General features: G+C 63.3%; 104 protein-coding genes and 1 tRNA gene (2 of these 105 running past the window's edge). 46 read left to right on the forward strand and 59 right to left on the reverse strand.

Features of this window, described 5'->3' with window-relative positions; translation table 11 throughout:
• A protein-coding gene (locus tag EKH55_RS14300; protein WP_069458635.1) for a LysR family transcriptional regulator crosses the window boundary here: on the reverse strand, positions 1-216 show its 5' portion. It extends 732 nt beyond the left edge of the window; the window shows 216 of its 948 coding nt (coding positions 1-216); the start codon lies at positions 214-216; the stop codon falls past the left edge of the window.
• Positions 217-462: 246 nt separating this feature from the next.
• Here EKH55_RS14300 and EKH55_RS14305 point away from each other — a divergent pair, with 246 nt between their 5' ends.
• From EKH55_RS14305 to EKH55_RS14330, 6 genes are read left to right on the forward strand one after another with little or no spacing between them, the layout of a single operon-like run.
• Complete coding sequence (locus tag EKH55_RS14305) at positions 463-1,665, forward strand: ABC transporter substrate-binding protein (protein ID WP_069458947.1); 1,203 nt, start codon at positions 463-465, stop codon at positions 1,663-1,665.
• A 13-nt stretch (positions 1,666-1,678) separates the two neighbouring features.
• Positions 1,679-2,461: an ABC transporter ATP-binding protein gene (locus EKH55_RS14310; protein WP_069458636.1), complete on the forward strand. Its 783-nt coding sequence runs from the start codon at positions 1,679-1,681 to the stop codon at positions 2,459-2,461.
• Position 2,462: 1 nt separating this feature from the next.
• Positions 2,463-3,164, forward strand: a complete 702-nt coding sequence (locus EKH55_RS14315; RefSeq protein WP_069458637.1) for an ABC transporter ATP-binding protein — start codon at positions 2,463-2,465, stop codon at positions 3,162-3,164.
• A gap of 3 nt (positions 3,165-3,167) precedes the next feature.
• The gene (locus EKH55_RS14320) at positions 3,168-4,055 is read left to right on the forward strand and encodes a branched-chain amino acid ABC transporter permease (protein WP_069458638.1); all 888 of its coding nucleotides are present in this window, start codon (positions 3,168-3,170) and stop codon (positions 4,053-4,055) included.
• On the forward strand, positions 4,048-5,049 hold the full coding sequence (locus EKH55_RS14325) for a branched-chain amino acid ABC transporter permease (protein WP_069458639.1): 1,002 nt from the start codon (positions 4,048-4,050) through the stop codon (positions 5,047-5,049). The genes EKH55_RS14320 and EKH55_RS14325 overlap by 8 nt, the downstream gene beginning before the upstream one ends.
• A gap of 49 nt (positions 5,050-5,098) precedes the next feature.
• Positions 5,099-6,694, forward strand: a complete 1,596-nt coding sequence (locus tag EKH55_RS14330) for a GMC family oxidoreductase (RefSeq protein WP_151611657.1) — start codon at positions 5,099-5,101, stop codon at positions 6,692-6,694.
• Between the two features lie 9 nt (positions 6,695-6,703).
• Here the strand turns inward: EKH55_RS14330 and metH are convergent, their stop codons facing one another.
• From metH to EKH55_RS14350, 4 genes are all read right to left on the reverse strand, one after another.
• The gene (gene metH / locus EKH55_RS14335) at positions 6,704-10,471 is read right to left on the reverse strand and encodes a methionine synthase (RefSeq protein WP_069458641.1); all 3,768 of its coding nucleotides are present in this window, start codon (positions 10,469-10,471) and stop codon (positions 6,704-6,706) included.
• Between the two features lie 222 nt (positions 10,472-10,693).
• On the reverse strand, positions 10,694-11,851 hold the full coding sequence (pmi, locus tag EKH55_RS14340) for a mannose-6-phosphate isomerase Pmi (RefSeq protein ID WP_151611658.1): 1,158 nt from the start codon (positions 11,849-11,851) through the stop codon (positions 10,694-10,696).
• Positions 11,852-11,868: 17 nt separating this feature from the next.
• On the reverse strand, positions 11,869-12,363 hold the full coding sequence (locus EKH55_RS14345) for a heme-degrading domain-containing protein (protein ID WP_069458643.1): 495 nt from the start codon (positions 12,361-12,363) through the stop codon (positions 11,869-11,871).
• Positions 12,364-12,432: 69 nt separating this feature from the next.
• The gene (locus EKH55_RS14350) at positions 12,433-13,329 is read right to left on the reverse strand and encodes an ROK family protein (RefSeq protein WP_151611989.1); all 897 of its coding nucleotides are present in this window, start codon (positions 13,327-13,329) and stop codon (positions 12,433-12,435) included.
• 173 nt (positions 13,330-13,502) lie between these two features.
• Between EKH55_RS14350 and EKH55_RS14355 the strand changes: the two genes are divergently transcribed.
• Positions 13,503-13,579 (forward strand) — tRNA-Arg (locus EKH55_RS14355).
• Positions 13,580-13,671: 92 nt separating this feature from the next.
• Here the strand turns inward: EKH55_RS14355 and EKH55_RS14360 are convergent.
• A complete protein-coding gene (locus tag EKH55_RS14360) occupies positions 13,672-14,694 on the reverse strand; it encodes a LacI family DNA-binding transcriptional regulator (protein ID WP_151611659.1) in 1,023 nt (340 codons plus the stop codon).
• 163 nt (positions 14,695-14,857) lie between these two features.
• On the opposite strand from EKH55_RS14360, the gene EKH55_RS14365 reads away from it, so the two are divergent.
• The 3 genes from EKH55_RS14365 (at position 14,858) to EKH55_RS14375 (ending at position 18,482) form a co-directional block, all read left to right on the forward strand.
• A complete protein-coding gene (locus EKH55_RS14365; protein ID WP_069458646.1) occupies positions 14,858-16,381 on the forward strand; it encodes a sugar ABC transporter ATP-binding protein in 1,524 nt (507 codons plus the stop codon).
• 75 nt (positions 16,382-16,456) lie between these two features.
• Positions 16,457-17,467 (forward strand): ABC transporter permease, encoded by a 1,011-nt coding sequence (locus tag EKH55_RS14370; protein ID WP_069458647.1) that lies wholly within the window; start codon positions 16,457-16,459, stop codon positions 17,465-17,467.
• A gap of 61 nt (positions 17,468-17,528) precedes the next feature.
• On the forward strand, positions 17,529-18,482 hold the full coding sequence (locus EKH55_RS14375; RefSeq protein WP_151611660.1) for a substrate-binding domain-containing protein: 954 nt from the start codon (positions 17,529-17,531) through the stop codon (positions 18,480-18,482).
• Between the two features lie 162 nt (positions 18,483-18,644).
• Here EKH55_RS14375 and EKH55_RS14380 read toward each other — a convergent pair whose 3' ends face one another.
• A complete protein-coding gene (locus EKH55_RS14380) occupies positions 18,645-19,370 on the reverse strand; it encodes an META domain-containing protein (RefSeq protein WP_069458649.1) in 726 nt (241 codons plus the stop codon).
• A gap of 164 nt (positions 19,371-19,534) precedes the next feature.
• Between EKH55_RS14380 and dxr the strand changes: the two genes are divergently transcribed.
• On the forward strand, positions 19,535-20,707 hold the full coding sequence (gene dxr, locus EKH55_RS14385) for a 1-deoxy-D-xylulose-5-phosphate reductoisomerase (protein WP_151611661.1): 1,173 nt from the start codon (positions 19,535-19,537) through the stop codon (positions 20,705-20,707).
• A 170-nt stretch (positions 20,708-20,877) separates the two neighbouring features.
• On the opposite strand, the gene hemA is transcribed toward dxr, so the two are convergent.
• From hemA to EKH55_RS14405, 4 genes are all read right to left on the reverse strand, one after another.
• The gene (gene hemA / locus EKH55_RS14390) at positions 20,878-22,092 is read right to left on the reverse strand and encodes a 5-aminolevulinate synthase (protein ID WP_069458651.1); all 1,215 of its coding nucleotides are present in this window, start codon (positions 22,090-22,092) and stop codon (positions 20,878-20,880) included.
• Positions 22,093-22,303: 211 nt separating this feature from the next.
• The gene (locus EKH55_RS14395) at positions 22,304-23,101 is read right to left on the reverse strand and encodes an FAD binding domain-containing protein (protein ID WP_151611662.1); all 798 of its coding nucleotides are present in this window, start codon (positions 23,099-23,101) and stop codon (positions 22,304-22,306) included.
• A 15-nt stretch (positions 23,102-23,116) separates the two neighbouring features.
• A complete protein-coding gene (locus tag EKH55_RS14400; protein ID WP_151611663.1) occupies positions 23,117-25,465 on the reverse strand; it encodes a xanthine dehydrogenase family protein molybdopterin-binding subunit in 2,349 nt (782 codons plus the stop codon).
• Between the two features lie 93 nt (positions 25,466-25,558).
• The gene (locus tag EKH55_RS14405) at positions 25,559-26,050 is read right to left on the reverse strand and encodes a (2Fe-2S)-binding protein (protein ID WP_151611664.1); all 492 of its coding nucleotides are present in this window, start codon (positions 26,048-26,050) and stop codon (positions 25,559-25,561) included.
• 428 nt (positions 26,051-26,478) lie between these two features.
• Between EKH55_RS14405 and EKH55_RS14410 the strand changes: the two genes are divergently transcribed.
• From EKH55_RS14410 to EKH55_RS14425, 4 genes are all read left to right on the forward strand, one after another.
• Complete coding sequence (locus EKH55_RS14410) at positions 26,479-26,730, forward strand: YMGG-like glycine zipper-containing protein (protein WP_069458654.1); 252 nt, start codon at positions 26,479-26,481, stop codon at positions 26,728-26,730.
• A gap of 146 nt (positions 26,731-26,876) precedes the next feature.
• Positions 26,877-27,341 carry a hypothetical protein gene (locus EKH55_RS14415; protein ID WP_151611665.1) on the forward strand — a complete coding sequence of 155 codons (465 nt, stop codon included), beginning with the start codon at positions 26,877-26,879 and terminating at the stop codon, positions 27,339-27,341.
• A gap of 334 nt (positions 27,342-27,675) precedes the next feature.
• The gene (locus EKH55_RS14420) at positions 27,676-29,586 is read left to right on the forward strand and encodes an autotransporter assembly complex protein TamA (RefSeq protein WP_151611666.1); all 1,911 of its coding nucleotides are present in this window, start codon (positions 27,676-27,678) and stop codon (positions 29,584-29,586) included.
• A gap of 93 nt (positions 29,587-29,679) precedes the next feature.
• Positions 29,680-35,295 carry a translocation/assembly module TamB domain-containing protein gene (locus EKH55_RS14425; protein ID WP_151611667.1) on the forward strand — a complete coding sequence of 1,872 codons (5,616 nt, stop codon included), beginning with the start codon at positions 29,680-29,682 and terminating at the stop codon, positions 35,293-35,295.
• 214 nt (positions 35,296-35,509) lie between these two features.
• On the opposite strand, the gene EKH55_RS14430 is transcribed toward EKH55_RS14425, so the two are convergent.
• A complete protein-coding gene (locus tag EKH55_RS14430) occupies positions 35,510-35,989 on the reverse strand; it encodes a VOC family protein (RefSeq protein WP_151611668.1) in 480 nt (159 codons plus the stop codon).
• Positions 35,990-36,171: 182 nt separating this feature from the next.
• Entirely contained in the window at positions 36,172-36,606 is a 435-nt protein-coding gene (locus EKH55_RS14435; protein WP_069458659.1) for an Lrp/AsnC family transcriptional regulator, read from the reverse strand.
• A 140-nt stretch (positions 36,607-36,746) separates the two neighbouring features.
• Between EKH55_RS14435 and rocF the strand changes: the two genes are divergently transcribed.
• Both rocF and EKH55_RS14445 read left to right on the forward strand, forming a co-directional pair.
• Positions 36,747-37,670, forward strand: coding sequence for an arginase (rocF, locus tag EKH55_RS14440; protein WP_069458660.1), 924 nt, complete (start codon positions 36,747-36,749; stop codon positions 37,668-37,670).
• A gap of 270 nt (positions 37,671-37,940) precedes the next feature.
• The gene (locus tag EKH55_RS14445; protein WP_069458661.1) at positions 37,941-38,420 is read left to right on the forward strand and encodes a chemotaxis protein CheW; all 480 of its coding nucleotides are present in this window, start codon (positions 37,941-37,943) and stop codon (positions 38,418-38,420) included.
• 191 nt (positions 38,421-38,611) lie between these two features.
• Here EKH55_RS14445 and EKH55_RS14450 read toward each other — a convergent pair whose 3' ends face one another.
• The 7 genes from EKH55_RS14450 to EKH55_RS14480 form a co-directional block, all read right to left on the reverse strand.
• Positions 38,612-38,845, reverse strand: a complete 234-nt coding sequence (locus EKH55_RS14450) for a formate dehydrogenase subunit delta (protein WP_151611669.1) — start codon at positions 38,843-38,845, stop codon at positions 38,612-38,614.
• A 17-nt stretch (positions 38,846-38,862) separates the two neighbouring features.
• Entirely contained in the window at positions 38,863-39,714 is an 852-nt protein-coding gene (gene fdhD / locus EKH55_RS14455; protein WP_069458949.1) for a formate dehydrogenase accessory sulfurtransferase FdhD, read from the reverse strand.
• A 62-nt stretch (positions 39,715-39,776) separates the two neighbouring features.
• On the reverse strand, positions 39,777-42,656 hold the full coding sequence (gene fdhF, locus EKH55_RS14460; protein ID WP_151611670.1) for a formate dehydrogenase subunit alpha: 2,880 nt from the start codon (positions 42,654-42,656) through the stop codon (positions 39,777-39,779).
• A gap of 49 nt (positions 42,657-42,705) precedes the next feature.
• Positions 42,706-44,262, reverse strand: a complete 1,557-nt coding sequence (locus EKH55_RS14465; RefSeq protein ID WP_069458664.1) for a formate dehydrogenase beta subunit — start codon at positions 44,260-44,262, stop codon at positions 42,706-42,708.
• Positions 44,259-44,738: a formate dehydrogenase subunit gamma gene (locus EKH55_RS14470; protein WP_151611671.1), complete on the reverse strand. Its 480-nt coding sequence runs from the start codon at positions 44,736-44,738 to the stop codon at positions 44,259-44,261. Before EKH55_RS14470 ends, EKH55_RS14465 begins: the two co-directional genes overlap by 4 nt.
• Positions 44,739-44,918: 180 nt before the next feature.
• Complete coding sequence (locus EKH55_RS14475) at positions 44,919-45,815, reverse strand: LysR family transcriptional regulator (RefSeq protein WP_069458666.1); 897 nt, start codon at positions 45,813-45,815, stop codon at positions 44,919-44,921.
• A 202-nt stretch (positions 45,816-46,017) separates the two neighbouring features.
• Entirely contained in the window at positions 46,018-46,788 is a 771-nt protein-coding gene (locus EKH55_RS14480; protein ID WP_069458950.1) for an SDR family NAD(P)-dependent oxidoreductase, read from the reverse strand.
• Between the two features lie 173 nt (positions 46,789-46,961).
• On the opposite strand from EKH55_RS14480, the gene EKH55_RS14485 reads away from it, so the two are divergent.
• The 8 genes from EKH55_RS14485 (at position 46,962) to EKH55_RS14520 (ending at position 55,564) form a co-directional block, all read left to right on the forward strand.
• On the forward strand, positions 46,962-47,726 hold the full coding sequence (locus EKH55_RS14485) for a DeoR/GlpR family DNA-binding transcription regulator (RefSeq protein WP_069458667.1): 765 nt from the start codon (positions 46,962-46,964) through the stop codon (positions 47,724-47,726).
• 132 nt (positions 47,727-47,858) lie between these two features.
• A complete protein-coding gene (gene glpD / locus EKH55_RS14490; protein WP_151611672.1) occupies positions 47,859-49,376 on the forward strand; it encodes a glycerol-3-phosphate dehydrogenase in 1,518 nt (505 codons plus the stop codon).
• Between the two features lie 85 nt (positions 49,377-49,461).
• Positions 49,462-50,532, forward strand: a complete 1,071-nt coding sequence (locus EKH55_RS14495; protein ID WP_069458669.1) for an ABC transporter ATP-binding protein — start codon at positions 49,462-49,464, stop codon at positions 50,530-50,532.
• Positions 50,533-50,553: 21 nt separating this feature from the next.
• Complete coding sequence (locus tag EKH55_RS14500) at positions 50,554-51,624, forward strand: ABC transporter ATP-binding protein (RefSeq protein ID WP_069458670.1); 1,071 nt, start codon at positions 50,554-50,556, stop codon at positions 51,622-51,624.
• Between the two features lies 1 nt (position 51,625).
• Positions 51,626-52,492, forward strand: coding sequence for a carbohydrate ABC transporter permease (locus EKH55_RS14505; RefSeq protein WP_151611673.1), 867 nt, complete (start codon positions 51,626-51,628; stop codon positions 52,490-52,492).
• Between the two features lie 22 nt (positions 52,493-52,514).
• Complete coding sequence (locus EKH55_RS14510; RefSeq protein ID WP_069458672.1) at positions 52,515-53,339, forward strand: carbohydrate ABC transporter permease; 825 nt, start codon at positions 52,515-52,517, stop codon at positions 53,337-53,339.
• On the forward strand, positions 53,339-53,758 hold the full coding sequence (locus tag EKH55_RS14515; protein ID WP_069458673.1) for a DUF2160 domain-containing protein: 420 nt from the start codon (positions 53,339-53,341) through the stop codon (positions 53,756-53,758). The genes EKH55_RS14510 and EKH55_RS14515 overlap by 1 nt, the downstream gene beginning before the upstream one ends.
• 81 nt (positions 53,759-53,839) lie before the next feature.
• Positions 53,840-55,564: an ABC transporter substrate-binding protein gene (locus EKH55_RS14520; protein ID WP_069458674.1), complete on the forward strand. Its 1,725-nt coding sequence runs from the start codon at positions 53,840-53,842 to the stop codon at positions 55,562-55,564.
• A gap of 222 nt (positions 55,565-55,786) precedes the next feature.
• On the opposite strand, the gene EKH55_RS14525 is transcribed toward EKH55_RS14520, so the two are convergent.
• Entirely contained in the window at positions 55,787-56,215 is a 429-nt protein-coding gene (locus EKH55_RS14525; protein WP_069458675.1) for a Fur family transcriptional regulator, read from the reverse strand.
• Positions 56,216-56,337: 122 nt separating this feature from the next.
• Here EKH55_RS14525 and EKH55_RS14530 point away from each other — a divergent pair, with 122 nt between their 5' ends.
• From EKH55_RS14530 to EKH55_RS14550, 5 genes are all read left to right on the forward strand, one after another.
• Complete coding sequence (locus EKH55_RS14530) at positions 56,338-57,240, forward strand: metal ABC transporter substrate-binding protein (protein WP_151611674.1); 903 nt, start codon at positions 56,338-56,340, stop codon at positions 57,238-57,240.
• The gene (locus EKH55_RS14535; RefSeq protein WP_069458677.1) at positions 57,237-58,172 is read left to right on the forward strand and encodes a manganese/iron ABC transporter ATP-binding protein; all 936 of its coding nucleotides are present in this window, start codon (positions 57,237-57,239) and stop codon (positions 58,170-58,172) included. The genes EKH55_RS14530 and EKH55_RS14535 overlap by 4 nt, the downstream gene beginning before the upstream one ends.
• Positions 58,169-59,029, forward strand: coding sequence for a metal ABC transporter permease (locus EKH55_RS14540; protein ID WP_069458678.1), 861 nt, complete (start codon positions 58,169-58,171; stop codon positions 59,027-59,029). The genes EKH55_RS14535 and EKH55_RS14540 overlap by 4 nt, the downstream gene beginning before the upstream one ends.
• Positions 59,026-59,877, forward strand: a complete 852-nt coding sequence (locus EKH55_RS14545) for a metal ABC transporter permease (RefSeq protein ID WP_151611675.1) — start codon at positions 59,026-59,028, stop codon at positions 59,875-59,877. Before EKH55_RS14540 ends, EKH55_RS14545 begins: the two co-directional genes overlap by 4 nt.
• An 80-nt stretch (positions 59,878-59,957) precedes the next feature.
• The gene (locus EKH55_RS14550) at positions 59,958-60,797 is read left to right on the forward strand and encodes a DUF6030 family protein (RefSeq protein ID WP_151611676.1); all 840 of its coding nucleotides are present in this window, start codon (positions 59,958-59,960) and stop codon (positions 60,795-60,797) included.
• A gap of 9 nt (positions 60,798-60,806) precedes the next feature.
• Here the strand turns inward: EKH55_RS14550 and EKH55_RS14555 are convergent, their stop codons facing one another.
• Positions 60,807-61,238 (reverse strand): Lrp/AsnC family transcriptional regulator, encoded by a 432-nt coding sequence (locus EKH55_RS14555; protein ID WP_151611677.1) that lies wholly within the window; start codon positions 61,236-61,238, stop codon positions 60,807-60,809.
• 123 nt (positions 61,239-61,361) lie between these two features.
• Between EKH55_RS14555 and EKH55_RS14560 the strand changes: the two genes are divergently transcribed.
• Positions 61,362-62,465, forward strand: coding sequence for a saccharopine dehydrogenase family protein (locus tag EKH55_RS14560; RefSeq protein ID WP_151611678.1), 1,104 nt, complete (start codon positions 61,362-61,364; stop codon positions 62,463-62,465).
• 652 nt (positions 62,466-63,117) lie between these two features.
• Here the strand turns inward: EKH55_RS14560 and EKH55_RS14570 are convergent.
• Complete coding sequence (locus EKH55_RS14570; RefSeq protein ID WP_069458684.1) at positions 63,118-63,516, reverse strand: RidA family protein; 399 nt, start codon at positions 63,514-63,516, stop codon at positions 63,118-63,120.
• A gap of 146 nt (positions 63,517-63,662) precedes the next feature.
• Between EKH55_RS14570 and EKH55_RS14575 the strand changes: the two genes are divergently transcribed.
• Entirely contained in the window at positions 63,663-64,256 is a 594-nt protein-coding gene (locus EKH55_RS14575; RefSeq protein WP_069458951.1) for a TetR/AcrR family transcriptional regulator, read from the forward strand.
• A gap of 267 nt (positions 64,257-64,523) precedes the next feature.
• Here EKH55_RS14575 and EKH55_RS14580 read toward each other — a convergent pair whose 3' ends face one another.
• From EKH55_RS14580 to EKH55_RS14610, 7 genes are all read right to left on the reverse strand, one after another.
• The gene (locus EKH55_RS14580; RefSeq protein ID WP_069458952.1) at positions 64,524-64,928 is read right to left on the reverse strand and encodes a F0F1 ATP synthase subunit epsilon; all 405 of its coding nucleotides are present in this window, start codon (positions 64,926-64,928) and stop codon (positions 64,524-64,526) included.
• A gap of 118 nt (positions 64,929-65,046) precedes the next feature.
• Entirely contained in the window at positions 65,047-66,561 is a 1,515-nt protein-coding gene (gene atpD, locus EKH55_RS14585) for a F0F1 ATP synthase subunit beta (protein WP_083265329.1), read from the reverse strand.
• A gap of 24 nt (positions 66,562-66,585) precedes the next feature.
• The gene (locus EKH55_RS14590; RefSeq protein WP_069458685.1) at positions 66,586-67,467 is read right to left on the reverse strand and encodes a F0F1 ATP synthase subunit gamma; all 882 of its coding nucleotides are present in this window, start codon (positions 67,465-67,467) and stop codon (positions 66,586-66,588) included.
• A gap of 27 nt (positions 67,468-67,494) precedes the next feature.
• Positions 67,495-69,024, reverse strand: coding sequence for a F0F1 ATP synthase subunit alpha (gene atpA / locus EKH55_RS14595; protein ID WP_069458686.1), 1,530 nt, complete (start codon positions 69,022-69,024; stop codon positions 67,495-67,497).
• Entirely contained in the window at positions 69,024-69,590 is a 567-nt protein-coding gene (locus tag EKH55_RS14600) for a F0F1 ATP synthase subunit delta (protein ID WP_151611681.1), read from the reverse strand. The genes atpA and EKH55_RS14600 overlap by 1 nt, the downstream gene beginning before the upstream one ends.
• Positions 69,591-69,828: 238 nt before the next feature.
• On the reverse strand, positions 69,829-70,215 hold the full coding sequence (locus tag EKH55_RS14605; RefSeq protein WP_151611682.1) for an AGROH133_08824 family phage infection protein: 387 nt from the start codon (positions 70,213-70,215) through the stop codon (positions 69,829-69,831).
• Between the two features lie 147 nt (positions 70,216-70,362).
• Positions 70,363-72,567: a primosomal protein N' gene (locus tag EKH55_RS14610; RefSeq protein ID WP_151611683.1), complete on the reverse strand. Its 2,205-nt coding sequence runs from the start codon at positions 72,565-72,567 to the stop codon at positions 70,363-70,365.
• Between the two features lie 175 nt (positions 72,568-72,742).
• Between EKH55_RS14610 and fsa the strand changes: the two genes are divergently transcribed.
• Positions 72,743-73,396, forward strand: a complete 654-nt coding sequence (gene fsa / locus EKH55_RS14615; protein ID WP_069458689.1) for a fructose-6-phosphate aldolase — start codon at positions 72,743-72,745, stop codon at positions 73,394-73,396.
• 333 nt (positions 73,397-73,729) lie between these two features.
• On the opposite strand, the gene EKH55_RS14620 is transcribed toward fsa, so the two are convergent.
• The 3 genes from EKH55_RS14620 to EKH55_RS14630 form a co-directional block, all read right to left on the reverse strand.
• A complete protein-coding gene (locus tag EKH55_RS14620; RefSeq protein WP_069458690.1) occupies positions 73,730-74,134 on the reverse strand; it encodes a type II toxin-antitoxin system VapC family toxin in 405 nt (134 codons plus the stop codon).
• Between the two features lie 5 nt (positions 74,135-74,139).
• The gene (locus EKH55_RS14625; protein WP_246231728.1) at positions 74,140-74,397 is read right to left on the reverse strand and encodes a type II toxin-antitoxin system VapB family antitoxin; all 258 of its coding nucleotides are present in this window, start codon (positions 74,395-74,397) and stop codon (positions 74,140-74,142) included.
• A gap of 108 nt (positions 74,398-74,505) precedes the next feature.
• Positions 74,506-75,420, reverse strand: coding sequence for a GNAT family N-acetyltransferase (locus EKH55_RS14630; RefSeq protein ID WP_069458691.1), 915 nt, complete (start codon positions 75,418-75,420; stop codon positions 74,506-74,508).
• A 253-nt stretch (positions 75,421-75,673) separates the two neighbouring features.
• On the opposite strand from EKH55_RS14630, the gene EKH55_RS14635 reads away from it, so the two are divergent.
• Complete coding sequence (locus EKH55_RS14635; protein ID WP_151611684.1) at positions 75,674-76,606, forward strand: tyrosine recombinase XerC; 933 nt, start codon at positions 75,674-75,676, stop codon at positions 76,604-76,606.
• A 222-nt stretch (positions 76,607-76,828) separates the two neighbouring features.
• Entirely contained in the window at positions 76,829-77,908 is a 1,080-nt protein-coding gene (locus tag EKH55_RS14640; RefSeq protein WP_069458693.1) for a TraB/GumN family protein, read from the forward strand.
• A 3-nt stretch (positions 77,909-77,911) separates the two neighbouring features.
• On the opposite strand, the gene EKH55_RS14645 is transcribed toward EKH55_RS14640, so the two are convergent.
• The 17 genes from EKH55_RS14645 to sdhC form a co-directional block, all read right to left on the reverse strand.
• Positions 77,912-78,385 (reverse strand): DUF2867 domain-containing protein, encoded by a 474-nt coding sequence (locus EKH55_RS14645; protein ID WP_069458694.1) that lies wholly within the window; start codon positions 78,383-78,385, stop codon positions 77,912-77,914.
• Positions 78,386-78,655: 270 nt separating this feature from the next.
• Entirely contained in the window at positions 78,656-80,062 is a 1,407-nt protein-coding gene (lpdA, locus tag EKH55_RS14650; RefSeq protein ID WP_069458695.1) for a dihydrolipoyl dehydrogenase, read from the reverse strand.
• 26 nt (positions 80,063-80,088) lie between these two features.
• The gene (locus EKH55_RS14655) at positions 80,089-80,841 is read right to left on the reverse strand and encodes an SDR family oxidoreductase (RefSeq protein WP_069458696.1); all 753 of its coding nucleotides are present in this window, start codon (positions 80,839-80,841) and stop codon (positions 80,089-80,091) included.
• Complete coding sequence (locus EKH55_RS14660; protein WP_151611685.1) at positions 80,838-81,338, reverse strand: hypothetical protein; 501 nt, start codon at positions 81,336-81,338, stop codon at positions 80,838-80,840. Before EKH55_RS14660 ends, EKH55_RS14655 begins: the two co-directional genes overlap by 4 nt.
• A gap of 2 nt (positions 81,339-81,340) precedes the next feature.
• Positions 81,341-81,982 carry a LysE family translocator gene (locus EKH55_RS14665; protein ID WP_151611686.1) on the reverse strand — a complete coding sequence of 214 codons (642 nt, stop codon included), beginning with the start codon at positions 81,980-81,982 and terminating at the stop codon, positions 81,341-81,343.
• Positions 81,983-82,167: 185 nt separating this feature from the next.
• Positions 82,168-83,439 (reverse strand): 2-oxoglutarate dehydrogenase complex dihydrolipoyllysine-residue succinyltransferase, encoded by a 1,272-nt coding sequence (gene odhB, locus EKH55_RS14670; protein WP_151611687.1) that lies wholly within the window; start codon positions 83,437-83,439, stop codon positions 82,168-82,170.
• A 60-nt stretch (positions 83,440-83,499) separates the two neighbouring features.
• A complete protein-coding gene (locus EKH55_RS14675; protein ID WP_069458700.1) occupies positions 83,500-86,493 on the reverse strand; it encodes a 2-oxoglutarate dehydrogenase E1 component in 2,994 nt (997 codons plus the stop codon).
• Between the two features lie 255 nt (positions 86,494-86,748).
• A complete protein-coding gene (gene sucD, locus EKH55_RS14680; protein WP_069458701.1) occupies positions 86,749-87,651 on the reverse strand; it encodes a succinate--CoA ligase subunit alpha in 903 nt (300 codons plus the stop codon).
• Positions 87,652-87,657: 6 nt separating this feature from the next.
• Positions 87,658-88,854 carry an ADP-forming succinate--CoA ligase subunit beta gene (gene sucC, locus EKH55_RS14685; RefSeq protein ID WP_151611688.1) on the reverse strand — a complete coding sequence of 399 codons (1,197 nt, stop codon included), beginning with the start codon at positions 88,852-88,854 and terminating at the stop codon, positions 87,658-87,660.
• A gap of 33 nt (positions 88,855-88,887) precedes the next feature.
• Positions 88,888-89,850: a malate dehydrogenase gene (gene mdh / locus EKH55_RS14690; RefSeq protein WP_069458703.1), complete on the reverse strand. Its 963-nt coding sequence runs from the start codon at positions 89,848-89,850 to the stop codon at positions 88,888-88,890.
• Between the two features lie 178 nt (positions 89,851-90,028).
• Positions 90,029-91,183: a cell division protein ZapE gene (gene zapE / locus EKH55_RS14695; RefSeq protein ID WP_069458704.1), complete on the reverse strand. Its 1,155-nt coding sequence runs from the start codon at positions 91,181-91,183 to the stop codon at positions 90,029-90,031.
• Positions 91,184-91,434: 251 nt separating this feature from the next.
• Positions 91,435-91,974: a protease inhibitor Inh/omp19 family protein gene (locus EKH55_RS14705; protein ID WP_069458705.1), complete on the reverse strand. Its 540-nt coding sequence runs from the start codon at positions 91,972-91,974 to the stop codon at positions 91,435-91,437.
• Between the two features lie 165 nt (positions 91,975-92,139).
• Complete coding sequence (gene msrA, locus EKH55_RS14710; protein ID WP_069458706.1) at positions 92,140-92,736, reverse strand: peptide-methionine (S)-S-oxide reductase MsrA; 597 nt, start codon at positions 92,734-92,736, stop codon at positions 92,140-92,142.
• Between the two features lie 233 nt (positions 92,737-92,969).
• The gene (locus EKH55_RS14715) at positions 92,970-93,749 is read right to left on the reverse strand and encodes a succinate dehydrogenase iron-sulfur subunit (protein ID WP_151611689.1); all 780 of its coding nucleotides are present in this window, start codon (positions 93,747-93,749) and stop codon (positions 92,970-92,972) included.
• A gap of 18 nt (positions 93,750-93,767) precedes the next feature.
• Complete coding sequence (gene sdhA / locus EKH55_RS14720) at positions 93,768-95,609, reverse strand: succinate dehydrogenase flavoprotein subunit (RefSeq protein ID WP_151611690.1); 1,842 nt, start codon at positions 95,607-95,609, stop codon at positions 93,768-93,770.
• A gap of 7 nt (positions 95,610-95,616) precedes the next feature.
• The gene (sdhD, locus tag EKH55_RS14725) at positions 95,617-95,997 is read right to left on the reverse strand and encodes a succinate dehydrogenase, hydrophobic membrane anchor protein (RefSeq protein ID WP_071016042.1); all 381 of its coding nucleotides are present in this window, start codon (positions 95,995-95,997) and stop codon (positions 95,617-95,619) included.
• Between the two features lie 12 nt (positions 95,998-96,009).
• A complete protein-coding gene (sdhC, locus tag EKH55_RS14730) occupies positions 96,010-96,402 on the reverse strand; it encodes a succinate dehydrogenase, cytochrome b556 subunit (protein WP_069458710.1) in 393 nt (130 codons plus the stop codon).
• Positions 96,403-96,702: 300 nt separating this feature from the next.
• On the opposite strand from sdhC, the gene EKH55_RS14735 reads away from it, so the two are divergent.
• On the forward strand, positions 96,703-97,353 hold the full coding sequence (locus tag EKH55_RS14735; RefSeq protein ID WP_069458711.1) for a hypothetical protein: 651 nt from the start codon (positions 96,703-96,705) through the stop codon (positions 97,351-97,353).
• A gap of 6 nt (positions 97,354-97,359) precedes the next feature.
• On the opposite strand, the gene EKH55_RS14740 is transcribed toward EKH55_RS14735, so the two are convergent.
• The 5 genes from EKH55_RS14740 to tsaD form a co-directional block, all read right to left on the reverse strand.
• A complete protein-coding gene (locus EKH55_RS14740) occupies positions 97,360-98,013 on the reverse strand; it encodes a class I SAM-dependent methyltransferase (RefSeq protein ID WP_069458712.1) in 654 nt (217 codons plus the stop codon).
• Positions 98,014-98,085: 72 nt separating this feature from the next.
• On the reverse strand, positions 98,086-98,517 hold the full coding sequence (locus tag EKH55_RS14745; RefSeq protein ID WP_069458713.1) for an EVE domain-containing protein: 432 nt from the start codon (positions 98,515-98,517) through the stop codon (positions 98,086-98,088).
• A 5-nt stretch (positions 98,518-98,522) separates the two neighbouring features.
• The gene (locus EKH55_RS14750) at positions 98,523-98,816 is read right to left on the reverse strand and encodes a YciI-like protein (RefSeq protein ID WP_151611691.1); all 294 of its coding nucleotides are present in this window, start codon (positions 98,814-98,816) and stop codon (positions 98,523-98,525) included.
• A gap of 76 nt (positions 98,817-98,892) precedes the next feature.
• Positions 98,893-99,879: an NAD(P)H-dependent glycerol-3-phosphate dehydrogenase gene (locus tag EKH55_RS14755; RefSeq protein ID WP_069458715.1), complete on the reverse strand. Its 987-nt coding sequence runs from the start codon at positions 99,877-99,879 to the stop codon at positions 98,893-98,895.
• A gap of 10 nt (positions 99,880-99,889) precedes the next feature.
• Positions 99,890-100,984: a tRNA (adenosine(37)-N6)-threonylcarbamoyltransferase complex transferase subunit TsaD gene (gene tsaD / locus EKH55_RS14760; protein ID WP_151611692.1), complete on the reverse strand. Its 1,095-nt coding sequence runs from the start codon at positions 100,982-100,984 to the stop codon at positions 99,890-99,892.
• Between the two features lie 174 nt (positions 100,985-101,158).
• On the opposite strand from tsaD, the gene hemC reads away from it, so the two are divergent.
• The 6 genes from hemC to EKH55_RS14790 all read left to right on the forward strand — a co-directional run bounded on the left by hemC (position 101,159) and on the right by EKH55_RS14790 (position 107,495).
• Positions 101,159-102,088, forward strand: coding sequence for a hydroxymethylbilane synthase (hemC, locus tag EKH55_RS14765; RefSeq protein WP_151611993.1), 930 nt, complete (start codon positions 101,159-101,161; stop codon positions 102,086-102,088).
• Between the two features lie 3 nt (positions 102,089-102,091).
• On the forward strand, positions 102,092-102,820 hold the full coding sequence (locus tag EKH55_RS14770) for a uroporphyrinogen-III synthase (protein WP_151611693.1): 729 nt from the start codon (positions 102,092-102,094) through the stop codon (positions 102,818-102,820).
• A 359-nt stretch (positions 102,821-103,179) separates the two neighbouring features.
• Positions 103,180-104,451: a COG4223 family protein gene (locus tag EKH55_RS14775; RefSeq protein ID WP_151611694.1), complete on the forward strand. Its 1,272-nt coding sequence runs from the start codon at positions 103,180-103,182 to the stop codon at positions 104,449-104,451.
• Positions 104,452-104,572: 121 nt separating this feature from the next.
• Entirely contained in the window at positions 104,573-106,177 is a 1,605-nt protein-coding gene (locus tag EKH55_RS14780; RefSeq protein ID WP_151611695.1) for a heme biosynthesis protein HemY, read from the forward strand.
• A gap of 68 nt (positions 106,178-106,245) precedes the next feature.
• A complete protein-coding gene (locus EKH55_RS14785) occupies positions 106,246-106,728 on the forward strand; it encodes a tellurite resistance TerB family protein (RefSeq protein WP_151611696.1) in 483 nt (160 codons plus the stop codon).
• Positions 106,729-106,730: 2 nt separating this feature from the next.
• Positions 106,731-107,495 (forward strand): glutamine amidotransferase, encoded by a 765-nt coding sequence (locus tag EKH55_RS14790; RefSeq protein WP_069458722.1) that lies wholly within the window; start codon positions 106,731-106,733, stop codon positions 107,493-107,495.
• A 19-nt stretch (positions 107,496-107,514) separates the two neighbouring features.
• On the opposite strand, the gene EKH55_RS14795 is transcribed toward EKH55_RS14790, so the two are convergent.
• The gene (locus EKH55_RS14795; RefSeq protein WP_069458723.1) at positions 107,515-108,762 is read right to left on the reverse strand and encodes an MFS transporter; all 1,248 of its coding nucleotides are present in this window, start codon (positions 108,760-108,762) and stop codon (positions 107,515-107,517) included.
• Between the two features lie 129 nt (positions 108,763-108,891).
• On the opposite strand from EKH55_RS14795, the gene EKH55_RS14800 reads away from it, so the two are divergent.
• Together EKH55_RS14800 and EKH55_RS14805 are read left to right on the forward strand one after the other, a co-directional pair.
• Positions 108,892-109,185, forward strand: a complete 294-nt coding sequence (locus tag EKH55_RS14800; protein WP_106407842.1) for a YggT family protein — start codon at positions 108,892-108,894, stop codon at positions 109,183-109,185.
• A 103-nt stretch (positions 109,186-109,288) separates the two neighbouring features.
• A complete protein-coding gene (locus tag EKH55_RS14805) occupies positions 109,289-109,612 on the forward strand; it encodes a DUF167 domain-containing protein (protein ID WP_151611697.1) in 324 nt (107 codons plus the stop codon).
• Positions 109,613-109,627: 15 nt separating this feature from the next.
• On the opposite strand, the gene ppa is transcribed toward EKH55_RS14805, so the two are convergent.
• Together ppa and EKH55_RS14815 are read right to left on the reverse strand one after the other, a co-directional pair.
• Entirely contained in the window at positions 109,628-110,161 is a 534-nt protein-coding gene (gene ppa, locus EKH55_RS14810) for an inorganic diphosphatase (RefSeq protein ID WP_069458957.1), read from the reverse strand.
• 327 nt (positions 110,162-110,488) lie between these two features.
• Entirely contained in the window at positions 110,489-110,995 is a 507-nt protein-coding gene (locus EKH55_RS14815) for a GNAT family N-acetyltransferase (RefSeq protein WP_069458726.1), read from the reverse strand.
• A 435-nt stretch (positions 110,996-111,430) separates the two neighbouring features.
• Between EKH55_RS14815 and leuC the strand changes: the two genes are divergently transcribed.
• Positions 111,431-112,840 carry a 3-isopropylmalate dehydratase large subunit gene (gene leuC, locus EKH55_RS14825; RefSeq protein ID WP_151611698.1) on the forward strand — a complete coding sequence of 470 codons (1,410 nt, stop codon included), beginning with the start codon at positions 111,431-111,433 and terminating at the stop codon, positions 112,838-112,840.
• A gap of 346 nt (positions 112,841-113,186) precedes the next feature.
• Positions 113,187-113,723, forward strand: coding sequence for a SixA phosphatase family protein (locus EKH55_RS14835; protein ID WP_069458728.1), 537 nt, complete (start codon positions 113,187-113,189; stop codon positions 113,721-113,723).
• A gap of 72 nt (positions 113,724-113,795) precedes the next feature.
• On the opposite strand, the gene EKH55_RS14840 is transcribed toward EKH55_RS14835, so the two are convergent.
• Positions 113,796-113,977, reverse strand: partial view of a L,D-transpeptidase family protein gene (locus tag EKH55_RS14840; protein WP_069458958.1) — the 3' portion only. The gene runs 367 nt beyond the window's last position; only the last 182 of its 549 coding nucleotides appear in the window; the start codon falls outside the window, past its right edge; the stop codon is at positions 113,796-113,798.

Consider the following 113,977-nt stretch of genomic DNA (forward strand, 5'->3'; position numbering starts at 1 on the left):
GGCGGTCTCGACGAAGCGCTGGCCCATTGCGGTCAACACATAGCCGCGCGGATTGCGCTCGAAAAGCTTGACCTTGAGGGAGAATTCGAGCCGGTCGATGCGGCGCGACACGGTCGCGTGACTGGTCCTCAGCCGCCGTGCCGCCGTGGAAAGCTGACCGGTCCGCGCGACCGCCAGGAAGAACTGCAGATCGTCCCAGGTGAAATTCGCATTCATGCCGCCGCCTCCCGTCTGTTCAGAAATGAACAGATCCTGTTTGCAATTTAAGGTTTGACACGCTTGCGTCAAAGCGAAATTTTCCCGATGGTAAAAGAAGAGCCGGACGTAGGAGGAGCATGTCTGGCCAAATCTGAACAGAGCGAATGAACCGAGTTGCCGCCCGAAACGCTGAAAGCGTCCCGGGAACCACTCCGCGTTCAAGAGAACTCGTGCAGACGGCTCTGATGTTTTGGAGGAAATATGATGCGTAAGACACTGGTCGCCGCCTTTGCAATGCTTGCCAGCAGCACGGCGGCTTTCGCCGATGCATCCGACGGCAAGGTCAAGATCGGAATCCTCAACGACCAATCCGGCGTCTACGCCGATTTCGGTGGCAAGTCCTCCTACGAGGCCGCGCTGATGGCGGTGGAGGATTTCGGCGGAACGGTTCTCGGCGTTCCGGTCGAAGTCGTCACAGCCGATCACCAGAACAAGCCGGACATCGCCTCCAACATTGCACGCCAGTGGTATGACACCGAGCAGGTGGACAGCATCATGGAGCTCACCACCTCTTCCGTTGCGCTCGCCGTCCAGGCGATCTCGAAAGAAAAGAAAAAGATCGACATCGTCACGGGCGCCGCGACGACGGAACTCACCGGCAAGCAATGCAGCCCCTATGGCTTCCACTGGGCCTATGACACCTATTCGCTTGCCGTGGGCACCGGCGGTGCGCTCGTCAAGCAGGGCGGCGACAGCTGGTTCTTCCTGACGGCGGACTATGCCTTCGGCTATTCGCTCGAGGAAAATACCGGCAATTTCGTCAAGCAGAACGGCGGCACCGTCGTCGGCGCCGTTCGCCATCCGCTGGCGACCACCGATTTCTCGTCCTTCCTGCTTCAGGCCCAGTCTTCCGGGGCCAAGGTGATCGGCCTTGCCAATGCCGGCCTCGACACCTCGAACGCCATTAAACAGGCGGCAGAATTCGGTATCGTCCAGGGCGGGCAGCGCCTTGCGGCGCTTCTTTTCACGCTGGCCGAGGTGCACGGCCTCGGCCTCGACGCCGCGCAGGGCCTGACGCTCACCGAAGGCTTCTACTGGAATAGGGACGAGGAAAGCGCCAAGTTCGGCAAGCGCTTCATGGAACGCACCGGCAAGATGCCAAACATGGTCCATGCGGGCACCTATTCGGCCGTTCTGCAATATCTGAAGGCGATCGAAAAAGCCGGCAGCGACGATGCCGACGCTGTTTCCAAGGCGTTGCACGCGATGCCGGTCAATGACGTCTTCGCGCAAAACGGAACCGTCGCGCCGAATGGCCGCATGATCCATGACATGTATCTGCTCGAGGTGAAGAAGCCCGACGAAGTCAAGGAGCCGTGGGACTATTTCAACGTCCTTGCGACCATTCCCGGCAAAGAAGCTTTCATCGATCCGGCCGAGAGCGGCTGCGAACTGGTGAAGTCCTGATCGGCGGCGGGCAATGAGCGTCGCCGTGCCTGCCGAGAACGGCGCGCCGCGGGTGGTTCTTTCCGCCCGCGGTCTCCGCCGCGACTTCGGCGGCTTCACCGCCGTCAACAACGTCGACCTCGACGTCCAGCATGCCCGCGTGCACGCTTTGATCGGCCCGAACGGAGCCGGCAAGACGACCGTCTTCAACCTCTTGACCAAGTTCCTGCAGCCGACCCACGGAACCATCATCCTGCTCGGCGAGGACATCACCAATATGGCGCCGGACAAGGTCGCCCGCATGGGCCTCGTGCGCTCCTTCCAGATCTCGGCAGTGTTTCCGCATCTGTCGGTACTCGACAACGTCCGCGTCGCGCTGCAGCGGCCGAACCATCTTGCGATCCAATTCTGGAAACCCCTTTCGGCGCTCGATGCCCTGAACGCCAGGGCCGATCAACTGATCCGCTCCGTTGGGCTCGAAAAGGAGCGCCACGCCATTGCCGCCGATCTCTCCTATGGCCGCAAACGCGTGCTGGAGATCGCCACGACGCTGGCTCTCGATCCAAAGGTGATGCTTCTCGACGAACCAATAGCCGGCATGGGTCATGAGGACGTTGGCATGGTGGCCGAGATCATCCGCGAGGTTGCGCGCGAACGCGCCGTGCTGATGGTCGAGCACAATCTGTCGGTCGTCGCCACCCTTTGCCATCACGTCACGGTGCTCCAGCGCGGCGAGATCCTGGCGGAAGGCGACTATGGCACCGTCTCCGACGATCCGCGCGTGCGCACCGCCTATTTGGGCACGGAGGAGACCTGAGATGAAACCGCATCTCGAAGTCTCGGGCCTTAATGCCTGGTATGGCGAAAGCCACATCCTGCATGGCGTCGACATGACCGTCGGCGAGGGCGAGATGGTGACGCTGCTCGGCCGCAACGGCGTCGGCAAGACGACGACGCTCCGGGCGATCATGGGTATCGTGCGCGAACGCAAGGGCGGCATCCGTTTCGCCGGCGAGGATCTGATGCGTCTGCCGCTCCATCGCGTCGCCCATCGCGGCCTCGGCTTCGTGCCCGAGGAACGCGGCATCTTCTCGACATTGTCCGTTTACGAGAACCTGCTGCTGCCGCCCGCCGTCGCGACAGGCGGGATGACGATCGACGAGATCTTCGAACTCTTCCCCAACCTCCACGAGCGCCGCAACAGCCCGGGCACCAGGCTCTCCGGCGGCGAGCAGCAGATGCTGGCGATCGCCCGAATCCTGCGCACCGGCGTCCGGATGATGCTGCTCGACGAGCCGACCGAGGGTCTCGCGCCGGTCATCGTGCAGCGTATCGGCGAGGTCATGAAGAAGCTCAAAGAGCGCGGCATGACGGTCCTCCTCGTCGAGCAGAACTTCCGTTTTGCAAGCAAGGTCGCGGATCGTTTCTATCTCATGGACCATGGCCGGATCGCCGGCGAGTTCCCGGTGTCGGAACTGCCCGAGCGCATGGACATGCTGCATGATGTGCTCGGGGTTTAAGCCATGACGATGATCTTCGGGATTCCGCTCCAGGCGCTTCTCGGGCAACTCCTGATCGGGCTCATAAACGGCTCCTTCTATGCGCTGTTGAGCCTCGGCCTCGCGATCATCTTCGGCCTTTTGCGCGTCATCAATTTTGCCCATGGCGCGCAATATATGCTGGGTGCCTTCGTCGCCTGGCTGCTTCTCTCGTATCTCGGCATCGGTTATTGGCCGGCGCTCGTGCTCGCGCCGGTTCTCGTCGGTCTTCTCGGCGCGGCGGTCGAGCGGACCATGCTCCGGCGACTCTATTCGCTCGACCCGCTTTACGGCCTGCTCTTCACCTTCGGACTGGCGCTAACGGTCGAGGGAACATTCCGCTACCTTTACGGCGCCTCCGGCCAGCCCTATGCGACGCCCGCGCTTCTGACCGGCGGCACGAATCTGGGCTTCATGTTCCTGCCCGTCTACCGCGGCTGGGTCATCCTCTTTTCGCTGATCGTCTGCCTCGGAACCTGGCTCGTTATCGAAAAGACCAAGCTCGGCTCCTATCTGCGCGCTGCGACGGAAAATCCGGTGCTGGTGCAATCCTTCGGCATCAATGTACCGTCCCTGCTGACGCTCACCTATGGACTCGGCGCGGCGCTTGCCGCCCTTGCCGGCGTGCTTGCCGCGCCGATCTATCAGGTCTCGCCGCTGATGGGATCGAACATCATCATCGTCGTCTTCGCCGTGGTGGTCGTTGGCGGCATGGGCTCGATCATGGGCGCGATCGTCACCGGCTACCTGCTCGGCGTCGCCGAGGGACTGACCAAGGTCTTCTATCCAGAGGCCTCGAACATCGTGATCTTCGTGATCATGGCCATCGTTCTCCTGATACGGCCAGCAGGCCTCTTCGGCCGGGATGCCTGATATGACGCTGACACTCGAACTTGAAAAGCGGAAGGAACGCTCGCCCGTCGTCGCCCAGACGGTGTTTCTCGGCGTCGGTCTCGCCTTCTTCATCTTCGCACCGCTTTTCCTATACCCCGTCTTCCTGATGAAGCTTCTGTGTTTTGCGCTCTTTGCCTGCGCGTTCAACCTGCTTCTCGGTTATACGGGGCTGTTATCCTTCGGCCACGCCGCCTTCTTCGGCGGCGCGGCCTATTTCACGGCGCATGCGGTCAAGGAATGGGGCCTCCCGCCCGAGCTCGGCATCCTCGTCGGCGTGATCGGCGCTGCCTTTCTCGGTGCGGTGGTCGGCTTCTTTGCCATTCGTCGCCAGGGCATCTATTTTGCGATGATCACGCTGGCGCTGGCGCAGATGTTCTATTTCTTCTGTCTGCAGGCCGAATTCACCCATGGCGAGGACGGCATCCAGTCGGTGCCGCGCGGCTACCTCTTCGGCTTCCTCGATCTTTCCCGACCGATGAACATATATTATTTCGTCCTCGCCGTCTTCGTCATCGGCATCGGCATCATCTGGCGGATCATCAATTCGCCCTTCGGCATGATCCTGAAATCAATCCGCGAGAACGAGACGCGCGCGATCTCGCTCGGCTATTCGGTCAGAAACTACAAGCTAGCAGCCTTCGTGATGTCGGCGGCGCTTACGGGCCTTGCGGGCGGCCTGAAGGCGCTCGTTTTTCAGTTTGCGACGCTGACCGATGTGGGCTGGCAGATGTCGGGCGAGGTCATTCTGATGACGCTGCTTGGCGGCATCGGCACGCTGATCGGGCCGCTCTTCGGCGCCGGACTCGTGGTGACCCTCCAGAACTACCTGGCGACGTCCGAATTTCCGGTGACGATCATCACCGGGCTCGTCTTCATGGCCTGCGTGCTCGTCTTCCGCCGCGGCATTGTCGGCGAGTTCTACAATTCACGCCTCGGCCGAAAACTCGGCTTCGAGTACCGCCACTCGCACTGACGCCAGTTGCCCGATTGCTTTTTAGCCGTGCCGATACCAGAGAAAGCCCATGGATACCTTCGATTTCATCATCGCTGGAGCGGGAAGCGCCGGCTGCGTTCTCGCCAACCGCCTTTCGGAGAATCCGGCGCATCGCGTGCTGCTGCTCGAGGCCGGGGGCCGCGACAACTATCACTGGATCCACATTCCTGTCGGCTATCTTTATTGCATCAACAATCCGCGCACCGACTGGTGCTTCACCACCGCACCGGAGGAGGGGCTGAACGGGCGGTCGCTCGGCTATCCGCGCGGCAAGGTGCTCGGCGGCTGTTCCTCGATCAACGGCATGATCTACATGCGCGGCCAGGCGCGCGACTACGATCATTGGCGCCAACTCGGCTGCACCGGCTGGAACTGGGAAGCGGTTCTGCCGCTCTTCAAGAAGTCCGAGGACCACTATCTCGGTGGCGACGCCATGCACGGCGCCGGCGGCGAATGGCGGGTCGAGAAGGCCCGTGTCCGCTGGGCTGTACTCGACGCCTTCCAGAAGGCGGCGGCCGAGGCCGGTATTCCGGAAACGGACGATTTCAACCGCGGCACCAATGAGGGCTCGGGCTATTTCGATGTCAACCAGCGCTCAGGAATTCGCTGGAACACCGCCAAGGCTTTCCTGAAGCCGGCCAGGCGCCGCCGCAATCTCACGATCATGACCAAAGCGCATGTCCGGAGGCTGATTCTCGAAGAGGGACGTGTCGCCGGCGTCGAATTCCAACACGACGGCGTCACCAAGCGCGTGCGGGCCCGCCGGGAGACAGTGCTTTCGGCCGGCGCCATCGGCTCGCCGCACATTCTGGAGCTCTCGGGCATCGGCGACCCGGAAATCCTCCGGCAGAACGGCGTCGAAGTCCGTCACGACCTGCCCGGCGTCGGCGCCAACCTGCAGGATCACCTGCAGCTTCGCCTCGCCTACAGGGTCACCGGCGTACCCACGTTGAACGAGAAGGCGAACTCCCTCCTCGGCAAGGCTGCCATCGGGCTCGAATATCTCGTCTGCCGCTCCGGGCCGATGGCGATGGCACCAAGCCAGCTCGGGATCTTTACCCGCTCCGGACCGGAAAAGGAGACGCCGGACCTCGAATATCACGTGCAGCCGGTCACCTTGGAAAAATTCGGCGAGCCCGTGCACCCATTTCCGGCGATCACGGCCAGCGTCTGCAATTTGAGGCCGGAAAGCCGCGGATCGGTGCATCTAAATGGCCCGGATTATGCCGCGGCACCCGACATCCGCCCCCATTATCTGAGTACCGAGACCGATCGCGAGGTGGCTGTGAAGGCAATCCGGCTCACCCGCCGCATCGTCGCGCAGCCCTCTTTCGCGCGCTACGATCCGGTCGAGTTCAAGCCGGGCCCGGCCTACGAGACCGATGAGGAACTGAAGCGAGCGGCGGGCGATATCGGTACGACGATCTTTCACCCCGTCGGCACATGCCGGATGGGCGCCGACCCCGAAAGCGTCGTCGATCCGCACTTGCGCCTCCGCGGCCTTGACGGCCTTCGCATCGCCGACGCCTCGATCATGCCGACCATCACCTCCGGCAACACCAACTCGCCGACGATCATGATCGCGGAGAAGGCGGCCGAGATGATCCTGGCGGCAAACCGGTAGAACGCCGGCCTATTCCGCCGCTTGCGTCTCCGGCATCGGCACATAGTTCAGGATCGGCGACAGCCAGCGCTCTGCCACGCGAACATCCATGCCCTTGCGCTCGGCATAGTCCTCGACCTGATCCCGCTCGATCTTGGCCACACCAAAATAATAGGCATCCGGATGGCCGATATAGAGACCGGAAACCGAGGAGCCCGGCCACATCGCAAAGCTCTCCGTCAGCCTGACACCGATCGCAGCCTCGGCATCCAGGAGCCGGAACAGTGTTTCCTTCTCCGTATGATCCGGCTGTGCCGGGTAGCCGGGCGCCGGGCGGATGCCCCGATAGGGCTCCGCGATCAGTTCCTCGGGTGTGAAGGCTTCCTCCGGTGCGTAGGCCCAAAGCTCCTTGCGCACATATTCGTGCATGCGCTCGGCGAAGGCTTCCGCGAAGCGATCGGCAAGCGCTTTGACCATGATCGAGGAGTAATCGTCGTTAGCGCGTTCGAAACGCTCGGCAATCGCCACCTCCTCGATGCCGGCCGTCACCACGAAGCCGCCGAGATAATCATGCGTGCCGCTCTCGACCGGCGCGACGAAATCGGCGAGCGCGACATTCGCTCGGCCGTCGCGCTTTGCAAGCTGCTGGCGGAGCGTGAAGAACGTGGCAAGCTTGCTCTCACGCGCCTCATCGGTGAAGAGGCGGATATCGTCGCCGACCGTACCGGCCGGCCAAAAGCCGACGACCGCCTTCGGTGCGAACCATCTCTCCGCGATAATCTTTGCGACCATCGCTTGGGCATCCTCGAAGAGCTGGAGGGCGGCCCGTCCCTGCTTCTCGTCGTGGAGAATCCGCGGATAGACGCCTTTCAGCTCCCAGGTCTGGAAGAAGGGCGTCCAGTCGATATAGCGCGCGAGCTCTGCGAGGTCCCAGCTCTCGAATACGCGGGTACCGAGGAAAGAGGGCGTCTTCGGCCGATAAGCGCTCCAGTCGAGCCTGTGGGCGTTGGCGCGGGCCTGTGAAAGCGGCAGGCGGCGTTTTTCCGCCTCGTTGCGGGCATGCACCTCGGCAACCTTCAGATATTCGGCGCGCACCGTCTCCATGTAGGCCATCCGCACTTCAGGCGACATCAGGCTCGAGACGACGCCTACGGCGCGGCTCGCGTCGGTGACATAGACGGTCTGCCCGAGCGTGTAGCGCGGATTGATCTTCACCGCCGTATGGACGCGGCTGGTCGTCGCCCCGCCGATCAGCAGCGGAATGTCGAAACCTTCGCGCTCCAGTTCGGAGGCGACGTGCACCATCTCGTCGAGTGACGGCGTGATCAGGCCGGAAAGCCCGACGGCGTCGACCTGCTGCTCCCTGGCCACTTCGAGGATCTTTGCGGAAGGCACCATGACGCCGAGGTCGATGATCTCGTAATTGTTGCAAGCGAGCACGACGCCGACGATGTTCTTGCCGATGTCGTGCACGTCGCCCTTGACGGTCGCCATCAGGATCTTGCCGGCGCTTTCGCGCGCGTCGCCGCCATTGGCCGCCTTTTCCGCCTCCATGTAGGGGAGCAACACGGCGACCGCCTGCTTCATCACCCGCGCCGATTTGACCACCTGCGGCAGGAACATCTTGCCGGACCCGAAGAGGTCGCCGACGACGTTCATGCCCGCCATCAGGGGCCCTTCGATGACATGGAGCGGGCGCTCGGCGGCACGCCGCGCCTCGTCCGTGTCCGCTTCGACGAATTCGGTAATGCCGTTGACGAGCGCATGCTCCAGGCGCTTCTCGACCGGCCATTGCCGCCAGGCGAGGTCCTTTTCCTTGCCCTGTGCGCCGCCCTGCCCCCGATAGCGTTCGGCGATCTCCAGGAGCCGCTCCGTCGCGTCTTGGCGGCGGTTGAGCACGACGTCCTCGCAGGCCTCGCGCAGATCCGGGTCGATCGCGTCATAGACCGCGAGCTGCCCGGCATTGACGATGCCCATGTCCATGCCGGCCTGGATGGCGTGATAGAGGAAGACCGCATGCATCGCCTCGCGCACCGGCTCGTTGCCGCGGAAGGAGAAGGAAAGGTTGGAGACGCCGCCCGAGACGTGCACATGCGGCAATGACGCAGTGATTTCCCGTGCTGCCTCGATGAAATCGACGCCGTAATTGTTGTGTTCCTCTATGCCGGTCGCAACGGCGAAGATATTGGGGTCGAAGATGATGTCCTCCGGCGGGAAGCCCACCTCCTCAGTGAGCAGCCGATAAGCACGGCGGCAGATCTCGACCTTGCGAGTCTTCGTGTCGGCCTGCCCCTTTTCGTCGAAGGCCATCACCACCACGGCAGCGCCATAGGCGCGCACCAGCCGGGCGTGATGCAGGAACGCCTCCTCCCCCTCTTTCAGCGAGATCGAATTGACCAGCGCCTTGCCCTGGACGCATTTGAGGCCGGCCTCGATCACCTCCCATTTCGAGGAATCGATCATCACCGGCACGCGGGCGATATCCGGCTCTGAAGCGACGAGGTTCAGGAACTCGACCATGACCTGCTTCGAGTCGATCAGGCCCTCGTCCATGTTGACATCGATGATCTGGGCGCCGTTCGCCACCTGATCGCGTGCGACGTCGAGGGCAGCGGCATAGTCGCCAGCGGTGATCAGCTTGCGGAACTTCGCCGAACCGGTGACATTGGTGCGCTCGCCGACATTGACGAAGGGAATCTCGTCGGTGAACGTGAACGGCTCGAGGCCGGAAAGGCGCATGCGCCGTTCGATCTGCGGAATCTCGCGCGGCGGATATTTTTCGACGGCCTCGGCAATGGCGCGGATGTGGTCGGGCGTCGAGCCGCAGCAACCGCCGACGATATTGACGAGCCCGTCGCGCGCAAAACCCTCGATCTGCGCCGCCATCGCCTCGGGGCTCTCGTCATAGCGGCCGAACTCGTTCGGCAAGCCGGCATTCGGATAGGCGCAGATAAGCGTATCGGCAACCGACGAAAGCTCGTCGATATGGGCGCGCATGGCATTGGCGCCGAGCGCGCAGTTGAGCCCGATCGTGAAAGGCTCCGCATGGCGCACGGAATACCAGAAGGCTTCCGACGTTTGGCCGGAAAGCGTGCGGCCGGAAAGATCGGTGATTGTGCCTGAGATCATGATCGGCAGACGAACGCCTTTCTTGGCGAAGATTTCCTGCGTTGCAAAGATCGCCGCCTTGGCGTTCAGCGTGTCGAAAATCGTCTCGATCAGGATGATGTCGGCGCCGCCGTCGATGAGCCCGCGGACCTGTTCGGCATAGGCGAGCCTCAGATCGTCGAAGCCGACGGCGCGATAGCCAGGATTGTTGACGTCCGGCGAGATCGACGCGGTGCGGTTCGTCGGCCCGAGCGCGCCGGCGACGAAGCGTCGCCGGCCGTCCTCGGCGTGAGCGCGCTTGGCCGCCCGCCGGGCAAGCCGCGCGCCGTCGCGGTTCAGTTCATAGACCATGTCCTCCATGCCGTAATCGGCCTGGGCGATGCGGGTCGAGGAAAAGGTGTTGGTTTCGAGAATGTCGGCGCCGGCAATGGCATAGCGATAGTGGATGTCCTCGATCGCCTTCGGCTGCGTCAGCGTCAGAAGATCGTTGTTTCCCTGCTGGTGACAGCTGCAGCCCCCGAACCGGGCGCCGCGGAAGTGATCCTCGGCGAAGCCGAACTGCTGGATCTCCGTTCCCATGGCGCCGTCCATGATCAGGATGCGCTCTGCCGCCGCCTGACGCAGGGCCCGGAAGATTTCCGATCCGTCAGGCTTCGGTGAAACATCTCCGAAGAGGGAGTTGGCGGCCATGGGAAATCTCCCGTTCTGAAAACGACATCAACTAACTCACATAAACATATCTTTATGTCAACATACGAGGAGATCACAATTTGACTTCCGGCAAGAAAAAGCCCGCCGTAATCGCGGCGGGCGGCAGATACTCGTTCTCTGAAGGGCGGAATGGCCGGAAGATGCAGCCCCTCGCAGGCTTGCAGCATCGCATGTGCGTCGACCACGGTGCTGGAGGCAATCTCACATCCGCTTGAGGCAATCCTCAAGTTCGTAGATCGCGCAGAGGATGTGATAGAAGCTGCTGGCCGGCGCGGGCTCGTCGACGAAGGTGCCGTCCGCCTTCAGCTTGTCGCGCCACAAACCGGGAACCGGTGTTTGCAGAAAGCGGTCGAGCGCGGCCGCTGCGCGTGAAGCCGAGGCGAGATAACGCGTCCGCTCCGCGCCCTCGCCCAAGGCCGCGAATCGGATCGCCGCCTTCAGCCATTCCGTCTGCGGCCAGAGCCGCGCCACCGGATCAGCGACGGAAAAGTCTTCGAAGAGCGTCATGACGGCGACGCCACGGTGCTCACAGATGCCGTGCGTCTCGCCGATCTCGAAGAGCCGTCGCGCCGTAACGATCGCCTGCGACTTGCCGCGCCGCTCCGCCCAGCGAAGAAGCAGCCACGCCCATTCGAATTGGTGGCCGGGTTCGACGATCCGGCCTTTCTCCCCCGGAAAGGGCGCCCAGTCATGGTCGAAGAACTCGCGCAAGGCGCCGGTTTCGGCGTCGACGAAATGCTCCATCGCCAGATGCGCGATCTCGTCGGCAAGATTGGCCCACGCGACCCGGTCGAAGCGTTCCACCTCTTCACTGGCGAGACAGGCCTCGAAGAGGTGCATATGCGGATTGGAGCAGAGCGGCAAACGCGGCGGATTGTCCTCCTCGAAGCCGGCGATCGGATGCTTGCAATGGGCCTCGAGGCTGAGCCTCATCTCGTTGCTGCGCTCAGCCATCTCCGCGTTTCGCTCCGGCACGACTTCGCCCAGATGGGCGAAGGCAAGCAGCGCGAAGGCCTGGTTATATATGTCGAAGCCGGTATCGATGATCTCGCCGTCGGCATCAGCAAGCGCCCCGTAAAAGCCGCTCGGCTGACGGTAGACCCTATCGAAATAGTGAAGCCCGCCCTCGACGACAGTGCGCCAATCGCCGCTCCAGCCGCGCCGCCCCGCTTCCGCGAAGCAATAGACCTGCCGCGGCTGCACGCGCGAGCGGCGAGCGGCGCGGGTCGGCTCGCCCTGCAGGTCGATCGTTTCGACGAAGCCGCCGCCGACCGCGTCATAGCCCTTCTGCCGCCAGAGCGGCAGGGCCGCCTCGGCGAGCCAGCGGTCGAACTCCCGTGCCTGCAAGTGAATGTCCATACCCTGCGCGTTCTCTCTCAGTCCTCGAGTTTCAGTGCATCATGGTCGGCGCCCAGGACCTCGCAAAGCGCCTCGACGACCAGATTGTGATCATCCCGCTGCGGCAGACCGGAAACCGTGACGGCGCCGATGCATCCGGTGCCTTTGACGACAATCGGAAAGCTGCCGCCATGGGCCGCGTAGTCGGCATCCGGCAGGCCGAGCTTCGCCTGCAGGTTCGTCTGCTGCTTGAGCAGGTTCAAGCCGGTGGCATAGCTGCTTCTGAACAGGCGGAACACCGTGTTGCGCTTGCGCCGCACCCAGTTTGGATTGTCCGGCGTCGCCCCTTCGAGCGCCGCATAGAAGACCGGCATGGAAAAAAGCGTGATGTCGATGACGACACCCAGATTGCGCTCGGCGGCCATGCCGCGTAGCGTCGAGCCGAGCAGCCAGGCAGCGTCGAGGTCTAAGCGGTCGAACTGCAGCTCTTGTTCCTGAAGCGCGATACGGCGCAGGTCGTTGTCGATGTTCATGATACCTCAGCGGGTTCTGTTTCAATTAGACGCACGGATCGGGCGATAAATCGTCGCCGCGCTCCGAACTTACTCCTTCCAGAGCCAGGCGGCGCCGCGCACACCGGAACTGTCGCCATGCACCGCCTTCAGGATCGGCGTCTCGAAACTGTCGGCGAAGACGTACCGGGTGATCAGGCTCGGCAGTTCACCATAGATCTCGTCGACATTGGACATGCCGCCGCCGAGCACGAAGACATCCGGATCGACGATATTGGTTAGAAGCGCGAGGCTCCGGGCGAGGCGATCGACGAAGCGTTGATAGACGCCGGTCGCGGCGGGGTCGCCCGCGCGCTTCAAATCGATGATGTCGCGGCCGCGGCGGTCGACGCCGGTGGTCGTGCGATAGTCGAGCTCGAGCCCGGTGCCGCAGGCATACATGTCGAGGCAGCCGAGCTTGCCGCACCAGCACCTGTGGCCGGGATATTCTTCCGGCCTCATCCAGGGAAGCGGATAATGCCCGATTTCGGCGGCAATGCCCTGATAGCCGGCGTGAACCTTCTTGTTGATTGCCAGCCCTCCGCCATGACCGGTGCCGACAATGATGCCGAAGACGATGCGCGCCTGCCTGCCGGCTCCGTCGACGGCTTCGGAGACCGCCAGGCAATTGGCGTCGTTGGCAAGGCGCACCGGCCGGCCGAGGGCCGCTTCCAAGTCGCGCCCGAGCGACTTGCCGTTGATGAGCACGGCATTGGAATTGCGCACGATGCCGGTGCGCGGATTGGGGCTGCCGGGGATGCCGATGCCGATCGACCCGCGCTCCCCCGCCGTCTGCTCCGCGGCGGCCACGAGGTCGACCACGGCACGGACGCAATCGTCATAGCCGCCGGTCGGGGTTGGAACCCGGTGCCTTGCACGCGTGCCGCCATCGCGGCCGAGCGCGATGACCTCCATTTTCGTGCCGCCCCAATCGATACCGATGAACATGTGTGGATCACGTCCCAGGATGGTGTCTTTCAGATGGCGCCTCTCCCCGAGGCCGCCGTCACCCTTGCTTAGCATCCGCTCCGTTGGCGCCGCTAGTCCATCCGCCAAAATGGCGACGCCATCGAAAAACACTTGGCGAACAAGCCTCGCTTTTGTATGGGTCTATAGCAAGTGGTCCCGTAGCTCAGCAGGATAGAGCACCAGATTCCTAATCTGGGGGTCGCGCGTTCGAATCGCGCCGGGATCACCATTTCTTCCCTTGCCAAAGCAGCGTAGTAACCGGGCAGCCCGCCGGCGCATGATGCTACCGGACGGACCGCTATGGCGCGGCTCCAGAACCCCTCATCGCCCATTTGGGGGTGGCCCAACGGAGTTGCGCACCACCAGGTCGGGTCTGAGCAGGATCTCCGTTTCGGAAGCTGCCCGGTCCGAAAGCATGTCGAGCAGCAATGCCATTGCATGCTTGCCGATCGCGGTGCGTGGCTGGCGGATTGTGGTCAGGGAGGGGGTCATGAAACTCGCTTGCGGGATGTCATCGAAACCGGTGATCGAAAAATGGTCCGGTATTTCGTAGCCGCGTGCCTTCACCCCGAGAGCGACGCCAAGGGCGGTCTGATCGTTGACGCACATGAAGGCGGTGGGAAGATCATCGCGCATGAAGAACTGTTCCAGCGCGAGCCTTCCGCTTTCCACCGATCCGTCACCTTCAAGGACCAATTGCCGTCTCAAGGGAATGCCGGCCGCAGCAAGCCCTGCTTCGTATCCCGACCGACGGCGACGATAGGCAAGGCGCGTGCTGGAGTCCCCGATGAATGCAATTCGCCGGTGACCTTCCGAAATGAGGAGGTCAACAGCCTTGCGAGCACCCTGGACATCGTCGACCCCGACATAAGGAATGCCGCCATTGAAGACCGGCTCGAATACGCCCACGGTCGGCGGCAGACGTGCGGTCATGGCCTCGTGACCGAAAGGAAGAATGCCCGTGAACAGGATCATGCCCGCGGCCTGGTTCGAATTGAAGAATTTCAGGTATTCCAGCCCACGCTGCGCGTCGTTTTGTGTGTGGCCGATCAGCACGCCGTAGCCGTGGGCCCGGGCTTCGTTTTCAAGGCCCACCAGAATACTGGAGAAATTCGGGTCGCCAATATCGGGCGCGACCACGAGTATCATATTCGAGCGCCCGAGCCTTAGGCTGCGCGCCATCGCATTGGGCGTGTAGCCGGTTATCGCGATTGCTTGATTGACCTTGAGTCTGGTCGATTTGGCGACCTTCTCCGGCATGTGAATGGCCCGCGAAACTGTCGCGATCGACACTTCGGCCATCCGTGCGACATCTTCGATGGTGGCGGGCGGGGAACTGGACACTCGATTGGCCTCGGACTCTATGGCGAGACACTACACAGACTTGCCCGACGGTCAAATGCGCGACCAGAAAAAATTGTCGGACAAACAGCATGTAAACCTTTACATCGGCCGGTGTAAAGGTTTACATCAACAAAAATGAGGTGGAGGCCTCAGGGAGGGGAACATGGGCACGGACGTCGTCGAAAGCGCTCCCGTCGTGCTGTCCGCGCGACGCGTCAGCAAATCGTTCAGCGGTGTGCAGGTGCTGTTCAGCGTCGATTTCGAGCTGCGCCAGGGCGAAATCCACGCGCTGATGGGTGAAAATGGCGCCGGCAAATCCACACTCGTGAAGATTCTCTCCGGCTTCGAGCAGCCGACCTCGGGCGAGATCCTGTTAGACGGCAAATCCGTGACGCTTCCGCCCAACGGTGCCGCCGAGGCGCTCGGCATTGTCATTATCCATCAGGAATTCAATCTGGCGGAACATCTCACCGTCACCGAGAGCCTCTTTCTCGGGCGCGAGGTAACCCGTTTCGGAGTTCTCGACCGCAAGTTCATGCGTGCGGAAACACGCCGCGTCCTCGATCTCCTCGGCTCTCACGTCGACGAAAACGCGATGATCGGCTCTCTGTCGATTGCCGAAAGGCAGATGGTCGAGATCGCCAAAGCCATCAGCCGTGACGCGCGCGTCGTCTTCATGGACGAGCCGACGGCAGTGTTGTCGCGCGAGGAAACGTACTTCCTGTTCCAGCTGGTGCGCAAGCTGCGCGAAAAGGGCACCAGCTTCGTCTTCGTGTCGCACAAGCTCGACGAGGTCATGGAACTGACGGATCGTGTAACGGTGTTGCGCGACGGCCAGTGGATCAAGACGGCGCCCACCTCCACCCTCGACGGCGAGGCTATCGCCCAGCTGATGGTCGGCCGCGAACTATCGAGCCTCTACCCCGGTAAAAGCGAGCCCAACGTCGACGAAGAAGTGGTGCTACGGGTCAGTTCGGTATCCACCGGCTATGTCCGGGACGCGAGTTTCGAGGTTCGCCGCGGCGAGGTCCTCGGCTTTTCAGGGCTGATCGGCTCCGGCCGAACGGAGTTGATGGAAGCGATCGTGGGACTTCGCTCGCGCCTGAAAGGCGAGGTACTGGTTCGCGGCCAGCCGGTACCGTCAGGTGATGTCCATGCGATCAATAAGGCCGGCCTCGTCTACATGACCAAGGATCGAAAGGCCAAGGGGTTGTTGCTCAATGCCGGGATGATGGCGAACCTGACGCTGCAGTCGCTCGGCCGCCATACCCGCCTCGGCTATCTCGACCCGGCAAGCGAGCAAGCGGCTCTCGTCAGGGCTCGCCGCCGCTTCGATATCCGCGTCAGGGACGACACTATCGTCGCCGGACGCATGTCGGGGGGCAATCAGCAGAAACTCCTGCTTGCCAAGGTCATGGAAACTGATCCGAGTATCATCATCATCGACGAGCCGACGCGGGGCATCGACATCGGCACCAAGCAGCAGATCTATCACTTCATCTCGGCGCTGGCCCGGGATGGCCGCTCGATCGTCGTCGTTTCGTCCGAGATGCCGGAGATCATCGGCCTCTGCAGTCGCGTAGCGGTCATGCGGGAAGGCCAAATTGCCGGCATACTCGAGGGCGATGAGATCTCTGAACAGGAGATCATGCGCTACGCCGCAGGTCTGAAGAAGAAGGCGGCCTGATCCGCGCGGGCGGATCCTTTGCCGCCGACGGCAACAATGCAATTCCCGAAAGGTGAGGCGGAGGCCCGATTGGATATGAGCGTGAACCAGGAAAGCAGTCAGGTGGCGATCCGCCGCCGCAGCTGGCGTGACATTGATCTGAGGGCTGTGGCGCCATTCGTTGCGCTGGCTTTGCTCCTCCTGGTGGGCGCGCTGGTCAATCCCAACTTCATCAGCATCAATAATCTCGCCAACGTCGCCACCCGAAGCGCATTCATCGCCATCATCGCAGTCGGGGCGACCTTCGTGATTTCCTCAGGCGATCTCGACCTGTCCGTCGGCGCAATGGTCGCCTTCATCGCCAGCCTGATGATCCTCTTCATGAATTCCGGCGTAATTGCCGATCCGGTGCTCATGCTCCTGACGGCTATCCTTTTCACGATAATTGCCGGTGCGCTATGTGGCCTCACCAACGGTCTGATCACGACGGTCGGCAGGATCGAGCCCTTCATAGCGACGCTCGGCACCATGGGCATTTATCGGGGGCTGACGACCTGGCTTTCGCAGGGCGGAGCAATCACGCTCAAGGAGCCTCAGCTCCAGGAGATGTACCGTCCCGTCTATTTCGGCACGATCTTCGGCGTGCCGGTTCCCATCGTCGTTATTCTTTGTGTGACCGCCGTCGCCGCCTTCATTCTCTACCGCACCCGCTACGGGCGGCACGTCGTCGGCGTCGGCTCCAATCGTGACGTCGCGCGATACTCGGGCATTTCCGTCAATCGCGTTCGCACGGTCGCATTCGTGATCCAGGGGCTGTGCGTAGCGGTAGCCGTGCTGCTCTACGTGCCGCGCCTCGGCTCGACGTCGGCGACCACAGGCATCCTGTGGGAACTGCAGGCGATCACAGCCGTCGTGATCGGCGGCACGGCACTCAAGGGTGGGGCGGGTCGGGTGTGGGGCACAATCTGCGGTGCCTTCATCCTCGAGCTGGTCGGCAACATCATGCTGCTGTCCAACTTCATCAGCGAATACCTGATCGGCGCCATTCAGGGCGCCATCATCATCATTGCGATGCTCGTCCAGCGCTCGCTGGTGCGCAAATCGTGAGACAGCCGGGTCCACAGGTCTCCCGGCCTGCAAAAGGTTGACCTGTATTGGGAGGTACATAATGCGTAAGAAGCTATTCGGCCTGACCCTCGCGGCCATGACCGCCCTCACCGGCGTGACGCATGCGCAGGAGGAAAAGAAAGTGACGATCGGCGTGTCGATACCGGCAGCCGATCACGGCTGGACGGCCGGTGTGGTCTTCCATGCCGAACGGGTCGCAAAGCTCCTGATGGAGCGAAATCCGGGTCTCCACGTGATCGTCAAGACCTCGCCCGATCCGGCGAGCCAAGCCAACGCCGTGCAGGATCTCGAGACACAAGGCATCGACGCTCTGGTCATTCTGCCGACCGATCCGGATCCGCTCGTCAACGCCATCAAGGAAGTGAAAGGCAAGGGTACTTTTGTCGCCCTGGTCGATCGTGCGCCGAGCGTCAACGACGCATCCGTACGTGATCTCTACGTTGCGGGCAACAACCCGGCACTCGGCCAGGTCGCTGGTGAGTACATCAAGGCAACGACACCGGATGCCGAAGTCGTCGTAATCCGCGGCCTGCCGATCCCGATCGATCAGCAGCGCCAGGACGGCTTCGACAAGGGTATCGAGGGGTCGAACGTCAAGGTTCTCGACCGCCAGTACGGCAACTGGAATCGCGACGATGCCTTCAAGGTCATGCAGGACTACCTGACCAAGTACCCGAAGATCGATGTCGTCTGGTGCCAGGACGACGACATGGCTGTCGGCGTGCTGCAGGCCATCGAACAGGCGAAACGCACCGACATCCAGTACGTCATCGCCGGTGCCGGCTCGAAGGAGATGATCAAGAAGGTCATGGACGGCGACAAGATGATCCCGGTCGACGTGCTCTATCCGCCGGCGATGATCGGTACTGCGCTCGAGATGACCGCTGCCAATTTCTACAGTCAGGTTCCAGTCCGCGGTGTCTACACGATCGACGCAACGCTCGTGACCGAGGATAATGCGCAGGACTTCTACTTCCCGGATTCGCCATTCTGATCCGGCATTGAGCAGAGGCGGCCCCTATTTGCACGGGCCGCCTCGATCGGGTCGCATGCAATCTGCATACGTTACGCAAAGCTGCGGACAGAGCCGGGGAGACCATCCGTGCGGTCGTCCCAAGCTCCGCCGGGCCCCAGGATCGCTACCTCCGTTGCGCCTCTATCCCCTTTTGACGCAAACCACCCCCGGATCCTCCTCGCCCTTCGTCACGTCGAAGAGCGTCGCCTCCTCGCCTTCGGTCCACCAGATATAGCGTCCGCCAGCATAGCGCGCGCCCGAGCCTGAGATAATTCCCGAGGCGGCGATGTAGTGGCCGCCGATCGAGAAGGTGACAAGCGACAGGGGGCCGGCATTGATATATTCGGCGTCGACGCCCTCCCCGGCGCAATCGTATCGCACCGTCTGCCGGTCGACAGCGCCGGCACCGGGCACACGCAGGATGACCTCCGCCCCGCCCGCTGCCGCGGCCTCGGTCGATACGAGCCGCATGACCGGAGTGCCGTCGGCGCCCGCCAGCGTGAGCCTTGTGCCATCTATACTCCAGTCGAGCCTATTCCGCAGAGCGTCGAAGAACTTCTGCTCCTGCTCCATGATGGCCGGTTCGCACATCTTGCGCGCCGCGGCGGTGGGTCCGAAGGTGATGGTCTTGCCCGAGAGGGTGAAGGCGCCGGTGAAAAAGTTGCAGCCGCCCATGCCGCCATAGGTACCGTCCTCCCGGATATCCAGTTCCGTCTCGAATTCGTCGACGACGCCTTCGCCGCCGATCGCCTCGGCGCGCCAGGAACCGACGAGCTCCTGCGGCACGTTCTCGGCGGCGACCGTATTCATGGAGGCAACTTCGATCAGCACGCAGGCGCACATGGCAGCCGTCAGGGTCTTTGACATGGGAAGTTCCTCGCGCAGAGAGCGACGCATGGTTGCAGCCAGGCGGATTCTTAGCGCAGCGGTGCCGGAAAGAGAAGAGCGGCGGCTTCCGCCCTTGTTGCCGAGGGCTTTCGGCTGTAGAGCCTATGGGAAACTCCAGAACCAGAAGAATACGGGAATTGGCAATGGCATCCGGCGACGAGAAGCGCCGCCTGACGATATTGGGCTCCACCGGTTCGATCGGCACCAGCACGCTCGACGTGATCGAGCGACTCGGCGGCCGTAAGAATTTCGAGATTGCGGCACTCACCGGAAACGGCAACATACCCTTGCTCGCCGAACAGGCGCGCCGCCTGGGGGCGGAGCTTGCGGTCACCGCCGACGCGGAGCGCTACGGCGAATTGAAGGAGGCCCTGAGCGGCAGCGGCATTGCCGTGGCGGCCGGCCGCAGCGGCCTTATCGAGGCGGCCGAGCGCGACGCCGGCTGGGTGATGGCGGCAATCGTCGGCAATGCCGGGCTTGCTCCGACCCTTGCCGCCGCGCGGCGCGGCGCCGCCATCGCGCTTGCCAATAAGGAGTGCCTCGTTTCCGCGGGCAGCCTCTTCCTGGAAGCGGTCCACAAGGGGGGCGCGCGGCTGCTACCCGTCGACAGCGAACATAATGCCATCTTTCAGGTCCTCGAAAACGAGCAGCGACACGCGGTCGAACGCATCATCCTGACGGCCTCCGGCGGCCCGTTCCGCACCAAGTCGCTCGAGGAGATGCGGCACGTCACCGCCGACATCGCCCGCGCCCACCCCAACTGGTCAATGGGGCTGAAAATATCGATCGACAGCGCCTCGATGTTCAACAAGGCGCTGGAAATGATCGAGGCGCGCCACCTCTTCGGGCTGCGTCCGGATCAGATCGAGGTGATCGTCCATCCGCAATCGGTGATCCATTCCATGGTCGGCTATAGCGACGGATCGGTGCTGGCGCAACTCGGCTGTCCCGACATGCGCACGGCGATCGGCTATGCGCTCTCCTATCCGAAGCGCTCAGCGCTGCCGGTCGAGCGGCTCGATTTCGCAAAGCTCGCGCGGCTCGATTTCGAAGCACCGGACGAAATCCGCTTCCCGGCGCTCCGCCTGGCGCGCCGGGCGATGGAGGCGGGCGGCGTGCAGGGGGCGGTGCTAAACGGCGCGAAGGAAACCGCACTCGAAGCCTTCATCAAGGCGAGGATCGGCTTCCTGGCGATGGCGGAAATCGTCGAGGAGGTGATGGATGCGTTGGCTGACCTGCCGGCGGCCGCCACCATGGACGATGTCTTCGCGGCGGATGAAAAAGCCCGGCATACTGCGGCCGGGTTGATTGAATAACACGCGATATTCGGTTCGAACTGTCCCTCATCCGCCCTTCTCCCCGCAAGCGGGGCGAAGGAGACTCGCGGCGTGCTTCCCACCCCACCCATTCACCCACAGATGAGGAGAAGGTGCAAGTCCGTCCCCTCTCCCCGTTTGCGGGATGAGGGGCTTCGGCTCGTGAGCGCTTACGCCACCGCCCTTGCCAGCGCGCAGCGCGACCAGAGTGAATGCAGGGCGCCGACCAGGTGATCGATATCGGCATCCGAATGCAGCGGCGTCGGCGTGATACGCAGGCGCTCGGTCTTCTTCGGCACCGTTGGATAGTTGATCGGCTGCACATAGACGCCGCAATTGTCGAGCAACAGGTCCGAGATCCATTTGCACTTGGCGGCATCGCCGACCATCACCGGCACGATATGGCTCGGATTGAGCATGTGCGGAATGCCGCGCTTGTCGAGCAGCGAGCGCAAGCGTCGCACCCGCTCCTGATGCGCGAAGCGTTCGACCTGGCTCTCCTTCAGATGCCGGATCGAGGCGAGCGCGCCGGCGGCGAGCGCTGGCGGCAGGGCAGTCGTGAAGATGAAGCCGGAGGCAAAGGAGCGGATGAAATCGCAGAGCGCCGCCGAACCGGTAATATAGCCGCCCATGACGCCGAATGCCTTGCCGAGCGTGCCCTCGATTACAGTCAGGCGATGCATCAGCCCCTCGCGCTCGGCGATGCCGCCGCCGCGCGAGCCATACATGCCGACCGCATGCACCTCGTCGAGATAGGTCATCGCGCCGTATTTGTCGGCGAGATCGCAGATCTCCCTGATCGGCGCGATGTCGCCGTCCATCGAATAGACCGATTCGAAGGCGATGATCTTCGGCGCGCGCGGATCGGCCGCCGCGAGCTTGGCTTCAAGATCGGCCACCGAATTGTGCTTGAAAATGACGCGTTCGCATTTCGAATGACGAATGCCCTCGATCATCGAAGCGTGATTCCCAGCATCCGAGAAGCAGATGATGCCGGGAATCCTGGAACAGAGAGTTCCAAGGGCGGCCCAGTTCGACACGTATCCCGAAGTGAACAGCAGCGCGGATTCTTTGCCGTGCAGGTCGGCAAGCTCGCGCTCGAGCAGGACGTGATAATGGTTGGTACCGGAGATGTTGCGGGTACCGCCGGCGCCGGCGCCGCATTCGTCAATCGCCCGCTTCATTGCCTCGACGACCACCGGAGATTGGCCCATGCCGAGATAGTCGTTCGAGCACCAGACGGTGACCTGCTGGCTGCCCTCGGCCGTGTAGCGTGTCGCCTTCGGGAAGTCGCCACGGTGGCGGGCGAGATCGGCGAATACGCGGTAGCGGCCTTCCTGATGCAGCCCGTCCAACTCGGCTTTGAAGAAACTCTCGAAATCCATCATCATCTCCACAACCCTGCCCGCCTTTGTTCCTTGAAAGCGGTCAGAGGGTCAACCCCGGAAAGCCCCCGTTGCCTGCGGCAAATGGCCCTCAGTTTTGAACTGTTCCAAGATAGCTAGTTCAACTCAATCCCCGCAACTTTGACCGAAGTCAAGCAATTACGAAAAAGGACGGCCGCTGCCGCCCTTTTCCGATGCAAAGTCCCCCCTTTCACGCGGCCGCCACGGCGCGCTTCGTCATCACCTTGATGAGATTGGCGCGATAGGGTGCGGTCGCATGAAGGTCGGAAAGCAGGTCCGAGGGATCGACCGTCACGTTCGCCACCGCGTCCGGCGACCAGTTGCCGGCAAGCGCCGATTCGAGGCCCGCATGGCGGAACACGCCGTTGGAGCCGGCCCCGGTCACGGCGACGCGAACGTCGCCAACGTCGCGACGGGCGACGAACACGCCCGTCATCGCATAGCGTGAAGCCGGGTTGGCGAACTTCTGATAGCTCGCCCTTTCGGGTGCCTCGAAGCGGATGGCGATGATGATTTCGCGATCACTGAGTACCGTCTCGAACAATCCGGTGAAGAAATCGCCGGCCCTGATTTCCCGCCTGTCCGTGACCACCATCGCGTCGAGCGCCAGGATGGCCGCCGGATAGTCCGCCGCCGGATCATTATTGGCGACGGAGCCGCCGATCGTGCCCATGTGACGGACATGCGGATCGCCGATGTGGCTCGCCAGCGCGCAAAGGGCGGGACAGACGGCCTTTACTCGTTCCGAGGTCGCGACCTCCTCATGCGTCGATGCCGCGCCGATCGTGACCGTCCGCCCGTCGACCGTGATGCCCTTCATTTCGGCGATGTGCCTGAGATCGATGAGGTCGCTCGGCGCAGCGAGCCGCTGCTTCATGGTGGGAATAAGTGTCATGCCGCCGGAAAGATATTTGCCCTCCGCAGCGGACCCCATGAGCTTCAGTGCCTCGTCGATCGAAAAGGCACGGCGATAATTGGTCTCGTACATTCTCGTTCCTCCCGATCAATGGCCGGCCTGCGCGGCGGCCCAGACCTTTTCGGGCGTCGCCGGCATGGTGACCGCATTGTTGCCGATTGCGTCGGTGATCGCGTTGATCAGTGCCGGCGGTGATCCGATCGCCCCCGCCTCACCGCATCCCTTGATGCCGAGCGGATTGTTCGGGCATGGCGTATTGGTCGTCGATACGCGGAAGGACGGCAGGTCATCGGCGCGCGGCATGGCGTAATCCATGTAGCTCGCCGTCAACAACTGCCCGCTGTCCGGATCGTAATGCACGCCTTCGAGCAGCGCCTGCCCGATTCCCTGGGCAATGCCGCCATGCACTTGCCCCTCGACGATCATCGGATTGATGATATTGCCGAAATCATCCGCTGCGACGAACTGGACGATCGTCGTCTTGCCCGTTTCCGGATCGACCTCCACCTCGCAGATGTAGCAGCCGGCCGGGAAGGTGAAATTGGCCGGATCATAGAAGGCGCCCTCCTTGAGACCCGGCTCCATGCCAGCGGGCAGGTTGTGGGCGGTATAAGCGGCGAGCGCCACCTGAGACCAGGGGACCGACTTGTCGGTGCCGGCAACCTTGAGCGCGCCGTCCTCGACGACGATATCGCTCTCGTCGGCCTCCATGATGTGCGCCGCGATCTTCTTCGCCTTGGCTTCGACCTTGTCCAGCGCCTTGACGATCGCCGACATGCCGACCGCACCCGAACGAGAGCCGTAGGTGCCCATCCCCATCTGCACCTTGTCGGTATCGCCATGCACGATGTTGATGCTGTCGATCGGCACGCCCAGCCGGTCGGCGACGAGCTGGGCAAAGGTGGTCTCGTGGCCCTGGCCGTGGCTGTGCGAGCCGGTCATCACCTCGATCGTGCCAACCGCGTTGACCCGGACCTCGGCCGACTCCCATAGGCCGACGCCGGCGCCAAGCGAACCGACCGCGGCCGAGGGCGCAATTCCGCAAGCTTCGATATAGCAGCTCATGCCGATGCCGCGTCTCATGCCGCGCCGCTCCGATTCCGCCCTGCGCGCGGCAAAGCCGTCGACATCGGCGGCCGCCATGGCGGCATTGAGCGACGCTTCGTAGTCGCCGGCGTCATAATTCATGATGACCGGCGTCTGGTGCGGGAACGACCGGATGAAGTTGATGCGCCGGAGTTCGGCCGGCGAAATGCCGAGCTCGCGCGCCGCCGTTTCCATCGTCCGTTCCAGGAGATAGGTCGCTTCCGGGCGACCGGCGCCGCGATAGGCGTCGACCGGGGCGGTGTTCGTATAAACCGTGCGGACATTGGCGTGTATCGCCGGGATGTCGTATTGCCCGGAGAGCAGGGTCGCATAGAGATAGGTCGGCACGGCCGAGGAGAAGAGCGACATATAGGCGCCGAGATTGGAGATCGTATCGACCTTCAGCGCCGTGATCCGATGGTTCGCGTCGAAAGCCATCTGGACGGTCGAAACATGGTCGCGGCCATGCGCATCGGTGAGGAATGCCTCGGTGCGGTCCGAGGTCCACTTGACCGGCACGCCGGTGCGCTTGGACGCCCAGAGACAGACGATCTCCTCCGGATAGATGTAGATCTTGGAGCCGAAGCCGCCGCCGACATCGGGCGCGATCACCCTCAGCTTGTTCTCCGGCGCGACATTATAAAAGGCGCTCATCACCAGGCGCGCCACATGCGGGTTCTGGCTGGTCGTGTAGCAGGTGTAGTGGTCATCGCCCGGATCGTAAATGCCGAGAGTTGCGCGCGGTTCCATCGGGTTGGGCGACAGGCGGTTGTTGAGGACCTTGAGCTCCGTCACATGCGCTGCGCCGGCAATCGCCCGGTCGACCGCGGCAGCATCGCCGATCTCCCAGTCGAAGATCAGGTTGCCTGGAGCTTCTGAATGGATCTGAGGCTGGCCGTCACCCAGCGCCTGCACCGGATCCGTGACCACCGGTAAAGGATCATAATCGACGATCACCGCTTCCGCCGCGTCGCGTGCCTCGGCGACGCTGTCGGCCACGACGACCGCGACCGCATCGCCCACATAGCGCACGGTCTTGTCCGCAAGCGGCCGCCAGACGCCCATCCTCATCGGCGAGCCGTCCTTCGAATGGATCATCCAGCCGCAGATGAGATTGCCGATTCCGTCAGCCAGCAATTGCTCTCCGTCGAGCACGTCGATGACGCCGGGCATGGCCTTCGCGTCCGTCGCGTCGATCCTCGCGATCCTGGCATGCGCATGCGGGCTGCGCACGAAGACCGCATATTTCATGCCCGGCACCCTCATGTCGTCCGTGTAGCGCCCCTTGCCGGTGAGGAACCGCCTGTCTTCCTTGCGCGCGACCGGCGCGCCAATCCCTTCAACACCCATTGCCTATCTCCTCCCGAGATATTCAGCACACTCCTGGAATTCCGATGCGGTTTTCCGCCCGCATCCCGCGTCCCGACGAATCTGTGCCCCCGCTCATTCCGCGGCCTGGCGTGCGCCGCCGCCCATCTCGGCGGCCGCGACCAGGATCGCCTTGACAATATTGTGATAGCCGGTGCAGCGACAGATATTGCCCTCGAGCTCGGCACGCACCGTCGCCTCGTCGAGATTGCCGCCATGGCGGCGGATCATGTCGACGGCGGTCATGACCATGCCCGGCGTGCAGAAGCCGCATTGCAGGCCGTGATGCGCATTGAAGGCCGCCTGGACCGGATGAAGCTCGCCCTGTTGCGCCAGCCCTTCGATGGTGGTGATCGCCGATCCCTCCGCCTGGGCGGCGAGGATCGAACAGCTCTTGACCGATCGGCCGTCCATCAGGATGACGCAAGTGCCGCACTGCGTCGTGTCGCAGCCGACATGCGTCCCCGTCAGTCCGAGATTTTCGCGGATGAAGTGCACCAGCAGCGTCCGGTCGTCGCAGGTGCCCGTCACCTGGCGGCCGTTGACCGTCATCGTTATTTTCGCCATTTCGCTCCTCCGGGGGTTGGTCGGTGCCAACTCGAGCGCGGCCTTGAAGTCGGGTGAGATCTGTTCACGCGACGGAAGGACGCGCCCACTGAAATCGATGCCCTCTGCCAGCGCCCACTCCTCCCGGGCCGAACTGGCACGCTGCATCATTTGTCTTTTTTTCAAATGTCGCAACCGTTTGCGGCCACGGAACGGCAAAAATTCCGCCGCCGTCTGTTCCGGCCTGGCAACCGCCTTCATCTTCTGTTCAGGAAAGATGACATTATCTTGCCGAGGAAGATTCGCCGCCTCCCGTAGACATTGCCGGACAGTGGATTATCTTCCAGGTTGCAAATTCAAAGGGGAAGCAGCCGGTTGCGCTGCCCTTCCATCACCCAGGAGACGGACGAGGCGACAGGCTGAGATCCGTAGAATTCGGAGAGGACAAGATGAAGAAAGCCATCGCACTTGTGCTGGTCGCCCTGGCGGTCGCAAGCTGCACGCAAACGGAAAAGGGTGCCGGCATCGGTGCCGCCTCGGGCGCGATCATCGGCGGCGCGATCACGAACGACGTACGCGGCGCGGCCGTCGGCGCAGCCATCGGCGGCGTGTCCGGCGCGGTCATCGGCCATGTCACCGAGCAGCCGGGCCAGTGCTACTACCGCGACCGCTACGGCCGCCGCTATATCGACGCCTGCTGATTGCGGCGACCAACGAAAAGGAAGCCCCCGGGCGCGATTGCGGTCCGGGGGCTTTTTTTTGACCATGCGCCGAATTGGCGACCACGTTAGTCCCGCAACGGAACTTTTGCGGCTCACAGAGGTTCCGCCAAACGAGGAGCATCGGCATGATCGCGACGGCCCACCGGGTAAGCAGCCAGACCTCGCGCGAGATCAATCGCAGAATCCTGCAGGAGACCGAGGAACGGCTTGCCCACTACGAGTCGCATCCGGAAGAGATCGAGCAGAGACTGGCCGAACTGGATCTCGAGTGGGATATCGAGCGGACGCTCGAAGCTAATGCATCGTTGCTTGCCTTCACCGGTGTCGCACTCACGGCGACGGTTGATCGGCGGTGGCTCGCCCTTCCCGCTATCGTCACCGGCTTTCTGTTTCAGCACGCGATCCAAGGCTGGTGCCCCCCTTTGCCTGTGCTTAGAAGACTGGGATTCCGCACCGCCGAAGAAATCAACCAGGAGCGCTACGCATTGAAGGCGCTACGCGGAGATTTCAACGGCGCTCGGGGTCCGGGCAGGCTCGCTTCCGTACTGCGCGCGGTAGGGATACACCGCGAGCTTGGTGGTCAGGCCTGACTCCGCGCGGGAGAAGGTGATTCCGGTTTTGCCAGCATTCGTCTTAACCTCGGAAAGCTTCTTCGGCGGCATACTCCTGCACCAACATTCTGCAGTGGCGTCGTAATTTTCGGCGCAACGACCGTTGTGCAGCGTCTGCTTTGCACAGCGAGCGTGTGCTCCTGGGACCACATCGCCCGCCGATTTTGTCAGATACATCGGCCGACTCCCCTTCCCGGACTGGAACGACCGCGCCACGATCATTAACAAATGGGGAACCATGCCATGCTAACATGGCCATTGCCGCACAAGCAGGCAGTGAGTAAAGAGTCGCCTGAAACGGGATGCGGAGGGAATGTCGCCACCACGGTCGAGTACTGCGCACTGGAAGGGAGCGGCGGCGTTTGTCCTTGCGGCGTCGACGGCGCTTGGCCCGTTTTCCGCCGGTAAGGCGCTTGCGATCAACATCTTCGGCCTGCGGCTCTTCGAAAGCGCGGAGGAGGAGATCCAGGTCATCGACCCTGTCCGCTATGCCCTCACTTTCGAATCCGGCGCGGACGACGCGGATCTGCGCGAGGCGCTCGAAAACGCATCCAGGCTTTACCAGGATCGCGACAAACCGGTTTCCGGTGACCTCGGCCTCTTGATCAAGGCGCGCGACGACCGGGAACGCCTGCTTGCGGCTCTCTATGAAAACGCACGCTATGGCGGTGTCGTCAGCATCCAGATCAATGGGCAGGACATCGAAACGCTGCCGCCGGATCCCTCCTTTCCGGATGGCGCGGTGCCGGTGGCGGTGTGGGTCACCCCGGGGCCGGTATTCACATTGGGCAGGGTAACTCTGCAAGGCGATGCGGCGCAGTTCGCCCCTTCTGCGTACGGGCTTACGCCCGGCGCACGTGCCAACTCGACGCTGATCATCAGGGCAGGCGAGCAGATCGTCGCCGATCTGAAGGAACAGAGCCGGCCTCTTGCGAACCTTACCGAACGCAGCGTCGTTGCCGACCACGCCACTTCGACGGTCGACGTCACGATCGCCGCCGAGGGCGGCCCGGTCGCCCCCGTCGGCGATCTCACGGTCACCGGCACAAGGACCGTCGATCCGACATTCGTGCGCGATTATTCGCGCCTCAACGAGGGCCGGCCCTACTCGCCGGAAAACATCCGCAAGGCGGCCGAGCGTCTGCGGCAGTTGAATGTCTTTTCCAGCGTCACCATTACTGAAGCCGATCGGCTTGCGCCGAACGGTACCATTCCGATGACCATTCAGGTTTCAGAGGGCAAGCACCGCTATTTCGGCTTCGGCGGCCAGGTCTCGACGACCGACGGCCTTGGCCTGCAGGGCTACTGGGGTCACCGCAATCTCTTCGGCCGCGCCGAGTCGATACGGATCGAGGGCTCGGTCGATCGAATCGGTGAAACGGCGGATATCGGCGGGCTCGACTATTCCGCCAGCATCCTCTTTGCGAAACCCGGCGCCTTCGGCCCGGCATCGACCTTCACGGCGAGCGTGAAGGCTGCCATCTCCGACCCGGATGCCTATCGCGCCAAGACCATTACGGCGGCGGCAGGCGCCGGTTTCGAGCTTTCGCCGGAGGATACGGTCTCGGCCGGCGCGGAGCTGAGCCTGGCCGATGTCGACGACGCATTCGGGTCAAACCGCTATCTCACCGCCGCCATTCCGCTCGAATATGTTCGCGATACCCGCGACGACAAGCTGAACGCGAAGGAAGGCTACCGTGCGCTGATCAGCGCTAAGCCAAGCTACGAGATCGAGGGAAAGACCTTCTTCAGCTCATTCGAGGCCACCGCCTCCGGCTATCAGGCCCTCGGACCCGAGAACCGTTTCGTGCTCGCCGGCAGGATCGGCGCTGGCACACTTGTCGGTGGCGACGAACTCGCCGACATTCCGGCGCCGCGGCGCTTCTATCTCGGCGGCGGCGGCTCGGTGCGCGGCTACGCCTTCCAGGAGATCGGCCCGCGCAATGCCGACAACCAGCAAACCGGCGGCCGATCCTATGTGAGCGGTTCGCTGGAGGCGCGCATTGCGGTCACCGACACGGTGGGCATCGTACCTTTCATCGATGCGGGCAGCGTCTCGGCGGGCGAACTGCCGGACTTTTCGGATGTCCGCGCCGGCGCCGGTATCGGCCTGCGCTATGCGACGCCCTTCGGGCCGATCCGGCTCGATTTCGCTGTGCCGCTCAACAAATATCCCGGCGGCACCGATTACGGCATTTATGCAGGAATCGGCCAATCTTTCTGATTTGTGCCGATCGGCCTGTTATAATCATCGTTGCGGCACCCCACCTCCGTCCTGCCGATTCCAGAGCGGCGTAACATGGGCTATGGATAGGATATGAATCAGGTCATCCGCTTTCTCCGGCTCGCATTGCGCTATCTGTCTGCCGTCTTCGCCGTCGCGTTGGTGCTATTGCTCCTCGCCATCGGCTTTCTGGGTTTCACGACGCCCGGCGCGCGGGTGGTCGCCTGGGCGATCGAGAAATACGCGGCAACCCCCGACCAGATCGTTCGCATCTCCGATCCGAGCCCTTTGCTGGCTGGGCAATTCACCGCCGGCAGTGTGACGCTCTTCGATGGAGAGGGCATCTATGCGGAGGTACGGGATTTGGCGATCGACTGGTCGCCGGCGGACCTGCTCTCCATGCGCTTCGACGCGTCGAAGGTCTCAGCCGGCTCCGTCCGGCTGGAACGGATGCCGGTTCCATCGCATGAGACGGAGGAGGTACGCTCGACCTTGACGCCACCGCTCGACGTGAAAGTCGACGCGTTCGAGCTGAACGAGATCGTGATCGGCGAGGCGATCGCAGGTGAGGACCAGTTCCTGACGGCAACCGGCAGCGTTCACGCCACCGATTCGAGCGTGGCTCTCGCCTTCGAGGCATCCGAGCGCGACCGCCGCGAGGCGCGCGCCGTCGCCGATCTCGTGTTCGATCCGGCCGGCAACCAGTTGAAGATCGAAGCAAAGCTTTCCGAACCAAAACACGGGACACTGGCGAAGCTGCTGCGCCTGTCGGGCGAACCGGCCGTCGATATCGCGCTGACCGGCGAAGGCCCGCTCTCCGATTGGGCAGGATCGGGCACCGCCGCGCTCGACGGCACGGAAATTCTTCGTCTCCGGGGGCGCCACGTCCTCGCCGCCGACGGCATGCACAATCTTACGCTTTCCGGCGGCGGCGCTTTCGCGCCGCTGATGCCGGCCGCCCTCAAGCCGCTCTTCGAGGGCACGACCGAAATCGACCTTGCCGCCGCCTTCGACGCCGAGAGCATGATCCGCATCGAGTCCGGCAGGCTTTCCACCGGCGCGCTGACGCTCAATGCCTCGGGAAGGATCGACAGCCGCGGCGAGAACAATCTGCAGGCAAGCCTCGCCGGCACGGACGCCCCGGTCGACTTCCGCTGGCCGATCGGGGACGGAGATCTGCGGGCGCTGATCAACACGGCCAATCTGTCGCTGGTCGGCGACGGGCAATCGGCGATCCTCGATATCGCCGCCGATGTCGCGTCCGTCGAACTGCCGCAGGGTTCCCTCGGCGACATACGGCTGTCGGCGCGAAGCGACGCATTCGATCTGCAAGCGCAGAGGGGAGTGCTGAAGACGACCCTGGAAATCGGCGAAAGCCGTTTTGCGAGCGCGGAACTCGACAGGGCGATACAGGCGCCGTTTGAGGTCGAAGGCATGCTTGCCGTCGCCCCGGAGACGATCCGTTTCGATCCGCTGACGATCGAGAGCGCCAGCATCGGCGGCACCGTCAGCGGCGCACTCGACCGCTCCAGCGGGCTGATCGAGGCTGCGTTCAAGCTTTTTGTGATCCCCGAGGTTCTTCCGCCCGCGATCGCCGGAAAGTTCGACGGCACGATTGCCCTTTCCGGCAATCTCTCAGCCGAAGCGGACGGGCGGATCGAACTGAGCAAGCTTGAGGTCAAGTCGGAAACGCTTGCCGCCTCCGGCTCGCTCGCCCTTGCGGGCGAGACCCTGACGGCAGATCTCTCCGGCCAACTGCCCGATCTCGGCAGGATCATTGACGATGCCGCAGGGCCTGCCGCCTTTCGCGCAGCCATCGAGGGTCCTCTCGCAAAGCCCGGCATCAAGGCGGAGGTGACATCCACCGGCGCCACGCTTGGCGGCCGCACGCTCAACGATCTTACGATCAACGCCGATGGAACGGTGGTATCCGGCGCCCCGCAGGCGAAAGTCACTGCAACCGGCACGCTCGACGGGCAGCCGATCGACCTGCGCGCCGACGTGGTTTCGCAAGACGGCCGCACCTCGGTGCCAACCATCGAAGGAACGGTCGGTGGCAACCGGCTGACCGGCAGGCTCGATCTCAGCTCCGGTTTCAAGCCGAGCGGCACGATCAATTTCGACCTGTCGGACCTCGGCCTCATCACAAGCATGCGGGGCCAGCAGGTCTCCGGCGACCTGTCCGGCACCGCGACCATAGAGACGACCGACAGCACGACATCCGTCGCCATCAAGGCGCAGGGCACCCATGTCGCGCTCGGCGCGATAACGGTCGCTACGCCGGAGGTGGACATCCGCATAGCCGACATCGCCAGGCCGGCAATCATGAGCGGCCAGATCCAGGCGGAGAGCCTCGCGCTCGGGAACAACCGCGTGTCGGAACTCGGCATCACCCTCGAACAGCGGCAGGCCGCAACCGACTTTTCGCTGCAGGGCAGCTATGACGGTGCACCGCTGACCGCATCGGGCGAGTTTAGCCAGAATGCCGGTGGCGCCGAGATCCACCTTTCCTCCGTTTCCGCCGCACCGAGGGGCGTGCCGCTCGAGCTTGCGGGCCCGACAGCCGTGGCGATCGAAGACGGTGCAGCCCGCCTCGACGGGCTGACGATCCGCGCCGCCACCGGCACCGTCACGATCACCGGCACCGCCGGCGACAAGCTTGACCTCACGGCACGAATAGACGCCCTGCCCGCCGGCCTGATCGATCGCTTCGCACCAACACTTGGGGCGCAGGGCACGATTTCGGGCAGCGCCAAGGTAAGCGGCGAGGCTCAGTCGCCGGTCGTCGATTACGATCTCGCCTGGAGCGAGGCTTCCGTCGCATCGACGCGATCGATCGAGATCGCCGCGCGCGACCTGAATGCCAGCGGCAAAATCACCGTCACCGAAGCGGCCATCCGCTTCGATCCGACGGCGATCGAAGGTGCAGAGTTCCGCGGCAGCATTACCGGCACGCTCGACCGGACCAGCACGACGGCCGAGGTCGAGTTCGAACTCACGGCCGAACCGAATGCGCTGCCTGCCGGGCTGGCAACGCGTTTCGACGCGCCCGTGACCGTTTCGGGCAAGATCGAGACCGGAGGAGAGGCCACGCGGTTGAGTGCGCTCGAGATCACCTCCGGGACGGTTACCGCCACCGGTACCGCAGCCCTTGCCGAGGGTGCGCTGACGGCCAAGGTCGAGGGTGCGTTGCCGGACCTCGGCAAGCTTCTGGGCGATGCGCGAGGACAGGCGTCCTTCAATGCCGACATCTCCGGTCCGCTCGATGCGCTGAGCCTGAAGGGAGAGATCACCTCGAGCGGCGCCACGCTCGCCGGCCGTTCCCTGACGGACCTGACGATCAGCGCCGACGCGACGCTGGAGCCGGGCAGCCCTCAGGCGAAGCTCAGCGCGACCGGCGCGCTCGACGGACAGGCAATAGACGTCCGGGCCGAAGTGGTTTCGAGGGAAGGACGCACGTCCATCCCGACGCTTGAGGCGACGATCGGCGACAACCGCGTGACGGGCGCACTCGATCTCACCCAGGATTTCAGGCCCCAAGGCACGATCAACTTCAGTCTGCCCGATCTCGGCCTGATCGCCGCCATGGCCGGGCAGCAGGCCTCCGGCGACCTTTCCGGCTCGGCAGCCGTGCGGACCGCCGATGGCACGACCTCGGTTTCGCTGAACGCCTCCGGCAGCGCCATCAAGCGCGGCGCGCTGACGATTGCCAAGCCCTTCGTGGACATCAGCATCGCCGATGTCAGCGAGCTGGCGATCCGGGGCAGCGCCAAGGCCGAGAGCGTCATGCAAGGCGAAAACCGCGTGACCGATGTCAACCTCACCTTCGACCAGCAGGGCGAGAGGACGGGCTTTGCCGTCGACGGCCGATATGATGGCAGTCCGCTTACCGCCAAGGGCGATCTGGCGAGAGCCGGTGACCGCACGGAAATTCGCCTCACCTCCTTCACGGCCGCTCCGCGGAACATCCCCCTGAGCCTTGCCGAACCCGCCGTGATCACCATCGAGAACGGCGTCGTCCGACTTGGCGAAATGACCATACGGGCGTCGGATGGCACCATTGACGTCACCGGCACTGCGGGGGAAATGCTGGACATTTCGGCGAGGCTGAACGCACTGCCTGCCGGCCTTATCAATACCTTTGCCCCGACGCTGGAGGCCGCAGGCTCGATCAACGGCACGGTCGAGGTCAAGGGAAGCGCCGGCGAGCCCGTCATTACCTATGATCTTCGTTGGAGCGATGCCTCGCTCGCCACCACGCGCGGCGCCGGTGTGGCCGCACTCGATGTTTCGGCCACCGGCCGATATGCCGGCAATCGCGTCACGGTCGAGGCAACGGTGTCCGGTCCCGGCGAGTTGTCCTTCCGGGGTGGCGGCCATGTCGATCTCGGCGGCACCACGCCGCTCGAAATGACCTTTACAGGAGACGTGCCCTTCACGCTGCTTGCAGGCGTCATGGCGGAACAGGGCTTCACCCTCACCGGGTCGGCCGATGTCAATCTTACGCTCTCAGGTTCCGCAAGGTCGCCGCGGATCGCAGGCACCCTATCGACAAGCGGCAGCCGTCTCGTCGACGTCCGGCGCAATCTCGCCCTCAACAACCTCGCGGCCAATGTCACGCTTGACGGGCAGCAGGCAAGGATCTCCGATCTCTCGGCCAATCTTGCAACGGGCGGATCGATCCAGGCAAGCGGCAGCGTCGGCATAACGCCAGGCTCCGGCTTCCCGGCGGATATGAGAATCCGCCTGAATGATGCCACCTATATCGACGGCACCTTGTTCATGGCCAATCTTACGGGGGATCTGACGCTCACGGGTCCGCTCACCGCAACGCCGGTCCTCGGCGGCCAAATGTCGGTCCGCAGAGCGGCGATCACGATTCCCGAGAAGCTGCCGGCTTCGCTGGCCTCGATCAACATCGAACACAGGAATGCGCCGGCTGGGGTCCGGAAGATGGCGAATGAGGTGCTCCGGGACAAGCCGGCCGATGCCGGCGTCAACGGCGACGGCATCATTGCCTTCAATCTCGACGTCCGTTCGCCCGGGCAGTTCTTCGTGCGCGGACGCGGCATCGATGCCGAACTCGGCGGGAATCTCACGATCCGCGGCACGGCCAGCCAACCGATCGTCTCAGGCGGCTTCGACATGCGGCGTGGTCGCCTCGAGATCCTTGGGAAGCGTCTGACCTTCACGGAAGGCCATATCGGCTTTGGCGGCGATCTCGTACCGACTCTCGACCTCGACGCGACCTCGAGCGCGGGCTCGACGACCATTACCGTCACCATCGCCGGCCCCGCCAACAATCCGGCGGTGACCTTCTCCTCCTCCCCGGCGCTGCCGCAGGACGAAATCCTGGCGCAACTGATCTTCAACCGGTCGCTGAACAACCTGTCGGCCTTCCAGATCGCGCAACTTGCCACCGCAGTCAGCCAGCTCGCCGGCGGCGGCTCGACCTCGCTGCTCGATGGTCTGCGCAACAGGCTCGGCGTCGACGATCTCGACATCACCACCGACGAAAGCGGCGGCGCACAGCTGCGCGCCGGCAAGTACCTCAACGACCGAACCTATATAGAACTGCAACAGGGCTCCGACTCGGCGTCCAGCAAGGCGACGATCAATCTCGATATCGGCCGCGGCGTGAAGCTGAAGGGCTCGGCGGCCGGCGACGGCTCGGCATCCGGCGGCGTCTTCTTCGAGAGGGAATACTAAGAGAAGACAAGAGGTTGGCGCTGCCCCCTCCCCACAAGGGGAGGGGCAGGAATTTGCAGCGCCGCCTCAGCTTCATTCACCCTCTCTCGCAGCAGCGACGGCGGAGAGGAGCGAGGCGGGAGCAGCAGGTGAGACCCCTCCCCCTTGTGGGGAGGGGTGGGGGAGGGATTTAGCAAATGGCCACGCGAAGGGTCGGAGGAGCAAGTCTCTCCGATCACGCGGCATTCCGCTCGGCGGTGAACGTGTCCAGCACCTCCCCCTCGTCCGTGAGCGTGAAGAGCGCCCAGATGTGACCGAAGGGATCGATGAGCGCGCCGACGCGATCCCCCGTTGGCAGCGTCTCGACTGCGTTGCGCAGGCTTGCGCCGGCGCCGATCGCGCGCTCGAGCACCCGATCCACGTCGTCGACATGGAGTTCCAGAATTGCCGCGGTCGTGCCGAGAGCGTGCGGCGAGCGCGGACCGCCGAGCCGCGGTTCCGCATCCCGGCGCGGATTGGCGCCCGCCACCCTGAATAGGGAATCGCCGACGCAGAGATCCGCGCTCGTCAAAATCCCGCTCCATTCATGGCGACGGAGGAGTTCCGCACCGAAGACGTCACGATAGAAGGCGATCGCGCGCTCCTCTTCCCCATGCCTGACGAACAGTTTTATGCAAATCTGCCGCGCCTGCGGGCCGCCTGGAAAACCGAGCATGACATCCCTCCATAGGTCGCGCCTGTCTGGACCAGTCCGACCCGGAACAGCAAACGCGACCGACTTGTGACGATTGAAATGGAACGACGCCGAAGACCGCGTCGTTCCTGTGCCTCTCTTTGTGCTGAGGCGACTATGATATACGAAGCTCAGAACAAATCAAGAACAAAAACCAGTGTGCCTCAATATGCCCCGGCCATCTTGCTGGTCTTGAGCAGGATGTTCGATTCCGTGATCGTGATGCCGTCGATCAGCCGGATGCGCCGCAGGGTCGCGTCGAAGCTTGCAAGATCGCGATCCTCGAGTTCGGCAATGAAGTCCCACCGGCCGTTGGTGCTGTGCAGCGCCCGCACCTGCGGCAGACCCCGCAATTGCTCGGCCACGCGGTCGGCCATCTTGCCGTGCACCTCGATCATGACCACGGCGCGTACGCCGGAGGCGGAGATTTCCGATCCGGTGCGGATGGTGAAGGCGGCAATCGTGCCATTTGTCACCAATCGATCGATCCGCGCAGCAACCGTCGCTCGCGAAACGCCGGTCAAGGCGGAAAGCGTCGACACGGGTGTTCGCGAATTTTGCCGCAGCGCGCTGATGAGCGCTTGATCGAGATCGTCCATGCCGTCACTTTGCCAAAGCGAGCTTATCACTTTGCCAAGAGTAGCCTTCTGATTGACAGTTTTCCATCTTTTTGTCGTCATCGCATTCGGTGATAATCCGCACCGGCTCCAGGGAACCGAACCAAAGGAAGAGGCGGAAAATGAAAACCATCACATTGATCGGCGCACCCATCGAGGAAGGCTCCGGCCGCCGCGGCGCGGCCATGGGCCCGACGGCGCTTCGGATCGCCGGCATCGATACGGTTCTTGCTGAACTCGGCCATGGGGTCGAGGACGAAGGCGATTTCCGGCCTTCCGCGGCGCGCGACCTCGCCAGCCACCCGGGCGCCAACAATCTGCAGATGGTTGCCGCTTTCACCCGGGCGCTCAACGATGCGGTGCACGACGCCGCCCGCAAGGGGCATGTTCCGATCATCCTGGGCGGCGACCACGCGCTCTCGATGGGCAGCGTCTCCGGAATGGCGCGACATGCAGACGAAGTGGGTCGGCCGCTCTTCGTGCTTTGGCTCGACGCCCATGCCGACTTCAATTCGCCGGCGACCTCTCCCTCGGGCAACATGCACGGCATGCCCGTTGCGTTCTTCTGCGGCGAGGCCGAGTTCGCCCCGATCCTTGCGCCGGACCGGCCGCTGGTCGATCCGAAGCGGGTGTTCCAGGTGGGCATCCGCTCGGTGGATGCGCGCGAACGCGACGAAATCGCCGATCACGGGGTAAACGTCTATGACATGCGGGCCGTCGACGAGCTGGGCATGGCCCATATCATGCGGCACATCCTGGATGAGGTGCGCGCTGCAAACGGCCTCCTGCATGTGAGCCTCGATGTCGACTTCATGGATCCGGAGCTCGCGCCGGGCGTCGGCACGACGGTTCCGGGCGGCGCCACCTTCCGCGAAGCCCATCTGATCATGGAAATGCTCTACGACAGCGGCCTCGTCTCCTCGCTTGACCTGGTCGAACTCAATCCCTTCCTCGACGACCGCGGCAGGAGCGCCCGCGTCCTGGTCGAACTCACCGCAAGCCTTTTCGGCCGCCGCATCCTCGACCGGCCGACCCGCGGCGCCTGAGAACGACAAATGACGGCGGCTGTAAATGCCGCCGCCGGTCGAACACCGCATTGTCGATAGGGGAAAAGCAAGTCTTAACGATTCCCGGGATAGGATAACCGTCAACGCGCAAAGCGGACTACCCGCGCATGATGCAGCTTGCGCCTCGCCGAATGCCCTCGGCGGACCATGGTTCTCGTCCGAACCGGCGCGGCGCGCATTCGAAGGGAACCTCACGGATTTGGCGAAGTCGGCGCACGGGCGTCGACGGATAAGCTTGAAGGACCTTCGATGACAGGCACATTGAAAACGGCCGGCTTCGACGGCGAAACGCTGGAAATCATCGCGTTCCGCCTCCATGATCAGGAATTCTGCGTCAAGACGACGACCATTCGCGAGATCCGCGGCTGGGCGCCGTCGACGCCCATCCCGCATTCGCCACCGGAAGTAATCGGCGTGATGAACCTGCGCGGCACCGTTATCCCGATCATCGACCTTGCCCATAAACTGGGCATGAAAACGACCGTCGCCAACGAGCGCAGCGCCATCGTCGTCGCCGAGGTCCACAACATGGTGATCGGCCTCGTCGTCGATCGCGTCTCCGACATCCTCACCGTCCAGGGCAGCCAGGTGCAGCCGGTGCCGGAAGTGACCGCCTCGTTCGACAAAAGCTTCGCCGAAGGCGTTATCGCCAACGAGTCCGGCATGATCTGCTTCCTCAACCTATCGCGGATGTTCAAGGAACGCGAGGTGGAAGACCTCGCGGCCTGAGAAGCCCCCTCCCCACAAGGGGAAGGACTCGCTGAGCCACCCCGTCTCCGGCCACAAACCCTCTCCAACAGCCAGACAGATGCTAAGCTGATGAAATCTCATGATTTCGCCGCAGACACCAAGCCCCTCCCCCTTGTGTGGAGGGGTTAGGGAGGGGCTTTTTCTTCCAACTTACCGGCTATCAGCTGGCGCTACGCCGCCTCCGGCCGCCGGATCTTCGAAGCCGCTTCCAGCACCAGAGGCTTCAGCCCCTCGCCGCCCTGCTCGATATGCTCGAACAGCTTGCGGCGCATGCGCGGCTCCCAATACTTGTTGATGTGCGTCGCGACGCCCGCGGCCGCCTCGTCCGCCGGTTGGCTCTGGAAGAACGTGGCGATCTGGTTCGCCATGTAGATGAGCTTTGCATTAAAATTCTCAGAGGACATCGGGAAGGGCTCCGGTTTCAGCGCGTGAGGGGGACGCGGGCGGCAAGCCGCGCGACTTCCTCGCTCCGCTCTATGCGTTCGGCATGGGTAAAGATTTCGAATTCGTCGCCGCGCACGAGCGCGACCAGCGTCATGCCCGCTTCCTCTGCCGCGCGGATAGCAAGCGCCGTCGGTGCCGAGATGGCGATGATGATCGGGCTACCGGCGATGGCGGTCTTCTGGACCATTTCGACCGACACGCGGGAGGTGACGACGACGGCTCCCTGGGCGCCCCTGAAGCCGGCGCGTGCCGCAGCCCCGGTCAGCTTGTCGAGCGCGTTGTGGCGGCCGACATCCTCGCGAACGGCAACCAGGCCCCGCCCCGGCACATAGAACGCCGCGCCATGCACGGCGCGCGTTTGGTTATGCAGGGGCTGCTGCCCGTCGAGAAGCCCGACTGCCTTGACCACGTCCTCATCGCTGAGCTTCAGGGGCGATGTCGACACGTCGGGCGTAGAGCGCACGGCCTGCTCGATCGATTCGATCCCGCAGAGCCCGCAGCCGACCGGCCCCGCCATGTGGCGGCGGCGCAGCCGCAGGGCCTCGTTCACCTCGTCCTTGAGAGTGATTTGCAGGTCGATCCCCTTTTCTTCGGCCACGACATCGATCGCCTCGATCTGATCCGGATCGGCGATGATGCCCTCCGTCAGGCTGAAGCCGACGGCGAAATCCTCGAGATCGGCGGGGGTCGCCATCATCACCGCATGGGTGGAGCCGCCATAGGTCAGGGCGACCGGCACTTCCTCCGGTACCACGCGCGATTGACCGACACGTTTGCCGGCACGCCGCGCCCGCTCGGGAACCGTCTGCGTCGTCTGGAAGCGGGTCATGTCGGCCGCCCGGATGGGCACGGCCGACGGGGAGGTCGATTGCTTGTCCGCCATCCCGCCTCCTATTCCGCCGCCTCCAGCTTGCCGGTAATGCGCCGCGACTGGCGGGCCTGCTCGTCATAATCACGCTGCCAGTCGGTCGGGCCGTTCGAGGGCGCGACCTGCACCGCGGTCACCTTGTATTCCGGGCAGTTCGTCGCCCAATCCGAGAAATCGGTGGTAATGACGTTGGCCTGCGTCGTCGGGTGATGGAAGGTGGTGTAGACGACGCCCGGCGCCACGCGGTCGGTGATCAGCGCCCGAAGCGTCGTTTCGCCCGAACGGCTGGCAAGCTTCACCCAGTCGCCTTCGCGGATGCCGCGCTGTTCGGCATCGTGCGGGTGGATCTCCAGTCGGTCTTCGGGATGCCAGACGACGTTTTCCGTGCGCCGCGTCTGTGCGCCGACATTATAGTGGCTGAGGATGCGGCCCGTCGTCAGAAGCAGCGGGAAACGCGGGCCGGTCTTCTCGTCGGTCGCCACATATTCCGTGCGGATGAACTTGCCCCTGCCGCGCACGAAGCCGTCGACATGCATGATTGGCGAACCGAGCGGCGCCTTCTCGTTGCAAGGCCACTGCACGGAGCCCATCTTGTCGAGATAGTCATAGGACACCATGGCAAAGGTCGGCGTGGTCGCTGCGATCTCGTCCATGATTTCGGATGGATGCCCATAGTTCCAGTCGAGCCCCATCGCCTGGGCGAGCTTTTGCGTCACCTCCCAGTCGGCATAGCCGTTCTTCGGCCGCATCACGCGGCGCACGCGGTTGATGCGCCGCTCGGCATTGGTGAAGGTGCCGTCCTTTTCCAGGAAGGTCGAGCCCGGCAGGAAGACATGGGCGTAATTGGCCGTCTCGTTGAGGAAGAGATCCTGCACGACGACGCATTCCATCGCGGCAAGGCCGGCGGCCACGTGCTTGGTGTCCGGGTCGGACTGCAGGATGTCCTCACCCTGGATGTACAAGCCCTTGAAGGTGCCGTCGACGGCAGCATCGAGCATATTGGGGATGCGCAGGCCCGGCTCATTGTTGAGCGTCACCCCCCAGAGCTTCTCGAAGGTCTCCCGCGTGGCATCGTCCGAGATATGCCGGTAGCCGGGCAGCTCGTGCGGGAAGGAGCCCATGTCGCAGGAGCCCTGCACGTTGTTCTGGCCGCGCAGCGGATTGACGCCGACACCGGGCCGGCCGATGTTGCCGGTGGCCATCGCGAGATTGGCGATCGCAATGACGGTGGTCGAGCCCTGGCTGTGCTCGGTGACGCCGAGGCCGTAATAGATCGCGCCGTTGCCGCCGGTGGCATAGAGCCGCGCCGCGCCGCGGACCAGGTCCGCCGGCACGCCGGTATAGGCTTCGGTCGCCTCCGGGCTGTGATAGGGCTCGGAAACGAAGGCCGCCCAATCCTCGAATTCCGACCAGTCGCAGCGCTCGCGGATGAAGGCCTCGTCCGCCAGTCCCTCGGTGACGATCACGTGCGCCATCGCCGTCAGGATGGCGACATTGGTGCCGGGCTTGATCGGCAGGTGATAGGCAGCTTCGACATGGGCCGAGCGGACGAGGTCGATCCGGCGCGGGTCGATGACGATCAGCTTCGCGCCCTGGCGTAGCCGCTTCTTCAGCCGAGACGCGAAAACCGGATGGCCGTCGGTCGGGTTGGCGCCGATGATGACGGCGACATCGGTGTGTTCGACGCTGTCGAAATTCTGCGTGCCGGCCGAAGTACCGAAGGTCTGGTTGAGGCCATACCCGGTCGGCGAATGGCAGACGCGCGCGCAGGTATCGACATTGTTGTTGCCGAAGCCGGCGCGCACCAGCTTCTGCACCAGATAGGTTTCCTCGTTGGTGCAGCGCGAGGAGGTGATGCCGCCGACCGAATCTCGGCCATACTGGTACTGGATGCGGCGGAATTCGGAGGCGACATGCGCATAGGCCTCCTCCCAGGTGACCTCGCGCCAGGGATCGGTGATCTTCTCGCGGATCATCGGATTGAGGATGCGATCCTTGTGCGTCGAATAGCCATAAGCGAAGCGGCCCTTGACGCAGGAATGGCCGCGGTTCGCCTGGCCGTCCTTCCACGGCACCATGCGCACCAGCTCCTCGCCGCGCATTTCCGCCTTGAACGAACAGCCGACGCCGCAATAGGCGCAGGTGGTGACGACGGAATGCTCCGGCTGGCCGATCTCGATCACCGATTTTTCCGTCAGCGTCGCCGTCGGGCAGGCCTGCACGCAGGCGCCGCAGGAGACGCATTCCGAGGAAACGAAATCCTCGCTCATTCCGGCGGAGACGCGCGAATCGAAGCCGCGGCCGCTGATCGTCAGCGCGAAGGTGCCCTGCACCTCCTCGCAGGCGCGGACGCAGCGCGAGCAGACGATGCATTTGGCGGGATCAAAGGTGAAATACGGATTGGAGTGGTCTTTCGGCGCCCAGTTGATGTTGATGTCGCCATTGTTGCGCGCCTGCACGTGATTGGCGCCATCATAGCCATAGCGCACGTCCCGAAGACCCACGGCGCCAGCCATGTCCTGCAGCTCGCAATCGCCGTTGGCCGCACAGGTCAGACAGTCGAGCGGATGATCGGAGATGTAGAGCTCCATCACGCCGCGGCGGACGTCCTTGAGGCGCTGCGTCTGAGTGGAGACGCTGATACCCTGTGCCACCGGGGTGGTGCAGGAGGCCGGCATGCCGGCACGGCCTTCAATCTCGACGAGGCAGAGCCGGCAGGAGCCGAAAGCGTCCATCATGTCGGAGGCGCAGAGCTTCGGCACTTCGATGCCCGCTTCCATCGCCGCGCGCATGATCGAGGTGCCCTCCGGCACGGTGATCTCGCGCCCGTCGATCGTCAGCGTCACCAGCTTTTCAGACATGGAAGCAGGAGTGCCGTAGTCGATTTCATGAATGAGGGACATTACTGGGCCTCCTGGGAATTGGCGTTTAGTGAGGTGGACGTCGCCGCCATCATTCCGCCGCCTCCCTCACCGGCGCCGGCTGGAAATCCTCCGGGAAATGCGTCATCGCGCTCACCACCGGATAGGGCGTGAAGCCACCAAGCGCGCAGAGCGAGCCGAATTTCATCGTGTTGCAGAGATCGGCAAGCAGTTCGCGGTTCTTTTCGGGCTCGACCCCGTCCCTGATCTTGTCCGCCACTTCGACCCCCCGCGTCGAGCCGAGGCGGCAGGGCGTGCACTTGCCACAGCTCTCCACCGCGCAGAATTCCATGGCAAACCGCGCCTGCTTCAGCATGTCGGCCGTATCGTCGAAGACGACGATGCCGGCATGGCCGATGAGGCCGTCCTTCGCCGCGAAGGCTTCATAGTCGAACGGCGTGTCGAACAGCGCCCGCGGGAAATAGGCGCCGAGCGGACCGCCGACCTGCACCGCCTTGACCGGCCGGCCGCTTGCGGTGCCGCCGGCGATGTCGTCGACGATCTCGCCTAGCGTCAGGCCGAAGCCGATTTCGAACAGGCCGCCATGCTTGACGTTGCCGGCGATCTGGATCGGGATCGTGCCACGCGAGCGCCCCATGCCGAAATCGCGGTAATAGGCGGCGCCCTTGTCGAGGATCACCGGCACCGAGGCGAGCGAGATGACGTTGTTGATGACGGTCGGACGGTCGAACAGGCCCCTGTGGGCGGGGAGCGGCGGTTTGGCGCGCACCAGCCCGCGCTTGCCTTCGAGGCTGTTCAGGAGCGACGTCTCCTCGCCGCAGACATAGGCGCCAGCACCAGTACGGACCTCCATGTCGAAGGCGTGGGCGGACCCGAGCACCGCGCGGCCGAGGACGCCGGCGGCTCGCGCAACCTCGATCGCCTCGGTCATCGCCGCGATCGCGTGCGGATATTCGGAACGCGTATAGATATAGCCCTTCGTGGCGCCCGTCGCGATGCCTGCGACCGCCATGCCTTCGATCAGCACGAAGGGATCGCCTTCCATGATCATCCGGTCGGCGAACGTGCCGCTGTCGCCTTCGTCGGCGTTGCAGACGATATATTTCTGCGGCCCCGGCGCTTCGAGCACCGTCTTCCACTTGATGCCGGTCGGGAATCCTGCGCCGCCGCGGCCGCGCAGGCCGCTTTCGGTAACCTCGGCGACGATTGCCGCAGGCTCCATCGCAACCGCCTTCTCGAGGCCGTTGAGGCCGCCATGGGCGCGATAGTCGTCGAGCGACAGCGGATCCGTAACGCCGCAACGGGCAAAGGTCAGCCGCACCTGACGCTTGAGGAACGGGATCTCCTCCGTCTTCCCGCGACAGAGCGGATGCGAGCCGCCGGTGACGAGACCCGCATCGAGGAGAGATGCAACATCGCCTGCCTTTACCGGGCCATAGGCAATACGACCCTCGGGGGTTTCGACCTCGACCAGCGGCTCCAGCCAATGCAGGCCGCGCGACCCGTTGCGGACGATCGTCGCATCGAGACCGCGCGCCGCCAGTCCCTCGGCCATCGCCGTCGCCACTTTTTCAGCGCCAAGCGCCAGCGCCGCCGCATCCCGCGGAATATAGATCTTGGCGGTCATCGGCGTACCTCCTCGACCAGCGCTTCGAGCGCCGCATCATCGAGCCGGCCGTGCACCTCGCCATCGAGCATTGCCGACGGCGAGCAGGAACAGAGCCCGAGACAGTAAACGGGCTCGAGGGTCACCTCGCCGTCAGGGGTCGTCTCGTGGAAATCGATGCCAAGCAGGGCCTTCGCCCGGTCGGCCAGCCGGTCCCCGCCCATCGACTGGCAGGCTTCGGCGCGACAGAGCTTCAGCACGTGCCGCCCGGCCGGGTGTTCACGGAAGTCATGATAAAAGGTGACGACGCCGTAGACCTCGGCGCGCGACAGGTTGAGCTCGCGCGCAATCACCGGCATGGATTCCTGCGGCACATAGCCGAACTCGTCCTGCAGCGCGTGCAGGATCGGAAGCAACGGGCCTTCGAGCCCCTTAAATTCGTCGATGATCGCCAGCGTTTGCTCGGCCACGTCCGCGCGCGGCAGATGGATATTCACGCCAAGAGCCCTCCCGGCTCGCGGCGCGGTGCGCTCCAGACCTGGGCCCGATCGCCTTCCGCACCGAATGTCTCCAATTTCGCAGGGGCTGGAGCCTCGTCGACCCCTGCACGTCTGACCAGCTTCGCGCTTATGGCCGGATGGGTCAATAATGCTGTTCCGTTGGACGATAGAAAAAATCTATCGAGCTGCGTTGCGCTCACCGAGGATGCGCGCCTCGTGCAGCAACGCCGACACCAGCGGCGTGAATGGTTCGCGATAGGTGGCAACGAGTCCGACGGTGTGCCGCACATCCGGTTCGACGATCGGGATCATTCGGATATCTTCGTGAAAACCAAATGATTTCGCGACATTATAGGGCATGATGCTCGCCCATCGACCGGTGCGGACATGGGAGAAAAGCACGATCATCGAGTTGGATTCGAGCGTCGGGCTGGCGACGGCTCCCGCCTCGGAGAAGTGCTGATTGATGATCCGCCTGTTCTGCATGTCGGCCGTCAATAGACAAAGCCGAATGTTGCTAACCTCTTTCCAGGTCACGCTTTCGCGATCCGAAAGCGGTGTCCCGGCGGCCGTCACGAGGTGATATTGCTCCACCTGCAGCGGCACGCTGGTGACGCGGCCGAGCGGCTCGTTCTCCAGGTAGGTCAGACCCGCATCGATTTCGAGATTTTCGAGCAGCGCCAGAATCTGCAGCGACGTCGTCGAGAGAACCGAGAACGTCACGTCCGGGTGTTTCTCCTGGAACGGCGCCGTGATCATCGGCACCATTGCGAGCGTTGTCGGGATCGAAGCAAGTCGGATATGCCCCGACAGCCCCTTGCGCGCCGCCCGCATCTCCTCGCGCATGGTGCGGCTGTCTCCGACGATCCGTCGCGCCCATTCGAGCACCCGCTGGCCCTCCGGCGTCAGCCCCTGAAAGCGCGAGCCGCGATTGACGAGCATCACGCCGAGCTGGTCCTCGAGCTGCCGGATTGCCGCCGACAGCGTCGGCTGCGTCACGCCGCATTCCTCGGCCGCCCGTCCGAAGTGCCGCTCGCGGGCGAGCGCGAGAAAGAATTCCAGCTTGTCGATCATGCCTTATCCCTTCAGGACGAATTGGTGCCGCCCCTCTCCTCGGGTTTGACCCGAGGATCGGGGCTAATCCGAGGACTGACCTCTCGCCCTCGCGCCTCTCTAGGGGAGAGGCGGTCGGAGCGTGCCGCTTGTCCCTTCTCCCCGCCCGCGGGGAGAAGGGACAAGCGGCAGCGGGATGAGGGAAAAAGCACTCTGATGCCGCTTAGCAGATCAACTGACCGCCGTTCACTTCCAGTATCTGACCGGTGATATAGCCCGAAAGCGCATGCGAGGCGAGGAAGAGATAGGCAGGCGCGCAATCGTCGGCTGTCCCGAGCCGTCCGAGCGGAATCGATTTCCGCGTCGCCTCCAGCTTCTCCGGCGTGGAATAGCGCTGATGGAAGTCGGTGGCGATCGTGCCCGGCGAAACACAATTGACCCGGATCCCTTCCGGTGCCAGCTCACGCGCCAGCGCCTTCGAATAGGTGGCGACGAAGGCCTTGGTGGCGGAATAGATCGACGAGCCGGCGCTGCCGCCCGTGCGCGCCGAAATCGACACGGTGTTGACGATCGCCGCATGCGCGCCCTTGCGCAACAGCGGCAGCATGGCACGCGTCATCTCGACGACGGAGGTCTGGTTGAGCCGAAGGATGGCACGGTATTCCTCATCAGTGAGTTCCGCGGCTGGGAAGCGACCGACCATTGTGCCCGCATTATTGACAAGCACGTCCAGGCTGTCGAATCGGCTCCCCACCTCGTCCGCGAGAGCTTGCACGCCGCCAGATTCGACAAAATCCGCGCCGCAGAGAAACGCCCGGCCCTCGCCCGCCGCGAGATCGAGGAAGACGGGACGGTCACGGGGAATCGTCCGCCCCGTATGAACGACCACTCTAGCGCCGCAATCAAGGAATTGCCGGGCGACCTCGAGGCCGATGCCGCGGCCGCCGCCGGTCACCACCACATTCATGCCGCTGAACAAGGCCGGATGAAACATGTCTTGCATTCCTTTCCTGAAGCAGGCGAGCGCATCGCTGGACGGACTGCAACTTCTATATCGATGCCTGTGGCGAGCGAAAGCCCGAGTCTGCGCAATTTCGCCGATTCTGAAATTGCACGGCTTTCGTTTTTGCATATTATGAAACCAAACGAAAACAGAGGGAGCGCGACATGTATCTCACCGGACGCCAGGAAGAAATCCTCGCGCTCGCCAAGACCGAAGGACGGGTGCTCGTCGAGGAACTCGCCCAGCGCTTCTCGGTGACGCCGCAGACGATCCGCAAGGACCTGAACGATCTCTGCGACGCGCGCGTCCTCAATCGCGTCCATGGCGGCGCCATCTTCCCGAGCGGCAATGAGAACGTGAAATACGATGCCCGCCGGCAGATCGCCGCGGCGGAGAAGCAGGCGATCGGTCGCGCGGCAGCGGCCCTGATCCCCGACAACGCCTCGCTCTTCATCAACATCGGCACCACCACGGAGGCGGTCGGCGAAGCGCTGCTCGACCACAAGGAATTGATGGTCATTACCAACAACATCAACGTTGCCAATCGGTTGCGGATCTATCCATCCATCGAAGTGGTGATTGCCGGTGGCGTCGTGCGCGGTTCGGACGGCGGCATCGTCGGCGAGGCGGCCGTCGATTTCATCAGGCAGTTCAAGGTGGATTTCGCCGTCATCGGCGCCTCCGCAATCGACAGCGATGGCGCGCTCCTCGATTTTGACTATCGCGAAGTGAAAGTGGCGCAGGCGATTATCGCCAATGCGCGGCACGTTATCCTGGTCTCGGATTCGACGAAGTTCGAACGCACCGCGCCGGTCAGGATCGGCCATATCTCCCAGGTCCAGACCTTCATCACCGACCGTTGTTTCGCCGAAAATGTTCGCAGAATTTGCGCCGACCAGGGTGTGAAGCTGATCGAGACCGAGGTGTGAGCGCCCGCGTTTTCGCTTCCGTGAAGACTCGCAAAACATTCGTTTGACATTCGAAATGTTTTCGTTTTTACTGCCGTTACTTTCGCATTTGCATTCAATTTGTGCATTGCGAAAAGAGGAGGGGCAATCGCAGTGTCAGAGCAGGCAATCTTCGACGTCTTTGTCATAGGCGGCGGCATCAACGGATGCGGCATCGCGCGTGATGCGGCCGGCCGGGGCTATTCCGTTGCGCTGGCCGAGATGAACGATTTCGCCTCCGGCACCTCGTCCGGCTCCACCAAGCTCATTCATGGCGGCTTACGCTATCTTGAGCATTACGAGTTCCGCCTCGTGCGCGAGGCGCTGATGGAGCGCGAGGTGCTTTGGGCCATGGCGCCGCATGTCATCTGGCCGATGCGGTTCGTGCTGCCCTACCACAAAGGCGGGCCGCGCCCGGCCTGGCTGATCCGCCTCGGCCTGTTTCTCTATGACCATATCGGGGGCCGCAAGCTGCTGCCTGCCACAGGCACGCTGGACATGACCCGCGATCCCGCCGGCGAGCCGCTGAAGCGCCTCTTCACCAAGGCTTTCGAATATTCCGACGGCTGGGTGGACGACGCCCGCCTCGTGGTGCTCAATGCGCGCGACGCAGCCGACCGCGGCGCTCGCATCATGGCGCGAACCCGCGTCGTCTCGGCCCGGCGCGAGGGAAGCGTCTGGGCAATCGAGGCCGAAAACGCGGCGACGGGCGCCCGCGAAACTCTGCGCGCCCGCATGCTCGTCAATGCCACCGGCCCCTGGGTGGACCGGGTACTTAGCGACGCGCTGCACAAGACGGACGTTCACAATGTCCGTCTTGTCCAGGGCAGCCACATCGTCGTGAGGAAGAAGTTTGACGACCCGCGCGCCTATTTCTTCCAGAATCCGGATGGGCGCATCATGTTCGCCATTCCTTACCAGGGCGCTTTCACCCTGATCGGAACGACCGACCGGGACTTTGGCGGCAATCCGGCGGAGGCGCATATCAGCGATGCCGAGATGGACTATCTCTGCAAGGCCGCGAGCGAATACTTCGCCGACCCGGTAACCCGCGACGACATCGTCTGGAGCTATTCGGCCGTTCGCCCGCTCTATGACGACGGCGCAAGCAAGGCACAGGAAGCGACCCGCGACTATGTGCTGCGGCTTGAGGGCAAGAACGGGGAGGCCCCGCTGCTGAACGTCTTCGGCGGCAAGCTCACGACCTATCGGCGGCTCGCCGAATCCGCGCTCGACAAGATCGGCGAGGCGGTCGGCGTCAAGGGCGGCAAATGGACCGCCTCTTCGCGCCTGCCAGGCGGCGACTTCCCCCCGACCGCCTATGAGGCGGAGGTGGACAAGCTGAAGGCACGCTACCCTTTTCTCGCCGCCTCCCACGCCCGCCGGCTGGTCCGGCTCTATGGGACCTTGGCGGCGCGGCTCCTCGGCAAAGCGGCAGGCAGTGCCGACCTCGGCAAGCACTTTGGCGGGGACCTTTACGCGGTCGAGGTGGACTGGCTGATCCAACAGGAATGGGCGCGGCGCGCGGAGGACGTGCTGTGGCGCCGCACCAAGCTGGGATTGCAGCTCTCGCGGACTGAAGCCGCTGAACTGGAGGATTATATGCGCGGCGCCGTCAACGCCGCCGCCTGACGCATGTGGCCCAAGTGTGTGCAGCGGTTTTGGGGCAACGACATGCATGAACTGCCGATGGCTGGGTGGAACACCGGAGAATTCAATGCTTGAAATGAAGAACATATCGAAGGTCGTGGGCGGGGAGACGCATATCTACCCGACCAGCCTTGCGCTGGAGAGGGGGTCGCTCAATGTTCTGCTCGGCCCGACGCTTTCCGGCAAGACCTCGCTGATGCGGCTGATGGCCGGTCTCGATAAGCCCGCCTCCGGTTCGCTCCATTTCGACGGCGCCGATGTCACCGGCCTGCCGGTGCAGAAGCGCTCGGTGGCAATGGTCTACCAGCAATTCATCAACTATCCGGCGATGACCGTCTACGACAACATCGCCTCGCCGATGCGCATCAAGGGCCTCGACAACGCCACAATCGACCGGGAGGTGCGCAAGGCAGCCGAGCTCCTGAAACTCACCCCCTATCTCGACCGCACGCCGCTCAACCTTTCCGGCGGCCAGCAGCAGCGCACAGCGCTTGCCCGCGCCATTGTCAAGAATGCGGATCTGGTGCTGCTCGACGAGCCGCTTGCCAATCTCGACTACAAGCTGCGCGAGGAGCTGCGGGAGGAACTGCCGAAGATTTTTGCCGCTTCCGGGGCGATCTTCGTCTATGCCACGACGGAGCCATCCGAGGCGCTGCTGCTCGGCGGCAATACCGCCACCTTGAGCAAGGGCCGCATCACGCAGTTCGGCCGCACCATCGACGTCTATCGCCGGCCGGCTGACATCGTCACCGCCCGCACCTTCGCCGATCCGCCGCTGAATACCATCGACCTCGTCAAGTCCGGGTCGCATTTCATGCTGGAAGGTAAGCCCGTGCTTTCGGTTCCTCAGCATCTGGCAACCGTTGCCGACGGGCCCTGCACGGTGGCCTTCCAGCCGCATCACATCTCGTTCGGACGGCAGAACGGCAGCGGAAATCCGCTCACGGTCAAGACGGCGATATCGGAGATCACCGGATCGGAGAGCTTCATTCACGTCGGCTTCGCCGATGCGCGCTGGGTGATGCTGGCGCCCGGCGTTCACGACATCGAACCGGATGCGGACCTCGAGGTCTTCGTCGACACCCGCCATTTGATGGCCTTCGGGCCGAACGGCCGGGCGACCGGCGGCACGGCCTGAGCGGAGCGCTGGGAGGAGACCATGGCACGTATCAATCTCGAGCATATCCGTCACGCCTACGGAGCCAAGCCGAAGTCGGAAGCCGACTACGCGCTGAAGGAAGTCCATCACGAATGGAACGACGGCGGCGCCTATGCGCTGCTCGGCCCTTCGGGCTGCGGCAAGACCACGCTGCTCAACATCATTTCCGGGCTCATCAATCCGTCGGAGGGCCAAATCCTCTTCGACGGCACCGATGTGACGCATCTCGCCACGCAGCACCGCAACATCGCCCAGGTGTTCCAGTTCCCGGTCATCTACGACACGATGACGGTCTACGACAATCTCGCCTTCCCGCTGCGCAACCGCCATGTGCCGGAAGCGGAGGTCGACCGCCGGGTGAAGGAGATCATCGAGATGATCGGCCTCGGCGGCTGGGCGACGAAGACCGCGCGCGGGCTGACCGCCGATCAGAAGCAGAAGATCTCGCTCGGCCGCGGCCTCGTGCGCTCCGATGTCAGCGCCATTCTGTTCGACGAGCCGCTGACCGTCATCGACCCGGAGATGAAATGGGTGCTGCGCTCGCAGATCAAGCGCCTGCACAAGCAATTCGGCTTCACCATGGTCTATGTTACGCACGACCAGACCGAGGCTCTGACCTTCGCCGACAAGGTGGTCGTCATGTATGACGGACAGATCGTCCAGATCGGCACCCCTGCCGAGCTCTTCGAGCGGCCGAGCCACACCTTCGTCGGCTATTTCATCGGCTCGCCGGGCATGAACGTGCTGCCGGCCGAGATCGATGGAGCCACGGCGGCGGTCGGCGGCGAAAGCATTGCCCTCGGCTTCCTGCCGAAGATCAAGGCCGGCGCCGCGACCGAACTCGGCATCCGCCCGGAATTCATTTCGCTCGGCCGCGAAGGCATGCCGGTCGCGATCACCAAGGTCGAGGACATCGGCCGCCACAAGGTCGTGCGCGCCCGCTTCGCCGACCGGCCGATCTCGATCATCGTCGGCGAGGACGGCGATATCCCCGCCGAGCCGCGCATCACCTTCGATCAGAAGGCCATCAATATCTATGCCGATTCCTGGCGCGTCGGCGAGGAGGCCTGATATGGAAAAGACCTGGAACAACAAGGCTTGGTTCATGGTCCTGCCGGTGCTGGTGCTCGTCGCCTTCTCGGCGGTGATCCCGCTGATGACCGTGGTCAATTATTCCGTGCAGGACACCTTCGGCAATAACGAGTTCTTCTGGGCCGGCACCGACTGGTTCCAGGACGTGCTCGAATCCGACCGTTTCTGGGACGCGCTCACCCGCAACCTGATCTTTTCGGCGATCATCCTGGCGATCGAAATCCCGCTCGGCATCGTCATCGCGCTGAACATGCCGAAGAAGGGCATTGGCGTGCCGATCTGCCTCGTCTTGATGGCGCTGCCGCTGCTCATTCCGTGGAACGTCGTCGGCACCATCTGGCAGGTCTTCGGTCGCGTCGACATCGGCCTGCTTGGACGCACGCTCGCGGCGCTCGGCATCAACTATAATTACGTGCAGAACCCGATCGACGCCTGGGTGACGCTGATCGTGATGGATGTCTGGCACTGGACGAGCCTCGTGGTGTTGCTCTGCTATGCCGGTCTCGTCTCGATCCCGGACGCCTATTACCAGGCCGCCAAGATCGACGGCGCCTCCCGTTGGTCGGTCTTCCGCTACATCCAGCTTCCGAAGATGAAGCGCGTGCTGCTGATCGCCTTCCTCTTGCGCTTCATGGACAGTTTCATGATCTATACGGAGCCCTTCGTCGTTACCGGCGGCGGTCCCGGCAACTCGACGACCTTCCTGTCGATCGACCTCGTCAAGATGGCGATCGGCCAGTTCGACCTCGGCCCGGCCGCGGCCCTCTCGATCATCTACTTCCTCATCATCCTGCTGCTCTCGTGGATCTTCTACACGGTGATGACCACGAGCGACGCAAAGGGCTGAGAACGGGAGGGAGGAGAAAACCATGATGACCACCAAGCAACCGCTGTCGCAGCGCCTCTCCTGGCTGGTGCCGACGCTCTACATCGTCTTCCTGCTCCTGCCGATCTACTGGCTCGTGAACATGAGCTTCAAGGAGACGAGCGAGATCCTGAGCACCTTCTCGCTGTGGCCGCAGAACCCCACGCTGCGCAACTACACCGTGATCTTCACCGACCCGTCCTGGTACAACGGTTACATCAACTCGATCACCTATGTGGTGATGAACACGGTGATCTCGGTTGCTGTGGCTCTACCGGCGGCCTATGCCTTCTCGCGCTACCGCTTCCTCGGCGACAAGCACCTGTTCTTCTGGCTGTTGACCAACCGGATGGCGCCGCCGGCCGTCTTCGCGCTGCCCTTCTTCCAGCTCTATTCCGCCTTCGGCCTGATCGACACCCACATCGCCGTCGCGATTGCGCACTGCCTCTTCAACGTCCCGCTCGCCGTCTGGATCCTGGAAGGCTTCATGTCCGGCGTGCCGAAGGAGATCGACGAGACCGCCTATATCGACGGCTACTCCTTCCCCCGCTTCTTCGTGAAGATCTTCGTGCCGCTGATCGCCTCGGGCATCGGGGTCGCCGCCTTCTTCTGCTTCATGTTCTCCTGGGTCGAACTCCTGATCGCCCGCACGCTGACGACGACCGACGCCAAGCCGATCGCCGCGACGATGACGCGGACGGTATCGGCCTCCGGCCTCGACTGGGGCGTGCTCGCCGCCGCCGGCGTGCTGACGATCATCCCCGGCGCGCTCGTGATCTATTTCGTCCGCAACTACATTGCCAAGGGCTTTGCCCTGGGGAGGGTCTGATGGCAATCGTCGCCACGCGCAACAACCGCTGGCCCGTCGCACTCGTCGCCGTGCTCGTCATCTATGTCGCCGCCGCGGGCCTGCTCATCTCCGCTCTGCCGGTCAAGGACGGCGAGCGCGACTGGTTCGCCTCGCTCGTTCCCGGCGGCTGGATGGCCTGGTCATTCCCGACCGCCATGTTCTTTCTGACGATCTTCGCGCTCCTGTCGCTGATGGCTGTCTGGGAATATGCCCGGCCCGGCGGCAATCCACGCGTCGGCATCCTGCGCTTCGAAACGACGCGCGGCGACCGCCTCTTCGTGTCGCTTCTCGGAAGCGCATTCATTCACCTCGCCTGGCTGGGACTGATCGGCGCAAATCTCTGGTGGGCGATCGCCCTCTCGGTGATCTACGCCATCGGCGTGTTCCGCTACGTCTGAGGCATCGGAATGAAGGGTGTTCCCGAGGGGTGCCCTTCGAAACTGCAAGGCATCGCAATCGCAAACCCAAGGGAGGAATTGATGCGACGGCACCTTTTGACAACGACGGCAGCCATGCTGCTGGCCCTAACCGGCTCGGCCTTTGCCGGCATGGATGAGGCAAAGCAGTTCCTGGACAAGGAGATCGGCGATCTCTCCTCGCTCGACCGAGGCGCCCAAGAGGCGGAAATGCAATGGTTCGTCGATGCGGCGAAACCCTTCGCCGGCATGGAGATCAAGGTGGTCTCCGAAACGATCACCACCCATGAATACGAATCGAAAGTGCTGGCGCCAGCCTTCACCGCGATCACCGGCATCAAGATCACCCACGACCTGATCGGCGAGGGCGACGTGGTCGAGAAGCTGCAGACCCAGATGCAGTCGGGCGAGAACATCTATGACGCCTATATCAACGATAGCGACCTGATCGGCACCCATTGGCGCTATCAGCAGGCCCGGAACCTGACCGACTGGATGGAAAACGAGGGCAAGGACGTCACCAATCCCAACCTCGACGTCGACGACTTCATCGGCAAGTCCTTCACCACGGCTCCGGATGGTAAGCTCTACCAGCTTCCCGACCAGCAGTTCGCCAATCTCTACTGGTTCCGCTACGACTGGTTCAACGACCCGAAGATCCAGGAGGAGTTCAAGGCCAAGTACGGCTACGACCTCGGCGTGCCGGTCAACTGGTCGGCCTATGAGGACATTGCCGAGTTCTTCAACGGCCGCGAGATCGACGGCAAGAAGGTCTATGGCCACATGGACTACGGCAAGAAGGACCCGTCGCTCGGCTGGCGCTTCACCGACGCCTGGCTGTCCATGGCCGGCAACGGCGACAAAGGCATCCCGAACGGCAAGCCCGTCGACGAATGGGGCATCAAGGTCGACGAGAACTCCAGGCCCGTCGGCTCCTGCGTCGCGCGCGGCGGCGACACCAACGGCCCGGCCGCCGTCTACTCGATCGAGAAGTACCTGACCTGGCTGAAGAGCTACGCGCCGCCGGAAGCGCAAGGCATGACCTTCTCCGAAGCCGGCCCGGTTCCGGCCCAGGGTGCGGTCGCCCAGCAGATGTTCTGGTACACCGCCTTCACCGCCGACATGGTCAAGGACGGCCTGCCGGTCGTCAATGCCGACGGCACGCCGAAGTGGCGCATGGCGCCCTCCCCGCACGGCGTCTACTGGAAGGACGGCATGAAGCTCGGCTATCAGGACGCCGGCTCCTGGACTCTTCTGAAGTCCACGCCCGAGGACCGCGCCAAGGCCGCCTGGCTCTACGCGCAGTTCGTCACGTCCAAGACCCTCGACGTGAAGAAGAGCCATGTCGGCCTCACCTTCATCCGCCAGTCGACCCTCGACCATCCGAGCTTCACCGAGCGCGCACCGAAGCTCGGCGGCCTGATCGAGTTCTATCGCTCGCCGGCGCGCGTGCAGTGGACCCCGACCGGCACCAACGTGCCTGACTATCCGAAGCTGGCACAGCTCTGGTGGCAGGCGATCGGCGATGCCTCTTCCGGCGCCAAGTCCGCGCAGGAAGCGATGGACTCGCTCTGCGCCGAACAGGAGAAGGTGCTGCAGCGCCTCGAACGCGCCGGCATCCAGGGCGATATCGGTCCGAAGCTCGCCGAAGAGCACGATCTCGAATATTGGAACGCGGAAGCCGTCAAGGCCGGCAACCTCGCTCCGCAGTTGAAGGTCGAGAACGAGAAGGAACAGCCGATCACCGTCAATTACGACGAACTGGTCAAGAGCTGGCAGACGAACTGAGGCTATCGACTGATAAGCGCCGCCCGGAACTTTCGGGCGGCGCACGAAATCGGAGATGCGGCGCCGGGGCTGGAAACAGCCCCGGTTTTCGCTCTTCAGCAGTGAACGGATCGAAGAAAAATTTCAGTAGTGAAATCCGGTAAAGCGAGGATACCCCCTCTGGCCAGAGGGGGTGCTTCGCTGCCAGTGCCAGTGACAGGATTCGATCCAGAAGAGCCTCACTCAATCCTTGCGCTTGCGGCAATAGAGCTCCAGCCGGTGGCGCACCAGATCGTAGCCGAGTTCGGCGGCGATCTCCGCCTGCAGCTGCTCGATCTTGTCGGAGCGGAACTCGATCACGTCGCCGGTGTCGATGTCAATCAGGTGGTCGTGGTGGGGCGCGTCGGCCGTCTCGAAGCGGGCGGTGGCGTTCTCGAAGGCGTGCCGCTGCACGACCCCCTGCTGCTCCAGCGCCGAAAGCGTCCGATAGACGGTGGAGAGCGATACCGTTGCATCGATCTCCTTGGCACGCCTGTGCAACTCGCTTGCATCCGGATGGTCTTCGGCCTCGGCCAGGATCTTCAGGATGGCGGCCCGCTGGCGCGTCACGCGCACGCCACCATCGCGCAGGATTCCCTCCAATTCCTCGACCTTATTCTTCGTCTTTGCCATCCGCCGACACTATCCAAGGGCGACGACATTGAAAATAGCTAGTTGCAAATGGTTCTCATTTGCATTGACTTATGCAGACTATTCGCCTACCCATAGTGGGAGTTGGCAAAATGGAGTTGTGAATGATCGATCTGACGAGGCGCACGATACTGGCCGCCGCCGCGGCAATGGCCGCCCTATCCCTCACGCCCACGGCTGCAGCGGCGGAAAAATTCAAGGCCGTCACCACCTTCACCGTCATTGCCGACATGGCGCAGAACGTCGCAGGCGACGCGGCGATCGTGGAATCGATCACCAAGCCGGGCGCCGAAATCCACAACTACCAGCCGACCCCGCGCGACATCCTCAAGGCGCACGGCGCGCAACTGATCTTCTGGAACGGGCTCAATCTCGAACTCTGGTTCGAGAAGTTCTTCCAGAACTTCGACGATATTCCCGGCGTCGTCGTATCCGACGGCGTCGAGCCGATGGGCATCGCCGAGGGTCCGTACACGGGCAAGCCGAACCCCCATGCGTGGATGTCGCCAACGTCGGCGCTGATCTATGTCGACAATATCCGCGACGCCTTCGTCAAATACGACCCGGAAAACGCGGAGACTTACAAGGCGAACGCCGAGGCCTACAAGAAGAAGATCGAGGCGGCGATCACGCCGATCCGCGCGGAACTGGACAAGATCCCGACCGAAAGGCGCTGGCTTGTCTCGAGCGAGGGCGCCTTCAGCTATCTCGCCCGCGATTTCGGCCTGAAGGAGCTTTACCTCTGGCCGATCAATGCCGACCAGCAGGGTACGCCGCAGCAGGTGCGCAAGGTGATCGACGCGGTCAGGGCCAACAACATCCCGGTGGTCTTTTCCGAGAGCACGATCTCGCCCGATCCGGCCATGCAAGTGGCGCGCGAGACGGGTGCAAAATATGGTGGGGTGCTCTATGTGGACTCGCTGAGCGAGGCGGGCGGTCCCGTTCCGACCTATATCGACCTGCTGCGCGCCACCTCCGAAACCATCGCGAAAGGTCTTTCGCAATGAACCTGCAGACAAAGGCCCGGCCGGTCAGGCGGCCGGTGCCCCAAGACGAGGGAAGCGGCATTCGCGTCCGCGACGCGACGGTCGTCTATCGCAACGGCCACCGGGCGCTCAGCGATGCCTCCTTCGAAGTCCCGACCGGGACGATCGCCGCCCTTGTCGGGGTCAATGGCAGCGGCAAGTCGACGATGTTCAAGGCGATCATGGGTTTCGTCCGCCTCACCAAGGGCGAGATTTCCGTCCTGGGCCTAAGCGTGCCGCAGGCGCTGAAGAAGAACCTTGTCGCCTATGTGCCGCAGGCCGAGGAGGTCGACTGGAACTTCCCGGTCCTCGTCGAGGACGTGGTGATGATGGGCCGCTACGGCCATATGAACATGCTGCGCATACCGAAAAAGGCGGACCATGAGGCGGTCGAGGCGGCGCTGGCGCGCGTCGGCATGAGCGATTTCCGCAAGCGCCAGATCGGCGAGCTGTCCGGGGGACAGAAGAAACGTGTCTTCCTCGCCCGGGCGCTCGCCCAGGATGGCCGCATCATCCTGCTCGACGAGCCCTTCACCGGCGTCGATGTCAAGACCGAGGACGCGATCATCCGCTTGCTCCTCGGCCTGCGCGACGAGGGACGGGTCATGCTCGTCTCCACCCATAATCTCGGCAGCGTGCCGGAATTCTGCGACCGGACCGTGCTCCTCAAGAACACCGTGCTCGCCTACGGCCCGACCGAGTCAACCTTCACCCGCGACAATCTCGAACTCGCCTTCGGCGGCGTGCTGCGTCACTTCGTGCTCGGCGGCGAAAGCCTGCATGACGACGCTGATCCCCGTCAGCTATCGGTCATCAGCGACGACGAGCGGCCGCTCGTCATGTATGGCGCGAAAGGACAGATGGTGCCGCAGCCGGCCAAGCCCGAAACGGAAGCGGAGACGGACGCCGGATGATCGCGACGCTCCTGGAGCCGTTTACCTATTCCTACATGCTGAACGCCATGTGGGTCAGCGCGCTGGTCGGCGCCGTCTGCGCCTTCCTCTCGGCCTATCTGATGCTGAAAGGCTGGTCGCTGATCGGCGACGCGCTCTCCCATTCGATCGTGCCCGGCGTCGCCGGCGCCTATATGCTCGGCCTGCCCTTTTCGCTCGGCGCCTTCTTTTCCGGAACGCTTGCCGCCGCCGCCATGCTGTTCCTCAATCAGCGGACGCGGCTCAAGGAGGATACGATCATCGGCCTGATCTTCACCTCCTTCTTCGGGCTCGGGCTTTTCATGGTGTCATTGTCGCCGACCTCGGTGAACATCCAGACGATCGTGCTCGGCAATATCCTCGCCATCACGCCCGCCGACACGCTGCAGCTGGCGATCATCGGATTCGTCTCTCTCGCGATCCTCTCCGCCAAATGGAAGGATCTGATGGTGACCTTCTTCGACGAGAGCCACGCCCGCTCGATCGGCATCAACACGATGTTCCTGAAGGTGCTGTTCTTCGCCCTGCTCTCCGCCTCGACCGTGGCCGCGCTCCAGACCGTCGGCGCCTTTCTCGTCATTGCCATGGTCGTGACGCCCGGCGCGACCGGTTATCTGCTGACGGACCGCTTCCCGCGGCTGATCGTCATCAGCATTGCCATCGGCGCACTCACCAGCTTCGTCGGCGCCTATGCGAGCTATTTCCTCGACGGGGCGACCGGCGGCATCATCATCGTGCTGCAGACGCTGATCTTCCTTCTCGCCTTCGTGCTTGCCCCGAAACATGGCCTCATCGCCGCTCGCCGCCGCGCATCCGCAGCCCTGGAGGCTCAGCGATGATATCTCTCGACATGCTGACCGCCGTCTTTGAGTTCGAGTTCATGCGCAACGCGCTGATCATCTCGGTGCTCGTCGCAATCCCCACCGCCATGCTCTCCTGCTATCTCGTGCTGAAGGGCTGGTCGCTGATGGGCGACGCGATCTCGCATGCGGTTTTCCCGGGCGTCGTCGTCTCCTACATCGTCGGCCTGCCGCTTGCCGTCGGCGCCTTCGCCGCCGGCATGTGTTGCGCGCTCCTGACCGGCTATCTCAAGGAGAACAGCCGCATCAAGCAGGACACGGTGATGGGCGTGGTCTTTTCCGGCATGTTCGGCCTCGGGCTCGTGCTCTACGTGAATATCCAGAGCGATGTGCATCTCGATCACATCCTCTTCGGCGACATGCTCGGCATCGGCTGGGCCGACATCCTCGAGACCGGTGTAATCGCACTCATTGCCGCCGGCGTGCTCGCGGTCAAATGGCGCGACCTGCTGCTTCACGCCTTCGATCCGGCCCAAGCGCGTGCGGTCGGACTGCCGGTCGCGTGGCTGCATTACGGCCTGCTTGCGATCCTGTCGCTGACGATCGTCGGCGCGCTGAAGGCCGTCGGACTGATCCTCGCAATCGCCATGCTGATAGCCCCCGGTGCGATCGCCTATCTGCTGACCCGGACCTTCAGCAGCATGCTCGTGACCGCGGTCCTGATCGCCGTCGTCGCGTCCTTCTCCGGCGTCTACATCTCCTTCTTCATCGACAGCGCCCCGGCGCCCACCATCGTGCTGCTGATGACGGCGATATTCCTTCTCGCCTTCGGCTATTCCACCTGGAGGACGGCACGGATGGAGGCGCAGCGCAGCCGCACCCGTTAGCGGCGAGAAGCCACTGGAGAGCGGCACCCTGATCCCCTATTGTGCGCCCTTTCAGTTGAGTGAAAGTGAGTTGCAGACCGATGGAGAGAAAGCATAGGGGCCGCGCCGGCATTGCTTTCTTCACGGGTGCCGTCGCGCTGATCTTCACGGCGATCCTGGCCACCGTGCTTCTTGCAAACGAGCAGCGTAATCTGAAGCAGCTTCTGGCCGCACTGGGACTACCGGCAAGCACACCGGAACCGGAAGAACCGCCCGCGCCACCTCGCCCGCCGCCGCGCATGCCACCGCCGCAGGTGATGCTTCCGGAGCGTATCTTTGCGGATCTCGATGCGCCGGAGCAGCAGTTCCTCCGGCAGATCCGCAGCAATCCGCGAGCGCTTTGCGACGGCCTGCGCGATGCCGGCTTCCGCAATCTCGAATGGACGGCCGCCGAAAGCGGCCGCTGGGAGTGCTCCTCGCTCGTCCCCTTCCCACGGCCGGGGGAGGAGAAGAGCTCGTCGATCTTCATCTTCGTAAAGGGCAGCGACCAGGACGAGATCTCCTCCTTCCGGGTGAAGTTGAACATCGAACATCCCGAAGACGCCCAGGCCGTGACCAGCGCTGCGGCACGGGCCGCATCGGTGTTTCTCACCCATGTGCGCTGGGCCGACCGCGAGAGCATCGCGCTCAAGATCCAGGCGCTCGACGCGTTCGATCTTGAGCGCTTCGGCAGCCGCATCCGGTTCGCCCAAGAATCCGGCGAAACCCCGCGTTACAACTTCCTTGCCAATCAAAGGACCGAAACGCGGGCGAAGACCATTGCCGGGACCTACTTCGATCGGGAGAAATGGCTGACGCCGGGCGACGGTTCGCCGGTTACCTTTGTCCTCGGTCCCGCGGCCTGGAATGCCGGTGGCGCTGGGCGGAACGATAGACGCTGACAGCGACTCTCAGCGATCGATACGGGTCGAAAGGATGATCGAGGAGAGCGTCTTTTCCACGCCGTCGATTTCGCCGATACGGTCGATCAGCAGATCCAGCTCGCTGATCGAGCTTGCCGCGACGACGGCAATGAGATCGAAACTGCCGCTGACCGAATGCAGCGTCCGGATCTCCCGGATCGCCGCAAGCTCGGGCGTGACGCGGCTCAAGGCCCGCGGCGCGATGGTGATCAGCATATGCGCCTTCACCAGCCCCTTCTCGTAAGTCTCCGACAGCCGCACGCCGTAGCCGGCGATCACGCCCTCGCGCTCGAGCCGCTCGATGCGCGCCTGCACGGTCGTGCGCGAGAGGCCGAGCCGCCGCGCGATCGTCGCCGTCGGCATGCGGGCGTTTTCGCTGAGGATGGCGAGAAGTTCACGGTCCTTGGCGGTAACCTGCATAATGTCGATCCTGATCGGCGAAATGCCGATTTCCTCACATCGATTTAGTCATTTCAACGCTTCAAAGCAATGGTGGATAGGAGGAGAATGATAATGGAAGGATTCATACTCAGGGGAAGAAGAATGAAAGAGATCGTTGTCATCGGTGCCGGCAAGATCGGATCGACCATCGCGCGCATGCTCGCCCACTCCGGCGATTACCGTGTCTGCGTCGTCGACCGCAACGCCGAGCAACTGCAGGACGTCGCAAAGCACGACGCCATCTCGTCGGCCGTCGTCGACATCGCCGACGGACAAGCGCTCGTCGATCTGCTCAAGGGCAAGTTCGCGGTGCTGAGCGCCGCACCGTTTCACCTCACGGTCGCGATCGCCGAGGCGGCCGCTAGAGCCGGTATTCATTATCTCGACCTGACGGAAGACGTCGAATCGACCCGGCAGGTCAAGGCGATCGCGGCAAAAGCCAATTCCGCCTTCATCCCGCAATGCGGGCTTGCGCCCGGCTTCATCTCGATCGTCGCCTACGATCTCGCCAAGCGCTTCGACAAGCTAGAAAGCGTGCGCATGCGCGTCGGCGCCCTGCCGCAATATCCGTCGAATGCACTCAACTACAATCTGACCTGGAGCACGGACGGAGTCATCAACGAGTATATCGAGCCCTGCGAGGCCATCGTCGAAGGCACGCTGGTCGAAGTGCCGGCCATGGAAGCGCGCGAGGAATTCTCGCTCGACGGCGTCACCTACGAGGCCTTCAACACCTCGGGCGGCCTCGGCACGCTCTGCGAAACGCTCGCGAGCAAGGTTCGCACGCTGAACTACAAGACGATCCGCTATCCCGGCCATGCCGCCATCTTCAAGGCGCTCCTGAACGATCTCGGCCTGCGCCATCGCCGCGAGGTCCTGAAGGACATCCTGGAAAACGCCCTGCCGACCACCACGCAGGACGTCGTGGTCATCTTCGTCACCGTTTCCGGCTTCCGCGACGGACACCTGGTCCAGGAAACCTATGCCAACAAGGTCTATAGCGGCGTCGTGGCCGGGCGGATGCAAAGCGCCATCCAGATCACCACGGCCGGCAGCATCTGCGCCGTGCTCGACCTTCTGGCAGAAGACAAGATCCCGACCGAGGGCTTCATCCGCCAGGAGGATATCGCGCTCGACACCTTCCTCTCCAACCGCTTCGGCCGCCACTACGCGCAGAAGCATGAGGCAGAGCGCGCGGCGAGCTGACGCGCGGCCCGACTATTCCAAAATCCAGTCGCAAAAGGGGCCGATTTCATTCGGATGTTTGCGACAAGGATCCCTCGTCCACTTGCCTGAAGGTTTTCGATGCGGGCCGCGAGGTGACGGTTGCCACCGGGTGCATTCCGACCCGCGTTGGAAAACGTTCAGGATAACGGAGATTCAGTTCGAAGGCAGCGGAGGGCTGCTTGGGGCATATCCGCCTTGTCCTTGGGCAAGGAATTGCACGATTACCGAGAGCAATGCCTCCGCACTATAGCGATCGAGCATGACCTCGACTGTTGTGTCGGTGGATGATGTTAGGTCAAGGGTTCCGATGAGCGGGTCCCTCGACGAGACAGCAATGTCATTGCCATGAAACTCCGCTCTGATCGTGGCTCCGTCTTCCATGTGACGCTTCCCCTCGACGCCAATTGTTTCAGGCAAGTCGAGCGGAATTTATCCGTATCCGTCAACCGGCTAAATGGGATGAGCCCGATCCGTATCTTCCGAACTACTCTCTGATCCCCCCCCCGCCTTGGTTGCGTACGCAGTCATTGCAGTGACCGCCAGCATTGGCCTTTCCTGTAAATCCCTGCCGCCCCCCCTGACCTTCCAACGCCACCGGCTTTGGCGCGAAATCTGGGATATTTGCGAAGGATCATACGGCGGACGGAATACGCGCGATGACCTTGATCTCGAAATCGAAGCCAGCCAGCCAGTTCACGCCGATTGCGGTCCAGTTTGGGTAGGGCGGCTTGCTGAAAATCTGCTGCTTGACGGCCATGATGGTTCCGAACTGGTTCTCCGGGTCTGTGTGGAACGTCGTCACGTCCACAATATCGTCAAACGTGCAGCCGGCTGCGTCCAACGTTGCTTTGAGGTTTTCGAAAGCCAGTTGCACCTGATGTTCGAAATCCGGGTGAGGCGTGCCATCTAAGCGGCTGCCGACCTGTCCGGATACGAACAAAAGGTCACCGGATCGAATGGCGGCCGAATAGCCGTGCTCCTGGTAAAGGGCATGCCTGTTTGCAGGAAAGATTGCGTCACGGTGGTTCATTTTTTCATCCCTTTTCACTGGCTCGCACCCGGTGCATCGAGCTTCACAAGCCGTGCAAGCTGATATACGGTACGTATATGAACTATGAGATATACGCTCCGTATGTCAACTGTAAAATACGCGACGTATGCGAAATAGAGGACGAGATGGCGAGACGACGCGCCGAGATGATGGAGGAGAATCGGGTCAAGCTGATCGCGGCTGCACGAAAGGCCTTCGCCGAAAAAGGGTATTCAGCCGCTTCAATGGATGAGTTGACCGCCGAAGCCGGTCTGACGCGGGGCGCGCTCTACCATAACTTCGGAGACAAGCGTGGGCTTCTGGCGGCGGTCATACATCAGATCGACTCTGAAATGGCGTCGCACGCGCAAGAAATAGGCGAACGTGCGGGAGGCGATTGGCAAGGATTGCTGGCAGAGGGTGCGGCCTATATCGAGATGGCGCTTAATCCGGAAGTGCAACGCATCGTTCTGCTCGATGGACCTGCGGTCTTGGGCGATCCTTCGCAGTGGCCGAGTCAGAGCGGTTGTCTGCAGGCGACTGAGCGAACCGTAGAGCGGCTCATCAAACAAGGAATCATCAAACCCGTTGACGCAGAAGCTGCCGCTCGGCTTCTCAACGGCGCTGCCCTTAATGCTGCTCTATGGATCGCTGCCAGTGACAATCCGCAGGATGTGCTGCCCAAGGCTGTCGAAGCATTCCACTCCTTGGCCACGGGGCTTCTTGTTAGGCACGCATAAACGACCGGCGATCCTAGAGCGCCGCGCGTCTTATTAGACGGGCAAAGGTCGCTGTAGCACTTTGAATTGCTGCATGTCTTTGCCCTTTAATCGAGGTCGATTAAAGGAGACATGCAGTAGGTGTCGTGGATATCACTCGTTTGCACTCGGTTGAAATCCACGCAGCCCGCCGGCACTGCCGCATTCCTCATCGCACAAACAAGAAACCCCGCGGGAAGCGGGGTCTGCTGCATCTCCTGGTCAGTCTCCCTTTTCGGGATGACCCTTTCAGGCCGGGATGACGACCTCGCCGAGCTTGGTCAGTTCGGCGATGAACTGTTCGATGCGAGTCCTCTTCTCGTCGCCGGCACCTTCGAGTTCGGCGCGCACCGAGGCGATGCGGTTCTCGAGCACCGAGACGTCGAGTTCGTCGACATGGACCGCCGATTCGGCAAGCAGCGTGCAGCCGGTCGGCAGGATATCGGCGAAACCGCCGAACACGGCGAAACGCTCGCTCGTGCCGTCGGCCATCTTGACGGTGACAACGCCCGGCTTGACGGTCGTCATGGTCGGCGCGTGATTGGCCATCACGGTCATTTCACCCTCGGTTGCCGGGATGACGACTTCGGTCACCTGCGCGGAAAGCAGCAGGCGCTCCGGGGAAACAAGTTCGAAATTGAAACTGTCGGCCATGACCATTCACTTCTGGTAAGCGCACCGCAACGAACGGCGGCTGTGCATGTTCTCAACCGCTGACGCCGCGGCAGAATGAAAACCGTGGCGCCATGCGCCACGGTTTACGATGTCAGGATCAGGCGGCTTCGGCAGCCAGCTTCTTGGCCTTCTCGATGGCTTCGTCGATGGAGCCGACCATGTAGAAGGCGGCTTCCGGCAGGTGGTCGTACTCGCCATTGACGAGGCCCTTGAAGCCCTTGATCGTGTCTTCGAGCGCGACCAGCTTGCCCGGCGAGCCGGTGAAGACTTCGGCAACGAAGAACGGCTGCGACAGGAAGCGCTCGATCTTGCGGGCGCGGGCGACGGCGAGCTTGTCCTCTTCGGAAAGCTCGTCCATGCCGAGGATGGCGATGATGTCCTGGAGCGCCTTGTAGCGCTGCAGCGTGCCCTGGACCTTACGGGCGACCTCGTAGTGCTCTTCGCCGACGATCATCGGGTCGAGCATGCGCGACGTCGAGTCGAGCGGGTCCACGGCCGGATAGATGCCCTTTTCGGCGATCGAGCGCGACAGAACCGTCGTGGCGTCGAGATGCGCGAACGAGGTCGCCGGCGCCGGGTCGGTCAAGTCGTCAGCCGGAACATAGATCGCCTGAACCGAGGTGATCGAGCCCTTGGTGGTCGTGGTGATGCGCTCCTGCATCGAACCCATGTCCGTGGCGAGCGTCGGCTGGTAACCCACGGCCGACGGAATGCGGCCGAGCAGCGCCGACACTTCCGAACCCGCCTGGGTGAAGCGGAAGATGTTGTCAACGAAGAACAGAACGTCCTGACCTTCGTCACGGAACTGTTCGGCAACCGTCAGGCCGGTCAGAGCGACGCGAGCGCGCGCGCCCGGCGGTTCGTTCATCTGGCCATAGACGAGAGCGGCCTTGGAGCCTTCGCCGCCGCCATGCTTGTTCACGCCCGATTCGATCATTTCATGATAGAGGTCGTTGCCTTCGCGGGTGCGTTCACCCACGCCGGCGAAGACCGAATAACCGCCATGCGCCTTGGCGACGTTGTTGATCAGTTCCATGATCAAAACGGTCTTTCCGACGCCAGCGCCGCCGAAGAGACCGATCTTGCCGCCCTTTGCGTAAGGCGCAAGCAGGTCGACCACCTTGATGCCGGTGACGAGGATCTGCGCTTCCGTCGACTGTTCGACGTAGGAGGGAGCGTCCTGGTGGATCGCGCGGCGTGCCGAGGTTTCCAGCGGGCCGGCTTCGTCGACCGGCTCGCCGATGACGTTCATGATGCGGCCGAGCGTTTCCTTGCCGACCGGAACCGAGATCGGGCCCCCGGTGTCGGTGACCGACTGGCCGCGAACCAGACCTTCGGTCGAGTCCATGGCGATCGTGCGAACCTCGTTTTCGCCGAGATGCTGCGCGACTTCGAGAACGAGGCGGTTGCCCTTGTTGTCGGTTTCCAGCGCGTTCAGGATCTGCGGGAGGTTGCCCTCGTCGAAGGCGACGTCGACGACGGCGCCGATGACCTGCGTGACGCGGCCGACAGCACCGGTAGCCACAGCGGCCGTCTTGGCGGGAGCTGCCTTCTTCGGAGCAGCAGGCTTCTTTGCCGCTGCGGTTTCTTTCGGGGTAGCTGCCTTAGCCATAATTCTTACCCTCTTCTCGTAACCTTAGAGCGCTTCCGCGCCAGAGATGATTTCAATGAGTTCCTTGGTGATCTGCGCCTGCCGCTGACGGTTGTAATTGAGCGTCAGCTTGTTGATCATCTCACCGGCATTGCGCGTCGCATTGTCCATGGCACTCATCTTGGCGCCCATCTCACCGGCGACGTTCTCGAGCAGGGCCCGAAAGATCTGGACCGAAATGTTGCGCGGAATGAGATCCGTGAGGATGGCCGCGGCGTCCGGCTCGTATTCGTAGATCGCCGATGCGCTGCCTGCCTCGGCGGCAACGGTTTCGGCCGATGCCGGGATCAGCTGCTGGGCAGTCGGAACCTGCGAAATGACGGACTTGAACTCGGAATAGAACAAGGTGCAGACGTCGAACTCGCCCTTTTCGAAGAGTTCGATGACCTTGTGACTGATCCGGTCGGCGTTCTCGAAGCCGATCTTCTTGACCTCGCGCAGATCGACGCGGTCGATGATCAGCGACGCGAATTCCCGCCGAAGGATGTCGAAGCCCTTCTTGCCGACGCAGATGATCTTGACCGTCTTGCCCTGCGCGAGCAGCTTGCGCACGTGATCGCGGGCAAAGCGGGCGATCTGCGAGTTGAAGCCGCCGCAGAGGCCGCGTTCGGCCGTGCAGACGATCAACAGGTGCGTGTTGTCCCTGCCGGTGCCCGTCATCAGCTGCGGCACGCTGTCGTCCGCGCCGACCGCCTGGGCGATATTGGCGAGAACGGCAGCCATGCGCTGCGAATAGGGCCGGGCGGCCTCGGCCGCCTCCTGGGCGCGCCGAAGCTTCGCCGCGGCGACCATCTTCATCGCCTTGGTGATCTTCTGCGTCGCCTTGACGGAGGCGATCCGGTTCTTCAGATCCTTAAGTGAAGGCATCCGTTGTCCGTCCTAGTTGGAGTCCGCTCAGGCGAAAGACTTGGCGAAGCTGTCGATAGCGGCCTTCAGCTTGCCCTTGATGTCGTCCGAGATCGCCTTCTCCTTGCGGATGGCCTCCAGCACGTCCTTGCCTTCCGAACGCAGGTAGGAAAGCAGGCCCTGCTCGAACTTGCTGACCTGATTGACGGGCAGCTTGTCGAGGTAGCCGTTGACGCCGGCGAAGATCACCGCAACCTGCTCTTCCGTCTTAAGCGGCGAGAACTGCGGCTGCTTCAGGAGTTCGGTCAGGCGGGCACCGCGGTTCAAGAGGCGCTGCGTCGCGGCGTCGAGATCCGAGCCGAACTGGGCGAAGGCCGCCATTTCGCGATACTGCGCGAGTTCGCCCTTGATCGAGCCGGCAACCTGCTTCATCGCCTTGATCTGGGCGGCGGAGCCGACGCGCGACACCGACAGACCGACATTAACGGCCGGGCGGATACCCTGGTAGAACAGGTCGGTTTCCAGGAAGATCTGGCCGTCGGTGATCGAGATCACGTTCGTCGGAATGAACGCGGACACGTCATTGCCCTGGGTCTCGATGACCGGCAGTGCCGTCAGCGAGCCGGCGCCATTGTCGTCGCTGAGCTTCGCGGCACGCTCCAGCAGGCGCGAATGCAGGTAAAAGACGTCGCCCGGATAGGCTTCGCGGCCCGGCGGGCGGCGGAGCAGCAGCGACATCTGGCGGTAGGCGACGGCCTGCTTGGAGAGGTCGTCATATCCGATCAGAGCGTGCTTGCCATTGTCGCGGAAATATTCGCCCATCGTGCAGCCGGCGAAGGGCGCCAGATACTGCATCGGCGCCGGATCGGAAGCGGTCGCGGCGACGATGATCGAGTACTGCAGCGCACCGCGCTCTTCGAGCACCTTCACGAACTGCGCAACCGTCGAGCGCTTCTGGCCGATGGCGACGTAGACGCAATAGAGCTTGTCACCTTCCGGACCGTTGTCGTGAATGGCCTTCTGATTGAGGATCGTGTCGAGGATGATCGCAGTCTTGCCGGTCTGGCGGTCGCCGATGACGAGCTCGCGCTGGCCGCGGCCGACGGGGATCAGCGCATCGATGGCCTTGAGGCCGGTCGACATCGGCTCGTGAACCGACTTGCGCGGAATGATGCCGGGCGCCTTGACGTCAACGCGGGCGCGCTGCTTGGCATTGATCGGGCCCTTGCCGTCGATCGGGTTGCCGAGCGCGTCGACGACGCGGCCGAGCAGCTCCGGACCAACCGGAACATCCACGATGGCGCCGGTCCGCTTGACCGTGTCGCCTTCCTTGATGTCACGGTCGGAACCGAAGATAACCACGCCGACATTGTCGGATTCGAGGTTCAGCGCCATGCCGCGAATTCCGCCGGGGAATTCGACCATCTCGCCTGCCTGGACATTGTCGAGGCCGTAGACGCGGGCAATACCGTCACCGACGGAAAGCACCTGACCGACTTCGGAGACTTCTGCTTCCTGGCCGAAATTTTTGATCTGATCTTTGAGAATTGCGGAGATTTCCGCGGCGCGGATATCCATCAGCCGACCTCTTTCAGTGCAAGCTTAAGGGTAGAGAGTTTGGTGCGAAGGGAGGTGTCAATCTGGCGGGACCCGACCTTGACGATCAGACCTCCAAGAATAGACGGGTCGACGGTGACGTTGATCGCCACGTCTTTGCCGGTGACGCCTTTCAGCGTCGCCTTCAATTCGGTTTGCTGCGCTTCAGTGAGCGCATGCGCCGACGTGACGTCGGCGGTGACTTCGCCCCGGTGGCGCGCAGCGATCAGGCGGAAGGCCTTGATGATGCCCGGCAGCGCAAAGAGGCGACGATTGCGGGCAACGACCTTGAGGAAGTTGCCGACCAGCCCGGAAAAGCCGACCTTCTCGACAAGCGCCGAAACGGCCTTGAACTGGTCGTCGGCGGAAAAGACCGGGCTCACGACCAGCCGCTTCAGGTCGTCGCTGCCGTCGATCAGCGCCTGGACGCGAACGAGTTCGGCGCCAACCGCCTCGACCGAACCGGCCTCGAGCGCCAGCTCGAAGAGCGACGAGGCATATCTTTCTGCAACACCGGAAATAAGCTGGGATGTGTCTGCCACGGGCACAAGCTTCTCTCAAAATCATCCAAGAGCGTCAGCGACAGCGAACTGCTCACCTAACACCTTGAATTTGCTGCAATAACTCGCAGGATATCGAGGCCGTGAGACCCACTTCCCCCGCAATTCGCGGTTCGTCTAGCATAGGATGTTTGGACTCGCAACACGCCAGGGCCAGGAATGCGGCATTACCCGTCCGGTTCGCGTTGATTTTGCCGTAAATTCCGCTGCGTCCCCGCGGCTCCGGTCAGATCAGCCCGAAGACATAGGCAAGCGGAAGAGCCGCGAGCGCCGCCTGGACGGCGAGTGCGAGCCAGTTGAAGAGTGTTGCGCCATTGTCGCTCATCATCGACAGAGCGCGACCGAAAGCCGCAAGTGCGAAGGCGGCCCCGACGGCGAGATAGACCATCGGCTGGGCGAGCAGGATGGCCCCGAGACCAAGGCCGACATGCATGCCGCCCATCGTGGAACGGGCCTCCGCCAGGCCGCCGCGGCGGCCTTCGGCAAGACCGATGCCGGCCGCGCGAAAGGCAAGGCGCGGGGCGAACAGCATGACGAGACCGATCAGCGCCGCCACGCCGGCCGCTGAGAAGGCCACGAACTCCCCGGTTTCCGTCGGAATATAGAACTCCATGTCCATTCCCCCGCGGCAGATGATTTGCGGCGCCTCGTTCATGATTGCGGCATGTCCGGCATGCGGCAGGTGATTCGCCGTTGCGCCTCCCCATCTAGCCCATGTAAGCGGCGATGGGAATCGGCAGTCTCTTGCAAGCGACCGCGATCACAGGAAACTCTGCGGATCGACGTCGAGCTGGACGCTGACCGATCCGCGCTCTTTCGGACCCGCGGCGAGCATCGCTTTCAGAAAGGCCTGCATGTCGCTGCTGCGCCGTCCGTGGACGAGCAGGCGGAATCGGTGGCGGCCGCGGATCAGCGCCAGCGGCGCCTCGGCCGGCCCGAGCATCGAAATGCCGTCGACATGCGGCGCGGCGCTGCGCAAGGACCGCGCATGTCCCTCGGCGTCCTGGCGGGAATCGGCGGAGACGATGATCGAGGCGAGCCGGCCGAAGGGCGGCAGCACGGCGCGTTCCCGCTCCTGGATCTCGCGCTCGTAGAAAGCATCGGAGTCCCCCGAAACGATCGCCTGCATCACCGGATGCTGCGGCTGGTAGGTCTGCAGCAGCCCGAGGCTCTTCAGGCCCGTCCGCCCGGCACGGCCCGTCACCTGCGACAACAGTTGGAAGGTTCGCTCGGCGGCACGCGGATCGCCATTGGCAAGGCCGAGATCGGCATCGACGATGCCGACCAGCGTCATCATCGGAAAATTGTGGCCCTTGGCGACGAGCTGGGTGCCGATGACGATATCCGCCTCGCCGCTCGCGATCGCCTCGAGTTCCAGCCGCAGCCGCTTGACGCCCATCAGGTCGGAGGACAGCACGATGGTGCGGGCCTCGGGAAAATGCCGCTCGACCTCCTCCGCGATGCGCTCGACGCCTGGGCCGCAGGCAACGAGATGATCGAGCGTGCCGCATTCGGGACACGCCTCCGGCGTCCGTTCCGCATAGCCGCAATGATGGCACTGGATCTGCCTGCGGAACCGGTGTTCGACGAGCCAGCTGGAGCAATCCGGGCATTGGAAGCGGTGGCCGCAGACGCGGCAGAGCGTCAGCGGCGCATAGCCGCGGCGGTTCAGGAACAAGAGAGCCTGCTCGCCCCGGCCGATCGTCTTGCCGATCTCATTCAGGAGGACCGGCGAGAGAAAGCCTCCGCGCTCCGGCGGATGGCGGCGCATGTCGACGATGCCGAGATGCGGCAGCGCCGCGTCGCCGAAGCGGGTCGGCAGATGGATCGGCCGGTAGCGCCCGACCTCGCCATTGACCCGGCTTTCGATCGAAGGCGTCGCGGAGACGAGCACGACCGGGAAACCGCTGATCCGCCCGCGCACCACGGCCATGTCGCGGGCATTGTAGAAAACGCGATCCTCCTGCTTGTAGGCGGGATCATGCTCCTCGTCGACGATGATGAGACCGAGATCCTCAAAGGGCAGGAAAAGGGCGGAGCGGGCGCCGGCGACGACGCGCACCTGGCCGGTCGTCACCTGCCGCCAGACCTTTTCCCTTGTGCGTGGCGCCAGGTCCGAATGCCACTCCGCCGGCTTCGCCCCGAAACGGTCCTGGAAGCGTTCGAGGAAGCTGGCGGTCAGCGCAATTTCGGGGAGCAGGATCAGCACCTGTTTCCCGGCCCGAAGCGTGGCGGCAATCGCCTCGAAATAGACCTCGGTCTTGCCGGATCCGGTAATCCCGTCGATCAGCGATACCGAGAACTTGCCCTCCTCGACCGCGGCGAGCAGGTCGGCAGCCGCCTGCCTCTGCGGCCCTTCGAGACGCGGAGCGGTAAAGTCGGGATCGGGAGCGGCAACGACCGGCGGCGGCGGCATGAACAGCGTTTCGAACACGCCCTGCGCCTGTAGACCGTCGATGACGCTCGAGGAGACGCCGGCCGCATGGGCAAGACCGGAGCGGGTCCAGGAATAGCCGTCGCCGGCCGCGGCGATCACCCGCTCGCGCGCCGCCGTCATTCGTTCCGGCCGCATCTCCGTCAGGCGCAGCGCCTCCACCATCGGTTCGGGATCGAAGGCGGTGGGCGCGCGAAGCGCCATGCGGGCGACGAGGCCCGGCGGCGTCACCGTATAGGCGGCCACCCAGTCGAGAAAGGCACGCATGTCGGGCGTCAGCGGCGGGCAGTCGAAGACCTTCTCGACCGCTTTCAGCTTCTTGCGGTCGACCGTGCCGTCGTCGGGACCGTCCCACACGACGCCGACGACCAGCCGGGGGCCGAGCGGCACCTGCACGATCGAACCCGGCTCGACCGCCATCCCATCGGGCACCGCATAGGAATAGGCCTTCGGCGCCGGCATCGGCAGCAGAACGGGCACCACGCGGCGGTCGAGTACGGCCCCGAATAAATCGGTTGAATTGAGAGTCATTTTGCCGTGACCTTGCCACCGCTTTCAGATAAAGAAAACCGCGCAGCGAACCGCCGCCTTGTGGATAGCAGGGTTTGTCATGGTTCCACCCGACTTTCAACGCGCGCAATCTCCGCCATGGATCTCCCGACAGCGGACAGGCGCCCGAACGGCTGAGTGCCAAAGGAAGGCTCCCATGAAATTTTTCGTTGATACCGCCGACGTGAAGGAAATCCGGGAACTGAACGATCTCGGCCTGCTCGACGGCGTCACCACCAACCCCTCGCTGATCCTGAAGTCGGGCCGCGACATCGTCGAAGTCACCAAGGAAATCTGCGACATCGTCGACGGCCCCGTTTCGGCGGAAGTCACGGCTACCGAATATAGCGAGATGATGAAGGAAGCGGCCGCTCTTTCGAAGATCGCCGACAATATCTGCATCAAGGTGCCGCTGACGCTTGACGGCCTGAAGGCCTGCAAGGCGCTGACCTCCGACGGACATCAGACCAACGTCACGCTCTGCTTCTCGGCCAACCAGGCGCTGCTCGCCGCCAAGGCCGGCGCGACCTTCGTCTCGCCCTTCATCGGCCGCCTCGACGATATCGCCTTCGACGGCATGGACCTGATCCGCGAGATCCGTCACATCTTCGACAATTACGGCTACGAGACCGAAATCCTCGCCGCCTCGGTGCGCACGGTCAACCACGTCAAGGAAGCCGCCCTCATCGGCGCCGACGTCGTCACCGCACCGCCGGCAACCTTGAAGGCGCTGGTCAAGCATCCGCTGACCGACAAGGGCCTCGAAATGTTCCTGGCCGACTGGGCGAAGACCGGTCAGAAGATCGGCTGATCGAATCGCGTTCGGAAAGAAAACATCAGGGCCCCGCGGCGATGCGGGGCCTTTTTTGATTCAGCGAATGCGACCAAAACAGAAGGCCCCGGAAGGGATCCCGGGACCGCCTCCGCTCCGACCGGGAAACGCGCACCGACGAGGACAGGCACTTCCAGCGCCTTGTCCGCCCCCATACCCCTGATCTGCATGCCTGCGCCGCTGTCAAGCACGGCCAATGCGCTACAGCGCCGGGCGTCTTATTAGACGCGCAAAGGTCGCTGTAGCGCTTTGAATTGCTGCATGTCTTCATCCTTTAACCGAGGTCGACTAAAGAAGATATGCAGTAGGCCCTCATGGCACAGTCTCGAGATCGGTTTCGCGAAACTCATCATCGGTCGCCAAGATCGGAACCCGATAGTATTTGGCGCATGCGTAATGGATGCAGTCTGCCAGATTGAGGCCGTGACGGCCTTTACGGTAACGATGTGCAGCCGAGAGCGCGAGATTGCTGGCGCGCTTCGCAGGCGGCAGATCGCAGATTTCAATGGCCCGGGCTTCGAGAAAGTCCATGATCAGCGGTTCCAGCGCCTCTATGGCCATATCGAACTTGTCGGGCCGGGAAAGCGCGAGAGCCGTTTCGAGAATGGCGAGCGGTGATGTAATGCGCGTCTGCGCCTTCATCAGCGCCTCAGAAACGCGATCCGATTCCCCTTCGTCGGACAGGACGGCGATTGGTGCGCAGGCGTCGACGAACACGCGCCTTACGCCTCCCACATCTCATCAAAGGCTTCCTTTGGCAGCGGCTTTCTGGCTTTCTCATTGAGTTCGACGTGGTATTTTTCGCGCAACCGCGCTGCGGTCTGAGCGGGCGTTTCGACGTTCAATCGCCGTTCGATCGCCTCGCGCATGGCGGTGATGATGGCATCGGAAATGCTCACCTTCGCGATCTTCGCGAATTTCCGGGTGAGTTCGTCGGCCCTCTCATTGGTCACGTTGATCGCCATGGTCGCAGCCTGCATGTAGATAAATTCCCGACCTAGTGTAGATCCTTCTATCTAATTCGCAATTGTGTCCTGGCCGGCTGAGACGCCTTGATCGGGCGCTAATGTGTCCATCGCAGGTACGGTTCAAGCAGCTTCGGCGGGTGCTGCGAACACCGCGTCGCTATCCCGCGCGAGCTCGATCACCGTATGGCGCTCAAGCGCACGGGTGACGTCCGCCGGATCGCCTTCCAATGCCTCGGGTGCGATGAGGTTGCCGATCCGGAAGTCGAAGAGGTCGCCCTTCTTGTTCAAAAGTTCATGGAAGACGGTCATGTCGCGCAGTTCCGTCGACCACTTGGCGAACCAGTAGAACAGGCCGGAATTGCGGGCGCTCATGTGCACCGGCAGGATCGGCAGGCCGTATTTGCGCGCAAAGCTCACCGCCGAGCTTTTCCAGGGCCGTTCATTGAGACGCCCATCCGCCCAATAAGCGATGCGGCCGGAGGGAAAGAGCACGGTCGCCTTTCCCGCTTCGATCGCCCGATTGGTGACCTGCAGGGTCTCGCGCGCCTTGAGCTTCGACTTGTACTCTTCCCGCCACTCGACCGGGATGATCATCTCGACGAAGCGCGGATTGACGCGGATGGCATCGCGATTGGCGAAAAACATCATGTCCGGTCTGCGGCTCTTGAGAAGGTCGAAAACGGCGATGCCGTCGGCAATGCCGGTCGGATGATTGCTGACGAGCAGGAATCCGCCGCTTGCCGGGATTCGCTCCGGCCGGTCGACACGGACATCGAGCGAGAGAACCGAACTCAGATGCTCAAATGCCTGGAAGCCCTGCATGTTGGCGACAGAATCGGCGAATTCGATCGCCTTGCGGTAGTTGAGCAGCGTGTAGAGAAATGGCCGCACCACCGGCCACAGCGGGTGGTGAGCGATCTTGCGCCCGCGCTCGGCGATCAGCGTGTCGACGATATGGCCGGGCTGCCCCTGCGAGACCAGGGCAATCGCCTCTGCAAAATGCGCCAGCGCGCTCGCCGAATCACGTCTCGCCATGGTCCCACCCGCTGTTGCTGATCGAACATCGCAGTTCAATATGATCGAACAATGACAAATTCCAAGGGTGCCTCATCAAACAAAATGCATGTTGCCGCGCCGCGCGTCTTTCAGACGCGCAACAGTCGTCGCAACTCTTTCAATCTGCGCATCGAGCTTTCCGAAAGTCGGGTGCGATTTTCGGGCCGATGCGTTAGCAAAAACATAAGGCACCAGTGGCATGGTCCGGGCACGCATGAGGACCGGGCCGACGATGAACGAACTTCTTGTGATAGGCCATCCCGAGGTGATGGCGGAGCGTCAACGGTGGCTTGCCAGCCTTGCCGGAGAACGCCGCCTGTCGGAAAAGACGATCGAGGCTTATGAACGCGACACGCGGCAATTCCTCACATTCCTGACGGGGCATCTCGCCAGCCCTCCCCGGCTTGCCGATATCCACAGCCTCCGTCCTGCCGATCTCCGGGGCTTTCTCGCGCAGCGGCGCAAAGGCGGCGCGGGCGCGCGCACGCTCGGACGCGGACTTGCGGGTCTACGCTCGTTCCTGCGTTATCTCGAACGAAACGGCCTCGCCAACGCGGCAGGCGCTGCTGCCGTACGCTCGCCGAAACAGCCGAAATTGCTGCCTAAACCGCTCACCGATCGCGAAGCGCTTAAAGTGGTGACGACGGATGCGCAATTGGCCGAAGAGCCTTGGATCGCCGCGCGCAATGCCGCGGTGTTGACCCTTCTTTATGGCTGCGGCCTGCGCATATCCGAAGCGCTCGAACTGTCGCCTGAAGACATCGCCGGCGCCGCCTCGCTGCGCGTCGTGGGCAAAGGTGGCAAAACCCGCATCGTTCCTCTGATCGACGCGGCGAGCGAAGCGGTTGCGGCCTATCGCCAGCTCTGCCCCTATCACCTCGGCCCCGGCGAGCCGCTGTTTCGCGGCGCCCGCGGCGCCAGGCTGCAGCCGGCGATCATCCAGCGCGAAATGCAGAAGCTGCGCACCGCCCTCGGTCTTCCGGATTCGGCGACGCCGCATGCGCTCCGCCACTCCTTCGCGACGCACCTGCTTGCCGGCGGTGGGGATCTGCGCACCATTCAGGAACTGCTCGGCCATGCCAGCCTCTCGACGACCCAGGTCTATACGGGGGTCGATTCGACCCGGCTGCTCGAAATCTATGATCGCGCCCACCCGCGCGCCTGAAGCGCCAAAACACGCCATTCCGGCCGAGGGACATGCAAACGAATTATGGCCCGCTCTCGACCCTGATCGAAAAACGGGGGCGCACTCCTGGCCAAGATGCATTAGGGTCAGGAGCTGGGGCCAGGAGCTATGATCCGGCGCTTGCCCGTTAACCACGCCCGTTAAGGGTCCTGTGACCATGGAAGCGTAAGGTTCCTTGTTATCACTCGGGAACAGACAGCCATGACGACGATGCTCAGACCCGCCCGCACCCTCGCGGCCAAGGCCGCCGACGGCCTCATCTGGCTGATCGCGCTCATTCACGTCCTGACGGCCGCAAGCCTTGTCCTCGTCCTGCTCACCTTTTCGCCGGCGCGCGCCGCCCAGGAGGTGGAGTGCAGCGGCAGCAATATCCTGGCAGGTCTGGAACAATCCGATCCGGACCGGCTTGCAGCCCTGCGCGAGGAAGCCGCTGCCGTGCCCAACGGAAAGGGCCTGCTCTGGAAGATCGAAGGCGGCGGATTGGCCCCTTCCTTCCTGCTCGGAACCATGCACGTGACCGATCCGCGCGTCCTGGCCATGCCCGCGGGCGCCGCCGAGGCCTTTGCAGCGGCCGCCACCGTGATCGTCGAATCGGACGAGATCATCGACGAGAGGAAAGCCAGCGCCGCCATCATGATGCGGCCCGACCTCACCATGTTCGCCGACAACAGGACGATCGACGATTTCCTCGAGCCGCAGGACCGGGAGCGCCTCGCCGCCGGCCTCAAGGCGCGCGGCATTCCCCTGCCGCTGGTCTCGAAAATGAAGCCGTGGATGATCGCAAGTTTCGTGGCGCTGCCGGCCTGCGAGTTCAGCCGCAAGGCGGCCGGCGCCTCCTTCCTCGACAAGAAGCTCGCCGAAGACGCCGTCGGACAGGGCAAGCGCTTGAAGGGCCTGGAGACGCTGGTCGAACAGCTCTCGGCCATGGATTCGCTTCCCGTCGAATGGCATCTCCAGGCCCTGATCGACACGCTCGCGCTCGGTCGGACGATCGATGACGTCCTGACGACGACGACCGATCTCTATCTCACCGGCGACACCGGCATGATCATGCCGATGATGAAGGCCGTCTCGGCGCAGGTATCGCCCCACGATCTCGGTTATGCCGATTTCGAACAGCGGATCATAATCGACCGCAACAGGACAATGGCAGCCCGGGCCGAGCCGATCCTGAAGCAGGGCAACGCCTTCATGGCCGTGGGTGCGCTGCATCTTCCGGGCAAGGATGGCCTCGTCGAGCTCTTGCGCCAGCAGGGTTTCACCGTCACCCCGGTCGATTGACGGTCATCGCGTCGCATTCAGTTCGGCAAGCAGGGCGGGAACGATCGCCTTGTGAAAGGGCGTCACGGCCGCAAGATAGAGGTAGCCGAACAGGTTTCTGCGGCGCACCAGCGTCGTGATGCCGATGACCTGGCTCTCCGCCGGTCCGTCACGCACCTCGACGACGATACGAAAATCCAGATGGCGGTCGTCGAAGCCAAGGACGGTGGCATGCTCGCTCTCGCACACGATCGAGAAGGCGCCGATCAGGTCTGAATCCGCGGCGGGTGCCGGGGCCTTGAGACCGAGGGGCAACGTCAGCCGATTGCGCAATCCCAAGAGATTTCGCACCCAGCGCGGTGCGCTGCCAAGCGTCCGCCTTGCCGCTTCGAGCGCACTCATGCGCTCGCCGAAAAACAGAAGTTCGTGGCAATCGGCCCAGTCGGCGCCGGGCAAGCATGCGTTCGGCAGGCGGGCGGCTACGCTTCGCGGTCTCATGAACACCAATCCTCCTTCACGCACCAGCCTTTCGGGAGGGCTATGGCTGCGGTGGCGTGTTAAGGATTGCGCCCGATCGGGGCACGAAGGCAGGGGGCCGCTTGTCGCAGCCCCCCGGCCAATTGTCACAGGGGGCCGCTTGTCGCAGCCCCCGGCCAATTGTCACAGGAGCCCGATTGTCACGTGCGCCGCAGCCCTCGAGGGCTGGGGGTTTTACGCAACCGTGCTTTCCGAAAATCGGCTCCGACTTTCGGGGCCGATGCCGTCGAGTCACATGTGGATTGGCTTGGCGAAGGTCGCGAGCGCCGCTTCCTTGACCGCTTCCGACATCGTCGGATGCGCATGGCAGGTGCGGCCGAGATCTTCCGACGAGCCGCCGAACTCCATCAGCACGGCGATCTCGTGGATCATCTCGCCGGCGCCGAAGCCGACGATATGGCCGCCGAGCACGCGGTCGGTTTCCTTGTCGGCGAGGATCTTCACGAAGCCGTCCGTCTGAAGCATGGCGCGGGCGCGGCCATTGGCGGTGAAGGGGAACTTTCCGACCCTGTAGGCGACGCCCGCTGCCTTCAGTTCCTCTTCCGTCTTGCCGACGGAAGCGACCTCCGGCTGGGTGTAGACGACGCCCGGGATTACCTCATAATTCACGTGACCGGCCTGGCCGGCGATGATCTCGGCCACCGCCACGCCTTCGTCTTCGGCCTTGTGGGCGAGCATCGGGCCGCGCACCACGTCGCCGATCGCATAGACGCCGGTAATGCTCGTCTGGAAATGATGATCGATCTCGATCCGGCCGCGGCTGTCGAGGACGACGCCCGCCTTGGCCAAGCCCATATTTTCCGAGCACGGTTTGCGGCCGGTCGCGACCAGCACGACATCCGCTTCGAGCGTGGTCGCCTCGCCGCCCTTGACCGGCTCGAACGTAACCTTGGCGCCGTTGTCCGACTTCTCGACACCGGTCACCTTGGCGCCGAGTTTGAATTCCAGCCCCTGCTTCGTCAGCATCCGCTGAAGCTGCTTGGCGACCTCGCCATCCATGCCGCCGAGAATCGTATCCAGGAACTCGACGACGGTCACCTTGGCGCCGAGGCGCGCCCAGACCGAGCCGAGTTCGAGGCCGATGACGCCGCCGCCGACGACGATCATGCTGGCCGGCACTTTCTCCAGTTCCAAAGCACCGGTCGAGGAGACGATCACCTTCTCGTCGAATTCGAGATCGACGCCAGGGATGCCGGCAACGTCCGACCCCGCGGCGATAACGATATTTTTCGCCTCGAGGATCTGCTCATCGCCATTGTCTTTGGTGACGGAAACCTTGCCTTGGCCCAGAACCTTGCCCAAGCCCTGAAAACCGTCGATCTTGTTCTTCTTGAAGAGGAAGGAGACACCGTCGACATTCGCCTTAACCGTTGCGTCCTTGTGCGCCATCATCTTCTTGAGATTGAGCGTCGGGCTTGCGACCTCCACGCCCAGCGCATCGAGGCCGTGCGCGGCGTGGTGGAACATTTCGGAAGCGTGCAGCAGCGCCTTCGACGGAATGCAGCCGACATTGAGGCAGGTGCCGCCATAGGTGCTGCGCTTTTCGACCACGGCGACCTTCATGCCGAGCTGCGCCGCCTTGATGGCGCAGACATAGCCCCCCGGACCGCTTCCGATTACGATGAGATCATAAGCCATTTGATAATCCTTCTTGGGAGGGGCGGTCACCGGCCGCCACTGACATTAAGAATGGCCCCCGTCACGTAAGTCGCCTTGTCGGACAGGAGATAGAGAATTGCATCGGCAACTTCGCCGGCCGTGCCGGGACGCTGAATGGGGATGGAGGGCGCAAGATCCCGCGCGCGGTCTGGCAGACCGCCGGAGGCGTGGATCTCTGTGTCGATGATGCCGGGGCGAACGGCGTTGACGCGAATGCCTTCGCCGGCAACCTCACGCGCCAGGCCGACCGTGAAGCTTTCGATCGCCCCCTTCGAAGCGGCGTAATCGACATATTGGCCGGGCGCGCCGAGCACGGCTGCGACGGACGAGAGATTGACGATCGAACCGCCGCGCCCGCCGCGACGCGTCGACAGGCGAAGCACCGCCTCGGCGGAGCAGCGGATCGCGCCGGTCACGTTGACGCGAAACATCCGCTCCAGCCGCTCGGGCGAAATCTCGTCGATCCGCTGCGGGGGACCGACGATGCCGGCATTGTTGACGAGCCCGTCGAGCCGCCCGAATGCCGCGTCGACCGCCGCAAAGATTGCCCGCACCCCATCTTCGGTGCCGACGTCACCCTGAACCGCAATCGCAAAGCCGCCGCTTGCAGAAATGCGGCCCACGATATCCTCCGCCGCCTGGACGTTCGCCGCATAGTTGACCGCGACCCGCCAGCCTTCGGCTGCGGCCGCAAGACACACGGCCGCCCCAATGCCGCGGCTGCCGCCGGTCACGAGAAGAACGCGGCGCTCGCTCATGCGGCGCATCCCGTGAACCGAAAAGCGTCGGAACTGTCCGACTGCGCCTTGCCTTCGCCCCAGGCGGTCGAGGCGCGCAGCGACGGTCCGAAATCCGGAAGCAGGATCTGTACGGCAGCCGGTGAGTCCTCCGCTTCGAGCAGGCCGATCTTGCCGGCGCCGTCGACCGTATAGATCGGCCCCTGCCAGACCGTGCAGGCCGACAGCTCGGCACCGGTCACGTCGCCGGTCGGGCAATCATGCATGACGATGCCGTGCGGACGTTCCGGCTCACCGGAGGCCATGACCACCCCGTCGAGAGCCAGGCTGGCGCCGGCAATCCTGATCTTGAAGTGATTGCTGGTGACAGCGGCCTCGGATCCGACCGGCTCGAAGCGGAGCTCATGGCCGGCCTGGTCCTCATAGATCGCGTTTGCCTGGCTGCATTCGCTGGCATGCGCCGGGCATACCCCGAGCGCAAGCGCGAGCGCGGCGAGGAGAACTTTGCCGCCACGCATCGTCAGGCAGCCTTTTCGGTCGCGAGTTTCAGGCCGAGCGCGATGAAGACGAGGCCGCTCGCCCGATCGATCCACTTGCTTGCGCGAGTGAAGGCCGCCCGCATCCTAGGCGTCGTCATGAAAAGGCTGACGCCGACGAACCAGAGGATCAGCGCACTTGCCATAATGAGGCCGTAGCCGAACTTGACCGCCATCGGCGTATGCGCGCTGACGACGGTCGAGAAGATCGACAGGAAAAAGAAGACCGCCTTCGGATTGAGTGCATTGGCCGCGAAGCCGAGACCGAACGCCTTCAGCGCCGACTGCCCCTTGGGCGCGCCGGTGGGCTGCCCCGTCTCGACCGCGATATGCGTCTCACCGGCTCTGAGCGCCTTGACGCCGATATAGATCAGGTAAGCGACACCGCACCATTTGACGATGTTGAAGAGGTATATCGATTGCGAAATGATCAGCCCTAGGCCGAGAATCGTGTAGGTGACATGGAACATCAGCGACGCGCCGATGCCGAAGGCGGTGATGATTGCCGGACGCCGACCGTGCACCAGCGACTGCCGCATCACCATGGCGAGATCCGCACCGGGCGAAACGATGGCGAAGGTGAAGATCGCCATCAGGGATGCCAGTTCGACCAGGTAGTTGCTCATGGTTTGCGACCGATAGTTCGAGGACCCGTATGGTGCCGAAGAGAGAATTGGATGCGCGCAGAGCGTGCGTTTCAGAACCCTAACCGCTGGCTCCGTGCCTGTCGATGCCCCTACCGGTACGCGACCCGACGGTGCGCATCGACAACCTGGCATGGGGGAGAACGAAAGGGGCTGTCGCCCCTTCCTTAGAGATCGAGCACCAGGCGTTCAGGATCCTCGAGGCTCTCCTTGACACGGACGAGGAAGGTCACGGCTTCCTTGCCGTCGACGATGCGGTGATCATAGGAGAGCGCCAGATACATCATCGGGCGGATCACCACCTGGCCGCCGATGGCGACCGGGCGATCCTGGATCTTGTGCATGCCGAGGATGCCGGACTGCGGCGCGTTGAGGATCGGCGACGACATCAGTGAGCCATAGACGCCGCCATTGGAGATAGTGAATGTGCCGCCCTGCATGTCGGCCATCGACAGCGCGCCGTCGCGCGCCGCCTTGCCGAGACGGCCGATTTCTTTCTCGATTTCGGCGATCGACATCTGGTCGGCATCGCGCACGACCGGCACGACGAGGCCCTTCTCGGTGCCGACGGCGACGCCGACATGGCAGAAGTTCTTATAGATGATGTCTGTGCCGTCGATCTCGGCATTGACCGCCGGCAGTTCCTTGAGTGCGTGGGTGACGGCCTTGGTGAAGAAGCCCATAAAGCCGAGCTTCACGCCGTGCTTCTTCTCGAAGACATCCTTGTACTTCGTGCGCAGGCTCATGACCGCGCTCATATCCACCTCGTTGTAGGTGGTGAGCATCGCCGCGGTGTTCTGCGCATCCTTCAGGCGCTTGGCGATCGTCTGACGCAGGCGGGTCATCTTGACGCGCTCTTCGCGTGCAGCATCCTCGGTCGGCGCGGGTGCGCGGGCCTGGACCTTGGCGGGTTCCGCGGCGGCCGGCGCAGAAGTACCCTTGGCGATCACGGAAAGCACGTCGCCCTTCAGGACCTGGCCGCGCTTGCCGGAACCATCGATCTGGTCGGCGGAGAGGTTGTTTTCGGCGATGAGCTTGGCGGCAGCCGGAGCCGGCCGGCTCGCCGCAATCGCAGCGCCCAATATGTCTCCGAGTCCTGCGATTTCCGGATCAGCAGCGGCAGGCTGGGCCTTCTTCTCGGCCGGAGCAGCCGCGACGGGCTCGGGCTTCTTTTCGGCCGGAGCAGCGGCGGCGGCGCCCGCGCCTTCGGCGATCTGGCCGAGCAGCGCGCCGAGGCCGACGGTCTCGCCCGCTTCAACGACGATTTCGGAGAGCGTGCCGGCGGCCGGCGCCGGCACCTCGATCGTCACCTTGTCGGTTTCCAGTTCGAGCAGAGGCTCGTCGGCCTTGATCGCATCGCCGACCTTCTTGAACCAGGTGCCGACGGTCGCTTCGCTGACGGATTCGCCAAGGGTGGGAACGCGGATTTCTGTTGCCATGATTTTTGTTCCGTTGATCAGATATCTGTTTCTGTCGGTTGGCGGACGTGGAGGGCGTAATCACCCCCCCAGCGCGTCCTCGAGGAAGGCGGCAAGCTGCGCCAGGTGCTTGGACATCAGGCCCGTGGCAGGCGATGCCGCGGCCGGACGGCCGGTGTAGCGCACCCGCTGGTACTTGGCGTCGATATGGGCGAGCACCCATTCGAGATAGGGGTCGATGAACGACCAGGCGCCCATGTTCTTCGGCTCTTCCTGGCACCAGACCATCTCCGCATGGCGGAAGCGGCTGAGCTCGTTGATGAGCGCCTTGGCCGGGAACGGATAGAGCTGCTCGACGCGGAGCAGATAGACGTCGTCGATGCCGCGCTTCTCGCGCTCTTCCAGGAGGTCGTAATAGACCTTGCCCGAGCACATCACGACGCGGCGGATCTTCGAGTCCTTCTGCAGCTTGATCGGGCCGTTCTTGTTAACCTCCGCATCGTCCCAGAGCAGGCGGTGGAAGGAGCTTTCGCCGGCCATTTCCGAGAGGCTGGAAACGGCGCGCTTGTGGCGCAGCAACGATTTCGGCGTCATCAGGATCAGCGGCTTGCGGAAGTCGCGCTTCACCTGGCGGCGCAGGATATGGAAATAGTTCGCCGGCGTCGTCACATTGGCGACCTGCATGTTGTCTTCCGCGCAAAGCTGCAGGAAGCGCTCGAGGCGAGCCGAGGAGTGCTCCGGTCCCTGGCCTTCATAGCCGTGCGGCAGCAGGCAGACGAGGCCCGACATGCGCAGCCACTTGCGCTCGCCCGACGAGATGAACTGGTCGAAGACCACCTGCGCGCCGTTGGCGAAGTCGCCGAACTGGGCTTCCCAGAGCGTCAGCGCGTTCGGGCGGGCGAGCGAATAGCCGTATTCGAAGCCGAGCACCGCCTCTTCCGAGAGCATCGAGTTGATGACCTCATAGCGCGCCTGCGTCGGCGACAGGTTGGCAAGCGGGATGTAGCGTTCTTCGGTCTGCTGGTCGTAGAGCACCGAATGGCGCTGCGAGAAGGTGCCGCGCTCGCAGTCCTGGCCCGAAAGGCGGATCTTCGTGCCCTCGGTCACCAGCGTGCCGAAGGCCAGCGCCTCGCCCATGGCCCAGTCGATGCCCTCGCCGGTCTGGATCATGTTGGCGCGGTTTTCCATGAAGCGCTGGATGGTGCGGTGCGCGTTGAAGCCAGCTGGAATCTCGGAGATCTTGCGGCCGACCTCCTTCAACTGCTTCATCGGCACCGAGGTCCGGCCGCGGCGCTGCTCATCCTGGTTGTCGGCGGTGCGCAGGCCCGACCAGACGCCGTCGAGCCAATCGGCCTTGTTCGGCTTGTAGGACTGGCCGATCTCGAACTCCTGCTCGAGTTGAGCGCGCCAATCCGCCTTCATCTTTTCCACTTCGCCTTCGGTCATCAGGCCTTCGGCGATCAGGCGTTCCGAATAGAGCTGCACCACCGTCTTGTGGGCGCGGATCGCACGATACATTTTCGGCTGGGTGAACGCCGGCTCGTCTCCTTCGTTGTGACCGAAGCGGCGATAGCAGAACATGTCGATGACGACCGGCTTGTGGAACTTCATCCGGAACTCGGTCGCGATCTTCGCCGCATAGACCACCGCTTCCGGATCGTCGCCGTTCACGTGGAAGATCGGCGCCTCGATCATCTTTGCGACATCCGACGGATAGGGCGACGAGCGCGAGAAGGCCGGATTGGTGGTGAAGCCGATCTGGTTGTTGATGATGAAATGCACGGTGCCGGCGACGCGATGACCGCGCAGACCCGAAAGCCCGAGGATTTCGGCGACGACGCCCTGACCGGCGAAGGCGGCATCGCCGTGCAGCAGCATGGGCATCACCTTGACGCGCTCGCGCAGCGGAATGATGTCGCCTTCGAAGACGGCGGCGATCTGGTCCTGCTTGGCGCGCGCCTTGCCCATGACGACCGGGTTGACGATTTCCAGATGCGACGGGTTCGCCGTCAGCGACAGGTGCACCTTGTTGCCGTCGAACTCGCGGTCGGACGAGGCACCGAGATGGTATTTCACGTCGCCCGAGCCCTCCACCTCGTCGGGCGCATAGGAGCCGCCCTTGAACTCGTGGAAGATGGCGCGGTGCGGCTTGGCCATGACCTGGGAAAGAACGTTGAGTCGGCCGCGATGCGCCATGCCGAGAACGATTTCCTTGAGGCCGAGCTGGCCGCCACGCTTGATGATCTGCTCCAGCGCCGGAATCAGCGATTCGCCGCCGTCGAGGCCGAAGCGCTTCGTGCCCTTGTATTTGACATCGATGAACTGCTCGAAACCTTCCGACTCGATGAGCTTCTGCAGGATGGCCCGCTTGCCCTCGGGGGTGAATTCGACCCCCTTGTCCGGCCCCTCGATCCGCTCCTGGATCCAGCCCTTCTCTTCCGGGTTGGACATGTGCATGAACTCGACACCCATCGTCGAGCAATAGGTGCGCTCGAGAATTTCGACCATCTCGCGCACGGTCGCGTATTCGAGGCCGAGCACGTTGTCGATGAAGATCTTGCGGTCGTAGTCCTTCTCCTCGAAGCCGTAAGTCTTCGGCGAGAGCTCTTCGTAATCCTCGACCGGGTCGGCAAGGCCGAGCGGGTCGAGCTTGGCATGCAGGTGGCCGCGCATGCGGTAGGCGCGGATCATCATGATGGCGCGGACGGAATCGCGGGTCGACTGATGAACCTCGGCCTCGCTCACCGGAACGCCGGCGGCGGCGGCCTCCTCGGCCTTCGCCTTGACCTTCTTTTCGACGACCTTCTCGACCGTGCCCCAGTCGCCGTCGAGCGCCGAGACGAGTTCGCCATTGGCGGCGATCGGCCAGTTGCTCTTCTTCCAGGAGGCGCCCTTGGCCGCCTTCACCACATCTTCGGGCCGGTCGGCAAGCGTCTTGAAGAAGGCCTGCCATTCGGCGGAAACGGACGACGGATCCGCTTCATAGCGCGCGTAGAGCTGCTCGATATAGGCGGCATTGGCGCCGTCTAGAAACGAAGTGAGCTGGAATTGCTCGTTGGCCTCTTGCCTTGTCATGGTTTCTCGCGGACTTCCATCCGCCTCCTGACTTGAAGATTGGGATGCCGGGTGGTCCCGGCCGTTCATACATGCCTGATGCCGGGATCGGGTGATCGAATGATCGGGAGACAGTCCCGATTCCGGCCTGTGTCGACCGGAGCGGAGTGCCGGACGCCCGCTCGGTGCCCTTGCCGCATCCCGCTCCGATGCCTTCTTTGCGTCGTTCATGGCCCCGACGGGGCGACTTCAGCGCCGCCCTGTCGATCGTATCGTTTAGCCCTTCAGGACCTCGACAAGCGTCTTGCCGAGGCGAGCGGGCGACGGCGAAACGCGAATGCCGGCCGCTTCCATCGCCGCGATCTTGTCTTCCGCCCCGCCCTTGCCGCCGGAGATGACGGCGCCGGCATGGCCCATGGTGCGGCCGGGAGGTGCGGTGCGGCCGGCGATGAAGCCGACCATCGGCTTCTTGCGTCCGCGCTTGGCCTCGTCTTTCAGGAACTGCGCCGCATCCTCTTCCGCCGAGCCGCCGATTTCGCCGATCATGATGATCGACTTCGTCTCGTCGTCGGCGAGGAACATCTCGAGCACGTCGATGAACTCGGTGCCCTTGACCGGGTCGCCACCGATGCCGACCGCCGTCGTCTGGCCGAGACCCTCATTGGTCGTCTGGAACACCGCCTCGTAGGTGAGCGTGCCGGAACGCGACAGCACGCCGACCGAACCCTTGCGGAAGATGTTGCCGGGCATGATGCCGATCTTGCACTCGTCGGGCGTCAGGACGCCGGGGCAGTTCGGGCCGATGAGCCGCGAGGACGACTTTTCGAGCCGCGCCTTGACCTTGACCATGTCGGCGACCGGAATGCCTTCGGTGATGCAGACGATCAGCGGGATTTCCGCTTCGATCGCCTCGATGATCGCCGCAGCGGCACCGGCCGGCGGGACATAGATCACCGAGGCGTTGGCACCGGTGACCTCGCGGCCCTCGGCGACGGTCGCGAAGATGGGTAGCTGTTCGCCCTTGGAGCCGGTCCAGGTCTCGCCGCCTTTTTTCGGATGAATGCCGCCGACCATCTTGGTGCCGTGATAGGCGAGCGCCTGCTCGGTATGAAATGTGCCGGTCTTGCCGGTCAGGCCCTGAACGAGAACCTTGGTGTCTTTATTGATCAGGATGGACATGAAACCTCAGGCTCCCTTGACGGCTGCAACGATCTTCTGGGCGGCATCGTCCAGGTCATCGGCGGAGATGACGTTCAGGCCCGATTCGTTGATGATCTTCTTGCCGAGTTCGACATTGGTGCCTTCGAGGCGTACGACGAGCGGCACCTTGAGGCCGACTTCCTTGACCGCGGCAAGCACGCCCTCGGCGATGACGTCGCATTTCATGATGCCGCCGAAGATGTTGACCAGGATGCCCTTCACCGCCGGATCGGCCGTGATGATCTTGAAGGCGTGCGTGACCTTTTCCTTGGAAGCGCCGCCGCCGACGTCGAGGAAGTTCGCCGGCTCCGCGCCGTAGAGCTTGATAATGTCCATCGTCGCCATGGCGAGGCCGGCGCCGTTGACCATGCAGCCGATATTGCCGTCGAGCGCCACATAGGCGAGGTCGTGCTTCGAGGCTTCGATTTCCTTCTCGTCCTCTTCCGTCGTGTCGCGCAGCGCGACAATATCTTCGTGCCGGAAGAGCGCATTGCCATCGAAGGAGACCTTGGCGTCGAGCACGCGCAGACGGCCGTTCTTCATGACGATCAGCGGATTGACCTCGAGCAGGCTCATGTCTTTCTCGACGAAGGCCTTGTAGAGGATCGGAAAGAGCTTTTCGCCGTCGGCGCGGGCTTCACCCTCAAGTTCCAGCGCGTCGGTGAGCGTCTTCAGGTTCTCGGCCGTGACGCCCGCATTGGGATCGATCGCAACGGTGACGATCTTCTCGGGCGTGTGCTCGGCAACCGCCTCGATGTCCATGCCGCCTTCTGTCGAGACGACGAAGGCAACGCGGCCGACGGAGCGGTCGACGAGGATAGAGAGATAGAGCTCGCGTTCGATGTCGGCGCCGTCTTCGATATAGAGGCGGGTGACCTGCTTGCCGGCGGGACCGGTCTGCTTCGTCACCAGCGTGTTGCCGAGCATTTCCTTGGCGTTGGCGACGACCTCTTCCACCGATTTCGCCAGCCGCACGCCGCCCTTCGCATCGGGCCCCAGTTCCTTGAACTTGCCCTTGCCGCGGCCGCCGGCATGGATCTGGCTTTTCACGACATAGAGCGGTCCCGGCAGCTTGCTTGCGGCCGCTTGCGCCTCGTCGGCGGTGAAGATCGCGACACCTTCCGCGACCGGCGCGCCATAGCCCTTCAACAGGGCCTTGGCCTGGTATTCATGAATGTTCATGGGTTCTTTCCTGTCTGATTGGCCGGACGGCGGTTAGTTCAGGCTGGGTGCAATGTTGATGCAGGCCTCGCAAAGGCCGGCGACGGCCGCTACCGACTTGTCGAAGGCTTCCTTCTCGCCCTTGTTGAGGTCGATCTCGATGATGCGCTCCACGCCGCCGGCGCCGATCACCGTCGGCACGCCGACATACATGTCGTTGACGCCATACTGGCCGGAGAGATAAGCCGCACAGGGCAGCACGCGCTTCTTGTCCTTGAGATAGGCCTCGGCCATCTCGATCGCCGAAGCCGCCGGCGCGTAATAGGCCGAGCCGGTCTTCAGGAGGCCGACGATTTCCGCGCCGCCGTCACGGGTGCGCTGGATGATCTGGTCGAGCTTTTCCTTGGTGGTCCAGCCCATCTGCACGAGATCCGGCAGCGGGATGCCGGCAACGGTGGAATAGCGGGCGAGCGGCACCATCGTGTCGCCATGGCCACCAAGCACGAAGGCGGTGATGTCCTTGACCGAAACCTTGAATTCCTCGGCGAGGAAAAGGCGGAAGCGCGACGAGTCGAGGACGCCGGCCATGCCGACGACCTTGTTCTTCGGCAGGCCTGAGAACTTCTGCAGCGCCCAGACCATGGCGTCGAGCGGATTGGTGATGCAGATGACGAAGGCGTTCGGAGCATATTTCTTGATGCCGGCGCCGACCTGCTCCATGACCTTCAGGTTGATGCCGAGCAGATCGTCGCGGCTCATGCCGGGCTTGCGCGGTACGCCGGCGGTGACGATGCAGACATCGGCGCCTTCGATTGCCGCATAGTCGCTCGCACCCGTCAGCGATGCGTCGAAACCTTCGACCGGCGAAGACTGGGCGATGTCGAGGCCCTTACCCTGGGGGATGCCGTCGGCAATATCGAAGAGGACGATATCGCCCAGTTCCTTGAGGCCGGCGAGATGCGCCAGCGTGCCACCAATCATCCCTGAACCAATAAGTGCGATCTTGTTGCGCGACATGAAAGTGCTTCCTTTGTGATCCATGATCGAGGCCTGAAACGCGGCAAACGCCAAACCTTCGGGAAAGCCCTTAACCGGCAAAGGTTAAAATATCAATCGCTTATTTTTGGTGAAGCAAATTCAATCGGTTAAACGTGAAAATTCTTACGTAAACGTAAGAGTTCTCACTGCTGTTCCATCACAAAACGGTCAATTTTGCAGGGTGTTGGGCGGCATATTCGGCGCTCTGCATCTCGATGAGCCGCGAGACGGTGCGATCGAACTCGAAGCCTTCCGTGCCCTTTTTCGAGGTCAGAAGGTGCTGCGGTTCGGCGACGGCCGAGGCAAAGAGACGGGCGCCCTGGTCGTATAAGGCATCGACGAGAATGATGAATCGCTTCGTCTCGTTGCGCGCCTGCGGCCCGAGATGCGGCACGTGGTCGAGGAAAATCGTCCGGTATCGCGACAGGAGCGCAAGGTAATCGGCTGCGCCGAGCGGCTGGGCGCAGAGGTCGGAAAAGGTGAAGCGGGCGCTGTCGCCGGCGGCTGCCGGCACATGGATCTTGCGGCCCTTGCGGCCGATCTCGGCGGGGACGGCCGGCGCGCCGCCCGTTTCCACGTACCAGGCGCGGTCCATCGCGGCTTCCGTTTCCGGCCCGAGCGGCGACAGCCAGACCGGCTGGCCATCCGTTTTGCCGAGGCGGTAGTCCGTCTCGGTGTCGAGCGACTTGATCTCGGTATTCGCCTTCAGGAGATCGATAAAAGGCAGAAAGAGGCCGCGGTTGAGCCCGTCGCGATAGAGCTCCGACGGCTCCACATTGGAGGTGGCGACAAGGACGCAGCCCTTGGCGAAGAGCTCGCCGAAGAGGCGCGCCAGGATCATCGCATCGGCAATGTCCGTTACCGAGAACTCGTCGAAGCAGAGAAGTCGCGCCTCTCCGAACAGTTCCGAGGCGACCGGCGGAATCGGATCGGCCTGCTTCGTCTCGCCATTCTTGAGCTTCTGCCGGTGCCTGAAGATGCGTTCATGCACGTCGGCCATGAATTCATGGAAATGGGCACGGCGTTTGCGCTCGATCGGAACCGCGTCGAAGAACATGTCCATCAGCATGGTCTTGCCGCGCCCCACCCCTCCGTGGATGTAGAGCCCCTTGACCGGTGTCTGGTGTCTCTTGCGCGCGGCGAAGAGCCAGCCGAGCGCATTGGCCTTGCGCGACGGGCGGCTCGCAAGCAGCTCCGCCGTGAGATGATCGAGCCGCCTCGCGATGGCGGCCTGAGCCGCATCATGTTCACGCTCGCCCCTTGCAACGAGCGTTTCGAGCTTGTGAAGAATACTGTCGTCAGGATTGAGCACGGTGCATCCGCCCGAAAATCGGGCCCGACTGTTGGGCCAATGCGCTACTGCATGTCTCCTTTAATCGACCTCGATTAAAGGGCAAAGACATGCTGCAATTCAAAATGCTACAGCGACCTTTACGCGTCTGATAAGACGCGCGGCGCTGTAATGCATGTCGCCCAAAAGGGCGCAGCGGTTTTGGGGCAACGGCATGCATGAAAACAAGGAACTAGAGCGCGTTGCAAGAATACGCATATACGCGATGCGCTTTAGCGGCTGAGGCTGACCGGCTGGCCGCTATTGGTCGACCCGTCGAAGCGTGCGTCCGCGGTCTTGTAGAGGCGCGCGATCGCATTGCCGTTCCGGTCCTTGAGCACGACCTGCTTGCCGGCCACTTCCCACGACCCCATGGTCGTCAGCTCACCGGCGCAGCCGCGAGTGCCGCCGCGAGAACCGCTGCCGAGATTGGTCAGCGTCAGGAACATGTCGCAGGAGCTGCCGGCGCTCGAGACACGCCAGCTTCCGACCATCGACTCCTTCGTGACGTCCAGAGCACTGGCCGCGGCGGCAACGTCGGTGCCGCCCGGCAAGCCGCCGGGCGTCGTACCGCTCGGCGCGGCCGGGAACTGCGACGTGCTGGTCGTCGGATCCGGCAGCTGACTGGAGGAGACCGATGGCACCGGCGCCGCTTGCAGGGGAGCAGGAGCGCGGGAAATCTCCTGAGAACCGAAGCCACCAAAGGATGTTCTCTGGCATCCGGCCAGCGCGAGCACAATAACAAGCCCTGCCGCCGCATGATAAACCCGCATATCTTTACCCCCGCTATTGTTCGCAGATCATGATGCAATGCGATAATAAGGGCCGAATTACAGCAAATCCACCTGACAAATCAAGGCAAGCCATTTCTGCAACGGCTGTTGCGCATGGGAAACGCTTGCCTGGCGGCCCGGTCGGGCCCGGACCGGCGATGCGCATCAGTGCCTGACCCCGGCATAGGCGCGCTCGCCCCACAGCGCCTCCACCGTTCTGTTTCTGAGGCAGCTGCTCCGGTAATACCAGTAGCGAAGCGGATTTCGTGCGGCGTAGTCCTGATGATATTCCTCGGCCGGCCAGAACCGGGCAGGCCCCTCTACGGGCGTGACGATCGGCCGCCCCAACTCGGCCTCGGCCTTGATCTTCTCCGCCCTCGCATCCATCGCCTGGGCGTCGTCGAGCGCATAGATCGCCGTCGTATAGGCAAAGCCGCGATCGCAGAACTGCCCGCCGGCATCCGTCGGGTCCGTCGTGCGGAGCAGGATGTTGACGAGTTCCGCATAGGAGACCCGGGCGGGATCGAACTTGATGCGGACCACCTCGCGGTGACCGCCCTGCTCATAGGTCTTGTAGGTCGGATTCGGGCTCTTTCCGCCGGCATAGCCGGAGATCGTCTCGAGAACGCCCGGCACGGCGTCGAAATCGGATTCCACGCACCAGAAGCAGCCGCCCGCGAAGATCGCATATTGCGGCTCGGCCGATCGCGCCGGGATGATCAGCAGAAGAAGCGCGGCTAGGCCAATGAACGGGCGCAGCATAGGCGATCTCCATCCTCCGCTGGCGCATCGGCCGAAAATCGAACCCGACTTCGGAAAGCTCCGATGCGCCGATTCAAGCATTACACCGACCTTTGCGCCGCCCTGTAATACCTATCCGCCTGGCCGCGGCTTTCAAATCACATAGCAACACGTCGGTGTGAGAGCCGTGATAAAGAAGACGGCGAGCCACCTTCGTGGCCCGCCGCCCAAATCGCCGGACCGGATGCCGACCGTCAGAACCGCCGCTCGACAAGCATCTTCTTGATCTCGCCGATCGCCTTGGCCGGGTTCAGGCCCTTCGGACAGGCCTGGGCACAGTTCATGATCGTGTGGCAGCGGTAGAGCCGGAACGGATCCTCGAGATTGTCGAGCCGCTCGCCGGTTGCCTCGTCTCTGGAATCGATCAGCCAGCGATAGGCCTGCAGCAGGACGGCCGGGCCGAGATAGCGGTCGCCGTTCCACCAGTAGCTCGGACAGGATGTCGAGCAGCAGGCGCAGAGAATGCACTCGTAGAGCCCGTCGAGCTTGGCGCGATCCTCATGGCTCTGGCGCCATTCCTTGGCCGGCGTCGGCGAAACCGTCTTCAGCCAGGGCTCGATCGACCGGTGCTGGGCGTAGAAATTGGTGAGATCCGGCACGAGGTCCTTGACCACCGGCATGTGCGGCAACGGATAGATCTTTACCGCGCCCTTGACCTCGTCCATGCCCTTGGTGCAGGCGAGCGTATTGGTGCCGTCGATGTTCATCGCGCAGGAACCGCAAATGCCCTCGCGACAGGAGCGACGCAAGGTCAGCGTCGGGTCGATGTTGTTCTTGATGTAGAGCAGCCCGTCGAGCACCATCGGCCCGCAATCGTCGACATCGATATAATAGGTATCGATGCGCGGGTTCTTGCCGTCGTCCGGATTCCAGCGATAGACCCGGTATTCACGGAAATTCGTCGCGCCGACCGGTTTCGGCCAGACCCGGCCTTCGGTGATCTGCGAGTTCTTGGGAAGAGCGAGTTCAACCATATGCCTTAATCCTCGAGATCAATAGACGCGCGCCTTCGGCTCTATCTTCTTCGCATCGATGCCGTCCGCAATGAGCTCGGTGTGGACAGGGCGATAGTCGAGCCGGACCTCGCCGGCTTCATTCACCCAGGCGAGCGTGTGCTTGCGCCAGTTGACGTCGTCGCGTCCGCCGAGCGGCCCTTCCGAGTAGTCCTCACGCGCATGCGAACCGCGGCTCTCCTTGCGGGCCTCGGCGCCGTAGATGGTGGTAATGGCGTTGGCCATCAGGTTTTCCAATTCCAGCGTCTCGACGAGATCGGAGTTCCAGATCATGGAGCGATCAGTGACCTTGACGTCCGCGAGTTCCTTCCAGATCGCGGAGAGGCGGCGGCAGCCGGATTCGAGCGATTCCTGCGTGCGGAACACCGCCGCGTCGTCCTGCATGGCGCGCTGCATCTTGTCACGCAGCACCGCCGTCGGAGTTCCGCCATTGGCGAAGCGCAGCCGATCGAAGCGATCCATGATGCGATCGCAGGCAGCCGTATTGACCTCCGGCACCGACTCATTGCGGTCGATGATCTGCCCGGCGCGGATCGCCGCGGCGCGACCGAAGACGACGAGATCGATCAGGGAGTTTGAGCCGAGCCGGTTGGCGCCGTGCACCGAGGCGCAGCCCGCTTCGCCGACCGCCATCAGGCCCGGCGCGAGGCGCTCGGGGTTCTGGGCGTCGGCATTCAGCACTTCGCCCCAGTAATTGGTCGGGATGCCGCCCATATTGTAGTGGACGGTCGGCAGCACCGGGATCGGCTCGCGGGTCACGTCGACGCCGGCGAAGATCTTCGCCGATTCCGAGATGCCTGGCAGGCGCTCGTGCAGCACGGCGGGATCCAGGTGGTCGAGATGCAGGAAGATATGGTCCTTGTTCTTGCCGACGCCGCGGCCCTCGCGGATCTCCATCGTCATGCAGCGCGACACGACGTCGCGCGAAGCCAGATCCTTGGCCGAGGGGGCGTAGCGCTCCATGAAGCGCTCGCCCTCGGCATTGACGAGATAGCCGCCCTCGCCGCGCGCACCTTCGGTGATGAGACAGCCCGCGCCATAGATGCCGGTCGGATGGAACTGGACGAATTCCATGTCCTGCAGCGGCAGGCCGGCACGCGCGATCATGCCGCCGCCGTCGCCGGTGCAGGTATGCGCCGATGTCGCCGAGAAATAGGCGCGGCCGTAGCCGCCGGTCGCCAGTACGACCATCTTCGCGGCGAAGCGGTGGATCGTGCCGTCGTCGAGGTTCCAGGCGACGACGCCGGTGCAGCGGCCGTCGTCGGCCATGATCAGGTCGATCGCGAAATATTCGATGAAGAATTCGGCGTTGTTCCGGAGCGACTGGCCGTAGAGCGTGTGCAGGATCGCATGGCCGGTGCGGTCGGCCGCCGCACAGGTGCGCTGCACGGGCGGGCCTTCGCCATAGTTCTGCATGTGGCCGCCGAAGGGCCGCTGGTAGATCTTGCCTTCCTCGTTGCGCGAGAAGGGCACACCATAATGCTCGAGCTCATAGACCGCCTTCGGCGCTTCCATGGCGAGATATTGCATGGCGTCGACGTCGCCGAGCCAGTCCGACCCCTTCACCGTGTCGTAGAGATGCCATTGCCAGCAGTCCGGCGTCATGTTCCGCAGCGAGGCGGCGATACCGCCTTGGGCCGCAACCGTATGCGAGCGCGTCGGGAAGACCTTGGTAATGCAAGCGGTCTTGAGGCCCTGCTCGGCCATGCCGAGGGTCGCGCGCAGGCCCGCGCCGCCGGCGCCGACGACGACGACGTCGAAGGCGTGGTCGACATATTGATAGGTCTTGCCGTTTGCAGCGGCTGAACTGATCGATGCCATGACGAAATTATCCTGCAAAAGCGATCTTCAGGATGGCGAAAAGACAGAGGCCGCCGATCGCGATCGCAAAAAACGTGTTGAGCATGAGGAGTGCGATCTTGGCGCCCTCGGCGTGAACATAGTCTTCGATGATGACCTGCATGCCGATCCGCATGTGGGTGAGCGCGGAGGTCACCACCAGAGCCATGACCACGGCGACGAACGGGTTCGAAAGCGCCGCGACGATTTCCGCATGCGGGGCCCCGGCATAGCGGGCAACGAAGAACACGAAGAAGATCAGCAGCGGAACATTGGCGACGGCGGTCAGGCGCTGGCGCCAGAAGTGATCCGTGCCCTCCTTGGCCGAACCGAGACCGCGGACCTTGCCGAGCGGCGTGCGCATATTCATGGTGAATCCCTTTCAGCGCGCCAGAAAACCGATGATCCAGATGAGAAGCGTCAGCGTCACCGAACCGGCGAGCGTCGCCTTGGCCATCTTCGTCGCGAAGTGCTTCTCGTAACCGTAGCCGAGGTCCCAGGCGAAGTGGCGGATGCCGCCCAGCATGTGATGCATCAGCACCCAGGTGTAGCCGAAGAGCACGATCTTGCCGATCAGCGTCCCGAACAGCCAGCTGACCCAGTCGTAATAGGCCGCACCCGAGGCAGCGGCGATCAGCCACCAGGCAACCAGAATCGTGCCGAAATAGAGTGCACCGCCCGTGATGCGGTGCATGATCGACATGACCATCGTCGGAATCGGTTTGTAAATCTGAAGATGCGGCGAAAGCGGCCGGCTTCTTGTGACATCCGTCATCGGAACCTCACGAAATGGCCGGATAAACCCCCGAAATCCATGCTTATCCGGTATCGCACCCGATTGTGCGCAATTCAGTCCTCCGGACCTTTAATCACCATATTGCTTAACGACAAGTATGTTTGCAGTGCAAAATAAATAAAATCGATTAGACGAAAAGCGGCATTTTTACGTCCGGGCGAGACATTCGCCGCCGTTAACGATGCGGCGAAAAAGCCAATCATTTCCGTGACATTTGCCCGCGATTGCCGCAGGATGCGGTTAACGTTTCGTTAACGGTGATCGGGAGGCGAGGGCAGGATGTTTCTGCTGCGAGCGGTTCATGCGACCAAAGTGCTAGTACTGGCGGTAAGCCTTGCCATGCCGGTCGGCCTGCCGGCGACGGCGGGGGATGGCCTCGCGCAAGTCCAGACGCGGGTACGCCATAACCAATTCAAGCACCGCCCGCTGCACCACGCATTTCGCAAGCCGCATGATCGTCATCGCTTCCTTGCCGGGAAACGGCGCCAGCGCTCGGTCACGACCAGCATCGGCTTTTCGTCGATCGGCTCGCGGGATTTGTTCAGCGTCGACACCAAGACCCGGCACATCCGGCTGAAGGACCGTCGGCACCGTTTCTCACGCCGAGACCGCAAGGCGCTTCCTCGCGTCATCGTCATCGGCGGCTATGCGCCCCTCTCCTATGGCAGCCATGTCGGCTATGACAGCTATGACAGCTATGAGGTGCCTTCGGTGATCCCGGGCATCGGAACCTATGCCGGCAATCTCTCCGCCTATCGCGACGAGGGCAACGGCATCTATTTCAGCCGGGCGAGCAGCTATGGCTATATCGCCGAGAACGGCTTTTATCCCCAGGCGCCGGGCAAGCGCGCGAAAATCATCGTCGTCACGCCCGGAACGAATGCCAGCGCCTGCTCCTTCGAATCGGGCGTGTGCGTCGTCCGGCCGTGAACTCTGTCATCCGGTCTCGGCGAACCGCCAGACCGTCGTCCGTTTGACTTCGCTGTCCTCGAGCGCCCGGGTCACCGGCACCTCATAGGTCGCAAGCGCCGACATCATCTCGCGCGGGCAATAGCTTCGACCCGGATCGCCGACGAGAACGGCAGCACCGGCTTGCGCCAGTGCGCCGAACCACGGTCGAAGAAGGTTGGCAAATTCCTTGTCGTAGAAAACGTCACCGGCGAGATAGACCTCCGCTTCTCGTTCCCGGCCGATGATGTTCCTGCCGAGGAAGTCGACCGCGACGCGGTTCAACTCCGCATTGAGCCGCACCGCCGTCCCCGCCCAGGGGTCGATGTCGACCGCGACGACGTCTTGCGCACCGGCCATCTTCGCGGCAATCGCCACAAGGCCGGAGCCGGCGGCGAAATCGACGACGCGGCGTCCGCGCACGCATTCCGGATGGTCGAGGACGTAGCGCGCCAGCCCCTGCCCGCCCGCCCAGGCAAAGGCCCAGAACGGCGGCGGCAGCCCGATCTCCTCCAGTTCCTCCTCCGTCTTCAGCCACAGATCATGCGCTTCGTTCGCGAGATGCAGCCGGATTTCCGGCACATGCGGCGGCGAGAGAATGCCCGTATTGGCGCGGATGAAGCTTTCGGGATCGGTCTTCAAGATAAGGGACTCTCAGAGCGTAACCCGAAAAGTGGGTACTGGTTTTCGGACAAATCACGCGGCAAAAACAAACTACTTCGGCGGATCGTCGAGTCCGCCCATGCGGCAGACCTCGATCCATTCCTCCTCGGTCACCGGCTGCACGGAAAGCCGCATAGAGGTGACGAGCGCCATATTGGCGAGCTTCGGGTTCGCCTTCACCGCCTTGAGCGAAACCGGGAGCGGCATGTCCATGACGGCGCGGATGTCGACGCAGTCCCAGCGCGGATCGCCCTCCGCCGTCGAATCCGGATGCGAAAGGGCGCAGACCTCGGTGATGCCGACGATCTCGAGCCCCTCGTTCGAATGGTAGAAGAAGCCCTTTTCCCCGAGCTGCATCGCCCGCATGTTGTTGCGGGCGAGATAATTGCGCACGCCGGTCCATTCGGTGCCCGCCTCGCCGGCATCCTTCTGCATCTGCCAGGACCACTTGAACGGTTCGGATTTGTAGAGCCAGTACGCCACCCGCCTCAAGCCTCCGGATTGTTGAAGACCCAGTTGTAGGCCTTGACCTCGACATTGGCGAAAAGCCCTGCCTTTGCGTAGGGGTCCGCTTCGGCGATCGCTTTTGCCTCTTCGATCGTCTCGGTCTTGACGATCACGAGACTGCCCGTCGGCTTGCCGTCCTCGCCGAGGAATGGCCCGGCAACCTTGAGAATGCCCCTGGCATTGAGATCCTCGAGATAGGCAAGGTGGTCGGGGCGGGTGTCGAGCCGCAATTGGAGCGCCCCCGGTTTATCCGTGCATAGAAGTGCGAAGAGCATCGTTCCTCCTGAAATTATCGATCGAAGTGATGGAGGCGGAGATCCGCCCAACCGTTTCTCGTTTCGCTCGCGGAAATCATTCCTGCGTGATCGGGCGCGACATCAACTGTTCGAGCGCGGTGCGCACATCGAGCTTGCCGTCGATGATCGCCGCGACCGCCTGTGTGATCGGCATCTCCACGCCAAGCTCGCCGGCCACATGCGCCGCAACGGAGGCCGCAAAGGCGCCTTCGACGAGTTCGCCGCTGCCGTCCGCGCGGCCGTTCCGGCCGAGCGCGATGCCGAAGCGCAGGTTGCGCGACTGGTGGCTCGTCGCCGTCAGCACGAGATCGCCGAGGCCCGACAGCCCGCGCACCGTGTCCGCCTCGCCACCTCTTGCCGTCACGAAGCGCGACATTTCCGCAAGGCCGCGCGCAATCAGCGCCGCGCGCGCCGAATCGCCAAGCCCGGCCCCCTCGACGATGCCGCAGGCGATCGCCAGCACGTTCTTCAGCGCTCCGCCAAGCTGCACGCCGATGCGGTCCGTCGACGGATAGAGCCGGAAGGTCGGTCCGGAAATCGCTGCGGCGAGGTTCTTCGCCAGCGTCATGTCGGATGCCGCGATCACCATTGCCGTCGGCAGGCCCTTGGCAATGTCGGCGGCAAAGCCCGGGCCGGACAGCACGGCGATCCTGTGGCCCGGCAGTTCCTCGTCGAGAACATCCGTGAGAAGCCGGCCCGTCGATTGCTCCATGCCCTTGGCACAGGTCACGATCGTTGCGCCGGCACCGATAGAGGCACCGTAGCTGCGGGCGGCGGCCCTGTGCTCCTGCGACGGCATCGCGAAAAGCACGATATCGGCATCCATGAGCACTGCCGTATCGGCGGAAAATTGAAGCCCCTTAGGCAGCGAAATGCCGGGCAATGCCGCCTCGTTGCGCCCGGTCCGGCGGCATTCCGCGGCCGTTTCCTCCCGGCGTGCGAGCAAGAGGACGTTGGCGTTCGCCCTTGCCGCCGCGACGGCGGCGAGCGCCGTTCCGAAGGCGCCCGCGCCGATGACCACGATCTTGGGATTGCCGCTCATTTTCCGTCCATCATGCCTTGGCGCCGCGCTTGCCGGAGCCGATCAATGCCTGGGCCCCGCCGTCGAGCGGCCAGCGTGAGCGCGGCGCGACCTCGAACCCGTCCGCAGGCAGCCCCGCCGCCAGCCTTTCCGCCCCCGCCCAGGCGATCATTGCCGCATTGTCCGTGCAAAGCTGGAGCGGCGGCGCAACGAAGCGAAAACCGTGCGCGTCGCAAAGCGCCTGGAGCGTCGCTCTCAGCGCCTGGTTGGCGGCCACGCCGCCGGCGACGACCAATGCGGGTTGAGCGACCGACGAATAGTCTTCTTTGAAGCGCTTGAGCCCGCGGCCGACGCGGTCCTTGAGCGTGCGCGAGATCGCGCGCTGGAACGAGGCGCAGATATCTGCGATATCGTTCTCGGTCACCGGCTCCAGCGATTGCGCCGCCTGGCGGACGGCTGTCTTGAGGCCTGAGAAGGAGAAATCGAGCCGGGCGTCGCCGACGAGCGGCCGCGGAAAATCGAAGCGCTCAGGATCGCCGGCCACCGCCGCCCGCTCGACCGCCGGCCCGCCGGGATAGGGAAGGCCGAGCAGCTTCGCCGTCTTGTCGAAGGCTTCGCCGAGCGCGTCGTCGATCGTCGTGCCCCAGCGCTCGTAGTCTCCGACGCCCTTCACCAGAATCAGCTGCGTATGGCCGCCGGAGACGAGTAGCATGAGATATGGAAAGGAAAGCCCATCCGTCAGCCGTGCCGTCAGCGCATGGCCTTCGAGATGATTGACGGCATAGAGCGGCTTTCCCGTTGCCCGGGCAATCGCCTTGCCGGTCATCAGCCCGACGATCAGCCCGCCGATCAGGCCGGGACCACTCGTCGCGGCGATCGCATCGATGTCCTTCAGCGTCACGCCGGCGCGCAAAAGCGCTTCCTCGATCAGCGTGTCCAGCGCCTCGACATGGGCGCGCGCCGCGATCTCCGGCACCACGCCGCCATAGGCGCTATGCTCTTCCAACTGGCTGAGCACCACGTCGCCCAGAATCCGGCCGCTGCCCTTCTCGTCGCGCAGCACGACCGAAGCCGCGGTCTCGTCGCAGCTTGTCTCTATGCCGAGGATGCGCAGGGGCGTGGACATACGTCGTCTACTCAATGATTGCGGTCGCGCCGAAAGGTGGGTACACCGAACTCGACAGCGCCGCGCTTCTTTCAGCCCGCCAAATGACGCTGTAACGCTTTGAAGTGCTGCATGGTTTGATCCCTGAAAAGAACCCTATTCAGGGAACCACGCAGTAACAATGGATGACCGATGATGCAAACGAAACCTTTCCGCATCGGCACGCGCGGCAGTCCGCTGGCGCTGGCCCAGACCCAGGAAACGCGCGACCGGCTGGCCGCCGCCCATGGCCTGCCGCCGGAAATGTTCGAGATCGTCGTCCTCTCGACGAAGGGCGATCGGATCACCGACCGCTCGTTGGCGGAAATCGGCGGCAAGGGCCTGTTCACCGAGGAGCTCGAGCAGCAGCTCCTGTCCGGCGAACTCGACTTCGCCGTACATTCCTCGAAGGACATGCCGACGAAGCTTCCCGATGGGCTCACCCTCTCCGCTTTCCTGCCGCGCGAGGACATTCGCGACGCCTTTATCGGCCGCACGGCGGCGAAACTCGTCGACCTGCCGCAAGGCGCAACCGTCGGCTCCTCGTCGCTGCGCCGCCAGGCGCTGATCCGGCGCCTCAGGCCCGACATCAACGTCATCACCTATCGCGGCCAGGTCGAGACGCGGCTGCGCAAGCTTGCCGAGGGCCAGGTCGACGGCACCCTGCTCGCCTATGCCGGGCTGAAGCGACTCGGCATGACGGACGTGCCAACCGAACTGCTCGATCCAGAAGAGTTTCCGCCGGCGCCTGCCCAGGGCGCGATCTGCGTCGAGAGCCGCATCGGCGACGACCGCGTCGACACCCTGCTGGCGGCGATCGACGACAAGCGCACCCATCAGGCGGTTTCCTGCGAGCGCGGTTTCCTGGCGACGCTCGACGGCTCCTGCCGCACGCCGATAGCCGGCTATGCCGTATCCGAGGGCTCGCATATCCGCTTTGCCGGCATGATCCTGACGCCTGACGGTGCCACCTGCCACCGCATCGAAATCGAGGGCAAGGCGACCGAGGCGACAGAGCTCGGGCGCAGGGCCGGCGAAGAGGTCCGGGCCAAGGCGGGCCCCGGCTTCTTTTCGAGCTGGACCTGATCCGTGCGCCTGCTCGTGACCCGCCCGCAGCCGGCCGCCGAGAGGACGGCGCGGAAGCTGGAAGCGCTGGGACACGAAGTGGCCGTCCTGCCGCTAATGCAGGCGCAACATTACCCCGACGCTCTCGAGGCGTCACTCGATCGGCGCCACGATGCCCTCGCCGTCACCAGCGCCGAGGCCATCCGGGCTCTCGCCACGCTCGGCCCGGCACTTGACCCCCATCTGGCAACACCGCTCTTCGCGGTCGGCGAAGCAACCGCACGCACCGCCGCAGCGCTCGGCTTCACCGATATTCGCATCGGGCCGGGAACCGGTGAGGCGCTCGCCGCCCGGATACCCCCGGAAACCGGAACGCTCGTCTATCTCGCCGGCGCCCCGCGTGCCCTCGGCTTCGAGCAGGTGCTGACCGAGAGGAAGGTCAAGCACGTGACCGTCGAAAGCTACCGAATGGTTCCCATCGCCTACGGGCCGCAAATCCTGCCCGATCTCCTGCGTGGCGGCTCTTTCGACGCGGTGCTTCTCTATTCGCGTCAGACGGCGCGGCACTTCGCCACGCTGCTTGCGGAAGGCGGCCTCGATGCGGCGGCTTTCTCCGGGCGCTATCTCTGCCTGAGCGCGGCAGTTCAGGACGAGCTGCCGTCCGGCGCCATTGCCGATGTCGCCGCGGCGCCCGACGAGGAGCATCTGTTTGAGCTGCTTGGAAACGGAGAGAGAAGCCTGCCGCCCGCCTGATGCATGTCACTCGGGTCAGTGCAATGGTTTGGTCAACGGCATGCACGGAAGCGCGTGGCACGCTATGGGCGGAATCAGCAAAGCCGACGCCGATTTTCCGGCGGACTTTCGGGACCCGCGTAAGGTCATCTGGGCAGGTTTCGAAAGAGCGTGCCGCGGTTTCGCGATTAGAGCCTGGCAAGCAAGCAGCATTCGCGGAGTCCTCACGAAATCCTGCTTCGGCGCGAAAACGGAACTCGGGGCTTTCCCTGCAGCGCTTCCCTGATTAGGTTTGGTTGTGAGCGGGACAAGGAATACGGGACTGGCCGCCGCTCCGACGAAGAATTTGCCAAAAGGCGAGAAAACGCGAAGGGATCACCATGGTATCGGAAAAGCCGCCGCGCCGGTCGAAACCGGACAAGGAACCGTTGACGATCGACCTCGAGGCGGAACGGACGGTGACCGAAGCTGGCGCTGACGCTGATCGGGAGCCGGTCACCGACGAGCCGGCGGCCTCGAGCCGGACGCCCGTCCAGGACGAGGCGGAGCGCCCTGAGACAGAGCACGAAGGGACAGGGGACCGGGAGGCAGAGCGCCAGGAGGAAGCGGAGGCGGAACGGGCCGCCGCGGCCGCCGCCGCCTTCGACGAGGAGCCTCCGCACTTGGACAATACGGCGCCATCGGAAACCAGGACCAGACGGCCGTCCGCTTCCGGCGCGCTCGCCGCCGGCATCCTCGGCGGTCTGGTGGCGCTTGCCGGCGCCGGGGTGCTGCAATATGCCGGCTACCTCCCCGCTCTCGGACCGGAACGCGGCAACGGCACGGCGGAGCAGGAACTCAGGAGCGAAATCGAGGCCGTGAAGGCGGAGCTTCAAGCCCGGCCGCAGCCGGCACCGGTCGACATCGCTCCCCTGGAGGACCGCGTCGCGGCGCTGGAACAGACGCCCGCGACGCCGGCTGGCGAGGGTGCGCCGGCCGTGGCGGCTCTTCAGGCCGAGGTCGACAATCTGACCCAGGAAATCGCCACGCTGAAGAGCGGCCTCGCCGACGCCAGGCAGACCGCGGAGACCGAAAGATCCGAACTGGCGGCCCGCATCGATCAGGCGGAGCAGAAGCTGAATGAGCCGGCTAACGATATCCGGATGGCAAAGGCCGTTGCCATCACGGCGCTCAAGACGGCGATCGATCGCGGTGGACCTTTCCTCGCCGAGCTCGATCAGCTGCGCAGCGTCGCGCCGAAGGATGAGACGGTGACGGAACTGGCCGACGACGCCCCGACGGGTGTTGCCACGCGCACGCAATTGCGGACGGAATTCCCGGCGGCAGCCTCGGCGATGCTGGACGCGCTCATCCAGCCCGCTCCGGACGAGGGAATTTTCGACCGCCTCGTTTCGAGCGCGATGTCCGGCATCCGGGTGCGTCCGGTGGGCAGCGTCGAAGGCGACACGCCGGAAGCGGTAATCGCCCGCATCGAGGACAAGCTCGACAATGGCGATCTCAAGGGCGCGTCGCTCGAATGGGCCAATCTTCCCGAGGCCGCGAAGTCCGCCGGGCAGGCGTTCAAGGGGAAGCTCGACCGGCGGCTGCATGTCGAAACGGTCATCGATGCCGCCATGGCCGAGGCCATGGCGCGCAGCGGCACGCAAGGCTAGCGCATCGGCCCGAAAATCCTGACCGATTTTCGGAAAGCCCGATGCGCAGATTTAAAGCGTTACAGCGTCCTTTGCGCGTCTGATGGGACGCGCGGCGCCGTAAGGGAAGAAAGAAGACTACATGATCCGGATACTGTTCTTCATCCTGCTCGTCCTCGCTCTCGCCCTCGGCTTTGCCTGGCTTGCGGACCGGCCGGGCGAGCTTTCGCTGATCTGGCAGGGACAGCTCATCGAAATGAGCCTGATGCGAGCGGCCACCATCCTGATCTCGCTCTTTGCGCTGGTCCTCATCACGATCTGGCTGGTCCGGGCGATATGGCTGTCGCCGCACACCGTCACCCGCTATTTCCGCGCCCGCAAGCGCGACCGGGGTTACCAGGCGCTTTCGACCGGGCTGATCGCCGCCGGCGCCGGCGACGCCATTCTCGCCCGCAAGATGGTGAGCCGGACGCGCAGCCTGATCCGGGTGGACCAGGAGCCGCTGATCCACCTGCTCGAGGCGCAGACGGCACTGATCGAGGGCCGGCATGACGACGCGCGCCGGAAATTCGAACAGATGGCGGACGACCCGGAGACGCGCGAACTCGGCCTGCGCGGGCTTTACCTCGAGGCCAAGCGCCTCGGTGCCCATGAGGCTGCCCGCCAATATGCCGAGCGCGCCGCCGAGAAGGCACCGCATCTGGCCTGGGCCACGCTCGCGACGCTTGACGATCGTAGCCAGGCGGGCCGATGGGACGAGGCGATCCGTCTCCTCGACCAGAGCCGCTCCGCCAATGTCCTCGGCAAGAAGGAGGCGAACCGGAAAAAGGCCGTACTGCTGACGGCACGCGCCATGGGCAAGCTCGAAGCGGATCCGAAATCGGCGCGCGACGACGCGCTGGCGGCGCTGAAGCTCGAAGAGCGGCTGGTGCCGGCGGCGCTGATCGCCGCCAAGGCACTGTTTCGCGAAGACAATCTGCGCAAGGGGGCCACGATCCTCGAAAGAAGTTGGAAGCTGGAACCGCATCCCGAGGTGGCGCGCCTTTACGTGCGGGCACGCGGTGGCGATACCGCGCTCGACCGGTTGAAGCGTGCGAAGAGGCTCGAAACCTTGCGCGGCAACAACGCCGTTGCGCTGGCGACCGTGGCCGAGGCGGCGCTCGAGGCGCGCGAACTCGACCTTGCCCGGCAAAAGGCCGAGGCCGCCGCCCGGCTCGCGCCGGCCGAGAGCATCTTCATGCTGCTTGCGGATATCGAGGAGGCGGACACCGGCGACGAGGGCCGCATCCGCCACTGGATGGCGCAGGCGCTGCGCAGCCCGCGCGATCCGGCCTGGACCGCCGATGGGGTGATTTCACCCTCCTGGCTGCCGGTCTCGCCGGTCAGCGGCCGGCTCGATGCCTTCGAATGGAAGGCGCCGCCAACGCAGCTTGCGGCCACGACGGAAGAGGGCCGGCCGGACCCCGACGCGGCAATCCGCAGCCTGCCACCGGTGGCGCCCGGGATACCGGCGGCCGCAGCCGAACCGCCGGAGCCCACGGAAGCGGAGGCGCCGGCTGCGCCGGCCGAAGCCGAGGCGCCGATCGAATTGCCGGAGCGAAAGGAACAAGCCGCAGCGCCGGCCGAGAGTAAGGAGCCGGTCGGCGACGAGGAACCGGCCCCCTTCTTCGGCCGTCGTCCGGACGATCCGGGCGTTCGCGACTCCATGGCAGGGGACAGGGACAAGGCCAATTTCCGGCTTTTCTGAAGACTGGCGCGGAGATTTCTCCGCTCTAGCTATGGATCTGATGTTTCGACGGGCTATGGGCATAAGAGATGTTTGAACGGTTTCGAGCCTTCCTCGAGGGGCTGACGGGTTCGGCTGCTCAGATCGAAAGGGGCGATCCCCGCGTTGCCGTCATCGGGCTTTGTTTCCAGGTGATGGAAGCGGACGGGAAGATCCGCTTTTCCGAGCGCCGCAAGATGCGGGCGATCATCAAGGAGTACTATCAACTCGACGACAGCGCCCTCAATGCCCTGGTGGCGGCCGGCGAAACGGCGGAAAGCGAGGCGATCGACTTTTACCAGTTTACCGCCGAGATCAAACGCCACTTTGCGGAGGAACAGCGCGTTGAGCTCGTCGGCATGCTCTGGGACATTGTCTATGCCGATGGCGCGCGTAGCGAGATGGAGGACCACGTGATCTGGCGGATCGCCGATCTTCTCGGCGTTTCGGGGCGCGACCGTGTCTTGAAGCGGCGGGAAGCCGCCGCCAGGATCGACGGGGAGGAGGCCGCAAGCGAGCAACAGGAAGGCTGACGATGCCGCGAGAGGGCTGCGACACCAAGAAACCGATCCTCATCATCCTCCATCAGGAGCGCTCGAGCGCCGGACGTGTCGGCCATATCCTCGAGCAGAAAGGCTTCAGCCTCGATATCCGCCGGCCGGCGCTCGGCGACGATCTGCCGCCGACATTGAGCGACCATTCGGGCACGATCGTCTTCGGCGGGCCCATGAGCGCGAATGATGAGGAGGAGTTCGTTCGGCGCGAAATCGACTGGCTGTCGGTGCCGTTGAAGGAGAACAAGCCCTATCTCGGGATCTGCCTTGGTGCGCAGATGCTCGCCCGCAATCTCGGCGGCAAGGTTGCGCCCCATCATGAGGGCATGACCGAGATCGGCTGGTACCCGCTCAAGGCCACGGAAGTCGGCCGGGCGCTGATCGACTGGCCGGCCATGGTCTACCATTTTCACCGCGAAGGCTTCGATCTGCCGAAGGACGCAGAGCTGCTGGCGACCGGCGATACCTATCCGAACCAGGCCTTCCGCTATGGCAACAATGCCTGGGGCATCCAGTTTCACGGAGAGCTGACGCGGGCGATGATGCATCGTTGGGTCGTCCACGGCGCCCACCGCTTCGTGCTGCCTGGCGCCCAGATGGGCAAGGCCCATCTCGACGGTCGCATGCTCCACGACCGCCCCTTGCGGACCTGGATGGAGAATTTCCTGGAGCTCATCTTCCTGCGCGGCGGCAAGACGGAGAAGCCGCCGCAACGGCAGGGAGCCTCCAGTCAGGTAAGGATGTAGACAGGTTGCTCACCGCAGCTCAAACGCTCCGGTGCTCCGCCGGCACGTCGAGCGTGTCGATCTTGCGCAGTTGCGGAAAACCGATCGCCCAAAGAACCGATACGAGCAAGGTGCCCATGCCGCCGAAGACGACGGCGAAGACGGAGCCGAAGCCTGAAGCCATCATTCCGGCCCGGAATTCGCCAAGCTCGTTGGAGGCGCCGATGAACACCATGTTGACGGCATTCACGCGGCCGCGCAGTTCGTCCGGGGTCCAGAGAGTGATCAGGATCTCGCGCACGTAGACGGAAATCATGTCCGCAGCCCCCATGACGATGAGCGCGGTGATCGAGATCCAGGCCGTCGTGGAAAGGCCGAAAACGATGGTGGCAAGACCGAAAAGCGCGACGCCGGTGAACATATAGAAGCCGGCGCGGTTTCGAATGGGGTGGGCGGCGAGCCAGATGGCCATGCCGACGGCGCCGATGCCCGGCGCGGCGCGCAAAAGTCCGAGGCCCCACGGCCCGAGCGCCAGAACGTCGCGTGCGAAGACCGGCATCAGCGCCACTGCGCCGCCGAGCAGGACGGCGAAGAGGTCGAGCGAGATCGCTCCGAGCACCACTTTTTCGGCCCTGATATAGCGGAAGCCGGCGGTGATCGTCTGCCAGCTCTGCCCCGCTTGCGCCGAACGCTGGGCGGGTTTCGGCACCGCCAGCACCATGAGCGCCGCCGCGGCGAAGAAGCAGAGACTGACCGTATAGGGCACCGTCGGACCAAGTCCGTAGATCAACCCGCCCACCACCGGCCCGACGATCGTCGCCGTCTGCCAGGACGAGGAATTCCAGGCAATCGCATTCGCCAGGTCTTCGGCCGGCACGAGATTGGGCGCCAGCGACTGCGAGGCCGGTGCAAGAAACGCCCGCTCGATGCCGAAGACGATCAGGATCGCATAGACCGGCCAGGGCGAAAACAAGCCCGTCACCGTCAGTGCCAGGAGGGCCGCGGCACAGAGCGTGCTGAGCAACATGCAGAGCCCCATGATGACGCGGCGATTGTAGCGATCCGCCACGCTGCCGGTGACGAGGATGAGGACGAGCGAGGGCAGGAACTGGAAGAGACCGATGAGCCCGAGCGCGAAGGGGTCGCGGGTCAGGTCGTAGATCTGCCAGCCGACCGCAACCGACATGATCTGGACGGCAAAATAGGCGAGGAAGCGGGAGAGGAAATAGCGCCGGTAGCCGACATGCCGGAAGGCGGCGAAGCGATGCGCAGCATAATCGGCCGACATGGTGAAAGCACTCCTCGGAGAGACCTGGAGGCCGGCGCCGTTAAACATGACGGAGCCCGGCGAAGCGACGTACTTGCCCGTTTAGTTCCCAATGTCTACATGTCTGTCAACTACGAATTGGAGACCGGCATGCTCGCAGTCATCGCAACCTTGAACCTCATCATCAATATCGCCTGGTTCCTGATCATCGCATCGGCCATCTTCTCCTGGCTCTACGCATTCAACGTGATCAATGTGAACAATCAGGCGATCAACATGATCGGCCGATCGCTCTATCAGTTGACCGAGCCTCTTTACCGGCCGATCCGCCGGTACCTGCCGGACATGGGCGGCATCGATCTGTCGCCGCTGATCGTTCTGGTGATCCTCTATTTCATCTGGTATTTCCTGAACACGACCGTCGCTTCGGCGCTGCTCGGCTAGCGCATGGCCCGAAAATTGTACCCAATTGTCGGGAAGCTCGATGCGCAGATTCAAAGAGTTACAGCGACCTTTGCGCGTCTGAAAAGACGCGCGGCGCTGTAAGGTGACGCACGGCGCCCTCACGAGTTTCGGGGACCATGCGCGCCTTACCGTGCGGCTGACGCCGAATGGCGGGCGCGACGCGGTCGACGGCTTCGCGACGGCGGCCGACGGAGAGGAGCACCTGAAGGTCAGGGTTCGCGCCGTGCCGGAGAAGGGCAGGGCGAACCAGGCACTGATCGCGCTCCTTGCCAAGACGCTCGGCGTGGCGAAGAACAGGATTTCGCTTCTTTCGGGAGACACGCAGCGCAAAAAAATCCTCCGGATCGAAGCCAATCCGGAGGAAATCGAGAACCGTCTTGCCGAGATCGTCGGCGAGACGAAATAGTTGCTACTTCGCTTGTTACTTCTGCGCCTTGGCGCGTTCGATCGCCTCGACGATCAGCTGGCGGGCGACGCTCGCATCCTTCCAGCCGAAGATCTTCACCCACTTGCCGGGCTCCAGGTCCTTGTAGTGCTCGAAGAAGTGCTCGATCTGCTTGAGCGTGATTTCCGGCAGATCGGTATAGTCGTCCACCTTGTCGTAGCGCTTGGTGAGATGTCCCGACGGCACGGCGATGATCTTCTCGTCCTTGCCGGAATTGTCTTCCATCATCATCACGCCGATCGGGCGGACATTGATGACGCAGCCCGGCACCAGCGGCCGCGTGTTGCAGATGAGCACGTCGATCGGATCGCCATCATCGGAAAGGGTGTGCGGCACGAAACCGTAATTGCCCGGATAGGTCATCGGCGTGTAGAGGAAGCGGTCGACGACCAGCGTGCCGGCTTCCTTGTCCATTTCATACTTGATCGGATGCCCGCCGACCGGGACTTCCACGATCACATTGACATCTTCCGGTGGATTCTTTCCGATGGAAATCGCGTCGATCCGCATGAGCACCTCCAGGGTAACAGAAAAATCGCCCCGTCGGATAAAGGGAAACATGCCGCATTGCAACATGACTTTCGTCCGAGGGATGGAATTGCTCTACGGCGCAGCGCGTCCTGTCAGACGCGCAAAGTCGCTGTAGCGCTTTGGCTTGCTGCCTGTCTTTGTCCTTAAATCGAGGTCGATTTAGGGAGACATGCAGAAGGAGACATGCAGTAGGCAGCCCCCGCGGCTAAATAGAGGCACGTCGGAAAATTTCCCGGTCACCCTGAGAGAGAGAGAGAGAGAGAGAGAGAGAGAGAGAGAGAGAGAGAGACACGCGAAAAGGCGCGCTCACGTCCAGACGAAGCCGACCTTCTTCAGGTGCTTCTCGCCGAAATCCTCCATGCCCTCGGCAATATCGCGGCCGCCGGCCGACTGGAAGAAATGATAGGCCTGGTCGCTGTCCTCCAGACACCAGACCACGACGCCCTCGCAGCCGAGCGATTTCAACAGGCTCCGGGCCTCCCCGAACAGCACCCGCCCGAGGCCCATGCCCTGATATTCGGGGCGAAGATAGATCTCGTAGATCTCGCCTTCCTGCGGCAGCGCCCGCGCGCGGCTCAGGCCGAGCGTCGCATAGCCGGCTATCGTTCCCGCGACATCGATGACGAGCAGTGTCGCCGGTCCCCGCGTGGCTTTGCGCCACCACGTTTCGTCGCGGCGATTGACCATCCGGATCAGCGGGCGGTGCGGGATCAGGCCGCCATAGGCCTGCAGCCAGGAAGCGCGATGAACGTCGGCGATCGCCGCCGCCTCGCGTGGCTCCCCGGGCCTGACCTCGATCGAAACAGTCTTCATGACTCGACTCTAAACATACGGTGCGGCGAACCGGAATCCCGCCCAAGCCGCTGCGCGGCGTTAACCCACAGGCAACTTTGACGGCACCCAATGGAAGGTTAACGCCTTTTTAACTTTATCCGCAACCCGGCCGCAAAAGACACACACAGCAAAATCGGGGACGCCCGAACCGGGGAAGCGATGCGGTCCGCCGCGATCACGCCGATTGCGAAACCATCGGAAAATTGATATGAGCACCGGCCATGGAATCCAAATTCGGATGTCGCGAACAGCAAATCGTCGTGCTGCAGGACCACAAGCGTCTGCCGGCACGCTTTTTCGCGCGTGTTTGCGGCGCGCTTACGAGCCGCCTATCCTGATCGCTCGATCAGTCATGTTTCCGGCCGCACTGCCGCCGGCTTTTTCGTATTCTGACAATTCGATGGACATATCGCCATGAGCGCACCGCGTACCCTCTATGACAAGATCTGGGACGACCATCTGGTAAGCAGCCAGGACGACGGCACCTGTCTTCTCTACATCGACCGTCATCTCGTCCACGAGGTGACCAGTCCGCAGGCCTTCGAAGGCCTGCGCATGGCCGGCCGCAAGGTCCGTGCACCGGAAAAGACGCTCGCCGTCGTCGACCACAACGTGCCGACCTCGCCGGACCGCCACCTCGGCATCAAGAACGAGGAAAGCCGCATCCAGGTCGAAGCGCTCGCGAAGAACGCCGCCGATTTCGGCGTCGAATATTATTCCGAGAACGACAAGCGCCAGGGAATCGTGCACATTGTCGGCCCCGAGCAGGGCTTCACACTGCCGGGCATGACGATCGTCTGCGGCGATAGCCATACGTCGACGCATGGCGCCTTCGGCGCGCTCGCGCACGGCATCGGCACCTCGGAAGTGGAGCACGTGCTGGCGACGCAGACACTGATCCAGAAGAAGGCGAAGAACATGCTGGTGCGCGTCGACGGGCAATTGCCGCCCGGCGTCACCGCCAAGGATATCATCCTCGCCATCATCGGCGAGATCGGCACGGCCGGCGGCACCGGCCACGTCATCGAGTTCGCCGGCGAAGCGATCCGTTCGCTGTCGATGGAAGGCCGCATGACCGTCTGCAACATGACCATCGAAGGCGGCGCCCGCGCCGGCCTGATAGCACCGGACGAGACGACCTTCGCCTATATCAAGGACCGGCCGCGCGCGCCCAAGGGCAAGGCCTGGGACATGGCGCTCGACTATTGGAAGACGCTCAACACGGACGAAGGCGCCCATTACGACCGCGTCGTCGTGCTCGATGCCGCCAACCTGCCGCCGATCGTCTCCTGGGGCTCGTCGCCGGAGGACGTCGTCTCCGTCCAGGGCGCCGTGCCCAACCCGGACGACATCCAGGATGAGACGAAACGTACGTCGAAGTGGCGCGCGCTCGACTATATGGGCCTGAAGCCGGGCACCAAGATCACCGATATCGCCATCGACCGGGTGTTCATCGGCTCCTGCACCAATGGCCGCATCGAGGATCTGCGCGCCGTCGCCAAGGTCGTCGAGGGCCGCAAGGTCGCCCCGACCGTTTCGGCGATGATCGTGCCGGGCTCCGGCCTCGTGAAGGAGCAGGCGGAAGCGGAAGGCCTCGACAGGATCTTCAAGGAAGCGGGCTTCGACTGGCGCGAGCCCGGCTGTTCCATGTGCCTGGCGATGAACGACGATCGGCTGAAGCCGGGCGAGCGCTGCGCCTCCACCTCGAACCGCAATTTCGAGGGACGTCAAGGCTTCAAGGGGCGCACGCATCTCGTCTCGCCGGCAATGGCTGCGGCGGCTGCGGTGGCGGGCCACTTCGTCGACATTCGCGAGTGGAAATAGCCTCTTCGGCTTCGCTCGCTTTTGCAGCGCCGCGTCCTTTGGGACGCGCAAAGGACGCTAGCGCATCGGCCCGAAAATCGTATCCGATTTTCGGAAAGCTCGATGCGTAGATCCAAAGAGTTACAGCGACCTTTGCGTGTCTGAAAAGACGCGCGGCGCTGTATGGTGGCCGCCCCTCGGGGCGGCCTTCTGTTATTGCCTTTGCGGACATCCGTGGAAGACAAGGCTGCGCAACGGTGCGACAATGTGGTTCATGTCGCCCGAAACAGGAACTGTCCCGGGTCGGCGACATGCATCACAAAATGACCTGATGCGTCAGGCCCGCCAACGACACATGAAGAGCGCCATGTCCGATCGCCCCTTGCCGCCAAAGCGCCGCCTCATGCTGCTGCGTCACGCCAAATCCGATTGGCCGGAGGGCGTGGCCGATCACCGCCGACCCCTTGCGGAGCGCGGACGAAGGACGGCGCCGGTCATCGGCGCCTATATGGCCGAGCACGGGCTCGTCCCGGACCTCGCGATCGTCTCGACCGCGCGGCGCGCGCAGGAGACCTGGGAGATCGTCTCCGAGGCACTGCCGGTAAGCGTCGCAGCTCGCGATGCCGTCGGGATTTACGAGGTGGCGGCACCGGCCATACTCAAGGTCATACGCGACGTGGAACCTTGGGTCAGCTGCCTTCTGCTCGTCGGACATAATCCGGGAATGGCGGAACTGGCGCTGCTGCTCGCCGGCGGCGGCGAAGATTTACCGCGCCTCCGGGAGAAATTTCCGACGGCCGGGCTGGCCGTCATCGATTTCGACGTCGGCAAATGGTCGGATGTGGCACCCCGCAAAGGCCGCCTTGTCCGCTTCGTCACACCGCGCCTGCTCGATGCGAAATGACCGCGGCGCCAGCCGTCTATCTGCAGCGGCCTTTGCGCGTCTGAAAAGACGCGCGGCGCTGTGAGGAGAGCGTCAGAGAACCTTCACCACCGTGCCCCGGCGCATGTGGCGGAGCAGCCGTTTCATCGCCGGCAGGTTGACGGCAACGCAACCCTGCGTCGGCTCATAGCCGGCGCGGATGAGATGGAAGAAGATAGCGGAACCCAGATGGCGGCGTCGGGACGAGATGTTCCAGTCCATGACGAGACAGACAT

The organism is Sinorhizobium alkalisoli (assembly GCF_008932245.1).
Lineage (GTDB): Bacteria > Pseudomonadota > Alphaproteobacteria > Rhizobiales > Rhizobiaceae > Sinorhizobium > Sinorhizobium alkalisoli.

What these genes read in the sequence shown, in the direction of transcription:
- EKH55_RS14305 (WP_069458947.1), top strand. Translation starts at nt 463, where the DNA reads ATGCGTAAGACACTGGTCGCCGCCTTTGCAATGCTTGCCAGCAGCACG.
- EKH55_RS14310 (WP_069458636.1), top strand. Translation starts at nt 1,679, where the DNA reads ATGAGCGTCGCCGTGCCTGCCGAGAACGGCGCGCCGCGGGTGGTTCTT.
- EKH55_RS14315 (WP_069458637.1), top strand. Translation starts at nt 2,463, where the DNA reads ATGAAACCGCATCTCGAAGTCTCGGGCCTTAATGCCTGGTATGGCGAA.
- EKH55_RS14320 (WP_069458638.1), top strand. Translation starts at nt 3,168, where the DNA reads ATGACGATGATCTTCGGGATTCCGCTCCAGGCGCTTCTCGGGCAACTC.
- EKH55_RS14325 (WP_069458639.1), top strand. Translation starts at nt 4,048, where the DNA reads ATGCCTGATATGACGCTGACACTCGAACTTGAAAAGCGGAAGGAACGC.
- EKH55_RS14330 (WP_151611657.1), top strand. Translation starts at nt 5,099, where the DNA reads ATGGATACCTTCGATTTCATCATCGCTGGAGCGGGAAGCGCCGGCTGC.
- metH (WP_069458641.1), bottom strand. Translation starts at nt 10,471, where the DNA reads ATGGCCGCCAACTCCCTCTTCGGAGATGTTTCACCGAAGCCTGACGGA.
- pmi (WP_151611658.1), bottom strand. Translation starts at nt 11,851, where the DNA reads ATGGACATTCACTTGCAGGCACGGGAGTTCGACCGCTGGCTCGCCGAG.
- EKH55_RS14345 (WP_069458643.1), bottom strand. Translation starts at nt 12,363, where the DNA reads ATGAACATCGACAACGACCTGCGCCGTATCGCGCTTCAGGAACAAGAG.
- EKH55_RS14350 (WP_151611989.1), bottom strand. Translation starts at nt 13,329, where the DNA reads ATGTTCATCGGTATCGATTGGGGCGGCACGAAAATGGAGGTCATCGCG.
- EKH55_RS14365 (WP_069458646.1), top strand. Translation starts at nt 14,858, where the DNA reads ATGGGCACGGACGTCGTCGAAAGCGCTCCCGTCGTGCTGTCCGCGCGA.
- EKH55_RS14370 (WP_069458647.1), top strand. Translation starts at nt 16,457, where the DNA reads ATGAGCGTGAACCAGGAAAGCAGTCAGGTGGCGATCCGCCGCCGCAGC.
- EKH55_RS14375 (WP_151611660.1), top strand. Translation starts at nt 17,529, where the DNA reads ATGCGTAAGAAGCTATTCGGCCTGACCCTCGCGGCCATGACCGCCCTC.
- EKH55_RS14380 (WP_069458649.1), bottom strand. Translation starts at nt 19,370, where the DNA reads ATGTCAAAGACCCTGACGGCTGCCATGTGCGCCTGCGTGCTGATCGAA.
- dxr (WP_151611661.1), top strand. Translation starts at nt 19,535, where the DNA reads ATGGCATCCGGCGACGAGAAGCGCCGCCTGACGATATTGGGCTCCACC.
- hemA (WP_069458651.1), bottom strand. Translation starts at nt 22,092, where the DNA reads ATGGATTTCGAGAGTTTCTTCAAAGCCGAGTTGGACGGGCTGCATCAG.
- EKH55_RS14395 (WP_151611662.1), bottom strand. Translation starts at nt 23,101, where the DNA reads ATGTACGAGACCAATTATCGCCGTGCCTTTTCGATCGACGAGGCACTG.
- EKH55_RS14400 (WP_151611663.1), bottom strand. Translation starts at nt 25,465, where the DNA reads ATGGGTGTTGAAGGGATTGGCGCGCCGGTCGCGCGCAAGGAAGACAGG.
- EKH55_RS14405 (WP_151611664.1), bottom strand. Translation starts at nt 26,050, where the DNA reads ATGGCGAAAATAACGATGACGGTCAACGGCCGCCAGGTGACGGGCACC.
- EKH55_RS14410 (WP_069458654.1), top strand. Translation starts at nt 26,479, where the DNA reads ATGAAGAAAGCCATCGCACTTGTGCTGGTCGCCCTGGCGGTCGCAAGC.
- EKH55_RS14415 (WP_151611665.1), top strand. Translation starts at nt 26,877, where the DNA reads ATGATCGCGACGGCCCACCGGGTAAGCAGCCAGACCTCGCGCGAGATC.
- EKH55_RS14420 (WP_151611666.1), top strand. Translation starts at nt 27,676, where the DNA reads ATGTCGCCACCACGGTCGAGTACTGCGCACTGGAAGGGAGCGGCGGCG.
- EKH55_RS14425 (WP_151611667.1), top strand. Translation starts at nt 29,680, where the DNA reads ATGAATCAGGTCATCCGCTTTCTCCGGCTCGCATTGCGCTATCTGTCT.
- EKH55_RS14430 (WP_151611668.1), bottom strand. Translation starts at nt 35,989, where the DNA reads ATGCTCGGTTTTCCAGGCGGCCCGCAGGCGCGGCAGATTTGCATAAAA.
- EKH55_RS14435 (WP_069458659.1), bottom strand. Translation starts at nt 36,606, where the DNA reads ATGGACGATCTCGATCAAGCGCTCATCAGCGCGCTGCGGCAAAATTCG.
- rocF (WP_069458660.1), top strand. Translation starts at nt 36,747, where the DNA reads ATGAAAACCATCACATTGATCGGCGCACCCATCGAGGAAGGCTCCGGC.
- EKH55_RS14445 (WP_069458661.1), top strand. Translation starts at nt 37,941, where the DNA reads ATGACAGGCACATTGAAAACGGCCGGCTTCGACGGCGAAACGCTGGAA.
- EKH55_RS14450 (WP_151611669.1), bottom strand. Translation starts at nt 38,845, where the DNA reads ATGTCCTCTGAGAATTTTAATGCAAAGCTCATCTACATGGCGAACCAG.
- fdhD (WP_069458949.1), bottom strand. Translation starts at nt 39,714, where the DNA reads ATGACCCGCTTCCAGACGACGCAGACGGTTCCCGAGCGGGCGCGGCGT.
- fdhF (WP_151611670.1), bottom strand. Translation starts at nt 42,656, where the DNA reads ATGTCCCTCATTCATGAAATCGACTACGGCACTCCTGCTTCCATGTCT.
- EKH55_RS14465 (WP_069458664.1), bottom strand. Translation starts at nt 44,262, where the DNA reads ATGACCGCCAAGATCTATATTCCGCGGGATGCGGCGGCGCTGGCGCTT.
- EKH55_RS14475 (WP_069458666.1), bottom strand. Translation starts at nt 45,815, where the DNA reads ATGATCGACAAGCTGGAATTCTTTCTCGCGCTCGCCCGCGAGCGGCAC.
- EKH55_RS14480 (WP_069458950.1), bottom strand. Translation starts at nt 46,788, where the DNA reads ATGTTTCATCCGGCCTTGTTCAGCGGCATGAATGTGGTGGTGACCGGC.
- EKH55_RS14485 (WP_069458667.1), top strand. Translation starts at nt 46,962, where the DNA reads ATGTATCTCACCGGACGCCAGGAAGAAATCCTCGCGCTCGCCAAGACC.
- EKH55_RS14495 (WP_069458669.1), top strand. Translation starts at nt 49,462, where the DNA reads ATGCTTGAAATGAAGAACATATCGAAGGTCGTGGGCGGGGAGACGCAT.
- EKH55_RS14500 (WP_069458670.1), top strand. Translation starts at nt 50,554, where the DNA reads ATGGCACGTATCAATCTCGAGCATATCCGTCACGCCTACGGAGCCAAG.
- EKH55_RS14505 (WP_151611673.1), top strand. Translation starts at nt 51,626, where the DNA reads ATGGAAAAGACCTGGAACAACAAGGCTTGGTTCATGGTCCTGCCGGTG.
- EKH55_RS14510 (WP_069458672.1), top strand. Translation starts at nt 52,515, where the DNA reads ATGATGACCACCAAGCAACCGCTGTCGCAGCGCCTCTCCTGGCTGGTG.
- EKH55_RS14515 (WP_069458673.1), top strand. Translation starts at nt 53,339, where the DNA reads ATGGCAATCGTCGCCACGCGCAACAACCGCTGGCCCGTCGCACTCGTC.
- EKH55_RS14520 (WP_069458674.1), top strand. Translation starts at nt 53,840, where the DNA reads ATGCGACGGCACCTTTTGACAACGACGGCAGCCATGCTGCTGGCCCTA.
- EKH55_RS14525 (WP_069458675.1), bottom strand. Translation starts at nt 56,215, where the DNA reads ATGGCAAAGACGAAGAATAAGGTCGAGGAATTGGAGGGAATCCTGCGC.
- EKH55_RS14530 (WP_151611674.1), top strand. Translation starts at nt 56,338, where the DNA reads ATGATCGATCTGACGAGGCGCACGATACTGGCCGCCGCCGCGGCAATG.
- EKH55_RS14535 (WP_069458677.1), top strand. Translation starts at nt 57,237, where the DNA reads ATGAACCTGCAGACAAAGGCCCGGCCGGTCAGGCGGCCGGTGCCCCAA.
- EKH55_RS14540 (WP_069458678.1), top strand. Translation starts at nt 58,169, where the DNA reads ATGATCGCGACGCTCCTGGAGCCGTTTACCTATTCCTACATGCTGAAC.
- EKH55_RS14545 (WP_151611675.1), top strand. Translation starts at nt 59,026, where the DNA reads ATGATATCTCTCGACATGCTGACCGCCGTCTTTGAGTTCGAGTTCATG.
- EKH55_RS14550 (WP_151611676.1), top strand. Translation starts at nt 59,958, where the DNA reads ATGGAGAGAAAGCATAGGGGCCGCGCCGGCATTGCTTTCTTCACGGGT.
- EKH55_RS14555 (WP_151611677.1), bottom strand. Translation starts at nt 61,238, where the DNA reads ATGCAGGTTACCGCCAAGGACCGTGAACTTCTCGCCATCCTCAGCGAA.
- EKH55_RS14560 (WP_151611678.1), top strand. Translation starts at nt 61,362, where the DNA reads ATGAAAGAGATCGTTGTCATCGGTGCCGGCAAGATCGGATCGACCATC.
- EKH55_RS14570 (WP_069458684.1), bottom strand. Translation starts at nt 63,516, where the DNA reads ATGAACCACCGTGACGCAATCTTTCCTGCAAACAGGCATGCCCTTTAC.
- EKH55_RS14575 (WP_069458951.1), top strand. Translation starts at nt 63,663, where the DNA reads ATGGCGAGACGACGCGCCGAGATGATGGAGGAGAATCGGGTCAAGCTG.
- EKH55_RS14580 (WP_069458952.1), bottom strand. Translation starts at nt 64,928, where the DNA reads ATGGCCGACAGTTTCAATTTCGAACTTGTTTCCCCGGAGCGCCTGCTG.
- atpD (WP_083265329.1), bottom strand. Translation starts at nt 66,561, where the DNA reads ATGGCTAAGGCAGCTACCCCGAAAGAAACCGCAGCGGCAAAGAAGCCT.
- EKH55_RS14590 (WP_069458685.1), bottom strand. Translation starts at nt 67,467, where the DNA reads ATGCCTTCACTTAAGGATCTGAAGAACCGGATCGCCTCCGTCAAGGCG.
- atpA (WP_069458686.1), bottom strand. Translation starts at nt 69,024, where the DNA reads ATGGATATCCGCGCCGCGGAAATCTCCGCAATTCTCAAAGATCAGATC.
- EKH55_RS14605 (WP_151611682.1), bottom strand. Translation starts at nt 70,215, where the DNA reads ATGGAGTTCTATATTCCGACGGAAACCGGGGAGTTCGTGGCCTTCTCA.
- EKH55_RS14610 (WP_151611683.1), bottom strand. Translation starts at nt 72,567, where the DNA reads ATGACTCTCAATTCAACCGATTTATTCGGGGCCGTACTCGACCGCCGC.
- fsa (WP_069458689.1), top strand. Translation starts at nt 72,743, where the DNA reads ATGAAATTTTTCGTTGATACCGCCGACGTGAAGGAAATCCGGGAACTG.
- EKH55_RS14625 (WP_246231728.1), bottom strand. Translation starts at nt 74,397, where the DNA reads ATGCAGGCTGCGACCATGGCGATCAACGTGACCAATGAGAGGGCCGAC.
- EKH55_RS14630 (WP_069458691.1), bottom strand. Translation starts at nt 75,420, where the DNA reads ATGGCGAGACGTGATTCGGCGAGCGCGCTGGCGCATTTTGCAGAGGCG.
- EKH55_RS14635 (WP_151611684.1), top strand. Translation starts at nt 75,674, where the DNA reads ATGAACGAACTTCTTGTGATAGGCCATCCCGAGGTGATGGCGGAGCGT.
- EKH55_RS14640 (WP_069458693.1), top strand. Translation starts at nt 76,829, where the DNA reads ATGACGACGATGCTCAGACCCGCCCGCACCCTCGCGGCCAAGGCCGCC.
- EKH55_RS14645 (WP_069458694.1), bottom strand. Translation starts at nt 78,385, where the DNA reads ATGAGACCGCGAAGCGTAGCCGCCCGCCTGCCGAACGCATGCTTGCCC.
- lpdA (WP_069458695.1), bottom strand. Translation starts at nt 80,062, where the DNA reads ATGGCTTATGATCTCATCGTAATCGGAAGCGGTCCGGGGGGCTATGTC.
- EKH55_RS14655 (WP_069458696.1), bottom strand. Translation starts at nt 80,841, where the DNA reads ATGAGCGAGCGCCGCGTTCTTCTCGTGACCGGCGGCAGCCGCGGCATT.
- EKH55_RS14660 (WP_151611685.1), bottom strand. Translation starts at nt 81,338, where the DNA reads ATGCGTGGCGGCAAAGTTCTCCTCGCCGCGCTCGCGCTTGCGCTCGGG.
- EKH55_RS14665 (WP_151611686.1), bottom strand. Translation starts at nt 81,982, where the DNA reads ATGAGCAACTACCTGGTCGAACTGGCATCCCTGATGGCGATCTTCACC.
- odhB (WP_151611687.1), bottom strand. Translation starts at nt 83,439, where the DNA reads ATGGCAACAGAAATCCGCGTTCCCACCCTTGGCGAATCCGTCAGCGAA.
- EKH55_RS14675 (WP_069458700.1), bottom strand. Translation starts at nt 86,493, where the DNA reads ATGACAAGGCAAGAGGCCAACGAGCAATTCCAGCTCACTTCGTTTCTA.
- sucD (WP_069458701.1), bottom strand. Translation starts at nt 87,651, where the DNA reads ATGTCCATCCTGATCAATAAAGACACCAAGGTTCTCGTTCAGGGCCTG.
- sucC (WP_151611688.1), bottom strand. Translation starts at nt 88,854, where the DNA reads ATGAACATTCATGAATACCAGGCCAAGGCCCTGTTGAAGGGCTATGGC.
- mdh (WP_069458703.1), bottom strand. Translation starts at nt 89,850, where the DNA reads ATGTCGCGCAACAAGATCGCACTTATTGGTTCAGGGATGATTGGTGGC.
- EKH55_RS14705 (WP_069458705.1), bottom strand. Translation starts at nt 91,974, where the DNA reads ATGCGGGTTTATCATGCGGCGGCAGGGCTTGTTATTGTGCTCGCGCTG.
- msrA (WP_069458706.1), bottom strand. Translation starts at nt 92,736, where the DNA reads ATGCTGCGCCCGTTCATTGGCCTAGCCGCGCTTCTTCTGCTGATCATC.
- EKH55_RS14715 (WP_151611689.1), bottom strand. Translation starts at nt 93,749, where the DNA reads ATGGTTGAACTCGCTCTTCCCAAGAACTCGCAGATCACCGAAGGCCGG.
- sdhA (WP_151611690.1), bottom strand. Translation starts at nt 95,609, where the DNA reads ATGGCATCGATCAGTTCAGCCGCTGCAAACGGCAAGACCTATCAATAT.
- sdhD (WP_071016042.1), bottom strand. Translation starts at nt 95,997, where the DNA reads ATGAATATGCGCACGCCGCTCGGCAAGGTCCGCGGTCTCGGTTCGGCC.
- sdhC (WP_069458710.1), bottom strand. Translation starts at nt 96,402, where the DNA reads ATGACGGATGTCACAAGAAGCCGGCCGCTTTCGCCGCATCTTCAGATT.
- EKH55_RS14735 (WP_069458711.1), top strand. Translation starts at nt 96,703, where the DNA reads ATGTTTCTGCTGCGAGCGGTTCATGCGACCAAAGTGCTAGTACTGGCG.
- EKH55_RS14750 (WP_151611691.1), bottom strand. Translation starts at nt 98,816, where the DNA reads ATGCTCTTCGCACTTCTATGCACGGATAAACCGGGGGCGCTCCAATTG.
- EKH55_RS14755 (WP_069458715.1), bottom strand. Translation starts at nt 99,879, where the DNA reads ATGAGCGGCAATCCCAAGATCGTGGTCATCGGCGCGGGCGCCTTCGGA.
- tsaD (WP_151611692.1), bottom strand. Translation starts at nt 100,984, where the DNA reads ATGTCCACGCCCCTGCGCATCCTCGGCATAGAGACAAGCTGCGACGAG.
- hemC (WP_151611993.1), top strand. Translation starts at nt 101,159, where the DNA reads ATGCAAACGAAACCTTTCCGCATCGGCACGCGCGGCAGTCCGCTGGCG.
- EKH55_RS14775 (WP_151611694.1), top strand. Translation starts at nt 103,180, where the DNA reads ATGGTATCGGAAAAGCCGCCGCGCCGGTCGAAACCGGACAAGGAACCG.
- EKH55_RS14780 (WP_151611695.1), top strand. Translation starts at nt 104,573, where the DNA reads ATGATCCGGATACTGTTCTTCATCCTGCTCGTCCTCGCTCTCGCCCTC.
- EKH55_RS14785 (WP_151611696.1), top strand. Translation starts at nt 106,246, where the DNA reads ATGTTTGAACGGTTTCGAGCCTTCCTCGAGGGGCTGACGGGTTCGGCT.
- EKH55_RS14790 (WP_069458722.1), top strand. Translation starts at nt 106,731, where the DNA reads ATGCCGCGAGAGGGCTGCGACACCAAGAAACCGATCCTCATCATCCTC.
- EKH55_RS14795 (WP_069458723.1), bottom strand. Translation starts at nt 108,762, where the DNA reads ATGTCGGCCGATTATGCTGCGCATCGCTTCGCCGCCTTCCGGCATGTC.
- EKH55_RS14800 (WP_106407842.1), top strand. Translation starts at nt 108,892, where the DNA reads ATGCTCGCAGTCATCGCAACCTTGAACCTCATCATCAATATCGCCTGG.
- ppa (WP_069458957.1), bottom strand. Translation starts at nt 110,161, where the DNA reads ATGCGGATCGACGCGATTTCCATCGGAAAGAATCCACCGGAAGATGTC.
- EKH55_RS14815 (WP_069458726.1), bottom strand. Translation starts at nt 110,995, where the DNA reads ATGAAGACTGTTTCGATCGAGGTCAGGCCCGGGGAGCCACGCGAGGCG.
- leuC (WP_151611698.1), top strand. Translation starts at nt 111,431, where the DNA reads ATGAGCGCACCGCGTACCCTCTATGACAAGATCTGGGACGACCATCTG.
- EKH55_RS14835 (WP_069458728.1), top strand. Translation starts at nt 113,187, where the DNA reads ATGTCCGATCGCCCCTTGCCGCCAAAGCGCCGCCTCATGCTGCTGCGT.